Annotated in this window: 103 protein-coding genes and 2 riboswitches (2 of these 105 cut by a window edge); of the genes, 67 read left to right on the top strand and 36 right to left on the bottom strand. The window is 72.0% G+C overall.

Features of this window, described 5'->3' with window-relative positions; all coding sequences use genetic code 11:
- Nucleotides 1-753: the 3' portion of a L,D-transpeptidase gene (locus OG730_RS29740; protein WP_327307114.1), read on the top strand. It extends 495 nt beyond the left edge of the window; only the last 753 of its 1,248 coding nucleotides appear in the window; its start codon lies beyond the left edge, outside the window; the stop codon is at nt 751-753.
- A 168-nt stretch (nt 754-921) separates the two neighbouring features.
- Here OG730_RS29740 and OG730_RS29745 read toward each other — a convergent pair whose 3' ends face one another.
- Complete coding sequence (locus tag OG730_RS29745; RefSeq protein WP_327307115.1) at nt 922-1,323, bottom strand: DNA-binding transcriptional response regulator; 402 nt, start codon at nt 1,321-1,323, stop codon at nt 922-924.
- A 211-nt stretch (nt 1,324-1,534) separates the two neighbouring features.
- Here OG730_RS29745 and ctaE point away from each other — a divergent pair, with 211 nt between their 5' ends.
- From ctaE to OG730_RS29780, 7 genes are all read left to right on the top strand, one after another.
- Entirely contained in the window at nt 1,535-2,155 is a 621-nt protein-coding gene (ctaE, locus tag OG730_RS29750; protein ID WP_008738823.1) for an aa3-type cytochrome oxidase subunit III, read from the top strand.
- Nucleotides 2,156-2,231: 76 nt separating this feature from the next.
- Nucleotides 2,232-3,041 (top strand): cytochrome bc1 complex diheme cytochrome c subunit, encoded by an 810-nt coding sequence (gene qcrC / locus OG730_RS29755; RefSeq protein WP_327307116.1) that lies wholly within the window; start codon nt 2,232-2,234, stop codon nt 3,039-3,041.
- A complete protein-coding gene (gene qcrA / locus OG730_RS29760; RefSeq protein ID WP_327307117.1) occupies nt 3,038-4,099 on the top strand; it encodes a cytochrome bc1 complex Rieske iron-sulfur subunit in 1,062 nt (353 codons plus the stop codon). Before qcrC ends, qcrA begins: the two co-directional genes overlap by 4 nt.
- Entirely contained in the window at nt 4,096-5,724 is a 1,629-nt protein-coding gene (gene qcrB, locus OG730_RS29765) for a cytochrome bc1 complex cytochrome b subunit (RefSeq protein WP_327307118.1), read from the top strand. The genes qcrA and qcrB overlap by 4 nt, the downstream gene beginning before the upstream one ends.
- A gap of 212 nt (nt 5,725-5,936) precedes the next feature.
- The gene (gene trpD, locus OG730_RS29770; RefSeq protein ID WP_327307119.1) at nt 5,937-7,001 is read left to right on the top strand and encodes an anthranilate phosphoribosyltransferase; all 1,065 of its coding nucleotides are present in this window, start codon (nt 5,937-5,939) and stop codon (nt 6,999-7,001) included.
- Nucleotides 7,002-7,116: 115 nt separating this feature from the next.
- Nucleotides 7,117-7,233, top strand: a riboswitch (SAM riboswitch).
- Between the two features lie 250 nt (nt 7,234-7,483).
- Nucleotides 7,484-8,869 (top strand): aminotransferase class V-fold PLP-dependent enzyme, encoded by a 1,386-nt coding sequence (locus OG730_RS29775; protein ID WP_327307120.1) that lies wholly within the window; start codon nt 7,484-7,486, stop codon nt 8,867-8,869.
- Nucleotides 8,870-8,882: 13 nt separating this feature from the next.
- Nucleotides 8,883-9,335, top strand: coding sequence for a hypothetical protein (locus OG730_RS29780; protein ID WP_327307121.1), 453 nt, complete (start codon nt 8,883-8,885; stop codon nt 9,333-9,335).
- A gap of 4 nt (nt 9,336-9,339) precedes the next feature.
- On the opposite strand, the gene OG730_RS29785 is transcribed toward OG730_RS29780, so the two are convergent.
- Both OG730_RS29785 and OG730_RS29790 read right to left on the bottom strand, forming a co-directional pair.
- The gene (locus OG730_RS29785; RefSeq protein WP_243330042.1) at nt 9,340-9,621 is read right to left on the bottom strand and encodes an Lrp/AsnC family transcriptional regulator; all 282 of its coding nucleotides are present in this window, start codon (nt 9,619-9,621) and stop codon (nt 9,340-9,342) included.
- Nucleotides 9,618-10,340, bottom strand: a complete 723-nt coding sequence (locus tag OG730_RS29790) for a rhomboid family intramembrane serine protease (protein WP_442815048.1) — start codon at nt 10,338-10,340, stop codon at nt 9,618-9,620. The genes OG730_RS29785 and OG730_RS29790 overlap by 4 nt, the downstream gene beginning before the upstream one ends.
- Before the next feature lie 153 nt (nt 10,341-10,493).
- On the opposite strand from OG730_RS29790, the gene OG730_RS29795 reads away from it, so the two are divergent.
- From OG730_RS29795 to OG730_RS29825, 7 genes are all read left to right on the top strand, one after another.
- Nucleotides 10,494-10,733, top strand: a complete 240-nt coding sequence (locus OG730_RS29795) for a hypothetical protein (protein ID WP_008738811.1) — start codon at nt 10,494-10,496, stop codon at nt 10,731-10,733.
- 40 nt (nt 10,734-10,773) lie between these two features.
- A complete protein-coding gene (locus tag OG730_RS29800; RefSeq protein ID WP_327309477.1) occupies nt 10,774-12,138 on the top strand; it encodes an NYN domain-containing protein in 1,365 nt (454 codons plus the stop codon).
- 267 nt (nt 12,139-12,405) lie between these two features.
- Nucleotides 12,406-13,437 (top strand): C40 family peptidase, encoded by a 1,032-nt coding sequence (locus OG730_RS29805; RefSeq protein ID WP_327307123.1) that lies wholly within the window; start codon nt 12,406-12,408, stop codon nt 13,435-13,437.
- Nucleotides 13,438-13,690: 253 nt separating this feature from the next.
- Entirely contained in the window at nt 13,691-14,743 is a 1,053-nt protein-coding gene (locus tag OG730_RS29810) for a C40 family peptidase (RefSeq protein ID WP_327307124.1), read from the top strand.
- Between the two features lie 25 nt (nt 14,744-14,768).
- The gene (locus tag OG730_RS29815; RefSeq protein WP_327307125.1) at nt 14,769-15,935 is read left to right on the top strand and encodes a hypothetical protein; all 1,167 of its coding nucleotides are present in this window, start codon (nt 14,769-14,771) and stop codon (nt 15,933-15,935) included.
- Nucleotides 15,936-16,303: 368 nt separating this feature from the next.
- Nucleotides 16,304-17,446, top strand: a complete 1,143-nt coding sequence (locus OG730_RS29820; protein WP_327307126.1) for a glycosyltransferase family 4 protein — start codon at nt 16,304-16,306, stop codon at nt 17,444-17,446.
- A gap of 178 nt (nt 17,447-17,624) precedes the next feature.
- On the top strand, nt 17,625-19,241 hold the full coding sequence (locus tag OG730_RS29825) for a GMC oxidoreductase (RefSeq protein ID WP_327307127.1): 1,617 nt from the start codon (nt 17,625-17,627) through the stop codon (nt 19,239-19,241).
- A 15-nt stretch (nt 19,242-19,256) separates the two neighbouring features.
- On the opposite strand, the gene OG730_RS29830 is transcribed toward OG730_RS29825, so the two are convergent.
- Nucleotides 19,257-21,053, bottom strand: a complete 1,797-nt coding sequence (locus OG730_RS29830) for an AMP-dependent synthetase/ligase (protein ID WP_327307128.1) — start codon at nt 21,051-21,053, stop codon at nt 19,257-19,259.
- A 228-nt stretch (nt 21,054-21,281) separates the two neighbouring features.
- Here OG730_RS29830 and OG730_RS29835 point away from each other — a divergent pair, with 228 nt between their 5' ends.
- From OG730_RS29835 to OG730_RS29860, 6 genes are all read left to right on the top strand, one after another.
- A complete protein-coding gene (locus OG730_RS29835) occupies nt 21,282-22,076 on the top strand; it encodes a metallophosphoesterase family protein (protein WP_327307129.1) in 795 nt (264 codons plus the stop codon).
- 81 nt (nt 22,077-22,157) lie between these two features.
- A complete protein-coding gene (locus tag OG730_RS29840; protein ID WP_327307130.1) occupies nt 22,158-22,610 on the top strand; it encodes an SRPBCC family protein in 453 nt (150 codons plus the stop codon).
- 566 nt (nt 22,611-23,176) lie between these two features.
- Nucleotides 23,177-24,325 carry an ArsA family ATPase gene (locus OG730_RS29845; protein WP_327307131.1) on the top strand — a complete coding sequence of 383 codons (1,149 nt, stop codon included), beginning with the start codon at nt 23,177-23,179 and terminating at the stop codon, nt 24,323-24,325.
- Between the two features lie 116 nt (nt 24,326-24,441).
- A complete protein-coding gene (locus OG730_RS29850; RefSeq protein ID WP_327307132.1) occupies nt 24,442-24,963 on the top strand; it encodes a DUF5304 domain-containing protein in 522 nt (173 codons plus the stop codon).
- Between the two features lie 61 nt (nt 24,964-25,024).
- Entirely contained in the window at nt 25,025-25,966 is a 942-nt protein-coding gene (locus OG730_RS29855; protein ID WP_250743712.1) for an ROK family glucokinase, read from the top strand.
- 85 nt (nt 25,967-26,051) lie between these two features.
- Complete coding sequence (locus OG730_RS29860) at nt 26,052-26,825, top strand: endonuclease/exonuclease/phosphatase family protein (RefSeq protein ID WP_327307133.1); 774 nt, start codon at nt 26,052-26,054, stop codon at nt 26,823-26,825.
- A gap of 309 nt (nt 26,826-27,134) precedes the next feature.
- Here OG730_RS29860 and OG730_RS29865 read toward each other — a convergent pair whose 3' ends face one another.
- Nucleotides 27,135-27,752 (bottom strand): hypothetical protein, encoded by a 618-nt coding sequence (locus OG730_RS29865; RefSeq protein WP_327307134.1) that lies wholly within the window; start codon nt 27,750-27,752, stop codon nt 27,135-27,137.
- Nucleotides 27,745-28,524, bottom strand: coding sequence for an alpha/beta hydrolase (locus OG730_RS29870; protein WP_327307135.1), 780 nt, complete (start codon nt 28,522-28,524; stop codon nt 27,745-27,747). Before OG730_RS29870 ends, OG730_RS29865 begins: the two co-directional genes overlap by 8 nt.
- A gap of 163 nt (nt 28,525-28,687) precedes the next feature.
- Between OG730_RS29870 and OG730_RS29875 the strand changes: the two genes are divergently transcribed.
- The 5 genes from OG730_RS29875 to OG730_RS29895 all read left to right on the top strand — a co-directional run bounded on the left by OG730_RS29875 (nt 28,688) and on the right by OG730_RS29895 (nt 33,672).
- Nucleotides 28,688-29,416 (top strand): lysophospholipid acyltransferase family protein, encoded by a 729-nt coding sequence (locus OG730_RS29875; protein WP_327309478.1) that lies wholly within the window; start codon nt 28,688-28,690, stop codon nt 29,414-29,416.
- Nucleotides 29,417-29,454: 38 nt separating this feature from the next.
- On the top strand, nt 29,455-30,663 hold the full coding sequence (gene macS, locus OG730_RS29880; RefSeq protein ID WP_327307136.1) for a MacS family sensor histidine kinase: 1,209 nt from the start codon (nt 29,455-29,457) through the stop codon (nt 30,661-30,663).
- Nucleotides 30,664-30,740: 77 nt separating this feature from the next.
- A complete protein-coding gene (locus tag OG730_RS29885) occupies nt 30,741-31,385 on the top strand; it encodes a response regulator (RefSeq protein WP_250743819.1) in 645 nt (214 codons plus the stop codon).
- A gap of 172 nt (nt 31,386-31,557) precedes the next feature.
- Complete coding sequence (locus OG730_RS29890; protein WP_327307137.1) at nt 31,558-32,586, top strand: 6-phosphofructokinase; 1,029 nt, start codon at nt 31,558-31,560, stop codon at nt 32,584-32,586.
- A 90-nt stretch (nt 32,587-32,676) separates the two neighbouring features.
- Entirely contained in the window at nt 32,677-33,672 is a 996-nt protein-coding gene (locus OG730_RS29895; protein ID WP_327307138.1) for a 2-hydroxyacid dehydrogenase, read from the top strand.
- 310 nt (nt 33,673-33,982) lie between these two features.
- On the opposite strand, the gene OG730_RS29900 is transcribed toward OG730_RS29895, so the two are convergent.
- On the bottom strand, nt 33,983-35,926 hold the full coding sequence (locus OG730_RS29900) for an anthranilate synthase family protein (protein WP_327307139.1): 1,944 nt from the start codon (nt 35,924-35,926) through the stop codon (nt 33,983-33,985).
- A gap of 324 nt (nt 35,927-36,250) precedes the next feature.
- On the opposite strand from OG730_RS29900, the gene OG730_RS29905 reads away from it, so the two are divergent.
- Nucleotides 36,251-37,606, top strand: a complete 1,356-nt coding sequence (locus OG730_RS29905) for a class II 3-deoxy-7-phosphoheptulonate synthase (RefSeq protein ID WP_327307140.1) — start codon at nt 36,251-36,253, stop codon at nt 37,604-37,606.
- A gap of 164 nt (nt 37,607-37,770) precedes the next feature.
- Entirely contained in the window at nt 37,771-38,037 is a 267-nt protein-coding gene (locus OG730_RS29910) for a (2Fe-2S)-binding protein (RefSeq protein WP_327307141.1), read from the top strand.
- Nucleotides 38,038-38,085: 48 nt separating this feature from the next.
- On the opposite strand, the gene bfr is transcribed toward OG730_RS29910, so the two are convergent.
- The gene (gene bfr, locus OG730_RS29915; protein WP_112446344.1) at nt 38,086-38,562 is read right to left on the bottom strand and encodes a bacterioferritin; all 477 of its coding nucleotides are present in this window, start codon (nt 38,560-38,562) and stop codon (nt 38,086-38,088) included.
- Nucleotides 38,563-38,738: 176 nt separating this feature from the next.
- Here bfr and OG730_RS29920 point away from each other — a divergent pair, with 176 nt between their 5' ends.
- Nucleotides 38,739-39,371, top strand: a complete 633-nt coding sequence (locus tag OG730_RS29920) for a sulfite oxidase-like oxidoreductase (protein ID WP_327307142.1) — start codon at nt 38,739-38,741, stop codon at nt 39,369-39,371.
- Between the two features lie 17 nt (nt 39,372-39,388).
- Here the strand turns inward: OG730_RS29920 and OG730_RS29925 are convergent, their stop codons facing one another.
- The 6 genes from OG730_RS29925 to thiO form a co-directional block, all read right to left on the bottom strand.
- Entirely contained in the window at nt 39,389-39,904 is a 516-nt protein-coding gene (locus tag OG730_RS29925) for a DUF4396 domain-containing protein (protein ID WP_327307143.1), read from the bottom strand.
- An 88-nt stretch (nt 39,905-39,992) separates the two neighbouring features.
- The gene (locus OG730_RS29930) at nt 39,993-40,868 is read right to left on the bottom strand and encodes a deoxyribonuclease IV (RefSeq protein WP_327307144.1); all 876 of its coding nucleotides are present in this window, start codon (nt 40,866-40,868) and stop codon (nt 39,993-39,995) included.
- A gap of 9 nt (nt 40,869-40,877) precedes the next feature.
- Nucleotides 40,878-42,854, bottom strand: a complete 1,977-nt coding sequence (gene pknB, locus OG730_RS29935; RefSeq protein WP_327307145.1) for a Stk1 family PASTA domain-containing Ser/Thr kinase — start codon at nt 42,852-42,854, stop codon at nt 40,878-40,880.
- A 146-nt stretch (nt 42,855-43,000) separates the two neighbouring features.
- The gene (locus OG730_RS29940) at nt 43,001-43,804 is read right to left on the bottom strand and encodes a thiazole synthase (RefSeq protein WP_327307146.1); all 804 of its coding nucleotides are present in this window, start codon (nt 43,802-43,804) and stop codon (nt 43,001-43,003) included.
- Between the two features lie 5 nt (nt 43,805-43,809).
- A complete protein-coding gene (thiS, locus tag OG730_RS29945) occupies nt 43,810-44,010 on the bottom strand; it encodes a sulfur carrier protein ThiS (protein WP_327307147.1) in 201 nt (66 codons plus the stop codon).
- Entirely contained in the window at nt 44,007-45,230 is a 1,224-nt protein-coding gene (gene thiO / locus OG730_RS29950) for a glycine oxidase ThiO (RefSeq protein ID WP_327307148.1), read from the bottom strand. Before thiO ends, thiS begins: the two co-directional genes overlap by 4 nt.
- Nucleotides 45,228-45,340, bottom strand: a riboswitch (TPP riboswitch). (Overlaps the previous gene by 3 nt.)
- Before the next feature lie 159 nt (nt 45,341-45,499).
- Here thiO and OG730_RS29955 point away from each other — a divergent pair.
- From OG730_RS29955 to OG730_RS29975, 5 genes are all read left to right on the top strand, one after another.
- The gene (locus OG730_RS29955; RefSeq protein WP_442815050.1) at nt 45,500-46,747 is read left to right on the top strand and encodes an NAD(P)/FAD-dependent oxidoreductase; all 1,248 of its coding nucleotides are present in this window, start codon (nt 45,500-45,502) and stop codon (nt 46,745-46,747) included.
- A gap of 441 nt (nt 46,748-47,188) precedes the next feature.
- Entirely contained in the window at nt 47,189-47,554 is a 366-nt protein-coding gene (locus OG730_RS29960; protein WP_327307149.1) for an Rv2175c family DNA-binding protein, read from the top strand.
- 101 nt (nt 47,555-47,655) lie between these two features.
- A complete protein-coding gene (gene thiE / locus OG730_RS29965) occupies nt 47,656-48,306 on the top strand; it encodes a thiamine phosphate synthase (RefSeq protein WP_327307150.1) in 651 nt (216 codons plus the stop codon).
- A gap of 155 nt (nt 48,307-48,461) precedes the next feature.
- Nucleotides 48,462-49,376 (top strand): methylenetetrahydrofolate reductase [NAD(P)H], encoded by a 915-nt coding sequence (metF, locus tag OG730_RS29970; RefSeq protein ID WP_327307151.1) that lies wholly within the window; start codon nt 48,462-48,464, stop codon nt 49,374-49,376.
- A gap of 49 nt (nt 49,377-49,425) precedes the next feature.
- Nucleotides 49,426-50,343, top strand: a complete 918-nt coding sequence (locus tag OG730_RS29975) for a hypothetical protein (RefSeq protein ID WP_327307152.1) — start codon at nt 49,426-49,428, stop codon at nt 50,341-50,343.
- Nucleotides 50,344-50,374: 31 nt separating this feature from the next.
- Here the strand turns inward: OG730_RS29975 and OG730_RS29980 are convergent, their stop codons facing one another.
- The 5 genes from OG730_RS29980 to OG730_RS30000 all read right to left on the bottom strand — a co-directional run bounded on the left by OG730_RS29980 (nt 50,375) and on the right by OG730_RS30000 (nt 54,555).
- A complete protein-coding gene (locus tag OG730_RS29980) occupies nt 50,375-51,778 on the bottom strand; it encodes a phytoene desaturase family protein (protein WP_327307153.1) in 1,404 nt (467 codons plus the stop codon).
- A gap of 10 nt (nt 51,779-51,788) precedes the next feature.
- Nucleotides 51,789-52,403: a DUF4126 domain-containing protein gene (locus tag OG730_RS29985; RefSeq protein WP_327307154.1), complete on the bottom strand. Its 615-nt coding sequence runs from the start codon at nt 52,401-52,403 to the stop codon at nt 51,789-51,791.
- Nucleotides 52,404-52,542: 139 nt separating this feature from the next.
- Complete coding sequence (locus OG730_RS29990; protein ID WP_266877102.1) at nt 52,543-52,944, bottom strand: SCO2097 family morphological protein; 402 nt, start codon at nt 52,942-52,944, stop codon at nt 52,543-52,545.
- Nucleotides 52,945-53,229: 285 nt separating this feature from the next.
- A complete protein-coding gene (locus OG730_RS29995) occupies nt 53,230-53,988 on the bottom strand; it encodes a class I SAM-dependent methyltransferase (RefSeq protein WP_327307155.1) in 759 nt (252 codons plus the stop codon).
- A 69-nt stretch (nt 53,989-54,057) separates the two neighbouring features.
- Nucleotides 54,058-54,555 (bottom strand): SAV_6107 family HEPN domain-containing protein, encoded by a 498-nt coding sequence (locus tag OG730_RS30000; RefSeq protein ID WP_327307156.1) that lies wholly within the window; start codon nt 54,553-54,555, stop codon nt 54,058-54,060.
- Between the two features lie 242 nt (nt 54,556-54,797).
- On the opposite strand from OG730_RS30000, the gene OG730_RS30005 reads away from it, so the two are divergent.
- From OG730_RS30005 to OG730_RS30015, 3 genes are read left to right on the top strand one after another with little or no spacing between them, the layout of a single operon-like run.
- Nucleotides 54,798-55,871 carry an ATP-binding cassette domain-containing protein gene (locus tag OG730_RS30005; protein ID WP_327307157.1) on the top strand — a complete coding sequence of 358 codons (1,074 nt, stop codon included), beginning with the start codon at nt 54,798-54,800 and terminating at the stop codon, nt 55,869-55,871.
- The gene (locus tag OG730_RS30010) at nt 55,843-57,927 is read left to right on the top strand and encodes a YhgE/Pip family protein (RefSeq protein ID WP_327307158.1); all 2,085 of its coding nucleotides are present in this window, start codon (nt 55,843-55,845) and stop codon (nt 57,925-57,927) included. Before OG730_RS30005 ends, OG730_RS30010 begins: the two co-directional genes overlap by 29 nt.
- Before the next feature lie 21 nt (nt 57,928-57,948).
- Nucleotides 57,949-58,596 (top strand): TetR/AcrR family transcriptional regulator, encoded by a 648-nt coding sequence (locus OG730_RS30015; RefSeq protein WP_327307159.1) that lies wholly within the window; start codon nt 57,949-57,951, stop codon nt 58,594-58,596.
- Between the two features lie 487 nt (nt 58,597-59,083).
- Here OG730_RS30015 and OG730_RS30020 read toward each other — a convergent pair whose 3' ends face one another.
- From OG730_RS30020 to OG730_RS30035, 4 genes are all read right to left on the bottom strand, one after another.
- A complete protein-coding gene (locus OG730_RS30020) occupies nt 59,084-61,510 on the bottom strand; it encodes a transglutaminase TgpA family protein (protein ID WP_327307160.1) in 2,427 nt (808 codons plus the stop codon).
- The gene (locus tag OG730_RS30025) at nt 61,507-62,928 is read right to left on the bottom strand and encodes a DUF58 domain-containing protein (protein WP_327307161.1); all 1,422 of its coding nucleotides are present in this window, start codon (nt 62,926-62,928) and stop codon (nt 61,507-61,509) included. The genes OG730_RS30020 and OG730_RS30025 overlap by 4 nt, the downstream gene beginning before the upstream one ends.
- A complete protein-coding gene (locus OG730_RS30030; RefSeq protein WP_327307163.1) occupies nt 62,928-63,938 on the bottom strand; it encodes an AAA family ATPase in 1,011 nt (336 codons plus the stop codon). Before OG730_RS30030 ends, OG730_RS30025 begins: the two co-directional genes overlap by 1 nt.
- A 175-nt stretch (nt 63,939-64,113) precedes the next feature.
- Nucleotides 64,114-64,665 (bottom strand): beta-class carbonic anhydrase, encoded by a 552-nt coding sequence (locus OG730_RS30035; RefSeq protein ID WP_327307164.1) that lies wholly within the window; start codon nt 64,663-64,665, stop codon nt 64,114-64,116.
- A gap of 341 nt (nt 64,666-65,006) precedes the next feature.
- On the opposite strand from OG730_RS30035, the gene rsmH reads away from it, so the two are divergent.
- The 16 genes from rsmH (at nt 65,007) to OG730_RS30115 (ending at nt 83,379) form a co-directional block, all read left to right on the top strand.
- Nucleotides 65,007-65,936, top strand: coding sequence for a 16S rRNA (cytosine(1402)-N(4))-methyltransferase RsmH (rsmH, locus tag OG730_RS30040; protein ID WP_442815221.1), 930 nt, complete (start codon nt 65,007-65,009; stop codon nt 65,934-65,936).
- Nucleotides 65,933-66,454 carry a cell division protein FtsL gene (locus tag OG730_RS30045; RefSeq protein WP_327307166.1) on the top strand — a complete coding sequence of 174 codons (522 nt, stop codon included), beginning with the start codon at nt 65,933-65,935 and terminating at the stop codon, nt 66,452-66,454. The genes rsmH and OG730_RS30045 overlap by 4 nt, the downstream gene beginning before the upstream one ends.
- Before the next feature lie 282 nt (nt 66,455-66,736).
- Nucleotides 66,737-68,746, top strand: coding sequence for a peptidoglycan D,D-transpeptidase FtsI family protein (locus OG730_RS30050; protein ID WP_327307167.1), 2,010 nt, complete (start codon nt 66,737-66,739; stop codon nt 68,744-68,746).
- A 45-nt stretch (nt 68,747-68,791) separates the two neighbouring features.
- Nucleotides 68,792-70,492, top strand: coding sequence for a UDP-N-acetylmuramoyl-L-alanyl-D-glutamate--2,6-diaminopimelate ligase (locus OG730_RS30055; RefSeq protein ID WP_327307168.1), 1,701 nt, complete (start codon nt 68,792-68,794; stop codon nt 70,490-70,492).
- A complete protein-coding gene (locus OG730_RS30060) occupies nt 70,489-71,907 on the top strand; it encodes a UDP-N-acetylmuramoyl-tripeptide--D-alanyl-D-alanine ligase (RefSeq protein WP_327307169.1) in 1,419 nt (472 codons plus the stop codon). Before OG730_RS30055 ends, OG730_RS30060 begins: the two co-directional genes overlap by 4 nt.
- Complete coding sequence (gene mraY / locus OG730_RS30065; RefSeq protein WP_266877087.1) at nt 71,904-72,974, top strand: phospho-N-acetylmuramoyl-pentapeptide-transferase; 1,071 nt, start codon at nt 71,904-71,906, stop codon at nt 72,972-72,974. Before OG730_RS30060 ends, mraY begins: the two co-directional genes overlap by 4 nt.
- Nucleotides 72,956-74,446 (top strand): UDP-N-acetylmuramoyl-L-alanine--D-glutamate ligase, encoded by a 1,491-nt coding sequence (gene murD / locus OG730_RS30070; protein ID WP_327307170.1) that lies wholly within the window; start codon nt 72,956-72,958, stop codon nt 74,444-74,446. Before mraY ends, murD begins: the two co-directional genes overlap by 19 nt.
- 77 nt (nt 74,447-74,523) lie before the next feature.
- Complete coding sequence (ftsW, locus tag OG730_RS30075) at nt 74,524-75,966, top strand: putative lipid II flippase FtsW (protein WP_327307171.1); 1,443 nt, start codon at nt 74,524-74,526, stop codon at nt 75,964-75,966.
- Nucleotides 75,967-75,972: 6 nt separating this feature from the next.
- Nucleotides 75,973-77,067, top strand: coding sequence for an undecaprenyldiphospho-muramoylpentapeptide beta-N-acetylglucosaminyltransferase (gene murG / locus OG730_RS30080; RefSeq protein ID WP_250743753.1), 1,095 nt, complete (start codon nt 75,973-75,975; stop codon nt 77,065-77,067).
- A 31-nt stretch (nt 77,068-77,098) separates the two neighbouring features.
- Complete coding sequence (locus OG730_RS30085; RefSeq protein ID WP_442815051.1) at nt 77,099-77,971, top strand: cell division protein FtsQ/DivIB; 873 nt, start codon at nt 77,099-77,101, stop codon at nt 77,969-77,971.
- A gap of 280 nt (nt 77,972-78,251) precedes the next feature.
- A complete protein-coding gene (ftsZ, locus tag OG730_RS30090; protein WP_243330151.1) occupies nt 78,252-79,451 on the top strand; it encodes a cell division protein FtsZ in 1,200 nt (399 codons plus the stop codon).
- A complete protein-coding gene (pgeF, locus tag OG730_RS30095; protein ID WP_327307172.1) occupies nt 79,448-80,179 on the top strand; it encodes a peptidoglycan editing factor PgeF in 732 nt (243 codons plus the stop codon). The genes ftsZ and pgeF overlap by 4 nt, the downstream gene beginning before the upstream one ends.
- Before the next feature lie 3 nt (nt 80,180-80,182).
- Nucleotides 80,183-80,902 carry a YggS family pyridoxal phosphate-dependent enzyme gene (locus OG730_RS30100; RefSeq protein WP_327307173.1) on the top strand — a complete coding sequence of 240 codons (720 nt, stop codon included), beginning with the start codon at nt 80,183-80,185 and terminating at the stop codon, nt 80,900-80,902.
- A 151-nt stretch (nt 80,903-81,053) separates the two neighbouring features.
- Nucleotides 81,054-81,674 carry a cell division protein SepF gene (locus OG730_RS30105; RefSeq protein WP_327307174.1) on the top strand — a complete coding sequence of 207 codons (621 nt, stop codon included), beginning with the start codon at nt 81,054-81,056 and terminating at the stop codon, nt 81,672-81,674.
- Nucleotides 81,675-81,734: 60 nt separating this feature from the next.
- Nucleotides 81,735-82,031 (top strand): YggT family protein, encoded by a 297-nt coding sequence (locus OG730_RS30110; protein ID WP_327307175.1) that lies wholly within the window; start codon nt 81,735-81,737, stop codon nt 82,029-82,031.
- An 82-nt stretch (nt 82,032-82,113) separates the two neighbouring features.
- Nucleotides 82,114-83,379 (top strand): DivIVA domain-containing protein, encoded by a 1,266-nt coding sequence (locus OG730_RS30115; RefSeq protein WP_327307176.1) that lies wholly within the window; start codon nt 82,114-82,116, stop codon nt 83,377-83,379.
- Between the two features lie 268 nt (nt 83,380-83,647).
- Here the strand turns inward: OG730_RS30115 and ileS are convergent, their stop codons facing one another.
- A complete protein-coding gene (gene ileS / locus OG730_RS30120; protein ID WP_327307177.1) occupies nt 83,648-86,794 on the bottom strand; it encodes an isoleucine--tRNA ligase in 3,147 nt (1,048 codons plus the stop codon).
- A gap of 632 nt (nt 86,795-87,426) precedes the next feature.
- Here ileS and OG730_RS30125 point away from each other — a divergent pair.
- The 6 genes from OG730_RS30125 to OG730_RS30150 all read left to right on the top strand — a co-directional run bounded on the left by OG730_RS30125 (nt 87,427) and on the right by OG730_RS30150 (nt 93,115).
- Complete coding sequence (locus OG730_RS30125; RefSeq protein WP_327307178.1) at nt 87,427-88,236, top strand: TraR/DksA family transcriptional regulator; 810 nt, start codon at nt 87,427-87,429, stop codon at nt 88,234-88,236.
- A gap of 213 nt (nt 88,237-88,449) precedes the next feature.
- Nucleotides 88,450-89,013 (top strand): signal peptidase II, encoded by a 564-nt coding sequence (lspA, locus tag OG730_RS30130; protein ID WP_243330189.1) that lies wholly within the window; start codon nt 88,450-88,452, stop codon nt 89,011-89,013.
- A 41-nt stretch (nt 89,014-89,054) separates the two neighbouring features.
- Nucleotides 89,055-89,996: an RluA family pseudouridine synthase gene (locus OG730_RS30135; protein ID WP_266909448.1), complete on the top strand. Its 942-nt coding sequence runs from the start codon at nt 89,055-89,057 to the stop codon at nt 89,994-89,996.
- Nucleotides 89,993-90,475, top strand: a complete 483-nt coding sequence (locus tag OG730_RS30140) for a GNAT family N-acetyltransferase (protein ID WP_327307179.1) — start codon at nt 89,993-89,995, stop codon at nt 90,473-90,475. The genes OG730_RS30135 and OG730_RS30140 overlap by 4 nt, the downstream gene beginning before the upstream one ends.
- Nucleotides 90,476-90,666: 191 nt before the next feature.
- Entirely contained in the window at nt 90,667-92,259 is a 1,593-nt protein-coding gene (locus OG730_RS30145) for a Na+/H+ antiporter (RefSeq protein WP_327307180.1), read from the top strand.
- Between the two features lie 238 nt (nt 92,260-92,497).
- Complete coding sequence (locus OG730_RS30150; protein WP_327307181.1) at nt 92,498-93,115, top strand: DUF4328 domain-containing protein; 618 nt, start codon at nt 92,498-92,500, stop codon at nt 93,113-93,115.
- Nucleotides 93,116-93,154: 39 nt separating this feature from the next.
- Here the strand turns inward: OG730_RS30150 and OG730_RS30155 are convergent, their stop codons facing one another.
- Nucleotides 93,155-94,249: an SDR family NAD(P)-dependent oxidoreductase gene (locus OG730_RS30155; protein WP_327307182.1), complete on the bottom strand. Its 1,095-nt coding sequence runs from the start codon at nt 94,247-94,249 to the stop codon at nt 93,155-93,157.
- Nucleotides 94,246-95,436, bottom strand: a complete 1,191-nt coding sequence (locus OG730_RS30160) for a UDP-N-acetylglucosamine--N-acetylmuramyl-(pentapeptide) pyrophosphoryl-undecaprenol N-acetylglucosamine transferase (RefSeq protein WP_327307183.1) — start codon at nt 95,434-95,436, stop codon at nt 94,246-94,248. The genes OG730_RS30155 and OG730_RS30160 overlap by 4 nt, the downstream gene beginning before the upstream one ends.
- A gap of 72 nt (nt 95,437-95,508) precedes the next feature.
- Here OG730_RS30160 and OG730_RS30165 point away from each other — a divergent pair, with 72 nt between their 5' ends.
- Nucleotides 95,509-96,195, top strand: coding sequence for a response regulator transcription factor (locus tag OG730_RS30165; RefSeq protein ID WP_327307184.1), 687 nt, complete (start codon nt 95,509-95,511; stop codon nt 96,193-96,195).
- Nucleotides 96,192-97,643: a sensor histidine kinase gene (locus OG730_RS30170; protein WP_442815054.1), complete on the top strand. Its 1,452-nt coding sequence runs from the start codon at nt 96,192-96,194 to the stop codon at nt 97,641-97,643. The genes OG730_RS30165 and OG730_RS30170 overlap by 4 nt, the downstream gene beginning before the upstream one ends.
- 190 nt (nt 97,644-97,833) lie before the next feature.
- Here the strand turns inward: OG730_RS30170 and OG730_RS30175 are convergent, their stop codons facing one another.
- On the bottom strand, nt 97,834-98,877 hold the full coding sequence (locus OG730_RS30175; protein ID WP_327307185.1) for a mechanosensitive ion channel family protein: 1,044 nt from the start codon (nt 98,875-98,877) through the stop codon (nt 97,834-97,836).
- Nucleotides 98,878-98,927: 50 nt separating this feature from the next.
- Here OG730_RS30175 and OG730_RS30180 point away from each other — a divergent pair, with 50 nt between their 5' ends.
- Entirely contained in the window at nt 98,928-99,497 is a 570-nt protein-coding gene (locus OG730_RS30180) for a dienelactone hydrolase family protein (RefSeq protein ID WP_327307186.1), read from the top strand.
- Nucleotides 99,498-99,588: 91 nt separating this feature from the next.
- Here OG730_RS30180 and OG730_RS30185 read toward each other — a convergent pair whose 3' ends face one another.
- The 5 genes from OG730_RS30185 to OG730_RS30205 form a co-directional block, all read right to left on the bottom strand.
- A complete protein-coding gene (locus tag OG730_RS30185) occupies nt 99,589-100,530 on the bottom strand; it encodes a zinc metalloprotease (RefSeq protein WP_327309482.1) in 942 nt (313 codons plus the stop codon).
- A gap of 222 nt (nt 100,531-100,752) precedes the next feature.
- Nucleotides 100,753-102,438, bottom strand: a complete 1,686-nt coding sequence (locus tag OG730_RS30190; RefSeq protein WP_327307187.1) for an alkaline phosphatase D family protein — start codon at nt 102,436-102,438, stop codon at nt 100,753-100,755.
- 112 nt (nt 102,439-102,550) lie between these two features.
- The gene (locus OG730_RS30195; protein WP_327307188.1) at nt 102,551-103,348 is read right to left on the bottom strand and encodes a DsbA family protein; all 798 of its coding nucleotides are present in this window, start codon (nt 103,346-103,348) and stop codon (nt 102,551-102,553) included.
- Nucleotides 103,349-103,412: 64 nt separating this feature from the next.
- Nucleotides 103,413-104,102, bottom strand: a complete 690-nt coding sequence (locus tag OG730_RS30200; RefSeq protein ID WP_327307189.1) for a hypothetical protein — start codon at nt 104,100-104,102, stop codon at nt 103,413-103,415.
- A gap of 50 nt (nt 104,103-104,152) precedes the next feature.
- Nucleotides 104,153-105,478 (bottom strand): DUF2252 domain-containing protein, encoded by a 1,326-nt coding sequence (locus OG730_RS30205; protein WP_327309483.1) that lies wholly within the window; start codon nt 105,476-105,478, stop codon nt 104,153-104,155.
- Between the two features lie 213 nt (nt 105,479-105,691).
- Between OG730_RS30205 and dnaE the strand changes: the two genes are divergently transcribed.
- Nucleotides 105,692-109,237, top strand: a complete 3,546-nt coding sequence (gene dnaE / locus OG730_RS30210; protein WP_327307190.1) for a DNA polymerase III subunit alpha — start codon at nt 105,692-105,694, stop codon at nt 109,235-109,237.
- Nucleotides 109,238-109,313: 76 nt separating this feature from the next.
- Here the strand turns inward: dnaE and OG730_RS30215 are convergent, their stop codons facing one another.
- Nucleotides 109,314-109,484 (bottom strand): hypothetical protein, encoded by a 171-nt coding sequence (locus OG730_RS30215; RefSeq protein WP_327307191.1) that lies wholly within the window; start codon nt 109,482-109,484, stop codon nt 109,314-109,316.
- Nucleotides 109,485-109,704: 220 nt separating this feature from the next.
- Here OG730_RS30215 and OG730_RS30220 point away from each other — a divergent pair, with 220 nt between their 5' ends.
- The 4 genes from OG730_RS30220 (at nt 109,705) to OG730_RS30235 (ending at nt 113,700) form a co-directional block, all read left to right on the top strand.
- Nucleotides 109,705-111,054, top strand: a complete 1,350-nt coding sequence (locus tag OG730_RS30220; protein ID WP_327307192.1) for an NYN domain-containing protein — start codon at nt 109,705-109,707, stop codon at nt 111,052-111,054.
- Between the two features lie 28 nt (nt 111,055-111,082).
- A complete protein-coding gene (locus tag OG730_RS30225) occupies nt 111,083-112,123 on the top strand; it encodes an ABC transporter ATP-binding protein (protein ID WP_327307193.1) in 1,041 nt (346 codons plus the stop codon).
- Nucleotides 112,120-112,953 carry an ABC transporter permease gene (locus tag OG730_RS30230; protein ID WP_442815056.1) on the top strand — a complete coding sequence of 278 codons (834 nt, stop codon included), beginning with the start codon at nt 112,120-112,122 and terminating at the stop codon, nt 112,951-112,953. Before OG730_RS30225 ends, OG730_RS30230 begins: the two co-directional genes overlap by 4 nt.
- 63 nt (nt 112,954-113,016) lie before the next feature.
- Nucleotides 113,017-113,700, top strand: a complete 684-nt coding sequence (locus OG730_RS30235) for a hypothetical protein (protein ID WP_327307194.1) — start codon at nt 113,017-113,019, stop codon at nt 113,698-113,700.
- A gap of 152 nt (nt 113,701-113,852) precedes the next feature.
- On the opposite strand, the gene ybaK is transcribed toward OG730_RS30235, so the two are convergent.
- The 3 genes in view from ybaK to OG730_RS30250 are tightly spaced (at most 34 nt apart) and all read right to left on the bottom strand, a layout consistent with a single transcriptional unit that may run on beyond the window.
- On the bottom strand, nt 113,853-114,341 hold the full coding sequence (gene ybaK, locus OG730_RS30240) for a Cys-tRNA(Pro) deacylase (RefSeq protein WP_327307195.1): 489 nt from the start codon (nt 114,339-114,341) through the stop codon (nt 113,853-113,855).
- Between the two features lie 10 nt (nt 114,342-114,351).
- Nucleotides 114,352-115,089 carry an LON peptidase substrate-binding domain-containing protein gene (locus tag OG730_RS30245; protein WP_327307196.1) on the bottom strand — a complete coding sequence of 246 codons (738 nt, stop codon included), beginning with the start codon at nt 115,087-115,089 and terminating at the stop codon, nt 114,352-114,354.
- Between the two features lie 34 nt (nt 115,090-115,123).
- On the bottom strand, nt 115,124-115,343 hold the final stretch of the coding sequence (locus OG730_RS30250; protein ID WP_327307197.1) for an oxidoreductase. Its footprint extends 1,385 nt past the window's final position; only the last 220 of its 1,605 coding nucleotides appear in the window; its start codon lies off the right edge, out of view — the gene reads right to left on this strand; its stop codon occupies nt 115,124-115,126.

A 115,343-nucleotide genomic window follows, 5' to 3' on the forward strand; every position in this document is an offset into this window, starting at 1 on the left:
GACAAGGCCGCCCGCGCCGTCATCGAACGGGGCCTGGTCGTCGACGCCCCGGCGGAGGCCGTGGGCGCCTGGCACTGGGTGGACGACAAGAAGCTCCACTACCGGCCCAAGGAGTACTGGCCCGCCAACACCACGGTCTCCGTACGGAGCAACCTGGAGGGCGTCAAGATCTCCGACGACCTGCACGGCGCCGCCTCCAAGCCGCTGAAGCTAGAGATCGGCGACCGCGTCGAGGTCACCACGGACGCCTCCTCGCACTACCTCACGTTCAAGCGCAACGGGGAAGTGATCAACACCATCCCGGTGACCACCGGAAAGCCGGGCTTCTCCACCCGCAACGGCGTCAAGGTGGTCCTCGGCAAGCAGTACTACGTCCAGATGCGCGGGGACACCGTGGGCATCGGCGGCAGCGAGTACTACAACCTGCCCGTCTACTACGCGACCCGCGTCACCTGGAGCGGTGAATACGTCCACGCCGCGCCGTGGTCCGTCGGCTCCCAGGGGTACGAGAACGTCAGCCACGGCTGCACCGGAATGAGCACGGGCAACGCCGCCTGGTTCTACGAGAACATCAGCGAAGGCGACATCGTCCGCGTCATCAACAGCATCGGCGACGACATGGACACCTTCGGCAACGGCTACGGCGACTGGAACATGGACTGGAAGGACTGGCGCGAGGGCAGCGCCCTCCTCAAGGGCACCCAGGACGGCCGCAGCCCGGTCGACCAGGCCCGCCTGCGCCCGCAGGTGTAACCACCGGGCCGGGAGCGCCGGGAGAGGGCGCGGCCGGGGCGCGGGTACCCGTACGGACCGTACGGGTACCCGCGCCCCGGTATGCGCCGCTACAGGGCCGCGCGGGCCCGTACGGGCCGTGTGGGGCCGCACGGGCCCCGTGAGGCTCCGCGGGCCCCGTGAGCCCCGCTACGCCGCCGACGAGAGCCGCGCGCGCAGCAGACCCGCCAGGGCCTGCGCGAAGTCCACCGGATCAACCGGAAGGGTGACCGCGGCGTCCGCGCGGCTCCAGGTGGCCAGCCAGGCGTCCTGCGGACGGCCCATCAGAAGCAGGACGGGCGGGCACCGGAAGATCTCGTCCTTGATCTGCCGGCACACCCCCATGCCCCCGGCCGGAACGGCCTCGCCGTCCAGCACGCACACGTCGATGCCGCCCGCGTCCAGCTCCTTCAGGACGGCCGGCAGCGTGGCGCACTCCAGGAACTCAACCGGCGGCAGGTCCGCGGCCGGCCTGCGCCCGGCAGCCAGCCGCACCTGCTCCCGGGTGCCCGCGTCGTCGCTGTAGACCAGAACCCGCGCAGTCGCCCGCATTTCGTTCCTCCACGTGTCCCGTGAATCACGTTGATGTTGCGCGGGATGCTACTCCGTCCGACCCGGTGTCAACATCGGTTCGCGCAGCCTCGCCCCGGGATCGCCCGCGGGCTTCCGCAGGGCGATCTGATGGGCCGTTCGGGCCTTGCACACGCCCCTGACACTCCGAACGGCACCCCCCGGGGTGAGGGCGGGATAAGGGACCGACATAATGTCGGTCGTGGCGACAGCAACGACAGTAGATACCGGGCACGCGCACCCGACGGTCAACAGGCCGAACCTCGTCAGCGTGGGAACCATCATCTGGTTGAGTTCCGAGCTGATGTTCTTCGCGGCCCTCTTCGCGATGTACTTCACCCTGCGATCCGTGACAGGCGCCGAGTACTGGACAGAACAGGCTTCGGCCTTGAATCTGCCCTTCTCGGCGACGAACACGACGATCCTGGTGCTTTCCTCGCTCACCTGCCAGCTCGGCGTATTCGCCGCCGAGCGCGGTGACGTGAAGAAGCTCAGGACGTGGTTCATCATCACGTTCGTCATGGGTGCGATCTTCATTGGCGGCCAGGTGTTCGAGTACACCGAGCTGGTCAAGCACGAGGGCATGAGCCTCTCGTCCGGTCCGTACGGCTCGGTGTTCTACCTGACCACCGGCTTCCACGGTCTGCACGTGACGGGCGGTCTCATCGCCTTCCTGCTGGTCCTCGGCCGGACGTACGCGGCCAAGAGGTTCACCCACGAACAGGCCACGTCGGCCATCGTCGTGTCCTACTACTGGCACTTCGTCGATGTCGTCTGGATCGGCCTCTTCGCAACGATCTACCTGATCAAGTAGCGAACACGTCGCCGGGCCGGTCCCGGCACTCCATCCAGACACACCGACGCAGAAGATCCTGACACCGGGGTAATCCGTGAAAAAGCTCTCCGCACGACGACGCCATCCGCTGGCGGCGGTCGTCGTTCTACTCTTCGCGCTGGCGGTTACCGGGGGGCTGTACAGCGCCTTCGCGCCCGCGGGCACTGCGAAGGCCGACGAAACCGTCCAGTCCCTCGCCATCGAGGAGGGCCAGAAGCTCTACGCCGTCGGCTGCGCAAGCTGCCACGGGACCGGCGGTCAGGGTTCCTCTGACGGCCCCAGCCTGGTTGGCGTCGGCTCCGCTGCCGTCGACTTCCAGGTCATGACGGGCCGTATGCCCGCCCAGCAGCCCGGCGCCCAGGTGCCGAAGAAGCCCGTCATCTACACCCAGGCGCAGACCGACCAGCTCGCCGCGTACATCGCGTCCCTCGGAGCCGGCCCGATCACGCCGGCCGAGAAGCAGTACGACCCGGCGGGTGCCGACATCGCGAAGGGTGGCGAACTGTTCCGCAACAACTGCGCGCAGTGCCACAACTTCACCGGCGAGGGCGGCGCACTGACGAACGGCAAGTACGCCCCCAACCTTGAGGGTGTCGAGCCGAAGCACGTCTACGAGGCCATGCTCACCGGCCCGCAGAACATGCCCTCCTTCCCCGACAGCACCATGCCGGAGAAGCAGAAGAAGGACATCATCGCGTACCTCCAGCACGTCAACGGCGAGAAGGCGACCAGCCCCGGTGGCCTCAAGCTCGGTGGCCTCGGCCCCGTCTCCGAGGGTCTCTTCGGCTGGGTCTTCGGACTGGGTGCGCTGATCGCTGTCGCCGTCTGGGTTGCGGCCCACACCGCTAAGGCCAAGAAGTCATGAGTAGCCAAGACATTCCCGTAGAGAAGCACCTGCCGAGCGAGCAGGGCGACACGCACCACGGTGCCGTGGCGGTACCGGACAGCGACCCGTTCGCCGACCCCGGTCTGCCGGTTCACCGGCCGCGGATCCAGGACATCGACGAGCGGGCCGCGAAGCGCTCCGAGCGCACGGTGGCCATGCTGTTCACGCTGTCGATGCTGGCGACGATCGCCTTCATCGCCTCGTTCGTGATCCTGCCGGTCGACAAGATCGTCTACATTTTCCCCATCGGGAAGGTGAGCGCTCTCAACTTCGCCCTCGGCGTGAGCCTCGGCGCGGCCCTCTTCTGCATCGGCGCGGGCGCGGTCCACTGGGCCCGCACCCTGATGTCCGACGTGGAGGTCGCCGCCGAGCGCCACGAGATCGCGGCCCCGCCCGAGGTCAAGGCGCAGGTCATGCAGGACTTCGCGGACGGTGCGCGCGAGTCGGCCATCGGCCGCCGCCCGCTGATCCGCAACACGATGTACGGTGCGCTGGCCCTGCTGCCGCTCTCCGCCGTCGTGATCCTGCGCGACCTGGGCCCGCTGCCCGAGGACAAGCTGCGCAAGACCATCTGGGCGAAGGGCAAGATGCTCATCAACCAGAACACGATGGAGCCGCTCCGCCCCGAGGACATCGGCGTCGGGTCGCTGACCTTCGCCATGCCGGAAGGCCTGGAGGAGGACGCACACGACTTCCAGACGCAGATCGCCAAGGCCGCCCTGATGATCGTCCGCATCCAGCCGGAGAACATCAAGGACAAGAAGGAACTGGAGTGGTCCCACGACGGGATCGTGGCCTACTCCAAGATCTGCACCCACGTCGGCTGCCCGATCAGCCTGTACGAGCAGCAGTCGCACCACGTGCTCTGCCCGTGCCACCAGTCCACCTTCGACCTCTCCGACGGCGCCCGAGTCATCTTCGGCCCGGCTGGTCACGCGCTCCCGCAGCTGCGGATCGGCGTCAATGACGAAGGTTTCCTCGAGGCGCTCGGCGACTTCGAAGAGCCCGTCGGTCCCTCTTTCTGGGAGCGCGGATGAGCACTGCCACTGACACCAAAGAGCGCAAGGCTCCGGCCGGCGAGCGCGTAGCCGACTGGGCCGACGGCCGGCTGGGCATCTACAGCCTCGCCAAGGCCAACATGCGCAAGATCTTCCCGGACCACTGGTCCTTCATGCTGGGCGAGATCTGCCTCTACAGCTTCATCATCCTCATCCTCACGGGTGTGTACCTGACGCTGTTCTTCCACCCGAGCATGAACGAAGTGCACTACGACGGTTCCTACATCCCCATGCAGGGTGTGGCGATGTCGGAGGCCTTCAAGTCGACCCTGGAAATCAGCTTCGACGTCCGCGGCGGCCTGCTCATCCGGCAGATCCACCACTGGTCGGCACTGATCTTCATCGCCGCGATGCTCGTGCACATGATGCGCGTCTTCTTCACCGGCGCCTTCCGCAAGCCGCGCGAGGTCAACTGGGTCTTCGGCTTCCTGCTGCTGGTCCTCGGCATGTTCACCGGTTTCACCGGTTACTCCCTGCCGGACGACCTGCTCTCGGGCACCGGTGTCCGCTTCATGGAGGGCGCCATGCTCTCCGTGCCGGTCGTGGGCACGTACCTGTCGTTCTTCCTCTTCGGCGGAGAGTTCCCCGGCGGCGAGTTCGTGGCCCGGTTCTACTCGGTCCACATCCTGCTGCTGCCCGGCATCATGATGGGCCTGCTGGTGGCCCACCTGATCCTGGTCTTCTACCACAAGCACACCCAGTTCGCGGGCCCCGGCAAGACCGAGAAGAACGTCGTCGGCATGCCGCTGCTCCCGGTCTACATGGCCAAGGCCGGAGGCTTCTTCTTCCTGGTCTTCGGCGTCATCGCGCTGATCGCGGGCATCGCCTCGATCAACCCGATCTGGGCGCTCGGCCCGTACCGCCCGGACCACGTGTCCACCGGTGCGCAGCCCGACTGGTACATGGGCTTCTCCGAGGGTCTGATCCGTGCCATGCCCGGCTGGGAGATCAACCTGTGGGGCCACACCCTCGTCCTGGGCGTGTTCATCCCGCTGGTCATCTTCCCGCTGGTGCTGGTCGTGATCGCGGTCTACCCGTTCATCGAGTCCTGGGTCACCGGGGACAAGCGCGAGCACCACATCCTGGACCGCCCGCGCAACGCCCCGACCCGTACGGGCTTCGGTGTGGCATGGCTGACGTGGTACGTCATCCTGCTGATCGCCGGTGGAAACGACATGTTCGCGCAGTACTTCCACCTGTCGATCAACTCGATCACCTGGTTCGCGCGCATCGGGTTCTTCGTCGGCCCGGTCATCGCCTTCGTCATCACCAAGCGGATCTGCCTCGGCCTCCAGCGCCGGGACCGGGACAAGGTGCTGCACGGTCGCGAGACCGGCATCATCAAGCGCCTGCCGCACGGTGAGTTCGTCGAGGTCCACGAGCCGCTCTCGCAGGGCAAGCTGCACACGCTCACCTCGTACGACCAGTACAAGCCCGCCGAGATCGGCCCCACGGTCGACGAGAACGGTGTCGTGCGCAAGGTGAACCCGCTGGAGAAGCTCCGCGTCAAGCTCAGCAAGGGCTACTACGCGGAGAACAACCAGATCCCGAAGCCCACGGTCGAGGAGTACAAGGAGATCCAGAGCGGCCACGGCCACCACTGATCTCCCGCGTCACGGCTTCACGCGCTTCACACGTTTCACGCGGTACGCACCACGCATGACTGCTTGAGGGACTGATTTCGGTCAGTCCTGGTGTCGCCACGGTGAGAGCCCCGTCCAGTGTCTGGACGGGGCTCTTTGCCGTCCCCGGGGCTGGATAGGCTGAAGCCCTTCCCATTCGACGTGGAATCCTCGATGAGCAGCAGGAGCGGACCATGAACCTGGTGACCCCGGCAGGCGGCGACAGCGTGGCGGCCCGCGGCTGGCCGGGCCTTCTGGACGCCCTGCTGACCGGCCGGGACCTCGGCGCCGACGACACGGCCTGGGCCATGGACCGGATCATGCGCGGGGAGGCCACCGACGCCCAGATCGCCGGCTTCGCCGTCGCGCTGCGGGCCAAGGGGGAGACCGTGGCCGAGATCAACGGCCTGGTCCGCGCCATGTACGAACACGCCAACCTGATCGAGGTGCCGGGCCGGACGGTGGACATCGTCGGCACCGGCGGCGACGGGGCCAAGACGGTCAACATCTCCACGATGTCGGCGATCGTGGTGGCCGGTACGGGCGCCAAGGTGGTCAAGCACGGCAACCGGGCCGCGTCCTCCGCGAGCGGCTCCTCGGACGTCCTGGAGAAGCTGGGTGTCAACCTCGACCTCACCCCCGCGCGGGTCGCGGAGGTCGCCGAGGAGGCCGGGATCACCTTCTGCTTCGCGGTGAAGTTCCATCCCGCCCTGCGGCACGTGGCGGCGGCCCGCCGCGAGCTCGGCATCCGCACCACCTTCAACTTCCTGGGCCCGCTGACCAATCCGGCGCGGGTCCGCGCGCAGGCCACCGGTGTGGCCGACGCGCGGGTGGCCCCGATCGTCGCGGGCGTCCTGGCGGAGCGGGGCTCTTCGGCGCTGGTCTTCCGCGGCGACGACGGGCTCGACGAGCTCACCACCACGGCGACCTCCCGGGTCTGGTGGGTCCGCGACGGCGAGGTCCGGGAGCAGGGCTTCGACCCGCGCGACATCGGCATCCCGCTGGTGGACGTCTCGGCACTGGGAGGCGCGGACGCCTCGTACAACGCGGACGTGGCCCGGCGCCTGCTGGCCGGCGAGACCGGCCCGGTGCGTGACGCGGTGCTCCTGAACTCGGCGGCGGCGCTGGTCGCTCTGGACCCGGGTACGGGCACCCTGGAGGAGCAGCTCGCCGCCGGTGTCGTGCGGGCGGCGGAGTCGGTGGACTCGGGCGCGGCCCGGGACGCGCTGGCCCGCTGGGTGGCGGCGAGCAACGCCTAGCGGATCCGGAGCCGGACCGTTCCGACGGGATCCGGCCAAGATCCGGCACTGACCCCGGTCCGCCATGTGGACCGGGGTCTTGCGTTCGGATGATCGTGTGGCAGGATGCTCCTCAGGTCACGAGTGACAGCGTTTAGGCCCCGGCTTGCTGTCCGGCAACCCTCCTTCCGTGGCGGGGTGCCCCGGGTGATGACCAGGTCGTAGGCAGTGAGGTCTACGGCAAGCGCGGATCCCTCGAAACCAGGGGTCCTGGTCTTCTGAGGAGCGTTTTCCGTGAGCAAGCGAATGCGATAGGGCGACTCCGCCCCTTCTTCACCCCTCGGAACAGGGTCACTTCCGCGTACCCGCAGCACAGCTGCCGCCTACGACGGCCGATCCGCGTTCCGGGGCACTCCCGTACCCCGAACGGCCGCAGAGCCGTAGCCGTGTCGGCGGACGGGCCCACCGAAGCCATTCACACCTGCCTGCCGGGAGATACCGCCATGTCCGCAACCCTGAACGCCGCCGTCACCGTCAGCGCCGCCACCTTCGACCCTGCCTGTGCCGAGCCGCTCGCGGTCCTCGGCCGTGAGGTCACCGTGCCGCTCGTCACCGGCGGCGAGGTCACCTACGCCGCCCTCGACTACGCGGCCAGCGCCCCGGCGCTGCAGCGGGTCTGGGACGACGTGGCCGCGTACGCCCCGTACTACGGCAGCGTCCACCGCGGCGCCGGGTACCTCTCGCAGCTCTCCACCGACCTGTTCGAGCAGAGCCGGGTCACCGTCGCCGAGTTCCTCGACTGCCGGCCCGCCGACCAGGTGATCTTCACCCGGTCCACCACCGACTCGCTCAACCTGCTCGCCGCCGTGCTCCCGGCCGACTGCCAGGTCTTCGTCTTCGAGACCGAGCACCACGCCTCGCTGCTCCCGTGGACGAAAGCGCAGGTCACCTACCTCAACGCCCCCCGCACCCCGGACGAGGCCGTCGCCACCCTGGAGCGCGCCCTGGCCGACCGCGACCCCTACGGCCCGGCGCTGGTCTGCGTCACCGGAGCCTCCAACGTCACCGGCGAGCTGTGGCCCGTCAAGGAACTCGCCGCCGCCGCGCACGCCCACGGCGCCCGCATCGTCTTGGACGCCGCCCAGCTGGCCCCGCACCACCCCGTCTCGGTCCAGGACCTCGACGTGGACTGGGTCGCCTTCTCCGGCCACAAGCTCTACGCCCCCTTCGGCTCGGGCGTGCTCGCCGGCCGCGCGGACTGGCTGCGGGAGGCGGAGCCGTACCTCGCGGGCGGCGGCGCCTCCCGCAAGGTGGCCCGCCGCGAGGACGGCGGCGTGGACGTCGAGTGGCACACCACCGCCGCCCGCCACGAGGCCGGCTCCCCGAACGTCATCGGCGTCTACTCCATCGCCTCCGCCTGCAAGGCGCTGAACGAGGCCGGCTTCGAGAACCTCGTCGGCCGCGAGCGGCACCTCATCGCCAAGGTCCGCGAAGGCCTCGCCGAGGTGCCGGCGGTCCGCGTCCTGTCCCTCTTCGGCGACGACGCCCCGCGCGTCGGCGTCATCTCCTTCGTCGTCGACGGCTGGAACAGCTCGCACTTCGCCGCCGCGCTGTCCGCCGAGTACGGCATCGGCGTCCGCGACGGCCTGTTCTGCGCCCACCCGCTGGTCCGCACCCTGCTCGGCAGCGAGCCGCAGGCCCAGGGCGAGTGCGGAGCCCCGGAGGCGGCCCCGGGGGAGCGCTCGCTCAACGCGATCCGCGTCAGCTTCGGCGCCGGCACCCCCGACGAGCACGTCGAGCGCTTCGTCCGCGCGGTCAAGGAGCTCGTCGCGGACGGCGCCAAGTGGCAGTACCGCACCGAAGAGGGCCGCTGCGTCCCGGCCGTCTGACAGGCCGCGGGGCATGACTTACTGGGACCCGATACCGATCGTCCGGGCCTGCGTCCCCGGTGAGCCGCTACCCGGCAACGCGCACTGGGTACCGGCGTACAGCCCACCGTGGGGTGCATGGCCGGACGCGTGGGCGCGGCGTGACTGGCGCAATGTGCCGGGGCCGTTCTACGGGGCGGGAACCGACACGTGCTGGGTGGGGCGCGAGGTCGCGCCGGCCCACGTGCTCCACAACGACGATTCCGGTGACGAGTTCGTCTACCGGCAGCCGCGCGACGCCCAGGAGACGTACCGGGTGATCGCCGCGGCGTTCCAGGATCCGATGGCGGGCTACCAGTGCGACGGCGACGAGCGCTGGACGCCGGAGCTGGTCCGTCAGTGGTGGAGCGAGCGGGGCCGCGTCCGGGAGTTCCGGCTAGAGAACGGCCGCCCCGCCCTGCCGGGCGAGGCGCTGCCCGAGCTCTGAACCGCTACGCGTCCAGGCCGATCGCGAAGGCCGCTTCCAGGTCGTGCTGGGAGTACGTGCGGAACGCCACGTGGGTGTCCGTCGCCTCGACGCCCGGGATCTTGCTGATGCGGCCGGGGATGATGTCGGCCAGGTCCTCGTGCCGGGACACCCGGACCAGTGCGATCAGGTCGTAGGTGCCGGTGACCGAGTAGACCTCGCTGACGCTGTCCAGTGCGGCGATGGCCTCGGCGATCTCGGGGATCCGGTCCACGCTGGTCTTGATGAGCACGAGTGCGGTGATCACGGTTGGCTGTCTCCCTCGACGGCAGTCACTGGTCGACCCACTCTAGTCCCACCCCGGTAGCGGACCCACGCGTAGAGGAAGCCCACCGAGAAGCCCACGACGTGGGCCAGATAGGCGACTCCGGGCCCGCTCGCCGCCCGGTGCGCCGCCAGCCACTGCAGGCCGAACCAGAACATCAGCACGATCCACGCGGGGAAGCGCAGCGGCAGGAAGAACAGGAACGGGAACAGGCTCGTCACCCGCGCCCTGGGGAAGAGGTACAGGAAGGCCCCCAGGACCGCGGAGATGGCCCCGGAGGCTCCGACCAGGGTCTGGTCGGAGGAGGCGTAGGCCGCCGCGTACGCCGCCAGGGCCAGGTAGCCCGTACAGACGTAGAAGCAGAGGAACACCGCCCGGCCCATGCGCCGCTCCGTCATCGCCCCGAAGACGTAGAGGAAGAGCATGTTGCCCAGCAGGTGCAGCCAGCTCCCGTGCACGAACAGGGCCGTGAGGGGAGTGAGCGCCGCCCGGCCCGAGCCGGTGAACAGCTCGTCGGGGACCACGCCCCAGCGCCGGAAGTACGCCGTCCCGTTGGCGAGCAGCTGGTCGCCCGTCCCGTAGACCGGGTTCAGCCCCGACGCCGGGCTCAGGATGAACACCACGCAGCAGCCCGCGATCAGCGCATGGGTGATCACCGGGCCCCGGGCGGCCTCGCGTACGGCCTGCCACCTTACGATCATGCGACCGAGCATGACCCAGCCGGGCCCACCGGCGGGTGCGGCAGGCCGTAGGGTTACGAGCTACGCACGCACGCACGTACCCGTGACGACACGGGCGGGTGTACCGCGCGCGTTCGTGTAAGCGATAGAAGGATAGAAGGAGAGAGCGGCCTGATGACGGTTCCCCTGCCGACCGACACCACCCGGTGGCGCTGCACCCTGTGCGGCAACCTCACGCGTTTCGACGTCACCCGTTCGTCGAAGGTCGTGGAGTACGTCCACCTGGACCTCGCCGGGGAGCCCAAGGTCGAGGAGCGCGAGGTGGTCAATGAGACCATCGAGTCGGTGCGCTGCCGCTGGTGCAACGCGGTGGACCAGATCGAGCTCGTGGACAGGCCGGGCGCGGACTCCTGAAGGAGCCCCGCCCGCAGGTGAATGACGGTAGGGGTGACGGATTGTGGAGCCAGCAAGCGGCGCTGAGCCGGCCGACGCGGCCGGTGACGCCGCCGAGGCGCTCGACCGCCCACTGCCGGAAGGCGTGCGGCGCCGGGTCGTCGCGCTCGTCTCGGACGCCTTCGGCGGGCTGACGGTCGCGGACCTCCCGGCGCAGCTGCGCCAGTACGCCCGTTTCACCCCGTCCCGGCGCGCCAAGTTCGCGGGCAACGCCATGGCCACGGCGGTGGAGAGCGACCCCGTCTTCCGGGGCAGGGTCGCCGAGAAGTTCCGTGAGGCGCAGGCCGACCTGGCCTCCGCCCTGGAGTCGGGCGCCCCGCCCGCCGCCGCCGATCCGCTGGACGTGGCGGCCGCCGCGTACGTGCTGCGGCCGGCCGGCTGGGTCAAGCTGGTCGCCGCCGCGGGCGAGGAGGCGCAGCGCGCCGACGCCGAGCGGGTCGACGAGGAGGCCCGCCGCGAGATGGGGCGGCTCCGCGAGGAGCTGGCCCACGTACGGGAACTGCAGCGCACGGGTGTCGACCATGTGCGGGCCGAGCTGGACGCGGCGCGCAAGGAAGCGGAATCGCTTCAGCGCAAGCTGCGCAGCGCCCTGAGCGACGTCAAGCGGGGTGACGCCGCCCTGCGCAAGATCAACGCGGAGGTCGACGGCATCCGCGCCGAGGCGGCCGCGCAGGTGACCAGCGCCGAGAGCGAGACCCGGCGGCTCAAGTCCCGCCTCGCGGAGGTGGAATCGGCGCTGGAGACCTCCCGCCGGGCCACCCGCGAGGGGCGCAGCATCGAGGACATGCGGCTGCGGCTGCTGCTGGACACCGTGCTGGACGCGGCCGCGGGACTGCGCCGGGAGCTCGCGCTGCCGCCTCTCTCCACCCGGCCCGCCGACACGGTGGAGGCGGTGGAACCGGGCCGGATGACCCCCAAGGACATCGCGGCGCGCGCCCTGTCGGAGACCGACCCGGCGCTGCTGGACCAGCTGCTGGCGCTCCCGCAGGCCCATCTGGTGGTCGACGGCTACAACGTCACCAAGACCGGCTACCCGACGATGCCGCTGGAGAAGCAGCGGCTGCGGCTGCTGGGCGGGCTGTCCATGCTCGCCGCGCAGACGGGCGCCGAGATGACCTGTGTCTTCGACGGGGCGGAGCTGGCGGCCCCCGTGCTGCTCGCGCCGCCGCGCGGAGTGCGGGTGCTGTTCTCGAAGGCGGGGGTGACGGCGGACGAGCTGATCCGCCAGCTGGTGCGCGCCGAACCGTCCGGCCGTCCGGTGGTCGTGGTCTCCACGGACCGGGAAGTCGCCGACGGGGTGGCCAAGGTCGGGGCCCGGCCCGTGGCGTCCGCCTTGCTGCTGAAGCGGCTTTCGCGCGTTTCGTAACTGCTGGCGCATATGCCGGAATTGGCATGTGATCGGGGGGACGGACCGTCAAGTCGCCGACACGGAGCGTGCACTGTAGGTAAAGAACCTGGTCGGAGAGCGATTTTTTTGCCGACAGGATTTGAACTGATCACAGAAGGGTCACTAGGGTCAGTCAAACCTTCGTGCGGTAATTCACTCATTCGGGGTGATGGCGAAGGTGTCGCCGAGTTTTTTCTTGGACGGATTGCGTTCTTCGGCGGCTCTAGGAAGAAGGAGCTCGCCTTCGTGGCGTCCCACCGTCGACCCAAGCAGCCGACCCGCATGCGCACGACCGTGCTCGGCGTCACCGCGGCAGCCGCCGTGGTCCTCTCGGGGCAGGCCGCCAACGCCGCCCCCGCCAAGCCGACCAAGGACGAGGTCAAGGCCAAGGTCGACGCCCTCTACGAAGAGGCCGAGCAGGCCACCGAGAAGTTCAACGCGGCCAAGGAACACCAGGACAAGCTCGAAACCGAGATCGGGCAGCTCCAGGACCAGGTCGCCCGCGGCCAGGCCGACCTCAACACGCTGCGCGGCACCCTCGGTTCGATGGCCAGTGCCCAGTACCGCAGCGGTGGCATCGACCAGTCCCTCGCGCTCTTCCTCTCGGCGGACCCGGACAGCTACCTCGACAAGGCCTCCACCCTGGAGCAGCTGAGCGGTCAGCAGGTCGACGCGGTCCACAAGATCCAGGCCAAGCAGCGCACCCTCGCGCAGCAGCGCCAGGAGGCCGCGGGCAAGCTCACCGACCTCGACGCCACCCGCAAGGAGCTCGGCGACAAGAAGAAGGCCTCCCAGGACAAGCTCGCCGAGGCCCAGGCGCTCCTCAACACCCTGACCGCCCAGGAGCGGGCGCAGATCAAGGACGAGGACTCGCGCGCCAGCCGCGGAGCCGGCGAGCGCGTTCCCAACCTCGGCAACGTGAAGCCCTCCGGCCGGGCCGGAGCCGCCCTCGCCGCCGCCAAGACCAAGATCGGCAGCGCGTACATATCCGGGCACGAAGGCCCGAACACGTTCGACTGCTCGGGTCTGACCCAGTGGGCGTACAAGCAGGCCAACGTGTCGATATCGCGCACCACCTTCACGCAGATCAACGACGGCACCCGGATCGGCAGGAGCCAGCTCCAGCCGGGCGACCTGGTGTTCTTCTACGGCGACCTGCACCACGTCGGCCTGTACGCGGGCGGCAACACGGTGCTGCACGCCTCGAACCCGCGCAGCGGCGTCAAGTACGAATCGATCGACAACATGCCGTTCCAGTTCGGCGTGCGCGTCGGCTGACGCCCCCTCCGCCACACAGGGTCCGACCGGACGCGCCGAACACCGCCCATCCGGGCGAATTACGAGGCCCCGCTCTGACCACACGCCCCGCCGGTGACCTGCGTCTCCGACGGGGCGTCACTGTGCGTGCCCACCGGAGGTCGTTGGCCGGTGCCCTTCCGCGCGGCTACTGTCTGCCAGCGCGGAACCCCGGCACACGGCCGTCCACGGAGGGCGGACCCGGGTCCCGCTCAGCAGGAGGGAGCGGTTTCACGTGGCGTCCCATCGCCGGTCCGGGCCCAGCGCCCTCGACCGGAACACCAAGGTCACCGTCCTCACCGCCGCGGCGGCGGGAGCGGCGGCTCTCATGTCGGGCGCACCCGCCGGTGCGGCCCCCGGCCTCCCGCAGGAGCCCTCCGCGGGCACCCGCGCCCAGGTCGACCGGCTCTTCGAAGAGGCCGAGCAGGCCACCGAGCGCTTCAACCAGGCGGGCGAGCGGGCCGGCCGGCTCCGCACCGAAGTCGACCGGATCCAGGACGCGGTGGCCCGCGGACAGGACCGCATCAACACCATGCGCGGAGTGCTCGGCGCCTACGCCGGAGCCCAGTACCGGGCCGGCGGCATGGACCCCGCCGTCGAGCTGATGCTCTCCGACGACCCGGACGACTACCTCGCCAAGGCCTCCGCGCTCACCCGGCTGTCCGGCCGCCAGGCCCGCCAGCTCGAGGAACTGCGCTTCGAGCAGGGCCGGCTCGGCCAGGAACGCCGGGAAGCCTCCCGCAAGCTCTCCGAACTCGACGCCCTGCGCGCCGACGTGGCGAGGGAGAAGCGTGCCGTCACCGCCAAGCTCGCCGCCGCGCGCCGGCTGCTGAACGCGATGCCCACGCGGGAGCGCGCCGACTTCGACCGGGCCTCGCGCTCCGGCGGCCGCCCCGACGCCCTGCCGGACCTCCCCGACGCCGCGGCCTCCGGGCCCTCGTCCGGGCGCGCCATGACCGCCGTGATGGCGGCCCGGTCGGCCGTGGGGCGGCCCTACGTCTGGGGGTCCACCGGTCCCTCCGGCTTCGACTGCTCCGGGCTGATGGTGTGGTCGTACCGGCAGGCGGGCGTCGCCCTGCCGCGCACCTCGCAGGCGCAGCGGCACGCCGGGCGGCGGGTCTCCCTGTCGGAGGCGCGCCCGGGGGACCTGGTGACGTACCGCTCGGACGCCAGCCACGTCGGCATGTACGTCGGCAACGGCCAGGTGGTGCACGCCCCGTACCCGGGGGCGCGGGTGCGGTACGACCCCGTCGGGATGATGCCGGTGTCCTCGGTGACCCGGCCCTGAGAGCGGCGCTGCGTACGATCGGGTGATGTTCCCGGTTCTGGGCGGTACCGCTCGTCGGTGCTCGCGCGCGCTGACGCTGGTGCTGCTCTGCCCGCTGTTGTGCGTGCCGCTCGCGGGGTGCGGGTCCGAGTCCGTGACCCCTTCCGTGTCGGCTTCGGCGGATCCCGTGGAACGGGACGTCCGGCGGGCCGTCGCCGACTGGTCGGCGGCCCCGCCCGCGGCCCTCGCGGCGATCCCGCTGGAGGGATGGTCGTACGAGGTCTCCGCGGTCCGGGTGGACGGCGTACGGGCCTTCGCGCGCGCCCAGCTGCGCTACCGGCTGACCGGCTACGATGCCGCCCCGGCCGGCTCCGCCCGCGAGGTGGAGCTCACCCGGGCCGGCGGCTCCTGGGCGGTGGCCGCCGACCGGCCCGCCCCCGGAGCGCTGCCCCAGCTGTGGGACCAGGGCCCGGTGTCCGTGGAGCGCGGGGCGCACGCCCTGGTGCTCGGCGGCTCCGGCCAGAGCTCCGGTTCCCTCTCCGAGATCGCCGCCGAGGCGGACAAGGCGGTGCCCGCCGCGAGCGCGGCCTGGCCGCGGCCGTGGGCGGGCCGGGTGGTGGTGCTGGTGCCGGGCTCGCTGAACGCGATGGCCGCGCTGCTGGGGCGGCCCGCGGACGAGTACCGGGGCCTGGGCGCCGTCACCACCGGGCGGACCGGCGCGGGCCCCGCCCCCGCGGACCGGGTCGTGGTCAACCCGGAGGGGTACGGGCAGCTCTCGGCGGAGGGCCGCCAGGTGATCCTGACCCACGAGACCACCCACGTGGCCACCCGGGCGGCGACCACCTCCCGGACTCCGCTCTGGCTCTCCGAGGGCTTCGCGGACTGGGCCGCGTACCGCGACAGCGACCGCACCCCGGCCGAGGTCGCCCCGGCCCTCGCCCGCGCGGTGCGGCGGGGCGATCTGCCGGGGGAACTCCCCACGGCCGCCGCCTTCGCCTTCGGCGGGGACGCGGAGGCACTGGCGCGGGCCTACGAGGGCTCCTGGCTGGCCTGCCGGCTGATCGCCCGGCGGTGGGGGGAGGCGGCGCTGCTCTCGTTGTACGAGAGCTCCGGCCGGGACTCCCTGCCCGCGGCGCTGGCGGACACCCTCGGGACGGATTCCGCCGGGCTGACCCGGGCCTGGAAAGAGGACCTGGCCCGGGAGTTCCGCTAGCCGGAGCCCCGGCCTCGGCTGGGGCTGGTCTTTTCAGGCCGCTCGCGCCACTCCAGCCGTCCGGCGTTTGAGGACCGGGTCCGGGCTGGCCCGGGGAACGGTGGAAGGGCGGGTAGGGGACCCAGCCCCGCGCAGCGGCAAGGGGGGCGCAGCGGGGACCCAGCCCCGCGCAGCGGCAAGGGGGCAGCGGGGAACTCGCCCCGCGCAGCGGCAAGGGGTCGCAGCGGGGACCCAGCCCCGCGCAAGCGGCAAGGGGGCGCAGCGGGGACTTCGCCCCGCGCGGCGGCAAGGGTCGGGGCGAGGAACTCCGCCTCGCACGCTCCGCCCCGCAGGGCCCTTTCCCGGGCCTCCGGTAGGGTCGGCAGGCGATGGACAAGACGCTGATCGTGACCAACGACTTCCCGCCGCGGCCGGGGGGCATCCAGGCCTTCCTGCACAACATGGCGCTGCGACTCGACCCCGACCAAGTCGTGGTCTACGCCTCCACCTGGAAGCGCTCCGCCGAGGGACGGGCCGCCACCGCCGCCTTCGACGCGGAGCAGCCCTTCCAGGTGATCCGCGACCGCACCACGATGCTGCTGCCGACCCCCCGGGTCACCCGCCGGGCCGTCGGCCTGCTGCGCGAACACGGCTGCTCGTCGGTGTGGTTCGGCGCGGCGGCCCCGCTGGGGCTGATGGGGCCCGCGCTGCGCCGGGCCGGCGCGCGCCGGATCGTGGCGACCACGCACGGGCACGAAGCGGGCTGGGCGCAGCTGCCGGTCGCGCGCGGGCTGCTGCGGCGCATCGGCGAGGGTACGGACACCCTGACCTACCTGGGGGAGTACACCCGTTCGCGGATCGCCCCGGCCCTGACGGAGCGGGCCGCGGCGCGCATGACGCAGCTCCCGCCGGGCGTGGACGAGAAGACCTTCCACCCGGCGTCGGGCGGCGCGGAGGTCCGGGCGACGCTGGGGCTGACGGACCGGCCGGTGGTCGTCTGCGTCTCGCGGCTCGTCCCCCGCAAGGGGCAGGACACGCTGATCGAGGCGATGCCGCGGATCCTGGCGGCAGTGCCGGACGCCGTCCTGCTGATCGTGGGCGGCGGCCCCTACGAGGCCGACCTGCGGGCACTGGCCGGCAAGGCCGGGGTCGCGGAGTCCGTCGTGTTCACGGGCGCGGTCCCGTGGTCCGAACTGCCCGCCCACTACGGGGCCGGGGACGTCTTCGCGATGCCCTGCCGCACCCGTCGCGGCGGGCTCGACGTGGAGGGCCTCGGCATCGTCTACCTGGAGGCCTCCGCCACCGGCCTACCGGTGATCGCCGGTGACTCCGGCGGCGCCCCCGACGCCGTACTGGACGGGGAGACAGGCTGGGTGGTCCCCGGCGGCGCCCCGGCCGAGACCGCGGCCCGCGTCGTCGCCCTGCTCGGGGACCCGGCCCTGCGTGCGCGCATGGGTGAGCGCGGCCGGGCCTGGGTCGAGGAGAAGTGGCGCTGGGACCTGCTCGCGGAGCGCCTGCGCGAGCTGCTGTAGGCGTTCTCTTTCGGATCTTGCCCGACCGGAGCAAGATCCGAAAGAGACCGGGCAGAGTCGATCAAACCGCACGGTCCGCGGCGGTGCCCGCCTACGGTCGAGCCATGTCTGACTGTTACTCAGAAGCGTGTCAGTCCGGGTTATGGCTGGTTGGGCGGAATCCGCTCATGATGCGGCCATGACACCAAACCTGACACGTCGTCATGTTCTCGGTCTCGGCGCCCTGCAGACCGCGGCGGCCCTCGGTTTCACCCGGATCGGGCTGCAGTCCGCGGCCGCCGCCGAGCCCGCGGCCGCCACGTACGCCCCCGCCATCGTCGTCGGCTCCGGCTACGGATCCGCCGTCGCCGCGCTCCGCCTCGGGCAGGCCGGCGTGCGCACCGTCGTCCTGGAGATGGGACGGCTCTGGGACACCCCGGGAGCCGACGGGAAGATATTCCCCGCCACCTCCGCCCCCGACCAGCGCTCGATGTGGTTCCGCAACCGCACCGAGGCCCCGCTCGCCCAGTTCCTCTGGCTGGACGTGGTCAACCGCAACATCAGCCCGTATCCCGGCGTCCTGGACCGGGTGAACTACGGCGACATGTCGGTGTACGTGGGCCGCGGCGTCGGCGGCGGCTCCCTGGTCAACGGCGGTATGGCGCCCACCCCGAAGCGCTCGTACTTCACCGAGATCCTGCCCCGCGTCGACGCCGACGAGATGTACGGCACCTACTACCCCCGGGCCCGCGCCATGCTCGGGGTCAACGACATCGACCCGGCCTGGTTCGAGTCCACGGAGTGGTACCGCTTCGCGCGGATCTCCCGCAAGCACGCCCAGAAGACCGGGCTGAGGACCACCTTCGTCCCCAACGTCTACGACTTCGAGTACATGAAGCGCGAGGCCGCCGGCACCGCCACCAAGTCGGCCCTCGCGGGCGAGGTCATCTACGGCAACAACCACGGCAAGAAGAGCGTGGACAAGACCTACCTCGCCGCCGCCCTGGGCACCGGGAACGTCACCATCGAGACCATGCAGCGCGTGGTCGGCGTACGGCGGGACCCGGCGGGCGGCTACGTCCTGACCGTCCAGACCAGCGACCTCACCGGCCGGGTCACCCAGGTCCGCGAACTGGGCTGCAAGCAGCTCTTCCTCGGCGCCGGCAGCCTCGGCACCACCGAGATCCTGCTGCGCGCCCGGGAGACCGGCACCCTGCCCGCGCTCAACGACAAGGTGGGCCTCGGCTGGGGCCACAACGGCAACGTCATGACCGCCCGGGCCAACCACCTCTGGGACACGGTCGGCGCCAACCAGGCCACCATGCCCGCCCTCGGCATCGACGACTGGGACAACGCCTCGAACCCGGTCTTCGCCGAGATCGCCCCGCTCCCGATGGGCTTCGAGCACTGGATCTCGATGTACCTGGCCATCACCAAGAACCCGGAGCGCGGGCACTTCACCTACGACGCCGCCAGCGACTCGGCGAAGCTCCAGTGGACCCGGGACCAGAACACCCCGTCCGTCCAGGCGGCCAAGCGCCTCTTCGACCGGATCAACCGGGCCAACTTCACCATCTACCGCTACGACCTGTTCGGCGACAACAAGAACTTCGCCGACAACTTCACCTACCACCCGCTGGGCGGCTGCGTCCTCGGGGACGCGACCGACGACTTCGGCCGCGTCAAGGGCTACCAGGGCCTCTACGTCACCGACAGCTCGCTGATCCCCGGATCCCTCGGCGTGAACCCCTTCGTGACCGTCACCGCCCTTGCGGAGCGGAACATGGCCAGGGTGCTCGCCGAGGACCCGCGCTAGTCCCTGGAGTCGTCCTCAGCCCCGGTAGAGGGCTTCGATCTCGTCCGCGAAGTCCTTCGCCACCACATTCCGCTTCAGCTTCAGCGAAGGCGTGATGTGCCCGGACTCCTCCGTGAACTGGGAGGGCAGAATGCGGAATTTCCGCACCGATTCCGCCTTGGAAACCGCCGCGTTGCCGTCGTCCACGGCCTTCTGGACGGCGGCGACGAGATCCGCGTCCTCGCGCAGCTGGGCCGCCGTCACGCCGGCCGGCTTGCCGTTCTCCGCGGCCCACCGGCCCAGGAACTCCTCGTCGATGGTGACCAGCGCGGCCACGAACGGCCGCGCGTCGCCGACCACCATGCACTCCGCGACCAGCGCGTGCGCCCTGATCCGGTCCTCGATCACCGCGGGGGCGACGTTCTTGCCGCCCGCCGTGACGATGAGCTCCTTCTTGCGCCCGGTGATCGCCAGGTAGCCGTCCTCGTCGAGGGTGCCGACGTCGCCGGTGTGGAACCAGCCGTCGGTCAGCGCGTCGGCGGTGGCCGTCGGGTTGTTCCAGTACTCCTTGAAGATGTGCTCGCCGTGCAGCAGCACCTCGCCGTCGTCGGCGATGCGCACCACGGAGCCGGGGAGCGGCTGGCCGACCGTACCGATCTTCGTCTTGTCCCACGGGTTGAAGGCCGTGGCGGCGCAGGACTCGGTCAGGCCGTAGCCCTCCAGCACCGTGAAGCCGATGCCGCGGAAGAAGTGGCCGAGCCGCTCGCCCAGCGGGGCCCCGCCGGAGATCGCGTACTCGCCGCGCCCGCCGAGGACCGCGTGGAGCTTGCTGTAGACCAGCTTGGAGAACAGCTTGTGCTTCAGCCGCAGCTTGAGGGACGGCCCGCCGGGCAGGTCCAGCGCGCGGCTGTACGCGATCGCCGTCTCGGCCGCCGCGTCGAAGATCTTGCCCTTGCCGTCGGCCTGGGCCTTGGCGCGGGCGGAGTTGTAGACCTTCTCGAAGACGCGCGGCACGCCGAGGATCAGCGTGGGCCGGAAGGACTGCAGCTCGTCGGTGAGGTTCTTGATGTCCGGTACGCAGCCCAGCCGGATCGGCGCCAGCACGGCCGCCACCTCCACCAGGCGGCCGAAGACGTGCGCGGCCGGCAGGAAGAGCAGCACGGAGCACTCGCCGGTCCGGAAGAGCGGGTGCAGCCGGGCCACGATGTTGCCGACCTCGGCGAAGAAGCTGCGGTGGGTCAGCACGCAGCCCTTGGGGCGGCCGGTGGTGCCGGAGGTGTAGACGATGGTGGCCGGGTCGTCGGCGCCCGCCAGTGTGCTGCGCTCGTCGACCTCGGCGTCGGAGATTCCGGCGCCGGCGGTCCGCAGCGTCTCCAGGGCGCCCTGCTCGATCTCCCAGACCTCGCGCAGTTCCGGCAGCCGGTCGCGCAGGGCGGCCACGGACGCTGCGTGCGCGGGGGACTCCACGACGACGGCGACGGCGCCGGAGTCGCCGAGGATCCACTGGATCTGCTCGGGGGAGCTGGTCTCGTACACGGGGACCGTGACGGCGCCCGCGCTCCAGATCGCGAAGTCGATCAGCACCCACTCGTAGCGGGTGCGGGAGATCAGGGCGACCCGGTCGCCGGGCTTGATGCCGGCCGCGATCAGGCCCTTCGCCGCGCTGCGGACCTCGGCGAGGAACTCGGTCGCGGTGACGTCCTGCCACGCGCCGCCGACCTTGCGGGCCATGACGGCGGTGTCGGGATGCTGAGCGGCGTTGCGGCGGATGAGATCCGTCAGGTTCCCGTCCGACGGGACCTCGTACAGGGCCGGAAGGCTGAACTCGCGCAAGACTGCTGCTCCTCTGGGCGCCATCGCCACCATGTGGACCGACCGGACGTTACCCACCGGTAGGGGGTTCCGGATAGAGGGAACCGGCCAGATGTTCCCTGCGTCACATGTCGCGGTCGTGTCCTGCCGACATTAGTCGACCCGGTTTGCGACTCGGAAGTAACCGCAGGTCCGGCCGCCTGAGCCGATTCCCTCCCCGCGGTGCCCAAGCGCGCCTAGGGTGGCCGCATGGGTGGCTCTATGGGTGGCACGAAGAACCGGACACGCGTCCACGTCGTCAGCGACGTCCACGGCAACACCGAGGCCCTGGCGCGGGCCGGGGAGGGCGCCGACGCGCTGATCTGCCTCGGCGACCTGGTCCTCTTCCTCGACTACGCCGACCACTCGCGCGGCATCTTCCCCGACCTCTTCGGCGTCGAGAACGCCGATCACATCGTGGAACTGCGCACCGCCCGCCGTTTCGAGGAGGCCCGGGACTTCGCCCGCGGGCTGTGGGCCGGGCTGGACCGGGAACGGCTCGTCGAGGGCGCGGTCCGGCGCCAGTACGCCGAGATGTTCGCCGCCTTCCCCCGGCCCACGTACGCCACGTACGGCAATGTCGACATCCCCCGGCTCTGGCCCGAGTACGCCGGCGCCGGCCTGACCGTGCTCGACGGGCAGCGCGCCGAGATCGGCGGCCGGGTCTTCGGCTTCGTCGGCGGCGGACTGCCCTCGCCGATGCGCACGCCCTACGAGGTGCCCGAGGAGGAGTACGCGGCCAAGGTGGAGGCGCTGGGCGAGGTCGACGTGCTCTGCTCGCACATCCCGCCGGAGGTGCCGGAGCTCTGCTACGACACCGTGGCGCGGCGCTTCGAGCGGGGGAGCGGGGCCCTGCTCGCCGCGATCCGCCGGGTACGGCCCCGGTACGCGCTCTTCGGCCACGTCCACCAGCCGCTCGCCCGGCGGATGCGGATCGGCGCCACCGAGTGCGTGAACGTCGGGCACTTCGCCGCCACGGGAAGGCCGTGGGCCCTGGAGTGGTGAGCTCCTGACGCGCGATAGCCTTCACGCGGCGGCCCAGGCCGTCCGCACTTTCCTCGAACTCCCCCCGGAGGAGCGACCGCGATGGCGGAACACACCAGCTCGAGCATCATGATCGAGGCGTCCCCGGCCGACGTCATGGCCGTGATCGCCGACTTCGCCCGCTACCCGGAGTGGACCGGCGAGGTGAAGGAGGCCGAGGTACTGGCGAAGGACGACGCCGGCCGGGCCTCGCGCGTCCGGCTCCTGCTGGACGCGGGCGCGATCAAGGACGACCACACGCTGGCCTACACCTGGCCGGCGGAGAACACGGTCAGCTGGACCCTGGACAAGTCCCAGATGCTGCGGCAGCTGGACGGGTCCTACCAGCTGGCGGCGGTCGCGGGCGGTGCGCGCACCGAGGTGACGTACTCGCTGACGGTGGACGTCAAGATCCCGATGCTCGGGATGATCAAGCGCAAGGCGGAGAAGGTCATCATCGACCGGGCCCTCGCAGGCCTGAAGAAGCGCGTGGAAAGCCACCCCGACCCTTCCTGACGCGCCGCTCGCACCGCTGCGACGGACTCCGTCCGTCGGTGGCGGGTCGGGGCTGCGGCCGCTGCCGTCTCGGCGTGGAGCTGGTGGGCGGGTGCGGGTGGGTCGGCCCTGCGGGGCGGGGTCCCCTACCCGCCCTTCGCCCGTTCCCCGGGCTCTGCCCGGACCCGTTCCGGGGGCCAGCCCCCGGACCCCCGCTCCTCAAACGCCGGAGGGGCTGGATGTACCCAGCCTCGCCGGCGTTTGAGGCGCGGGGTCTGGGGCGGAGCCCCAGGGGGTCCGGGCGTAGCCCGGGGTCCGTTCCTTTCAGCCGGTCCGGCGTTTGAGGACCGGGGTCCGGGCAGCGCCCGGGGAACGGTGGAAGGGCGGGTAGGGGAACTCCGCCCCGCGCAGCGGCAAAGGGGCGCAGCGGGGACTCTGCCCCGCGCAGCGGCGTTCTGTGGCCCGGCCGGGGCGGCGGCCCTGGGGACCGGGGGCCCAGTGGGACCCGGGGGCGTGCGAGGCTGGCTGCGGCCGGTCGGCGGTCCCACCGGGATGCGGGGCCGGGCACCCGCGGAGCTAGGAGCAGCATGCACACCCTTCTCGTCACCGGCCCCGGCGGCGCCGGGCGGAGTACCGTCGCGGCGGCCACCGCGCTCGCCGCCGCACGGCAGGGGCACCGGGTGCTCCTGCTCTGCACCGGCCCCACCGACCCGCCGGTCACCCCGCAGGGCACGCTCAGGGTGGCCCGCGTCGACTCCGGCGAGGAGTTCCGGCGCGAACTCGTCGAGCTCCAGGAGCGCGGCTCCGCGGTCCTCGGGATGCTCGGCGCCCGCCCGCTGCACACCGACGAGATCACCGAACTGCCCGGCGCCGAGCAGTTCGCCCTGCTCCGCGCCCTGCGGCGGGCCGCGGACGAGCCCGGCACCGACCTCGTGGTGGTAGACCTGCCCCCGCTGCACCAGGCGATCACCACCCTCGCCCTCCCCGCCCAGCTCCGCCGCTACCTCGCCCGGCTGCTCCCCGCGGAGCGCCAGGCGGCCCGCGCCCTGCGCCCCGTACTGGCCCAGCTCGCCGGCGTCCCCATGCCCGCGCAGTGGCTGTACGAGGCCGCCGCCCGCTGGGACGAGGACCTGGCGGCCGTCCAGGACGTGCTGGAGGCCCCCACCACCTCCGTACGGCTCGTCGCCGAGCCGGGACCCGGCGCCGACGCCGCGCTGCGCCTGGGCATGCTCGGGCTCGCCCTGTACCGGCTGCCCGTTTCGGCGCTCGTCGCCAACCGGATGCTGCCCGCCGGATCCACCGACCCCTGGCTGGCGGGACTCGCCGCCCAGCAGGAGAAGTACGCCGCCCAGTGGGCCGGCGACGAGAGCCTCCCCGTGCTCCCCGTGCCCCACCTGGGCCGGGACCCGCACGGTCCCGAGGACCTCGCGGAGCTGGCCCCGGCACCCGCCCCGGCGACCGCGCCCCGCCCGGCCTGGACCGTCGAGGACCGGATCGCCGAGGACGGGGTGCTGCTGTGGCGGGTCCCGCTGCCCCGCGCCGAGAAGCGCGAGCTCGGCCTCGTCCGGCGCGGTGACGAGCTGCTGCTCACGGTGGGCCCGTACCGCAGGATCGTTCCCCTGCCCGCCGCGCTGCGCCGCTGCACCGTCTCCGGCGCCGCCCTCGCCGACGACGAGCTCCGCATCCGCTTCACCCCGGACCCGGAGCTGTGGCCCCGGAGCGGGGGAAAGGCGTAGCGGGCGGCCCCGGAGGTCCCGGCGGCCTGGGGGGCGTACCGCCGTTCGGGTAACGTCGAGGTAGTAGGAGCAGGAATCCCTACCGCACGCCCGCCGCCGCAGCAGGAGAGTCCGCCATGAGCGAGGCCACCGACCGCCCCACCGATCCCTCCTCCGGGGACGACGCCTGGGCCGAGGCCTGCGCCGAGGACCTCGCCGCCGAGCGGGAGCGCCGCAGGTCCGAGCAGGGCGCCTCCGGGAGCGCGGGCACCGGGACCGCCGCCGAGGAGCTGTTCAAGCTCTTCGAGGCCGTCGCCGACAAGGTGTCCGACAAGGTCTCCGCGCTGAACAACCCGCTGTTCGGCGTGGCCGCGCAGGGCGCCGTACGGCAGTTCGTCAACCAGGCGAAGACCGCCGCCAAACCCGTCGTCGAGCGCAACCCCGAGGTTTTCGACCACCTCGCGGCGGCCGGCTCGGAGCTGCTCGCCGCCTACCGTTCCGCGGTCGAGGGCCACGAGCGCCGCTGGACGCGCGACGAACCGGCCCCCGGACGGGGCGGCGGGACCGCCGGCGACCCCGCCGGCGACGCCGCCGGAAACGCGAAGGACCCCCGTGACGAGGACGGCGACGGCCCGACCGAGCGGATCGATCTCGACTGAACCCCGCCCTCGCTCGGGTACGGTTGACAGCGGCGGGGTTTGACCGGAAACCGAGGGACTAATGGGACTCACCATCGGCGTCGACATCGGCGGCACGAAGATCGCGGCCGGCGTGGTCGACGAAGACGGCACCATCCTTGAGACGTACAAGGTGCCTACGCCGCCGACCCCGGACGGAGTGACGGACGCGATCTGCGCCGCCGTCTCCGAGGTCAGCGCCAGCCACACCATCGACGCGGTCGGCATCGGCGCCGCCGGATACGTCGACGACAAGCGCGCGACCGTACTCTTCGCGCCGAACATCAACTGGCGGCACGAGCCGCTCAAGGACAAGGTCGAGCAGCGCATCGGCCTGCCCGTGGTCGTCGAGAACGACGCCAACTGCGCCGCCTGGGGCGAGTACCGCTTCGGCGCCGGCCAGGGCCACGAGGACGTCATCTGCATCACGCTCGGCACGGGTCTGGGCGGCGGCATCATCATCGGCAACAAGCTCCGGCGCGGACGCTTCGGCGTGGCCGCCGAGTTCGGCCACATCCGGGTGGTCCCGGACGGCCTGCTGTGCGGCTGCGGCAGCCAGGGCTGCTGGGAGCAGTACGCCTCCGGGCGCGCGCTCGTCCGGTACGCCAAGCAGCGCGCCAACGCCACCCCCGAGAACGCGAAGGCACTCCTCGCGCTCGGCGACGGCACCCCCGACGGCATCGAGGGCAAGCACATCAGCGAGGCGGCCCGCGCCGGCGACCTGGTGGCCATCGACTCCTTCCGCGAGCTGGCCCGTTGGGCGGGCGCCGGCCTCGCGGACCTGGCCTCGCTCTTCGACCCGTCGGCGTTCATCGTCGGCGGCGGCGTCTCGGACGAGGGCGACCTGGTCCTCGACCCGATCCGCAAGTCCTTCAAGCGCTGGCTGATCGGCGGTGCGTGGCGCCCGCACGCGCAGGTGCTCGCGGCCCAGCTCGGCGGCAAGGCCGGCCTGGTCGGCGCCGCGGACCTGGCCCGCCAGGGCTGAAGCCCGCCCCGCGGGAACCCGTATCGGTGGAACTGCCCGCCGCGCCCCCTGGGGCGCGGCGGGCAGTCTCGTTATGTTGCCGGGTATGGAACAGGAACAGGGACTGGAACACGAACGCGCCGAGCTGCCGAACTCCCTTACCGAAGCCGATGGTTCCGCCGTGATCCGGGTGCTCTCCTACAACGTCCGCTCCCTGCGCGACGACGAGGACGCGCTGGCGCGGGTCATCCGCGCGTGCGCACCGGACCTGGTGTGCGTCCAGGAGGCGCCGCGGTTCTTCCGGTGGCGCAAGCACGCGGCGCGACTGGCCTCGAAGTGCGACCTGGTGGTCCTGTCGGGCGGTGCGACGGCGGCGGGCCCGCTGCTCCTGTGTTCCCTACGGGCCTTCGTGGAGCGGACCGAGGACGTGCTGCTGCCGCTGACCCCGGGCCGCCACCGGCGGGGCTTCGCCACGGCGGTCGTACGGCTGGGCGGGGTCCGGGTCGGGGTCCTGAGCGCGCACCTCTCCCTGGACGGCCCGGAACGCCTCGCCCAGGCGGAACTGCTCCTGGACCGGCTCGCCGGGATGGACGTGCCGTACGCGATCGCCGCGGGGGACATCAACGAGGGCCCCTCGGGGCCCGCCTTCCGCCGGCTGGCGGGGGCCCTGCAGGACTGCCGGGTGGCGGCGCCGTGGGGTGGGGAGCACACGTGGGTGCGGTCGTCTCCGCCGCGGCGGATCGACGCGGTCTTCGCCAGCGCGGGGGTGCAGGTCCTCGCCTGCGGCGTCCCCGAGGGGCTCCCGGGAGTCACCCCCGACGACCTGGCCACCGCCACGGACCACCTCCCGGTCCTGGCCACCCTCAGGCTCCCTTCTTGACGCGGAGCTCGCACCGCTGCGCCGGACTCCGTCCGGCGGTGGCCGGGCGGGGCTGCCGCCACCGCCGTCCCGGCGCGGGGGTACATCCAGCCTCGCCGGCGTTTGAGGCGCGGGGTCTGGGGCGGAGCCCCAGGGCCTCGGGCGCAGCCCGGGGCCCGGCGGGTCAGGGCGGAGCCCTGGGAACGGTGGAAGGGCGGGCAGGGGACTTTCGCCCCGCAGGGCCAAACCACCCGCACCCGCCCCCCCGGCCCGCCCACCGGCCCGCACAGCGACGGCACACCACGACGGCGGAGCCGTCAGGGCTGCGGGCTAAACCACCGCGCCCCGACCGGGGTCGTCGTCATCGTCCTCGTCCGTGGACATCCGCGCGACCAGGGTCGCGAAGCCGCCCAGGAAGCCGCCGACGCCCAGCGTCGTCAGCCACCAGGTCATCTCCCACTGCAGCAGCACCGCCAGGAGCAGCAGGACCGGTCCGCCCACCACCGCCAGCCAGGCGAACTTCGACGTCGCGTCCGCCTCCGGCAGCTCCGGCTCGGGGGGTACGAAGTGCCCCTCGTCCTTCGCGGCCCCGGGCGAGTCGTCGGGCTCGGCCAGGGAGTGGTCCCGGGGACCCGGCCCGATCGCGCCGCCCACGCCCGGGGCGAACACCACCGAGCTGCCCAGGGCCGCCGACGGCGGCTCCGGGGAGGCCGGGCCGGCCGGGGCAGCCGGGCTCGCCGGGGCAGCCGGGCTCGCCGGGTCGGCCGCCGGCGCGGGGCCGGCCGGTTTCACGTCCTCCTCCGGCAGGAGGAGGTTCTCGATCGGCCGGAACGGTCTCGCGCCCGGCGGGTCCGCGGGCTCCTGCCCGTAGCCGGCCACGATCGCCGCCCACGCCGCTTCCTCGTCCAGCGGGGGGACACCCCCCGAAGACTCCTCGTGCTCAGCCACCGCTGGCCGCCCCCTCCCTGCCCAAGCTCTCCGACAGCCGCCCGACGAACGCGTAGCTGTCCGCGAAGATCCGCTCCGCGTCATGGTCCAACGTCGCGACGTGGTAACTCTGTTCCAGCAGCGTCTCGGTGACGTCCGTGGAGGACACCCGCGCCAGGATCCGCGTCGAGTCCGTCGGCCGCACCACGTGGTCCTGCGGGCTGTGCAGCAGCAGCAGCGGCTGCGTCACCTGCGGCAGTTCGGTGTCCAGCATCCGCAGGAACGTGCGCAGCGAGTGTGCGGCCCGGGTCGGGACCCGGTCGTAGCCGACCTCGTCCGCGCCCGGCTTGGCGATGTCGCTCGCGATGCCCGGCGTCGACCGGATGAAGTGCTTGACGACCGGCAGGGCCACGGCCAGCGGGTCGTGGATCTTGTTGACCGGGTTGACGAGGACGATGCCGCTGACGCTGTCCCCGTGCTTCGCCGCCAGCCGCAGGGCCAGCGCGCCGCCCATCGACAGCCCGAAGACGAACACCTGCTCGCAGCTGCCCTGCAGCTCCCGCAGCGCGCGGTCGACCTCGGCGTACCAGTCCTGCCAGCCGGTGAGCTGCATGTCCTGCCAGCGCGTCCCGTGCCCGGGGAGCAGGGGCAGTGACACCGACAGTCCCTGCGCGGCCAGATGCTCGGCCCAGGGCCGCATCGACTGGGGGGAACCGGTGAAGCCGTGGCAGAGGAGGACGCCGACCTTTCCGCCCTCGTGGCGGAACGGCTCGGCTCCAGGGAGGACGGGCACCAGGGTCTCCTTCGAGGGGGGCGTGGGGTGCGTAGCGCTGTGTGACTTCACCGTACGCGACGGGGGTGGCACCGACCAGGGTCGTCGGACGGCTCCCGGTACGACCAGGGGATAAGGTCTGTTCGACAGACACAGGAAGGCTTTCGAGTTGATCTACGGCGCAATGAAGTTCTCGATCGGCGGTTCCCTGAAGCTCGCCTTCAGGCCGTGGGTGGAGGGCCTCGAGAACATTCCCGCAGAGGGGCCGGCGATCCTCGCGAGCAACCACCTGTCCTTCTCCGACTCCTTCTTCCTCCCGGCCGTGCTGGACCGCAAGGTGACCTTCATCGCGAAGGCGGAGTACTTCACCTCCCCGGGAGTCAAGGGCAAGCTGACGGCCGCCTTCTTCAAGGGCGTCGGCCAGCTCCCGGTGGACCGTTCCGGTGCGCGCGGGGCCGGCGAGGCCGCCATCAAGAGCGGCATCGACGTCATCGAACGCGGAGAGCTGTTCGGTATTTACCCCGAAGGGACGCGTTCACCCGACGGTCGGCTCTACCGTGGGAAGCCCGGCGGTCTGGCCCGGGTGGCGCTGGCCACCGGAGCGCCCGTGATCCCCGTCGCGATGATCGACACGGAGAAGATCCAGCCGCCGGGAAAGGTGGTGCCCAAGCTGATGCGCCCGGGCATCCGGATCGGCAAGCCGCTGGACTTCAGCCGCTACCACGGGATGGACGGGGACCGCTTCATCCTCCGCTCGGTGACCGACGAGGTCATGTACGAGATCATGAAGCTCTCCGGCCAGGAGTACGTCGACATCTACGCGACGGCCGCCAAGCGCCAGATCGCGGACGCGGAGAAGGCCGCCGCGAAGAGCGAGAAGGCCGAACCGGCCGTCTCGGACACCGACAAGTAGCAGCACACGGGCGGGACCGCCCGTACGGGGTGGGGGAAATGGCGAAGCGCGAGCGCGTCGTGCGCATGTCGGTCGAGCAGCCGCTGTGGCGCGCCCTGACGGCCTACCGGCTGCTCACCATGGTCTACGCGGCCCTGCTGTTCGCCTCCGCCTACAAGGAGTTCGACCGCCCCTGGATCGCGGTCGCCTACCTGGCCTTCCTGGCCGGCTGGACCCTGGTCACCCTTCCCAAGGTGGCCAACGCCGCCAGTTGCACCAAGCGGTTCCTGGGCGCCGACCTCACCGTCGCCTGCGTCGGGATCCTGCTCACCCCGCTCGCGGACAGCCACGCACGGGTCACGGGCGGCGGTCCCACCCTCCCCTCCATATGGACCGCGGGCGCGGTCCTCGCCTTCGCCATCAAGGGCGGCTGGCGCTGGGCCTGTTTCGCCTCCAGCTTCGTCGCCGCCGCGAACCTCGTACAGCGCGGCGAGCCCACCCGGGACACCCTGCACAACGTGCTCCTGGTCTGGGTGGCCTCCATCGCCATCGGCTACGTCGTCGAGGTCGCCCGGGCCAGTGAGGCCACCCTCGCCCGCGCCCTGGAGATCGAGGCCGCCACCCGCGAGCGCGAACGCCTCGCCCGCGACATCCACGACGGGGTCCTCCAGGTCCTCGCCATGGTCCAGCGGCGCGGCACCGAACTGGGCGGGGAGGCGGCCGAGCTCGGCCGGATGGCGGGGGAACAGGAGGTCGCGCTGCGCACCCTGGTCTCCAGCGGACTGGCGCGCCCCTCCCGGATCTCCCGCGACGAGGCGCTCGGCGCGATCGTGGCCTCCTTCGAGGTGGAGGAGCCCGGCGAGGAGGAGGGCGAGCTCGATCTGCGGGCCCTCCTGGCCCCGCACGCCGGCTCGCGGGTGAGCTTCGCCGAACCGGGCACCCCGGTGCCGTTGCCCGTGCCCGCCGCGAGGGAGCTGGCCGCGGCGGTCGGCGCCGCCCTCGACAACGTGCGCAAGCACGCGGGTGAGGGGGCCAGCGCCTGGATCCTGGTCGAGGACTGGGGCGACGAGGTGATCGTGACCGTCCGGGACGACGGTCCGGGCATCCCGGCCGGCCGGCTCGACCAGGCCGAGGGGGAGGGCCGGATGGGAGTGGCACTGTCCATCCGGGGCCGCCTCCGCGACCTCGGCGGCAGCGCCGAGCTGGTGTCCGTCCCGGGGCAGGGCACCGAAGTGGAACTGAAAGTACCGAGGGGGAGCACCAAGTGAACGAGTCGAACCAGTCGAACCAGTCGAACGAGCCGAACGGGCAGAACGGGCAGAACGGCCTCGGCGGCATCAAGGTCATGGTCGTCGACGACCATCCGATGTGGCGGGACGCGGTCGCCCGCGACCTGGCCGCCGCCGGCTTCGACCTGGTGGCCACCGCGGGCGACGGGCCCGAGGCGGTGCGCAGGGCCCGCGCCGCGGCCCCGCACGTCCTGGTCCTCGACCTCAACCTCCCCGGCATGCCCGGCGTGCAGGTCTGCAAGGAACTGGTCGGTGCCAACCCGGCGCTGCGGGTCCTCGTGCTCTCAGCGAGCGGCGAGCACGCCGACGTCCTGGAAGCCGTGAAGTCCGGCGCGACCGGCTACCTGCTGAAGTCCGCGGGCGCCCAGGAGCTCATCGACGCCGTACGCCGCACGGCGGCCGGCGACCCCGTCTTCACCCCGGGCCTGGCCGGCCTGGTCCTCGGCGAGTACCGCCGCCTCGCCACCGACCCGGCGCCCGCCGCCTCCGACGAGCCGAAGGCCCCGCAGCTCACCGACCGGGAGACCGAGGTGCTGCGGCTGGTGGCCAAGGGGCTCTCGTACAAGCAGATCGCGGAACGGCTCGTGATCTCCCACCGCACGGTGCAGAACCACGTGCAGAACACCCTGGGCAAGCTCCAGTTGCACAACCGCGTGGAGCTCGTCCGGTACGCGATCGAGCGCGGCCTCGACGACGCCTAGGGCCGACGAGGGGCGAGGCCGCCGCTCGTACGAGTGAACGGGCGGATGCAACGCCCCGCAATTCCCCCGGAATTGACCCTTCCCGGCATCTTGCTGTGACCTGAGTCACCACTAGCGTGACCGTCATGCGGGCCCCGCGGCCTCAGCGGGCCCTGTGGCGAAGGGAAATTCCATGAAGGTCGGAGTGCTGACGGGCGGCGGCGACTGCCCCGGGCTCAACGCGGTGATCCGCAGTGTCGTGCGCAAGGGCGTCCAGGAGTACGACTACGAGTTCATCGGTTTCAAGGACGGCTGGCGCGGAACGGTCGAAGGCCGCACCGTCCCGCTCGACATCCCCGCCGTCCGCGGGATCCTGCCGCGCGGCGGGACCATCCTCGGCTCCTCGCGCACCAACCCGTTCAAGCTGGACGACGGGGTCCGCCAGATCAAGGAGAACCTCGCCAAGTACGAGGTCGACGCCCTCGTCGCGATCGGCGGCGAGGACACCCTGGGCGTGGCCGCCAAGCTCTACGAGGAGTACGGCATCCCCTGCGTCGGGGTCCCCAAGACCATCGACAACGACCTGTCGGCCACCGACTACACCTTCGGCTTCGACACCGCCGTCGGGATCGCGACCGAGGCCATCGACCGGCTGCACACCACCGCCGAATCCCACATGCGGGTCCTGGTCGTCGAGGTGATGGGCCGGCACGCCGGCTGGATCGCCCTGCACTCGGGGCTCGCGGGCGGCGCCAACGTCATCCTCATCCCGGAGCAGCGCTTCGACGTGGACCAGGTCTGCGCCTGGGTGAGCTCGCGCTTCAAGGCGAGCTACGCGCCGATCGTGTGCGTGGCCGAGGGCGCGATGCCCAAGGACGGGGACATGGTGCTGAAGGACGCGACGAAGGACTCCTTCGGGCACGTCCGGCTGTCCGGCGTGGGCGAGTGGCTGGCCAAGGAGATCGAGGCGCGGACCGGCAAGGAGGCCCGTACGACCGTACTCGGGCACATCCAGCGGGGCGGCACCCCGAGCGCGTTCGACCGGTGGCTGGCCACCCGCTTCGGGCTGCACGCGATCGACGCGGTGCGCGACGGGGACTTCGGGAAGATGGTCGCGCTGAAGGGGACGGACATCGTGCGGGTGCCGATCGCCGAGGCGACGGCGAAGCTGAAGACGGTGGATCCGGCGCTGTACAAGGAGGCCGGAGTGTTCTTCGGCTGAGTGGCTGAGCCGCAGCGCGGGACCGGAGCATGGGTCGTAAGGTGACGAACGACCCATGGTCCGATCCTTTGGCGCAGCACGGGAGTAAACGTGGAGATCCTGGCATTCGGGGTGACGGCGGACGAGAAGCCGCTCATCGAGAAGGCCTTCGCGGGCCAGCACGAGGTGCGCTGCCTGGACGTCTTCCTCAGCGAGGACACCGCCCCCATCGCGGCCGGGTACGAGATCGTCTCGTCGAGCGTCAACGCGGACCTGAACGGCCGGGTGCTGCGCACCCTGGCGGCGGGCGGGACGAAGATGATCGCCCAGCGCTCCACGGGCTTCAACAACATCGACCTGGAGGTCGCGCGGCAGCTCGGCCTGACGGTCGGGCGGGTCTCGTACTACTCCCCGTACTCGGTGGCCGAGTTCGCGTGGACCCTGGCCATGGCCGTGAACCGGCGGATCGTCCGGGCCTCGAACCGTACGCGGGACTTCGACTTCCGGCTGAACGGCCTGATGGGCCGCGACATGCGCGGCCGCACGGTGGGCGTGCTCGGCACCGGCAAGATCGGCGAGGCGTTCACCCGGATCGCCCACGGCTTCGGGATGAACCTGCTGGGCTGGGACGTGGCGCAGAACCCGGCGTGCGTGGAGCTGGGCATGAAGTACGTGGACAAGGACACGCTGTTCGCCTCCTCGGACCTGATCAGCCTGCACGTTCCGCTGCTGGACTCCACGCACCACATCATCGGCGCCGAGGCACTGAAGCTGATGAAGGACGACGCCATCCTGGTGAACTCCAGCCGCGGCGGGCTGATCGACACGGACGCGCTGGTCACGGAGCTGCGGTCGGGCCGCTTCGCGGGGGTGGGCCTGGACGTGTACGAGGCCGAGGCCGGGCTCTTCTTCCTGGACAAGTCCCTGGTGGTCGTCGAGGACGACACCCTGGCCCGGCTGATCACCTTCCCGAACGTGGTCGTCACCTCCCACCAGGCGTACTACACCCACGACGCGGTGGGCCAGATCATCGACACCACCGTCGCCAACGTCGCGGACTACCTGGCGGGCCGCAGCTCGGAGAACACCCTGGTGTCCCCTTCTTGACGCGCCGCTCGCGCGGCTCGGCCCTGGCGGGCCTCCCCGGCTTCGCGCCGCTGCGCCGGACTCCGTCCGGCGGTGGCCGGTCGGCGGTGCCCGCCACGGCCGTCTGCCTGCGGGGCCGGTGGGCGGGCGCGGGCGGTTCTTCCCTGCGGGGCGGAGGTCCCCTACCCGCCCTTCTCCCGTTCCCCGGGCGCTGCCCGGACCCGGTCCGCGGTGCGGCAATTTCAGCCTCGCCGGCGCTTGAGGCACGGGGTCTGGGGCGGAGCCCCAGGGAACGGTGGAAGGGCGGGTAGGGGACAACCCCGCGCAGCGGCTACGCCCGGGCGGTCGTGCGGACCTCGGCGATCAGGTCGCGGACCAGTTCCGCGCCCCGGAGGGTCAGGACCGACTCCGGGTGGAACTGGACCCCCGCGAAGCCGCCGGAGGCGGAGCGCAGGGCGTGCACCTCGCCCGTGGCGGGGTCCCGGGAGACCTCGATGCCCCGCAGGGCCAGGGACCGCTCCCGCTCCGCCGAGCAGTGCGCCGCGTACGTGTTGTAGAAGCCGACGACCTCCTCGGCCCCGAACAGCGGGATCCGCGTCTGCGCCCCCTGCGCCGGCTCCGCCTTGCGGACCAGCGGGAGCCCCAGCTCGGCGGCGAGCAGCTGGTGGCTGAGGCAGACCCCGAGCAGCCCGCCCCGGTGCGAGGCCAGCAGCTCCGCCGCCAGCTCGCGCATGATCCGGATCTTCGGGTCGCCGAAGTCCGCCGGGTCGCCGGGGCCGGGGCCGAGCACGATCGGCCCGTCCCAGGCCAGGGCGGCCGCCCGCAGCCCCGGGTCGTCGTAGCGGCGTACGGTCACCTCGAGCCCGGCCACCCGCAGGACGTGGCCCAGCATCGAGGTGAAGGTGTCCTCCCCGTCCACCACCAGCGCGTGGCCCGTCACCTCGGCCGGCCGCTCCTGCATCCGCAGCCAGAACGGCGCCAGGTCCTCGCGGCGTGCGGCCAGGGCCGCCTGGACGCGGGGGTCGTCGGTCAGCCGCGGACCGGAGAAGGCGGGCCGCACCGCGGCCGGGCGCACGCCCAGCGCCGCCAGTACCCCGGCCGCCTTCGCGTGCGTCTCCGCCACCTCGCCCGCCGGGTCGGAGTGCCGTACGAGGGTGGCCCCGACGGGCACCCGCAGCGCGCCGTCCGGCCCGATGTCCGCCGTCCGGATGAGGATGGGGGAGTCGAGGGTCTGCGCGCCCGAGGCGTCCAGGCCCAGCAGGGCCAGCGCCCCCGCGTAGTAGCCGCGGCCGACCCCGTCCTGCCCGAGGGGCTCGTAGCGCTCGATGACCCGGCAGGCGTTCTGCACCGGCGATCCGGTCACCGTCGCCGCGAACATCGTCTCCTTCAGTACCTCGCGCACGTCCAGCGAGGACCGGCCGCGCAGCTCGTACTCGGTGTGCGCGAGGTGCGCCATCTCCTTGAGGCGGGGGCCGACGACCACCCCGCCCATGTCCCCGACCGTGCACATCATCTTGAGCTCCTCGTCCACCACCATGGACAGCTCCTCGGTCTCCTTGCGGTCCCCGAGGAAGGCGAGGAGGGAGTCGGCCGTCGGCCCCCCGGCCGGGTAGCGGTACGTACCGCTGATCGGGTTCATCACGACCGTGCCGCCGGTCATCCGTACGTGTACCTCGGGGCTGGCCCCGACGAGGGTGCGCTCCCCGGTGTGGACCACGTACGTCCAGTACGCGCCCCGCTCGCCCTCCAGCAGCCGCCGGAACAGCGCGAGGGCGTCGGCGCGGCCGAAGCCCTCGATCCGGCCCCGATAGGTGCGGCGGATGACGAAGTTCGCGCCCTCGCCCCGCCCGATCTCGTCCTCGATGACCCGCCGGACGGTGTCCGCGTACTCCTCGTCGGGGACGTCGAAGCCGCCGTCGTCGACCCGTACGGCGTGGGCCGGCAGCGCGGCCAGCGCCTCGGGGAGCGGGATCTCGTACGTCTCCTCGGCGACCAGCACGCTCAGCGGCGTGCCGTCGTCGCGCACGTCGAACCCGCGCTCCCGGATCTGGCGGAAGGGGACGAGCGCCAGGGCGGGCCGTTCGCCGACGGGCAGGTCGGCCAGGTGCTCGGCCTCGTGGACCGGGCCGATCAGCAGCTCGACGGTGTCGTGGTCGCGGCCGGGCGTGCGGCGGCGCAGCAGCGCGAAGGGCGGGCAGGTGTCGTCGAGCAGGCGGCTCAGGAGGGGGTGCGACTGCGTGGGCGTGGGCTGGAGCGGATTCGTGTGGGCGTGCATGGAGTGGGCGTCCTATCCGGTTTCGGAGGGTGGGACGGCCCGGGTTTCCAGCGACTGTGTTGCCTCACAGAACGCGGAAGGCCGCCCCTCGGGGCGGCCTTCGTTTCGCTCGTGTCTTCAGGTACGCGCGAGAAGTGGGCCGCCGGGAGCGGGCCACCACCAGTTCTGGTTCGAGTGCGCGTACATGCCCCGACCCTAGCCCACCGGTCCGGCGGAGGGCCGGCACATGGGGAACTGAACGGGTGAGTAACACAGTGAGAGACATCCGTCTCACGTAGTGGTCCTCGACCTGGAGGCGCGGTGTGACGACGTAATGTGTGTGGGGTGACCGTGAACGCTGAAACCCAAGCCCCCGCCTCCAAGGCGACCTGGCGAGACCTTCCCGCGGCGCAGCAGCCTTCGTACCCCGATGCCGAGGCCCTGCGCGCTGTCGTCGCGGACCTCGAGTCGTATCCTCCCCTCGTTTTCGCGGGCGAATGCGACCAGCTGCGCGCCCGTCTGGGAGCCGTCGCCAAGGGCGAGGCGTTCCTGCTGCAGGGTGGCGACTGCGCCGAGGCCTTCGACGGCGTCTCCGCCGACCACATCCGCGCCAAGCTGAAGACGCTGCTCCAGATGAGCGCCGTCCTGACGTACGCGGCCTCCGTGCCCGTCGTGAAGGTCGGCCGCATCGCCGGCCAGTACTCCAAGCCCCGCTCCAAGGACACCGAGACCCGCGACGGCGTCACCCTGCCGACCTACCGCGGCGACTCCGTGAACGGCTTCGCCTTCACGGAGGAGTCCCGCGTCCCGGACCCCGAGCGCCTCAAGCGCATGTACAACGCGTCGGCCTCCACGCTGAACCTGGTGCGCGCCTTCACCACCGGCGGCTACGCCGACCTGCGCCAGGTGCACGCCTGGAACCAGGACTTCGTCAAGAACTCCCCGTCCGGGCAGCGCTACGAGCAGCTCGCGCGGGAGATCGACAACGCCCTGAACTTCATGAAGGCCTGTGGCACCGACCCGGCGGAGTTCAAGGCCGTGGAGTTCTACGCCTCCCACGAGGCGCTGCTCCTGGACTACGAGGGAGCCCTGACCCGCACGGACTCCCGCACGGGCCGGCTGTACGACACCTCGGGCCACATGGTCTGGATCGGTGAGCGCACCCGCCAGCTCGACCACGCGCACATCGAGTTCTGCTCGCAGATCGCCAACCCGATCGGCATCAAGCTCGGCCCCACCACCACGGTGGACGAGGCGCTGACCTACATCGACCGCCTCGACCCCGACCGCGAGCCGGGCCGGCTGACCTTCGTCGTGCGCATGGGCGCCGACAAGGTCCGCGACAAGCTTCCCGAGCTCGTCGAGAAGGTCACCGCCTCCGGTGCGACCGTCGCCTGGGTCACCGACCCGATGCACGGCAACACCTTCGAGGCGGCCTCCGGCCACAAGACGCGCCGTTTCGACGACGTGCTCGACGAGGTCAAGGGCTTCTTCGAGGTCCACAAGGGCCTGGGCACCCACCCGGGCGGCATCCACGTCGAGCTCACCGGTGACGATGTCACCGAGTGCGTGGGCGGCGGCGACGAGATCTTCGTCGACGACCTGCACCAGCGCTACGAGACGGCCTGCGACCCGCGCCTCAACCGCAGCCAGTCCCTGGACCTGGCGTTCCTCGTCGCGGAGATGTACCGCGACCAGTAGGCCCGCGAGCGCAGTGTGAGCACTTCATGACGATGGGGCGCGGATCGAATGTGATCCGCGCCCCATCGTCGTTCCCAGCTCTTTTAGGGAACCCTAAGTTTGGGTAGGCTTAGGTAAGCCTCACCGAATAGGGGATGGCTGGCCGAACCGTTCCTGTCAGGGAGGTGAACCGCGTGTACGTCTGCTCTTGTTTCGGGATCACCGACAAGCAGGTCAAGGACCACGCGGCTGCCGGGGCCTGTACCCCCCGCCAGATCGCCTCGGCCACGAAGGCCGGCACCGACTGCGGTTCCTGCGTGCGGACCATCCAGGGGCTCCTGGGCCGCGGGGCATGCCCGCGCCGTGAGCTGATGGACAAGGGCAACGCCGCCGCCGTGCTCGCCGCGGACCCGCTGGTACCCGCGGGCGCGGAGCTCGCCGAAGCCGCGTAGGACTCCCGCGCTGGACTCCCGTACGGAGTACTGAGTAAGGCCGGCGAACTAGCTCGGCTGCTCGATCAGCTGCGCGATGTAGAGCGCCTCGCCGATGGACTCGATGAGCTCCAGCTGGGTGTCGAGGTAGTCGATGTGGTGCTCCTCGTCCTCCAGGATCTCCTCGAAGAGCCGCGCCGAGGTGACGTCGCCCTTGCCGCGCATGACCTCGATGCCGCGCTTGAGGCGGTCGATCGCCTCGACCTCGACCTGCCGGTCCGCCTGGAACATCTCCGTCAGCGTCTGGCCCACGCGGACGTGGAAGAGGCGCTGGTAGTTCGGCAGACCGTCGAGCATCAGGATGCGCTCGGTGATCTTGTCCGCGTGCTTCATCTCATCGATGGACTCTTCGCGGGTGTACTTGGCGAGCTTGGTCCAACCCTTGTTGTCCTGGATCCGGTAGTGGAGCCAGTACTGGTTGATCGCCGTGAGCTCGCCGGTCAGCTGCTCGTTGAGGAATTCAAGGACCTCGGGGTCGCCCTGCATCGCAGAGGCTCCTTCCAAAGCAATGTCACAGCAATGTGACGGGGCAGGTGCGCGCATCCTTGCACCGCCGCCGGAGGCCGTCCAGTAAGTGCCTCCTTAGTGGGAGTTACCGTGACTTGCCCGAATCCGGGCGAAGCTGGTCATGACCACCCCGCCAAGTCTGTCACCATGGAGACATGGGTCAGCCGGAAAGCCGGGAATCTCCGGGATCAGAGCAACTGGAGCTTCCCCCGGGGCAGCGGTTGCAGCGAGGCTGGCCGGTCACCCACTACGGGCCGGTACCCAAGTTCAAGCCCGAGCGCTGGGAGTTCCGCGTCTTCGGCGCGACCGCCGACGGCGAGAAGCACTGCTGGAACCACGAGGAGTTCGCGGCCCTGCCGTTCGACTCCGTCGAGGCGGACCTGCACTGCGTGACGAAGTTCAGCATGACCGGCGCCGAATGGGGCGGCGTGCTCGCCCGGAGGGTCCTCGCCCTCGCTCCGCCGTCCCCGCAGGTCACGCACGTGATGGTGTGGGCCGAGTACGGCTTCAGCTCCAACATGCGCCTCGCGGACTTCACCTCCGAGCGGACCGTCTTCGCCACCCACCAAGGTGGTGAACTGCTCACCGCCGAGCACGGTTTCCCGCTCCGGCTGGTCGTACCGCACCTCTACGCGTGGAAGGGCCCCAAGTGGGTCCGCGGCATCGAGTACATGACCGCCGACCGCCGCGGCTTCTGGGAGGAGCGCGGCTACCACAACATCGGCGACCCCTGGCGCGAGCAGCGCTACTCGTACCAGGAGGAGCCGGGGGACGGCCCCGAGCTGTAGCTCATCGGTTCGACGGCTCAGTGGTGGTACTGGTGGACCACCGCGTGACCCTTGCCGCGGCCGATCATCCACTTGTTGACCGGCGTCGTGACGACGAAGGCCACCGCGAACGCGATCCCGAGCGCCGTCCAGAAGAGCGCGTCCGACAGCATCGCGTCCATGGCTCCGGGCCAGAGCAGGATCACCCCGTTGTCGATCAGTTCCATGACGGCGATCGAAAGGGTGTCCGCCGCCAACGCCACCCGAATGGCCGTACGGAAGTCCAGGCCGGCGGCGCGGATCCCGCGCAGGGTGAGCGCGTAGCCGAAGAAGAACGCGAGGACGATCGCGAGGGCCATCGTCGGGCCGTTCCCCCAGCCGAGCGCGGTGCCGATGACCATGCCGAGCACCTCGCCGATGGCGCATCCGGTGAGGCAGTGGAGCGTGGCCCGTGCGGCGGCGGCCCAGGTGACCTTTCCGCCGGCGGCGGTGTGCGCGTGCTCGTGGGAGTGCTCGTGGTGGTGCTCGTGCTGCTGCTCGTGCGGGTGTTCCATGGCAACCCCCTGGCGAGGAACGCCGGATAGCGGCTCTGTCGGTCGATAGGGCAGAACCGTATACCCCACCGGGGTATTCCTCGACAGGTCAGCCGAGCTCGCGCAGCTCCTTCAGCAGCGCCACGTCCGCGGCATGCCCTTCCTTGCCACCCGGCGTCTCGGTGATCAGGGGGACGCCCTCCATCGCCGGATGCGTGAACAGTTCCGCGAAGGCGTCCCGGCCGATGTGGCCCTGCCCGATGTTCGCGTGCCGGTCCTTGTGGGCGCCCACGCCCTCCTTGGAGTCATTGGCGTGCACCAGCTTCAGCCGGCCCTCGCCCACCGTGTCCACCAGCAGGTCCAGCGTCTGCTTCGTGCCGCCCGGCTCGGCCAGGTCGTGCCCGGCCGCGAAGACGTGGCAGGTGTCGAGGCAGATCCCGAGCATCGGATGGCGGTCGAGGGCGTCGAAGTACGGGCCGAACTCATCGGCGGTCGAGCACAGCGAGGAACCCTGCCCGGCCGTGGACTCCAGCAGCAGGAAGGGGTCGTCGTCATGCGTCAGCTCGTCCAGCAGCGGCAGCATGTGCTCCCTGACCTGCGCGTACGCCGCTTCGCGCGGCCGGCCCCCGGTCGCCGAGCCGGTGTGCACGACCACCCCGAGCGCCCCGATCGCCCGGGCCCGGCGCAGCGAGTGCCGCAGCGACTCCACGGACTTCTCCACGGTGGCCTCGGTGTGCGAGCCGAAGTTGATCAGGTAGGGCGCGTGGACGTACGCCGGGATCTCCTCCGCCGCGCAGGCCTCGCGGAACAGCTCGTCCTGGGCCGGATTGCCGACCGGAGTGGCCCAGCCGCGCGGATTGGCGACGAATACCTGCACGGCCTCGGCGCCCATCTCGCGGGCGTACGTCAGCCCGACCGAGGCGAGCCCGCCCGCGACGGGCACGTGCCCGCCCACTGGATTGCGGCTCATCGACTTGTTGTTCATGGCGTGCGGTTACAGCCCCTTGGTCCTGATGGTGATCGTGCTGCCCTCGGCGGCGTTCTGGCCCGCGGGGACCGACTGGGAGTCGACGGTGTTGCTGAAGGAGAGGAAGGGCTTGTCGACCTTGACCTTGAAGCCCAGGCCCTCCAGGGTCGCGCGGGCCGCGTCGGCCTCCTGGCCGGTGACGTCCGGGACCGGGATCTGGCGGGGGCCCTTGGACACGGTGAGGGTGACGGTGTCACCCGCGGCGGCCTGGCTTCCGGCGCCGATCGACTGGTTGGCGACCGTACCGGCGGGGGAGGGGGAGTTGACCTCCTCGGGGGCCGTCTCCACCTTGAGGCCGAGGCCCTCCAGGGTGGAACGGGCCTGGTCGAGGGAGATCCCCGTGACGCGCGGGACCGGCACCGCGCGGCCCTTGCTGACCACCATCGCGACCAGGGTGTCGAGGGACCGCTTCTGCCCGCCGCCCGGGTTCGTGCTGATCACCGAGCCCTGCGCGACGTCCTGGCTGAAGGCCTGCGTGACGGTTCCCGGCGTCAGCCCGGCCGAGGTCAGCTCGGCCTTCGCGGCCTCCAGGGGCTTGCCCTTGAGGTCGGGAACCACGACGACCTCGGGCCCGCGCGAGATGGTGAGCGTCACGGCGCCGTTGCCGCGGATGCGCTTGCCGCCGGCGGGGTCGGTGTTCATCACGGTGCCCTTGTCGAAGGCCGCGCTGAACTTCCGGTCGACCCGCTTCACCCCGAGCCCGGACGCCGACAGCTGGGACTTGGCCTCCGCCTCGGTCTTGCCGAGCAGGTTGGGGACCTCTCTGAACTGTCCGGAGCTGATGTACCAGACCCCCGTACCGAGGCCGAGGAAGAGCAGGACCCCGATCACGACGAGCAGCGGTCCGGGGCGCCGGATCCGCGCGGCGGCCGACGCCGACGCCGACGCCGGGGGCAGCGGCGGGGCCGCGAGCCGGGAGGTGTGGGACATGGGCTCGGCGTGCGAGGCGTGCGTGACGTGTGCGGAGTGCGAGGCGTGCGAGGAGTGCGAGGCGTGTGCGGCCGGGGTGGTCACCGGGCGGGGGATCACGCTGGTGCGGTCCTCGGCGGCGGTCCGCTCCGCGGCCCGCGCCTGCGGCGGGACGGCGTCCAGCTCGGAGTCGGCGAGCTGGACGCGGGCCTCTATGGCCAGCCCGAGGAGGGCGGCCGCGTCGTAGGGGCGCAGATCGGGGTTGCGCGCGGTGGCCTGGGCGACGAGCTCGTCGAGCGCGGCGGGCAGCCCGGGGACGGCGGCCGACGGCGGCGGGACGTCCTCGTTGAGGTGCTGGAAGATCACCTGCGCGGGATTGGAGCCGGTGTGCGGCTTGGAGCCGGTGAGCATCTCGTAGAACACGACCCCGCAGGCGTAGACGTCCACGCGGGTGTCGGTGACGCCGTTCTCGATCTGCTCGGGGGCGAGGTAGGAGACGGTGCCGAGGACGGACCCGGTGGTGTTGGTCACGGAGTCCACGGACCGCACCAGCCCGAAGTCGGCCACCTTGACCCGGCCGTCGTCCCCGATCAGTACGTTCTCGGGCTTCATGTCCCGGTGCACGAAACCGGCGCGGTGCGCGGCGCCGAGGGCGGCGAGCACGGGTTCGAGGATGTCGAGGGCCGCGCGGGGCTGGAGCGCGCCGCGCTCCCGGAGCACGTCGCGCAGGGTGCAGCCGGACACGTACTCCATGGCGAGGTACGTGTACGGGCCGTGCGTGCCCTGGTCGAAGACGGCCACGACGTTGGGGTGCGCCAGGCGGGCCACGGACTTCGCCTCACGGATGAACCGGTCGACGAAGCCGGGGTCGGCGGCGAGGGCCGGGTGCATCACCTTCAGCGCGAGGACCCGGTCCAGCCGGGTGTCGACGGCCCGGTAGACCGTGGCCATGCCGCCGGCCGCGATACGGGCGTCCACGCGGTAGCGGCCGTCGAGCGTCTGCCCGACGAGGGGGTCATCCAGGGTCGTGTCCACCCGCCGATTCTACGAGTGCCGCCCGCGCCCCCGTCCCGGGTGGTGGGGGGTTGCAGCTCAGCTGTGACGTGGGCGGGGCCCTCGCCCCGCCCGGGGCCCGCCCGAGGGGGCCGAGGGCTGTGCGCGCAGGGCCTCGTAGCGTCTCCTCAGAACGCCGGGCGTTCCGGGTCCAGGGTGGCTCGGCCTTCCACCGGGGAGGAGGCTTCCGCGAAGCGGCGTTGGGGGATGCGGCCCGCGCGGTGGGCCAGGCGGCCCGCCGATACCGCGTCCCGCATGGCCGCGGCCATCAGGACGGGGAGCTGCGCCCGGGTCACCGCCGAGGCGAGCATGACCGCCGCGCAGCCCAGTTCCATGGCCAGGGCCACGTCCGAGGCCGTTCCGGCTCCCGCGTCCAGGATGACCGGGACCCCGGCCCGTTCGGTGATCAGCTCGAAGTTGTGCGGGTTGCGGATGCCCATGCCGGAGCCGATCGGGGACCCGAGCGGCATGATCGCCGCGCAGCCCACGTCCTCCAGTTTGCGGGCGAGGACCGGGTCGTCGTTCGTGTACGGGAGGACCGTGAAGCCCTCGTCGACCAGGATCTCGGCGGCGTCGAGCAGTTCTACGCCGTCCGGCAGGAGGGTGCGTTCGTCCGCGACGACCTCCAGTTTGATCCAGTCCGTGCCGAGGGCCTCCCGGGCCAGCCGGGCCGTCAGTACGGCCTCGCCCGCCGTGAAGCAGCCCGCGGTGTTGGGGAGGACCGCGATGCCCAGGCGGTTCAGGACGGACAGGACCGAGCCCTGGACCGTCGGGTCGAGGCGCCGCATCGCGACCGTGGTGAGTTCGGTGCCGGACGCGACCAGCGCCCGTTCCAGGATGTCCAGGCTCGGGGCCCCGCCGGTGCCCATGATCAGGCGCGAGGAGAAGGTCCGGCCGGCGAGGGTGAATGCGTCGTCGGAGGTGTCCGCCATGGTGTTCAGCCCCCCTGGACCGCGGTGAGGACCTCGACGCGGTCGCCGTCGGTCACGGAGGTGTACGGCCACTGGCCGCGCGGCACCACGGTCTCGTTGAGGGCGGCCGCGACCCCCTTGGTGGCCTCGGTGAGGGTGGCGATCACGGTGGCGAGCATGGTCCCGTCCGCGATCTCGCGCGGCTCGCCGTTGACGGAAATGGTCATGCGAACGACTCCTGTCGCGTGAGGGGGGACGTGGCGGGGAACGTGGCGGTGGAGGTGAGGGCGAAGCGGCGTGGGGTGAAGGGGCGGGCGATCTCCGGGAGTTCGCCGGTGGTCAGCAGGTCCGCCATCACGTCTCCGGTCAGCGGGGTCAGCAGGACGCCGTTGCGGTAGTGCCCGGTGGCCAGGTGCAGCCCCGGAAGTTCGGTCGGGCCGAGGAGGGGGGCGTTGTCCGGTGAACCGGGCCGCAGTCCGGCCCGGGTCTCGACCAGGGGGAGTTCGGTGATCCCGGGGACCAGTTCGTGGGCGTCGCGCAGGAGTTCGTAGACCCCGCCCGCGGTGACCGTCGTGTCCCAGCCGAGTTCCTCGCTGGTGGCGCCGAGGACGAGTTCGCCGTTCTCGCGGGGGACGAGGTAGACGTGGCTGCCGCGCACCACGGCCCGTACGGTCCGCGACAGGAACGGGGCGTACGAGGGCGGCACCGCGAGGCGCAGGACCTGGCCCTTGACCGGCCGTACGGGGGCCACGGCCTCGGGCGGTACGCCGTCCAGCCGGCCGCTGAGGGAGCCCGCGGCCAGTACCACCTGGTCGGCGCGCAGCTCCGTACCGTCCGCGTCGTCGAGGACCGCGCCGCAGGCCCGGTCGGCTGCGGTCAGCAGCCGGGCCGCTCCGGCGCGGTGCAGGGCGACGCCGGCCCGTTCGCAGGCGGCCAGCAGGGCGGCCGCGAGGCGGCGGGGATCGACCTGGTGGTCGCCGTCCACGCGCAGGCCGCCGCGGACGCCCGGAGCCAGCATCGGCTCCAGTCGGCGGCACTCGCGGCCGGTCAGCCACTCGGACTCCAGGCCGCAGCGGCGCTGGAGGGCGTGCAGCTCGCGCAGGTGCAGCCGGTCGTCGGCGTCGAGGGCGACGGCGAGGGTGCCGCAGGCGCGGTAGCCGATGTCCATGCCGCCGCTGGCTTCGGCGAGCTCGGCGGCGAACTCGGGGTAGCGGGCGGCGGAGGCGAGGTTGAGCCCGAGCAGGGTCTCCTCGCCGTAGTGCAGCTCGGTGACGGCGGCCAGCATGCCGGCCGCGACCTGGGCGGCGCCGCCGCCGGGGGCCGGATCGGCCAGCGCGGTGCGCAGCCCGCGCCGGGCCGCCCGCCAGGCGGTGACCAGGCCGATGATGCCGCCCCCGATGACGAGGACGTCGTAGCCGGGACTCCGGCCGTTCCTGGATGAATGCATGGGCGTCCAGCCCCTCCCTTCGCCGGCATGACCCGGATCAGGTTCGTACGGTCGGAGGCCGGCCAGCCTCCCTCTCAGCCCGGTACGCCCGGACTCCCGCGATAGGTTCCGTGCCAGAGTAACGGTGAGGCCGACGGCCGGTAAGGCTGCCTCCCCGGAGGCGGTGTCGTGCCGGTGCCGTGCTGGTGCCGTGCCGGTGTCCGCCCGGATCCCGGCAGGTCGCCATCCCGCTATTCCTGACGGACCGTCAGTTGATTAGGCTGGGCCGCGTGAGCGAGCAGACGCAACAGCAGACGCAGCAGGCGGAAGACACTCGGCGCGGCGTGGTGATCGTCGGCGCCGGGATGGCCGGGGTCCAGACCGCGGTCGCCCTCCGGGAACAGGGCTGGACCGGCCCCGTCATCCTGCTGGGAGCCGAACCCCACCAGCCCTACGACCGGCCCCCGCTGTCCAAGGCGGTGCTCCTCGGCAAGGCGGAGGACTCGGCCTTCGACGTCGACTTCGAGGAGCTCGGCATCGAGCTCCGCCTGGGGGTCGAGGTCACCGGGCTGCGGGCCGCCGACCGGGAGGTGGACACCGAGGCGGGCCCGGTCCCGTACGAGGTCCTCGTGCTGGCGACCGGCGCCCTCCCGCTGACCCTGCCCGGCGCAGAGGGCGTCCCGGGGGTGCATCTGCTGCGCACCCTGGACGACGCGGCCCGGCTGCGGCCCGTCCTGGCGGCCGGCACCGCGGTGGTGGTGGTCGGGGCCGGGTGGATCGGCGCGGAGTTCGCCACCGCCGCCCGTGAGGCGGGCTGCGCGGTGACGGTGGTCGAGGCGGCCGACCGGGTACTGGCGGGCGCGCTGCCCGCCGAGGTCGCCGAGCCGATGGGGCGCTGGTACGCCCAGGCGGGCGCCGAGCTGCTGACCGGCGCGCGGGTGGCCTCCGTGGAGCCGGGCCGGGTCCTGCTGGCCGATGGGCGGGCGCTGCCGGCCGGGGCGGTGGTGGTGGGCATCGGCGCCCGCCCGGCCACCGGATGGCTGGCGGGATCCGGCGTGGAGCTCGGCGCGGACGGGGCGGTGGTCGCCGACGAGTGGCTGCGCAGCTCGGTGCCCGGGGTGTACGCGGTGGGGGACTGCGCCTCGTTCCCGTCGGGGCGCTACGGGTCGCGGCTGCTGGTCCACCACTGGGACAACGCGCTCCAGGGGCCCCGGGTGGTCGCGGCGGACATCCTGGCCGGGGGCTCCGGGGAGCAGGTCTACGACCCGGTTCCGTACTTCTGGTCGGAGCAGTTCGGCCGCTTCGTGCAGTACGCGGGACACCACGGCTCGGCGGACGCGATGGTCTGGCGCGGTGACCCGGCGGACGACACCTGGTCGGTGTGCTGGCTGCGGGAGGGCCGGCTGGCCGCGGTCCTCGCGGTGGGCCGGCCGCGCGATCTGGCGCAGGGGCGCCGGCTCGTCGAGTCGGGCGTCCTGGTCGACCCGGCGAAGGTCGCGGACCCGGGGACCGCGCTGAAGTCGGCCCTCCTGGCCTGACCGCCGGCCCGGCCCCGGGCGGAGTCGGGTCCGGCCCCGCCGGGGCCACCAGCCAGGGCGGGGCGCGGCCGGGGCCGGGCCCCGATCCCGGCCCTGCGGGCGAAGTCCCCTCCCCACCCTTCGCCCGTTCCCCGGGCTCCGCCCGGACCCGTGCCGGGCTTTGCCCCGGAGCCTCGGGCTTCGCCCTGGGCCCGCTCCCCGGGCTCCGCGCTGGACCCGTACCCCCGGGCTGTGGTCCAGGACCCCGGACCCGGCCTCGGCCCGGGGGGTCGGCTCGGGCCGAGGCCGAGGCCGAGGCCGGGGCCGGGGGCCCGGGGGCCGGTTTCCGGCCCGCGCGGGGACCCGTAGCCCGCCCAGTTTCCGGCCCCGGCCACGGGGCCCCCGCCCCGGACGGGGTCGCTCGGGTACCGGCGGGCAGTCCGAGATGGCAGGCTTGTGCTCGTGACCGAGATTGACGCAAAGATCGATGCCCTTGTTCCCGCCTGGCTGTACCTCCCCGACATCGCGGAGATGCTCGACATCGAAGTGACCAAGGTTCGCCAGCTGGTCAAGGAAGGGCAGCTGCTCGCGGTGCGCCGCGGCGAGAACCGCTCCCTCCAGGTCCCCGCGGCCTTCCTCGACGGGGACAAGATCGTCAAGGGGCTGGTCGGTCTGCTGACCGTGCTCCGTGACGACCGTTTCACCGACGCGGAGATCCTGGAGTGGCTCTTCACCGCCGACGAGACCCTGCCCGGCACCCCCGTGCAGGCACTGAGCGAGAATCGCGGCACGGAGGTGAAGCGCCGCGCTCAGGCGCTCGCCCTCTGACCTGAATCCGCCGTGCGCGCGGTGTGCGGGCCCCGTCCGGGTCCCGCACACCGCGTACGTACGTCCGGACGTCCGCATGACACACCACCCCGGGGGTACCCATGTCCGCCATCGCCGCCCAGCTGTCCGATGCCCGGCTCTACCTGTGCACGGACGCCCGCAAGCGGCAGGGCGACCTCCCCGAGTTCCTGGACGCCGTCCTCGCCGGTGGCGTGGACATCGTCCAGCTCCGCGACAAGGGCATGGAGGCCGGCGAGGAGCTGGAGCACCTCCAGGTCTTCGCCGAAGCGGCCCGCCGCCACGGCAAGCTGTTCGCCGTCAACGATCGGGCCGACGTCGCGCACGCCATCGGCTCGGACGTGCTGCACCTCGGCCAGGGCGACATCCCGGTGCCCGCCGCCCGCGCCATCCTGGGCCGGGAGATTCTGATCGGCCGCTCCTGCCACTCCGAGGCGGAGGTCGACGCGGCCGCCGCCGAGCCCGGCGTGGACTACTTCTGCACCGGCCCCTGCTGGCCCACCCCCACCAAGCCCGGCCGGTTCGCCCCCGGCCTCGGCCTCGTCCGGCACGCGGCCTCCCTCGCCCAGGACCGGCCCTGGTTCGCCATCGGCGGGATCGACGCCGGGAACCTGGACGAGGTCCTGGACGCCGGCGCCTCCCGCGTCGTGGTCGTACGGGCCCTCACGGAGGCCTCCGACCCCGGCGCCGCCGCCGCCGACCTCGCCAAGCGGGTCCGCGCCCGGCTCGGCTAGCAGTCCCCCCTAGGGCAGCGGCCGGCGGCGGCCGGCAGCGGCAGCCCCCCGTCCGGCCCCGGCCGCCCGCACTCGCGCCGCCCCGCCGTCTCATTTCCGCGTCCAATCCGTGGACAACGCTTCGATGGACACCGGACCGCGTCTAACCTCCCCGTATGGCCCTTGGTACCTCTTCCACCTGGTCGGACCGTGCACACACGGTCCGCGACCTCATCGCGTCCGGGCGCTCGTACTCCTTCGAGTTCTGGGCCCCCAAGACGGAGAAGGGCGAGCGCAACCTCTGGAACGCGCTCCGCCGGGTCGAGGCGGTGGCCCCGAGCTTCGTCTCCGTCACCTACGGGGCCGGCGGCTCCACCCGGGGCGGCACCGTCCGGGCCACCGAGCAGATCGCCGCGGACACCACGCTGACCCCGGTCGCGCACCTCACCGCCGTGGACCACTCGATCGCCGAGCTGCGCAACGTCATCGGACAGTTCGCCGACGCGGGCATCCGGAACATGCTCGTCGTGCGCGGAGACCCGCCGGGCAACCCGATGGGCGAGTGGGTGCCGCACCCCGAGGGCGTGCACTACGCGGCGGACCTGGTCCGGCTGGTCAAGGAGTCCGGCGACTTCTGCGTCGGCGTCGCGGCCTTCCCCGAGATGCACCCGCGCTCCTCGGACTGGGACACGGACATCCGGCACTTCGTGGACAAGTGCCGCGCGGGCGCCGACTATGCGATCACACAGATGTTCTTCGATCCGGAGCACTACCTCCGGATGCGCGACAGCGTCGAGAAGGCGGGCTGCGAGACCCCGATCATCCCCGAGGTCATGCCTGTTGTGAACATCAAGCAGTTCGACCGGCTCCCGCAACTCACCAACGCAATCTTCCCCGCGGCCGTGAAAGAGCGCATGCTCGCGGTCAAGGACGACGCGGCCGCTGTACGCTCCATTGGCATCGAGTTCGCCACGGAGTTCTGCGCGCGGCTGCTGTCCGAGGGTGTCCCGGGGCTGCACTTCATCACGCTGAACAATTCCACGGCGACGCTGGAGATCTACGAGAACTTGGGCCTGCACCAGCGGGCCTGATCGGCCGGCCCCGTCCCCGCGCGGGCGGCCGTACCGAGAGGTGCCCCGCATGGGAATGACGGTCCTCTACATCGCGTTCGGTTTCGTCGCGCTGTGGCTGCTTGCCGAGGTCCTGATGCAGTACAAGGCCCGGCTGCGCTGGCGCCTGCTCGCGTTCGCCGGGTTCGTCGGCGTGGTCGCCGGTGTCGTGCTGCCCTCGGTGCTCGTCATCGGGGCCGGCGCCGTCGCGTTCGCGATCGGCCAGACGCTGGTGACCCTCTCCTTCCGCAAGGGCTTCGTGTCCGGCTGGGCGCTGCGCCGGGGCAGGGCACCCGAGCCCGAGCTCCCGCAGAGCCGGCGCCGGCGGTCCGGGGGCGCACCGCGCCCGGAGCCGGCCCTCGAGGTCACGGCCCTGGAGTACGGGCCCGACCCGGCCGGGGACGAGGACTACGCCGAGGAAGCGGACGAGGACTCCGGCGCGTTCAGCGGGGGCGCCGTGCGCGAACAGGTCCAGGGGTTCTACCCCGCGCAGCCGGCCGCCGGCGCGGCCGGTCCGTACGGGGCCCCCGGCGAGAGCGCCGCCTTCGCCTCCCCGTTCACCGGGTTCGCCCCGGCCGCCGAGCAGGACGCCCACCAGTACGCGGCGTACTACGACCCGCAGAGCCAGGGCGGCTACGACTACACCACCGGCTATCCGGCCCCGGGCGAGCAGCAGGTCTACGCCGCCTACTCGGATCCGTACATCGGCACCGGCGGAGCCGTCGCCCCGCAGCAGCCGTACGGCTACCCGGACCCGTACGGCGGCTACGCCCCGGACCCGTACGCGGCCGGGCAGCAGGAGCAGTACTCCATGGACACCCCGCCCGGCGGGGTCTGGGTCCCGCAGCAGCGCGACGTGAACCAGCCCTACCCGGCGGAGGAGCCGCAGCAGCAGCCGTACCCGTATCCGTACCAGGGCACGGGCGAGTACGAGCAGTACCGCTACTAGCCGCCGGGTCCCCGGCCGCCCGCCGGGCCGCCTAGCGGGAGCCGCGGAAGTCCGCGCCCTCCACGATCAGCCCGGCCACCAGGGCCCCCGTCATCCCGGCGTGCGCCAGTCCGCCGCCCGGGTGCGCCCAGCCGCCCGCCAGGTACAGCCCGGGCACCGCGGTGGTGTTCGCCGGGCGCAGCAGCCGGCCCCCGGCCCCGGCCAGCGCGGGCGCGGGCACCCGGCCGCCCGCCGCACCCGTGGCCGCCTCGACGTCGGCCGGGGTGCGCAGCTCGTGCCACAGCAGCCGTCCGCGCAGTCCGGGGACGGCCCGCTCGGCCGCGGTCAGCAGGTCCTCGGCGGACGGAGCGGGCGCCGACCCCCCGGTCAGCACCGCGTGCACGGTGACCGCCTCGTGCTCCGCGTCCGGCCGGGTGGCGGGGTCGTCGGGCCGCAGCACGGTGACCGGGCCCACCAGCGTGCGGTGCGCGGCGTCGGCGTCCCGGGCCCCGCGCAGCGCGGCGAACAGGGTGTACCAGCGGGCGGGTTCCGCCGTCCGGGTGGACGCGGAGTCCGGGGCGAGCGGGATCCGCAGCCCGCCGGGGTCGGCGGCGCACACCACGTGGTCGGCCGCGACCTCGGTGCCGTCGGCCGTCACCAGCCCGGCCGCCCGGCCCTCCCGTACGAGGACCTCCCGCACCTCGGCGCCGAACTCGAAGGCGACCTTCCGCTCCAGGCACCGCTCGTACACGGCGGTGGCCAGCTCGCGGACCCCGCCGCGCACGTACCAGCTGCCGAAGGTCTGCTCCATGTAGGGAAGCACCGCCGCCGAGGCGGGCGCGGTCGCGGGATCGACCCCGTACGCCCGGACGCGCGCGGTGAGCAGCTCGTCGAAGCCGCCGCCGCCGAGCTCGCGGGCGGCGACCTCGGCCAGGGTCGGCGGCCGGCGGCGCAGCAGTCCGCTCCCGCGCAGCGCGGGGTACGGGTCGCGGCCCAGGGCGGACGGGTCCTGCTTCAGCGGCTCCTCCAGGAGCGGCCGGCGGGTGGCGTCCCAGGCGTCCCGGGCACGACCCAGGACCGCGCTCCAGCGGTCCCCGGAGCCGGGTCCGAAGGCCGCGTCGACGGCGGCGGCGGCGCCGCCGTGCGAGCCGCCGGGGAAGGTGAGCGTACGGCCGTCCGGGAGGACGTAGCGGACGGCGGGGTCGATCTGGACCAGCTCCGCGCACTCCTCCAGGGGGCGCTTGCCGGTCTTGACGAACAGATCGCGGTAGACGGCGGGCAGGTGCACCAGCCCGGGGCCGGTGTCGAAGACGAAGCCGTCGCGGGCGTACCGGCCGACGGCTCCGCCGTAGGTCGCCCCGCGCTCGTACACCGTCACCTGATGTCCGGCCACGGCCAGCCGTGCCGCCGTAGCCATCGCGCCCATCCCGGCGCCGATCACCGCAATTCGTGCCATGCGGCTGAGCCTATCGAGCGACGCGCGCGACCTCGTCGGCGAGCCTCTTCTCCTCGCGGCGCTGGGCGCGGCGGCGCAGGTAGCGGCGGATCTTGGCCCAGAGGTAGATCAGCAGGGCGAGTCCGATGATCAGCAGGACGGCGCAGATGATCGCGGCGGCCTCCGGATTGAACATCGCGAAGGTGACGATGCCGCCCACCCCGAGATCCTCGGCGGTGCTCATCGCGACGTTGCTGAAGGGTTCGGGCGAGGTGTTGATCGCCATGCGGGTGCCGGCTTTGACGAAATGGCTGGCCAGGGCGGTGGTGCCGCCGACCGCTCCGGCGGTGATGTCGGAGAGGGAGCCGCTCTGTCCGGCCAGGAGTGCGCCGACCACCGCTCCGGACAGCGGGCGGATCACGGTGTGCACGGTGTCCCAGAGGGAGTCCACGTACGGGATCTTGTCGGCGACGGCCTCGCAGAGGAAGAGGACGGCCGCGACGATGAGCACGTCGGTGCGTTGCAGGGACGCGGGGACCTCGTCGGTCAGGCCGGTCCGGCCGAAGATGCCGAGCAGGAGGACCACGGCGTACGCGTTGATCCCACTGGCCCAGCCGCTGGTGAAGACCAGGGGGAGCACACTCATCTGATCATCATGTCCCAGAAGCCGTGATCCGGCGCGGAATCGGGGGACGAGCGGATTCAGGAGATGGGCGGCGCGGCAGAGCGGTGAGGGGACGGCCGCCTTCCGGCGGCCGTCCCCTCACCCGAGTCTGTCAGTGGGGCTACTGCCCCTGTTCGTCACGGCGGCGCTGCCACCGTTCCTCGATGCGGCCCATCATCGACCGACGCTGCCGGTTCTGCCCTTGGGGCGAACCGCCTGCACTGCCGGAGGCGGGTTGCTCACCAGGCTTGGGTGCCTTGCGCCAACCGGTGACCACGAGCACCGTACAGCCCAGCATGACGAGGAATCCCACCACGCTGATCCACAGTACGTTCGGCACGATCACACCGGTCATGAGGAGCGCGATACCCACCACGATGCCTGCGACTGCCTGGTAGACCCGTCGCCGGGTGTACGTGCGCAGTCCGCTTCCCTCAAGCGCTGTAGCGAATTTGGGATCTTCGGCGTACAGCGCTCGCTCCATCTGCTCGAGCATTCGCTGCTCGTGCTCCGAGAGCGGCACGGGAGTCCTCCTCATCCGTCGGTCGCGGGGGGTAGCGACCAGGGGTCCCCTTCAGGATAGGCGGGGAATCGCCCCCGTGATACCCGCCCTCTACGCCACGTTCTAAAAAAACACTGCCCGTAAAAAGTACCGCTTGGGGAATGCTCAGCGCCGTCTTGAACGGCTCACTGAGGGCGTTATTCCCCAGAGGTCCGCTCGTCATGCCGGGCGCTGACCCCGATCATACGGGTCACGACGCCGGTTCGGAGGGTGAGTGGCGCACCGCGTGCCCCGAAGCTCCGCAGATCAGGCGGGCTTCTCGCCGAGGACGTGCAGCTGCGTGGCGACCGCGTGGAACGCCGGGAGCTCGGCCGCGGCCTCCTCCAGCCGCAGCAGGGCCTCGACAGCGCCCGGCTCGGTGTCGACCAGGACGCCCGGGACGAGGTCGGCGAAGATCCGGACCCCGTGCACCGCGCCCACGGTCAGACCCGCCTCGGAGACCAGCGCGGAAAGCTGCTCGGCGGTGAAGCGGCGCGGAACCGGATCGCCCGCGCCCCAGCGGCCGGCCGGGTCGGTCAGGGCCGTACGGGCCTCCGTGAAGTGCCCGGCCAGGGCGCGGGCCAGGACGGCCCCGCCGAGTCCGGCGCCGAGCAGGCTGAGGATGCCGCCGGGGCGCAGGGCGGCCACCGCGTTGGCGACGCCCTCGGCCGGGTCGTCCACGTACTCCAGCACGCCGTGGCAGATCACCACGTCGTAGGAATCGCGCTCGACGACATCGAGCAGACCCTGGGCGTCGCCCTGCACCCCGCGGACCAGATCGGCCACGCCGGCCTCGGCGACGCGTCGCTCCAGACCGAACAGCGCGTTGGGGCTGGGGTCCACCACGGTGACCCGGTGGCCGAGGTGGGCCACCGGCACGGCGAACTTGCCCGTACCGCCACCCGTGTCCAGCACGTCCAGCACGTCCCGCCCGGTCGCCTTCACCCGGCGGTCGAGCGCCTCCTTGAGGACCTCCCACACCACGGCGGTGCGGAGGGAGGCGCGGGGGCGGGAAGTGTCCGACACGGCTGATGGCTCCTCGGCGCGTTGGTGAGTGGTCGCTGCCCACCCTATGGCCTCGCGCTGCCGGGCAGGTCATCCCACGTCCGGACGCCCCGTACGCGGTGGCGGCAGGGGCTGCGCCGGGCCGGCCGGCGCCGGCGGGTGGAGCGAGAGCATCCGCTCCACCAGGCGCAGGAACATCGCGACGGCACGCACCAGATCGTCCGCGTCCCGGCCGGTGGCCGCTCCCGCTATGCCGGCCTCCGCCCGCGCCCGGCGGGCCGCGCCGGAGGCGAAGAGCGCGCTCCACTCGGCCAGTTCGGGTGCTATCTCCGGGAGCACCTCCCACGCGCTGCGGATCCGCGGCCTGCGCCGGGGGTGCACCGGTTCGGGCCGCCCGCGCGCGGCGAGCACGGCCGCGGCGGCGCGCAGCGCGGCGAGATGGGCGGTGGCGTACCGCTCGTTGGGCCGGGTCAGCAAGGCGGCTTCGGCCAGGCCCTCGTGGGCCTTGGTGAGCAGGTCGAGGGCGGCGGGTGGAGCCGCCGACTTCCGGGGGACGGGGTGGACAGGGGACGGGGACGGTGTGGCCATGACGAACCTCCTGTCATCGCGTGCGCATCGCGCTGCCTGGTCGAGCTCCTACGGGTCGAGCTGTTCTTGCGTGTCCCCATCGTGACGGCCCCCACTGACAATCGCGCTGACCTGCGGTTTCGTCCCCGAATCCGGGATCGCGTCCGGGCAACTGCCGCCCCGTGCGCCGCGGATGCCGCCGGGGATGCTAGTTTTTGAACTGACCGGTCAGTTCAAAAGAAGTTCAAAAGAAGGGGGACGGCGTGGACAGCCCGCACGGCGCGGCCGTCAAAGCCGAGGACTTCGGAGTGAAGGGCCCGCGCGGCTGGGTCTTCCGGGGGATCGGGATCGACGCGGCGCCCGGCTCGCTCATCGCGGTCGAAGGCCCCTCCGGGAGCGGCCGGACCTGCCTGCTGCTGGCCCTCACCGGCCGGATGAAGGCCACCGAGGGCCACGCCGAGATCGGCCGCCACCGGCTGCCGAAGAAGATGGCCGCGGTCCGCCGCATCGCCGCCCTCGGCCCGGTGCCCGGGGTCAACGACCTCGACCAGGCCCTCACCGTCGCCGAGCAACTGCGCGAGGGCGCCCTGCTCCAGCGCCGCTACGACGGCCCCGTCCGCGCCCTGCTCCGCCCGCGCGCCGAGCGCCGCACCTCCACGGCGGCCCGGATCGACGCCGCGCTGGCCGCCGCCGGACTCGACCTCGGGAGCCTGCCGAAGGGTCCGCGCACCTCCGTACGGGACCTGGAACGGCTGGAATCCGTACGGCTGTCGGTGGCCATCGCGCTGCTCGGCGCGCCCCGCCTGCTCGCCCTGGACGACCTGGACCTCAAGCTCTCGGACGCCGAACGCGCCGAAGCCTGGGATCTGCTGCGCTCCCTCGCCGCCCGCGGGACCACGGTCCTCGCGGTGTGCAGCGAGGCCCCGTCCGACGTGACGGTCGTGCGCACGGTCGCGGTGGCGGCCGCGGCCACCACCGACCCGGCCGCCACACCGGCCGCGGGATCCGCCCTGGTGCCCCGGCCCACGGACTCCAAGGTCAGCTGGGGCGCCCAGGCCGTCACCCCGCACGACTCCGACGACTCCCACGGCACCGACGGCACCGACGGCACCGACGGCACCGACGGCACCGACGGCACCGACGGCACCGACGGCACCGACGGCACCGACGGCACCGACGAGACCACGAGCCCGGGCGAGGCCACCGGCTCCGACGAGGCCACCGGCTCCGACAAGACCACCGACTCCGACGGCCCCGGCATCCCGGCCGCCGCCCAGGACGACCCGCACGACACGAAGGGGGACGACGATGCGCTCGCCGAAGCTCGCCGCGCTTGAGCTGAAGCGGTTCGGGCGGGGGAAGCTGCCCCGGGCCGCCCTCGTCGCGCTGCTCCTGCTGCCGCTCCTCTACGGAGCCCTGTACCTGTGGTCCTTCTGGGACCCCTACAGCCGCCTCGACAAGGTGCCGGTCGCCCTCGTCAACTCCGACAGCGGCGCCACCGTCGACGGGAAGCGGATCGACGCCGGCGACGAGATCACCCGCAAGCTGCGCGACAGCAAGACCTTCGACTGGCGCGAGGTGAGCGCCGAGGAGGCGGCCGAGGGGCTGGAGAACGGCACGTACTACCTCTCCCTCACCATGCCCGCCGACTTCAGCTCGAAGATCGCCTCCAGCTCCGGTGAGGACCCCGCCACCGGAGCGCTCCAGGTCCGCACCAACGACGCGAACAACTACATCGTCGGCTCGATCTCGCGCACCGTCTTCTCCGAGGTCCGCTCGGCGGCGTCCACCAACGCCTCCCGCGGTTTCCTCGACAAGATCTTCGTCAACTTCTCCGACCTCCACGACAAGACCGCCCAGGCCGCCGACGGAGCCGACAAGCTCACGGACGGTGCGGGCAAGGCACAGAAGGGCGCCAAGGACCTCGCCGACGGCCTGGACACGGCGAAGCAGAAGAACGGCGAGCTCACCGGCGGACTGAAGAAGCTGAACGAGGCCGCCGGACAGCTGGAAACGGGTGCGAAGGGCGTAGCGGCCGGCACCCAGACGCTCGCCGACAAGGTCGGCGGCGTCGCCGACAAGGCCCGCCCCTTCCTCAAGGACCCCAAGAGCCTCGCGGACAGCGCCGAACTCGTCGCCGACACCGCCAAGGTCGTCGACAACCACCTCGAAGCCTTCGCCAAGGCGGCCCCGGCCGCCGCGACCGTCACCCAGCGCGTCTCCACCGGCGCCGCCGACGTCTACGCGAAGACCTGCACCACCGGCGCCAAGCCGCTCCCCGAGACCTGCCCGCAGCTGAAGCGGCTCAAGGACGACGCGGCCGAGGCCGCCGAACTCGCCGGTGACGTGGACACCCTGCTGGGGAACTCGAAGGGGGACCTCGCCACCCTCCACAAGCAGCTCGCGGACCTGGAGCGCGAAGCCCGCCTCCTCGTCACGAAGGCCCCCGGCCTCTCCGCGGACCTGGACGCCGCGGTCACCCAGGTGAACGCCCTCAACGACGGCGCCCACAAGGTCTCCGACGGCATGGTCAAGCTGCACACCGGCATCGGCTCGGCCACCGAGGGCTCCGGCGCGCTCGGCGCGGGCGTCGGCAAGCTCGGCGCCGGCGCGCACGACCTCGACGGCGGCCTGGTCAAGCTCGTCGACGGCAACGGCGACCTCGCCGGCGGCCTGCACGACGGCGCGGGCAAGATCCCGGCCTACGACCAGCAGCAGCGCGACGCCCGCACCGAGGTCATGGCCGACCCGGTCCGCCTCGCCAACCAGTCCCTGCACAAGGCGCCCAACTACGGCACCGGCTTCGCCCCGTACTTCATCCCGCTCTCCCTCTGGGTCGGCGCGATGGTCGCCTACATGCTGATCGCGCCGCTGAACCGGCGCGCGCTCGCCACCGGAGCCTCGCCCTGGCGGATCGCCCTCGCGGGCTGGCTGCCCGTGGTGGGGATCGGCGCCGCGCAGGTGGGCGCACTGATGTCCGTACTGCACTGGGGACTCGGCCTGCAGATGGCCCGGCCGGCGCTCACCATCGGCTTCCTGGTCCTGGTCACCGCCTGCTTCGCCGCGATCGTCCAGTGGCTCAACGCCAAGTTCGGCGCCGCCGGGCGGATCCTGGTCCTGGCCGTCCTGATGCTCCAGCTCACCTCCGCGGGCGGCACCTATCCCGTCCAGACCAGCCCCGGCTTCTTCAATGCCATCCACCCCTACCTGCCGATGTCCTACGTGGTCGAGAGCCTGCGCCGGCTCATCACCGGCGGCGACCTCGCCCCGGTCTGGCAGGGCTGCCTGGTCCTCACCGCCTTCACGGCGGGAGCCCTCGCCCTCACCGCCCTCGCCGCCCGCGGCAAGCAGGTGTGGACGATGGACCGGCTGCGCCCGGAACTGAGCCTGTAGCCCGGACGGACAGGTTGACCTGTGAGAATCAGCGCCATGGAAAGCAGCAGCACCGGTACGGCCGGGGGCGGCGGCCGCCGCGCGGCCACACGGCAGAAGCTCTACGAAGCGGCCGTCACCCTCATAGCGGAGCAGGGCTTCTCCGCGACGACGGTCGAGGAGATCGCCGAGCGGGCGGGCGTGGCGAAGGGCACCGTCTACTACAACTTCGCCAGCAAGAACGACCTCTTCGAGGAGCTGCTGCGGCACGGGGTCGGGCTCCTGACCGAGTCCCTGCGCACGGCGGCGGAATCCACCGAGGCCAGGGGCGGGACCCGGGTCGAGGCGCTCGACGAGATGATCCGGGCCGGACTGGTCTTCATCGACCGCTACCCGGCCTTCACCCAGCTCTACGTCGCCGAGCTGTGGCGCACCAACCGGACCTGGCAGTCCACGCTGATGGTCGTCCGGCGGGAGGCCGTCGCCGTCGTGGAGACGGTGCTGCGCGAGGGCGTGGAACGGGGCGAGCTCAGCGCGGAGATCGACGTGCCGCTGACGGCCGCGGCGATGGTGGGGATGGTGCTGGTGGCGGCGCTGGACTGGCAGTCCTTCCAGAGCGAGCGGTCGCTGGACGACGTGCACTCGGCGCTGTCGCTGCTGCTGCGGGGCCGGGTCAGCGGGAACCGCTGACGCGTGCCCGGTGGCGGGTGACCCCCGATCGGCGGTGCCGCGGGGGCGGCGGGGCCGCGTAGAACTGGTGGGGCGGGTGAGTATCCGTACCTAGGCGCGGAAATGAGTACCTGCGCGGATGGGGTGCGGGGTGTCGCCGCGCCAGACTGGGGGCGACGGACAGGGACCCGGCGCGCACCGCCGACACGGGGCGGCAGGTGCGGACCGGGTCTCTCTGGCCGACGGAGGCCGGGGCTCGGGGGGATCGAGCCCCGGCCTCAGCCGTATCCCCGTCCCGGGTGCGAGCCCGTACCCGCCTACGGGCGTTCCGCCGCGCGGGGCGAAGTCCCCTCCCCGCCCTTCCACCGTTCCCCGGGGCTGTGCCCCGGACCCCCTGGGGCTCCGCCCCAGACCCCGGCGTCTGAGGCGCGGGTCCGGGCAGCGCCCGGGGAACGGTGGAAGGGCGGGTCGGGGACAGCCCCGCAGGGCACCGCCCCCCCACACCGCGTCAGCCGCGGCCGCGCAGCGGGATTCGGGTCCGGGCCCGGGCGGCGGTGTCGGCCAAGCGGCCGGTCAGCGAAGCCCAGCGGGCCGAGGCGGCCCAGCCGACCCGCGCCGCCGAACGCGGGAAGAGCACCGCGCGCAGCCGGGACCGGCGGGACACCCCGGCGAGGAGCCCGGCGCGGGCCAGCAGGACGTCCTCGGCCAGCTCCCGGTAAGGGGGCTCCCCGCCCGGCGGTGCGTACAGTTCCCGCTCCACCGCGCCCGCGACCCGGCGTACGGCATCGGCCGCCGGGGCGTCCAGCCGGCCCAGGGACACCACCCGGTCCGCCGCCCCCCGCGGGGACAGCGCCTCGTCCGGGAGGATCCCGACGTCCCACGCGGCGTCGCCCAGCTCCCGCCAGGCGGCCAGGACCCGCCCCGAGCCGAGCCGCCGCGCCCGCAGCCGCCCGCGCCACAGGAACGGCAGCAGCGGCAGGGCCAGCAGCAGGATGCCCGCGGCCGTCCAGGCCAGGACCGTGGCCGCGGAGGGGCCGTCGCCGCCCGCGCCCGTGTTCCGCTGCCCCGCGGCCGGCCCGCACTCGCCCAGCTTCTTCTGGTCCGGCGGGCAGTCGTCCGCCGTCGAGGGCCCGGCGGACGGCTGCGCCGCACTCGCGGACGGGGCCGCCGTCGGCGCGCTCGGCTGGGTCTGCGGGGCGGCGGGCCGGCTGTAGTCCGGCACCGTGATGCCCGACCGGGGCGTCGGCTCGAAGCGGGTCCAGCCCACGCCCTCGAAGTACAGCTCGGGCCAGGCGTGCGCGTCCCGCATCGAGACGTTGACGACGCCGTCGGCCTGCTTCACCCCGGGCGTGAACCCGACCGCGACCCGGGCCGGGATCCCGAGGGTGCGCGCCATGGAGGCCATCGAGAAGGCGAAGTGGACGCAGAAGCCCTCCTTGTCGGCGAGGAACTTGGCGATGGCCTGCGAACCCGTACCGGAGGAGACCTTCGTGTCGTAGCGGAACCCGCCGCTCACCGCGAAGTAGTCCTGGAGCCTGACCGCCGCCGAGTAGTCGTCCTTGGTGCCGCGGGTGACCTCGCGGGCGGTCTGGGCGACGACCGCCGGCAGGTTGTCCGGCACCTTCGTGTACTCGGCCGCGATCTCGGGATTCGCCCCCGGCGCGCGGCGCAGCTGCTCCGCCGTCGGGTTCAGCAGCAGGCTCCGCACCGAGTACTGCACGCCCTGGGCGTTCTGGAACTTGTCCTTGCCCAGCTGGTCGCCGACGAGCGTGCGCCCGGCCGGCTCGAACCGCCACTTCCCGGCGATGTCCACGCCCGTCGCGGGATAGGGCATCGGCAGGTAGCGCTGGGCGTACGTCTGCGCCGAGGAGATGAAGGTCTGCACCTCGGTCGCGCCGTTCAGCACGCTGTCGCTCACCCCGGGCGGGTTCGGCATCCGCTTGGGGACGTCCGTCAGGGCCCGCCCCGAGGCCTCCCACTTGACGCCGTTGAACTCGTCCAGGGCCAGGATCCGCAGGTACTGCTCGCCGAGCTGCGGGCTGTCGGTGCGGTAGCGCAGCACGACCCGGTTGTCCTGGGTGTTCAGGCTGCTCTGCAGGGAGACCAGCGGGTTGACCGCCTGGATCGACGGGCCGAGGCCGTTGCCCTCGCCGTCGCCCACGCCGCCGCCCGTGCCCAGGAGTCCGCTGCCCATGGAGGGCAGCACCAGGGGCACCGCCAGCGCCAGCCCCAGCGCGACCGCGCCGATCCGCCGTCCGGTGCGCACCGGGGCGAGGGCCTGGCCGCCGCCCGCGTATCCGGCCGCCACCTTGCCGCGCGGAGCGGCGCCGAAGACCCGGCCCCACTGCGCGAGCCGGTCGCGGCCCTCGGCGAGCAGGAGCAGCAGGTAGCCGCAGCCCGCCAGCAGGAAGGCGGTCCAGGAGGCGCCGCCCGAGCCGGTGGCCGCGCCCGACAGGCCCGCCGCCACCGAGTACAGCGCGAGCAGCGGGAGCCCGGCCGCGGCGGCCGTGCGTACGGTCACCGCCAGCAGGTCCACCAGCAGCCCGATCAGGAGCACCCCGGACACCAGCAGCAGCCGGATCCCGTCCGTCAGCGGGGCCGGCATCGCGAACTCGTTCACGTCCTGCACGCCCTGGCGGAACAGCGCGCCGAAGTCCGTGACGAGGTAGTCCAGGAGCCCCTCGCCGGCGGCGGACGGCATCTTCCCGCCGAACACCAGCATCAGCGCCAGCAGCGATACGAGGACCTGCGAGGCCACGGTCAGCGTCCGGGCCAGCGGCACCCGCCGCGCGCCCGCGCCCACCGCGCTCTGCAGCGCCAGCAGCAGCGCCGCCTGCGGCAGCCAGCCGCCCGATTCCACCAGCGGGTTCAGCGACCAGGCGGTGAACAGGGTCGCCAGGGCCGCGAAGACCGTCAGTCTCGCCCGTCCGCTCATCCCCAGCCCCCCGCCGAACCCGAACCGCCCGCCGCGCCGATCGGCGCGTTGCCCGCCTGCCGCCACAGTTCCCCGAAGGCCACCCCGGGCGGGGCGGCCAGCGCCGTCCAGCCCGCGTCGCGCAGCCCGGCCAGGCGTTCGTCCAGCGGGGGCACTCCCCCCGACATCGCTGACATCACCGAAGCCAGGCCCTGGGGCCGCCCGGACCAGTCCGAGGAGTCCAGTACGAACGCCACGGCCCCTCCGCCGCCGCGCCGGCACATCTTGGCCGCCAGTCCCGTCTGTACGTCGTCCAGGTCTCCGAAGAAGGCGATGAGGAGCCCGTCGCCGCCCGCTCCGCCGAAGCCGCTGCCGGTGCCGTTGCTCCGTACCGCGTCGCAGGCCCGCGAGAGGCCCGCGCCGTCGGAGTGGCCGATCACCGCGAGGGTGTCCATCAGCAGCCCCGCCGCCTCCGCGGACTCCTGCCCGCCGGAGGTGAAGCCGCCGCCCTCGCGGGGCACGCAGTCCCCGGTGTCGGTCAGCAGGCGCACCGAGAAGCCCTGCTCCAGAAGGTGCACCAGGGTCGACGCGGCGGCGGAGACGGCCCACTCGAAGGCCGAGTCGGGGCCGGCGCCCTCGTAGGCGAGGCGCCGGGTGTCCAGCAGCACGGTGGCCCGGCTGCGCTGCGGCTGCTCCTCGCGGCGCACCATCAGCTCGCCGTAGCGGGCGGTGGAGCGCCAGTGCACGCGGCGCAGGTCGTCGCCGCGCCGGTAACCGCGCGGGATCACGTCGTCCTCGCCCGCCAGGGCCAGCGAGCGGCGGCTGCCGTCGCCGTAGCCGGAGGACTCGCCGGTGAAGCGCACCAGGGGCAGCGCCTCGGTGCGCGGGATGACGGTGAGGGTGTCGTAGGCGGAGAAGGAGCGGGTCAGCTCGACCAGCCCGAAGGGGTCGGTGAGCCGCAGCTGGAGCGGGCCCAGCGGGTAGCGGCCGCGCAGATCGGAGCGGACCCGGTACGAGACCTCGCGGCGGCCGCCCGGCTCCACCCGGTCCAGGACGAAGCGCGGCCGGGGCCCCAGCACGTACGGCACCCGGTCCTGGAGCATCAGCAGCCCGGTCGGCATCCGGGAGGTGTTGTCGAGCCGCAGCTGCACCCGGGCCTCGGAGCCGGCGGGCACCCGCACCGGGGTCAGCCGGCGATTGCCGGAGACGCGGTGGCGGGTGCGGTGCAGGGCCAGGACGCAGAGCAGCGGGAGCACGGAGAGCAGCAGTCCGACCCGGAGCAGCTCGGACTGGCCCAGTACGTACGCGCACAGCCCGGCGGCGATCCCGGCGGCCAGGAAGGAGCGGCCGCGGGTGGTCAGCCCGGCCAGCGAGGCGCGCAGCCCACCACCCTCCTGCGGACTCCGGCCGCCCGCGCCGTGCGGGGCGCCGGCGCTCATCAGAAGCCCCGGATGCCCGCGCCGGGCGGGATCTCGCCGCGCGAGGGCGCGGCCGGTACGGGGGTGCGCTGGAGGATGTCGGCGACGACCTGCTCGGCGGTGCGCCGGCTCAGCTGGGCCTGTGCGGTGGGCAGCAGCCGGTGCGCGAGCACCGGTCCGGCCAGGGCCTGGACGTCGTCGGGCAGGACGTAGTCCCGCCCGGACAGGGCGGCGGAGGCCTTCACGGCGCGCAGCAGGTGCAGGGTGGCGCGGGGAGAGGCGCCCAGGCGCAGGTCCGGGTGGCTGCGGGTGGCGGAGACCAGGTCGACGACGTAGCGCCGGACGGGCGCGGCCACGTACACCTCGCGGACGGCTTCGATGAGCTTGCCGATGTCGTGGGCGTGCGCGACGGCCGTCAGGTCGTCGAGCGGGGAGAGCCCGCCGTGCACGTCGAGCATCCGCAGTTCGGCCTCGGGGCTGGGGTAGCCCACCGAGACCCGGGCCATGAAGCGGTCGCGCTGGGCCTCGGGGAGGGGATAGGTGCCCTCCATCTCCACCGGGTTCTGGGTGGCGACGACCATGAAGGGGCTCGGCAGCGTGTAGGTGGTGCCGTCGATGGTGACCTGGCGCTCCTCCATCGACTCCAGCAGCGCGGACTGGGTCTTGGGGGAGGCGCGGTTGATCTCGTCGCCGATGACGATCTGCGCGAAGATCGCGCCCGGCTTGAACTCGAACTCCCGGCGCTGCTGGTCGTAGATGCTCACGCCGGTGATGTCCGAGGGCAGCAGGTCCGGGGTGAACTGGATCCGCTGGACCGAACAGTCGATGGACTTGGCGAGCGCCTTGGCCAGCATCGTCTTGCCGACGCCGGGTACATCCTCGATCAGCAGGTGGCCCTCGGCGAGCAGGACGGTCAGCGCGAGGCGGACCACTTCCGGCTTGCCCTCGATCACGCTCTCGATCGATTCCCGCACCTGCTGCGCCGTGCTGGTCAGATCCGCGAGGCTCGCTCGGTCGTCATACGTGGTCACCTGGTTCTCCTCGACCCTTTCCCAGGGCCGGCGCACCATCGCGCATGACCGGCCCACCCCGAAACACCTCAGAAATCAAGAGCAATCAAGAACGTCGTAACGCGGACACCGACCCGGAAACCTCTTCCGGGTGACGTCTCCCCGCATTCTTGACGGCCCTTGGCCCTGGTGTCACTCAAGAGGTGGGATCGATCTCCCGCAGGAGCCCGGTGTGCACGTCGAAGACGAAGCCTCGCACATCGTCCTTGTGGGGCAGGAAGGGGTTCGTACGGACCCGCTGCATGGACTGGCGGACGTCCTGGTCCACGTCACGGAAGGCCTCGACGGCCCAGGCGGGACGCTGGCCGACCTCGTCCTCCAGCTCGTGCCGGAAGTCCTCGGTCAGGCTTTCGAGACCACATCCGGTGTGGTGGATGAGTATCACCGTGCGGGTGCCGAGCGCCCGCTGGCTGATGGTGAGGGAGCGGATGGTGTCGTCGGTGACCACCCCGCCGGCATTGCGGATCGTGTGACAGTCGCCCAGCTCCAGGCCGAGGGCGGCGTGCAGGTCGAGGCGGGCGTCCATACAGGCCACTACGGCCACCTGGAGGACCGGACGGGCGTCCATGCCGGGGTCGGCGAACTTGGCGGCGTAGGCGCGGTTCGAGTCGACCAGGCGGTCGGTGACGGAGAGCTCCTCGGCGGCCTTGGGCGCGGAGGCGGCGGGCAGGGGTACGGAAGTCGTCATGGATACGACGTTAGTGGTCACAGGCCGTATGAGCATCGAGTGAGGGTGGACAAAGAAGGTCACCTGATCCTGTTGTGAGCTAACCCACAGGGGTGAGGCGCACGCGGCCGTCCGGGTGATTCGCGCCTTTTGCGGCTTCGATGGCACGGGGGCGCACGGCGCGCGGGGCGGTTCGTTGACCGCGGCGACCGTTGCACTAAAGTGACGCGAACCGGCCGGAGCCCGGCCCTGACCGGCCGCCCGGCCCTTTGGTAAGACTCCGCGTGCGCGGCGCGGCGTATGCCTGCCGCGCCGTTATCTGAGAGGGCGCTTTGACTAGCGAGTCCCGACACGTCCCGGTGATGCTCCAGCGGTGCCTGGACCTGTTGGCCCCGGCACTGGAGAGGCCCGGGGCCGTCGTCGTCGACTGCACCCTCGGCCTCGGCGGGCACAGCGAGGCCCTGCTCACCCGGTTCCCCGAGGCCCACCTGATCGGCCTGGACCGCGACAAGGAAGCCCTGCGCCTCTCCGGGGAGCGCCTCGCGCCCTTCGGGGACCGGGTCACCCTCGTCCACGCCATCTACGCCGACCTGGCCGAGGTGCTGGACGGACTGCGCATCCCCGCCGTGCAGGGCATCCTCTTCGACCTCGGCGTCTCCTCCATGCAGCTGGACGAGGCCGACCGCGGCTTCGCCTACGCGCAGGACGCCCCGCTCGACATGCGGATGGACCAGACGACGGGCATCAGCGCGGCCGAGGTCCTCAACACCTACGCGCCCGGCGAGCTGGTCCGCATCCTGCGCCAGTACGGCGAGGAGAAGCAGGCCAAGCGGATCGTGTCCGCGGTGGTGCGCGAGCGGGACAAGAACCCCTTCACCAACAGCGCGCGCCTCGTCGAACTGATCCGCGACTCCCTGCCGCAGGCGGCCAAGCGGACCGGCGGCAACCCGGCCAAGCGCACCTTCCAGGCCCTGCGCATCGAGGTCAACGGCGAGCTGTCCGGACTGGAGCGGGCGATCCCCGCCGCCGTGGACCGGATCGCGGTCGGCGGCCGGATCGTGGTGCTCTCGTACCAGTCGCTGGAGGACCGCCTCGTCAAGCAGGCCTTCGCCGCCGGCGCGACCTCGACGGCCCCGCCCGGGCTGCCGGTCGTACCGGAGAAGTACCAGCCGAAGCTGAAGCTCCTGACGCGCGGCGCCGAGCTGCCGACGGAGGAGGAGATCGCGGAGAACCGGCGTGCGGCGCCGGCCCGCTGCCGCGGGGTGGAGCGCATCCGGGAGGCGCGGCTGTGAAACGCCTGGGGCGGGTGCTGGGGGGCCCGGTCGCCGGACAGGCGGCGCGGACCCCGTTCGTCCTGCTGGTCGTGGCGCTGCTCGGCGGCGGGCTGATCAGCCTGCTGCTGCTGAATTCGGCGCTGAACCAGGGCTCCTTCCAGCTGAGCAAGCTGAAGCGGGAGACGACCGCGGTCACGGACGAGGAACAGGCGCTGCAGCGGGACGTGGACGGCTACTCGGCGCCCGACGCGTTGCAGCGGCGGGCGCACGAGCTGGGTCTGGTCCCGGGCGGCAGCCCGGTCTTCATCGGTCCCGACGGCAAGGTCGCCGGGACCGCCTCGCCGGCCGCCGAGCCGCCGCCCCCGTCGCCGCCGGCAGCGCCCGTGTCCGCCGCGCCGCCCGTTTCGGCGTCCCCCGGCGGGGCCGTGCCGAGCCCGGCGGGCTCCCCGGCTGCCGCCCCTTCCAGTCAGGCCCCCGCCGCCCCTGCCGCCCCGTCGGGCGGAGCGGCTCAGCCCTCCCAGACCCCTGGACGGTGACGTAGTGACGCGTACCCCTGCGGGGCTGGTCCCCTACCCGCCCTTCCACCGTTCCCAGGGCTCCGCCCTGACCCCTACCGCGTGCGGCGCCCTCGCCGGGGGCCAGCCCCCGGACCCCCGCTCCTCAAACGCCGGCGGGGCTGATTTTGACGGTCGGGGTCCGCGGGTCCAGGCCGGCATCGGCCAAGTCCAGCCCCTCCGGCGTTTGAGGAGCGGGGTCTGGGGTGGAGCCCCAGGGGCTTCGGCGCAGCCGGGGTCCTCGCACGCCCGGGGGGCTGCCGCATGAGCCCCCAGGAGCCGCCGCGGCGGCGGGTGCCCGGGCCCGGGCGGCCACGGCCCGGGGCGGAACGGGCGCGGGGCGCGGCGCGGCCCGCCGCCAGGCCCGCCACCCGACGCCCCGCCCCCGCGAGGAAACCGCACACGATCCGGCTCGGCGCCCCCAAGCCCCGGCTGCGGCTGGTCAGCGTCGGCCTGACGATGGTGATGCTGGTGTTCGTCGTACGGCTGCTCCAGGTGCAGGCCGTCGACGCGTCCGCGTACTCCGCCAAGGCCTCCGAGAACCGCTTCGCCAGCTACACCCTGGCCGCCGAGCGCGGGGAGATCACCGACCGCAAGGGCGTGGCGCTCGCCACCAGCGTGGACGCGTACGACATCACCGCGGACCCGCACATGTTCACCGTGCAGGAGAGCAAGGCTCCCGACGCCCCCGAGCAGGCGGCGGCCCTCCTCGCGCCGATCCTCGGCAAGGACGCCAAGGAGATCACCGCCCGCCTGAAGACGAAGAACACCCGCTACGTGGTCCTCGCCCGCCGCCAGACCCCCCAGGTCTGGAACCAGATCAAGGGCCTCAAGAAGGTCTTCGCCGAGAAGGCGTCCGCGGACAAGAAGAACAACGGCCCCGGCGCCAACGTCCTGGCCGGGGTGTTCAACGAGAACAGCAGCAAGCGCGTGTACCCGAACGGCGACCTCGCCGCCGGGATACTGGGTTACGTCAACGCCGAGGGCAAGGGCGGCGGCGGCCTGGAGTCCTCCCTCGACAAGAAGCTGTCCGGCAAGGACGGCGAGCTCACGTACGCCCAGTCGGGCGGCCGCCGCGTGCCGACCGCCGGGTCCAGCGAGAAGCCCGCCGTGCCCGGCGAGGACATCGAACTGACCATCGACCGCGACATCCAGTGGGCCGCGCAGAGCGCCATCACCGAGCAGGTCGCCAAGTCGGAGGCCGACCGCGGGTACGTCATCGTCCAGGACACGACCACCGGCGAGGTCCTCGCCATGGCCAACGCCCCGGGCTTCGACCCCAACGACCTCTCCAAGGCCAGCTCGGCCGCCATGGGCAACGCCGCGCTCCAGGACGTGTACGAGCCCGGCTCCACCGCCAAGGTCATGTCGATGGCGGCCGTCCTGGAGGAGAAGAAGGCCAAGCCCGACACCCACGTCGAGGTCCCCAACCGGCTGCACCGCGGCGACCGGCTCTTCAAGGACGACATCGACCACCCGACCTGGTACCTGACCCTCAACGGGGTGCTGGCCAAGTCCTCCAACATCGGCACCATCCTGGCCACCGGCCAGCTCGGTCCGACGCAGCCCGAGTCCAACAAGGTCCTGTTCTCGTACCTGGACAAGTTCGGCATCGGCCGGCCCACCGGCCTGAACTACCCGGGCGAGTCCCGCGGCATCCTCGCCCCGCCGGAGAAGTGGTCCACTTCCCAGCAGTACACGATCCCCTTCGGCCAGGGCCTGTCCCTCAACGCCATGCAGGCGGCCTCGGTGTACTCGACCATCGCCAACGGCGGGGTGCGCGTCGCCCCGACCCTGGTCCGCGGCACCAAGGGCCCCGACGGCCGCTTCACCCCGGCGCCCGCGCCCGCGAAGAACCGCGTGGTCAGCGAGGAGACCGCCAAGACCCTCGCGGAAATGCTGGAGTCGGTGGTCGACGACCAGGAGGGCACCGGCACCAAGGCCCGCATCCCCGGCTACCGGGTCGGCGGCAAGACCGGCACCTCCAACCGGGTGGATCCGGCCACCGGCCGCTACAAGGGCTACACCGCCTCGTTCGCGGGATTCGCACCTGCGGACAATCCCCGCATCACCGTCTACTGCGCCATCCAGAACCCCACCAAGGGCAGTTACTTCGGTGGCCAGATCTGCGGGCCCATCTACAAGAAGGTCATGGAGTTCGCCCTCAAAACCCTCCAGATCGCTCCCACCGGAACCGCCCCCGCCGGACTCCCGGTCACCTACGAACCCGGCGCGCAGCCCGGCTCCCAGCCGAGCCCGCAGCCGGGCCAGTGACCGACGCCCGGACGGCCAGCCCCAGAAAAGCGTGAGGCACCATCAGTGACAACGATCACCCCCGAATCCGGGAACCACGCGTCCGCCGAGCCCCAGGCCGGGCCCTCGCTTCGCGAGCGGCCCGCCGCGCCCGGTACGCTCACCGCCGTGCCCCACGCTGATCAGCCCAGAACCACCCAGAACGACGCACCGGCAGCGCCGCCGGGAGCGCCACGTCCCCTGTCCGTCCGCCCGACCCCCCTGGGCGAGCTGGCGGAGCTGCTGGGGGTGGAAGTCCCCGGCGCGCAGACGCGGATCACCGGCATCACGCACGATTCGCGTGCCGTGCGCCCCGGAGACCTGTACGCGGCCCTGCCGGGCGCCAAGCTGCACGGCGCGGACTTCGCCGCGCAGGCGGCCGCCCTCGGCGCCGCCGCGGTGCTGACCGATCCGGCCGGCGCCGAGCGCGCCGCGGCCACCGGACTCCCGGTCCTCGCCGTCGCCGACCCGCGCGGCCGGATGGGCGCCCTGGCCGCCGCGGTCTACGGACGGCCGGGCGAGGACCTGCTCCAGATCGGCATCACCGGCACCTCCGGCAAGACCACCACGGCGTACCTCGTCGAGGGCGGCCTGCGCGGCGGCGGACGCAAGACGGGGCTCATCGGCACCGTCGAGATGCGCGTCGGCGACGAGCGCATCAAGTCCGAGCGCACCACCCCCGAGGCCACCGACCTGCAGGCGCTCTTCGCGGTCATGCGCGAACGCGGCGTCGAGGCCGTCGCCATGGAGGTCTCCAGCCACGCCCTGGTGCTCGGCCGGGTCGACGGCTGCGTCTTCGACGTGGCCGTCTTCAACAACCTGAGCCCGGAGCACATGGAGTTCCACTCCGACATGGAGGACTACTTCCAGGCCAAGGCGCAGCTCTTCACCGAGCGCCGCGCCCGCCTCGGCGTGGTCAACATCGACGACGAGTACGGGCGCCGCCTCGCCAAGGAGTCGCCGATCCCGGTCGTCACCTTCTCCGCCGCGGGCGACCCGGCCGCCGACTGGCGGGCCGAGGACGTGGTCTCGCGCCACATGGACTCGACCCTGACCCTGGTGGGTCCCGCGGGCGAGCGGGTCCGGGCCACCGCCCCGCTGCCCGGCCCGTTCAACGTGGCCAACACCGTGGCCGCCGTCGTCACGCTCGCCGCCGCCGGCCTCGACCCGCAGACCGCCGCCGACGGCGTCGCCGCGGTCCCCGGGGTGCCCGGCCGCCTGGAGCGGGTGGACGCGGGACAGCCGTACCTGGCCGTCGTGGACTACGCGCACAAGACGGACGCCGTCGAATCGGTCCTGCGGGCCCTGCGCGAGGTCACCACCGGCAAGCTGCACGTCGTACTGGGCTGCGGCGGCGACCGCGACACCACCAAGCGGGCCCCGATGGGCGCGGCGGCCGCCCGGTTCGCCGACACCGCCGTACTGACCTCCGACAACCCCCGCTCCGAGGACCCCCTCGGGATCCTCGCCGCGATGTTCCGCGGCGCCGTGTCCGTGCCGCCCGCCGAGCGGGGCGCCGTCCTCGTTGACGCCGACCGGGCGGCGGCCATCGCCACCGCCGTCGCGCGCGCCGAGGCGGGAGACACCGTGCTGGTGGCCGGCAAGGGCCACGAGCAGGGCCAGGACATCGCGGGCGTCGTACGCCCCTTCGACGACCGGGCGGTCCTGCGCGCGGCCATCGAGACCCAAGCACGCCAGCGTCCCCGACAGGCCGAGGTGAACCAGTGATCGCCCTTTCCCTCGCCGAGATCGCCGAGATCACCGGCGGGCAGCCCCACGACATACCGGATCCGTCCGTCACGGTCACCGGTCCCGTCGTCTACGACTCCCGCGAGGTCCAGGCCGGCAGCCTGTTCGCCGCCTTCGTCGGAGAGCGCGTGGACGGCCACGACTACGCGGAACGCGCCCTGGCCGCCGGGGCCGTGGGCGTCCTCGCGACCCGGCCCGTCGGCGTCCCGGCCATCGTCGTCCCCGACGTGGTGGCCGCCCTCGGCGCGCTCGCCCGGTCCGTCGTCGAACGCCTCGGCACCGACGTCGTGGCCCTCACCGGCTCCGCGGGGAAGACCTCCACCAAGGACCTGATCGCCCAGGTCCTCCAGCACCACGCGCCGACCGTGTGGACCCCCGGGAACCTCAACAACGAGATCGGCCTGCCGATCACGACGCTGCGGGTCACCGAGGAGACGCAGCACCTGGTCCTGGAGATGGGCGCCCGCGGCATCGGCCACATCGCCTACCTCACCGGACTGACGCCCCCGCGGATCGGCGTGGTCCTCAACGTCGGCACCGCGCACATCGGGGAGTTCGGCGGCCGGGAGCAGATCGCGCAGGCCAAGGGCGAGCTCGTCGAGGCCCTGCCGTCCGAGGCGGAGGGCGGCATCGCCGTCCTCAACGCCGATGACCTGCTGGTACGTGCCATGACCGGGCGTACGAAGGCCCGTACGGTGCTGTTCGGCGAGGCCGAGGACGCCGACATCCGGGCCACCGAGGTCCGCATGACGGACAGGGGACAGCCTTCCTTCACATTGCGAACACCGACCGGGTGCAGCGACGTGACCTTGCGGCTGTACGGTGAGCACCACGTGTCGAACGCGCTCGCCGCGGCCGCCGTCGCCCACGTACTGGGCATGTCCGCCGAGGAGATCGCCATCGCGCTCTCCGGGGCGGGCAGCCTGTCCCGGTGGCGGATGGAGGTCACCGAGCGGGCGGACGGCGTGACGATCGTCAACGACGCCTACAACGCAAACCCCGAGTCCATGCGGGCCGCACTGCGCGCACTTGCCGCGATGGGCGGTGCCGCCAAGGCGAACGGGGGCCGCACGTGGGCGGTGCTCGGCCCGATGGCCGAGCTCGGAGACGACGCGCTCGCCGAGCACGACGCGGTCGGACGGCTTGTCGTCCGGCTCAACGTGAGCAAGCTGGTCGCGGTCGGGGGCAGGGAAGCCTCCTGGCTGCAACTGGGCGCATATAACGAGGGTTCGTGGGGTGAGGAGTCGGTGCTCGTGTCCGACGCACAGGCGGCGGTCGACCTGTTGCGCAGTGAACTGCGCCCGGGTGACGTCGTGCTGGTGAAGGCTTCCAGGTCAGCCGGCCTGGAGCGGGTGGCCCAGGCCCTGCTCGACGGCGAGGTCGCCGGCCGATGAGGCAGATCCTGTTCTCCGGAGTCATCGGACTCTTCCTCACGCTCATCGGCACCCCGCTGCTGATCAAGGGTCTGGCCCGCAAGGGCTACGGCCAGTTCATCCGGGACGACGGGCCGCGCGGTCACGCCGGGAAGAAGGGCACGCCCACCATGGGCGGCATCTCCTTCATCCTGGCCACGCTGATCGCGTACGCCCTCACCAAGGTGATCACCGGCAGCCAGCCGACCTTCTCGGGCCTCCTCGTCCTCTTCCTGATGGCGGGCATGGGTGTGGTCGGTTTCCTCGACGACTACATCAAGATCGTCAAGCAGCGGTCGCTCGGTCTGCGGGCCAAGGCCAAGATGGCCGGCCAGCTGATCGTCGGCATCGCCTTCGCGGTGCTCTCCCTGCAGTTCAAGGACGCGCGCGGACTCGCCCCGGCCTCCACCAAGCTGTCGTTCGTCACGGACTTCGGCTGGGCGATCGGCCCGGTGCTGTTCGTGGTCTGGGCGCTGTTCATGATCCTGGCGATGTCCAACGGCGTGAACCTCACCGACGGCCTCGACGGCCTGGCCACCGGCGCCGCCGTGATGGTCTTCGGTGCCTACACCTTCATCGGCGTCTGGCAGTACCAGGAGTCCTGCGCCAACGCGCAGACCCTGACCAACCCGAACGCCTGTTTCGAAGTGCGGGACCCACTGGACCTCGCGGTCGTCGCGGCCGCCCTGATGGGCGCCTGCTTCGGCTTCCTGTGGTGGAACACCTCGCCCGCCAAGATCTTCATGGGCGACACCGGTTCGCTGGCCCTCGGCGGCGCGCTCGCCGGTCTGGCGATCTGCTCCCGCACGGAGTTCCTGATGGCGCTCCTGGGCGGCCTCTTCGTCCTGATCACCATGTCGGTCGTCATCCAGGTCGGCTCCTTCAAGCTGACCGGCAAGCGCGTCTTCCGGATGGCACCCCTGCAGCACCACTTCGAACTCAAGGGGTGGTCGGAAGTCCTGGTCGTCGTCCGGTTCTGGATCATCCAGGGCATGTGCGTGATCGTGGGCCTCGGAGTCTTCTACGCGGGATGGGCAGCCGACAAGTGACCGCCTGGCAGGGCAAGAACATCACCGTCGCCGGCCTCGGCGTGAGCGGCATCAGTGCGGCGAAGGCCCTGACCGGGCTGGGTGCGCGGGTGACCGTCGTCGACAACGGGGACGGCGACGCGCTGCGCGCCCGGGCCGCCGAACTGGCGGAACAGGGCATCGAGGTCCGCCTCGGCCTCCTGGACGGCGGCGTACGGGCGGGCGACACCGTGCCCGAGGGCACCGACCTCGTGGTCACCTCGCCCGGCTGGAAGCCCGACAGCGCGCTGTTCGCGGCAGCCGCCGCGGCCGGCGTGGACGTGGTCGGCGACGTCGAGATCGCCTGGCTGCTGCGCGAGACCGCCGAGGACCTGCGCGCCGCCCGGTCCGGCGAGCCCCGCAGGGAACCGGCCCCCTGGCTGGCGATCACCGGCACCAACGGCAAGACCACCACCACCCAGATGCTCGCCTCGATCCTGAAGGCCGCCGGCCTCAAGACCGCGGCCGTCGGCAACATCGGCACCCCGATCATCGACGTGGTGCTCGGCGAGGAGCGGTACGACGTACTCGCCGTCGAGCTCTCCAGCTACCAGCTGCACTGGGCGCCCTCGGTGCGCCCGCACTCCGCGGCCGTCCTGAACCTGGCCCCGGACCACCTCGACTGGCACGGCTCCATGGAGGCGTACGCCGCCGACAAGGGCCGGATCTACGAGGGCAACACCGTGGCCTGCGTCTACAACGCCTCGGACAAGGCCACCGAGGACCTGGTCGTCGAGGCGGACGTGGAAGAGGGCTGCCGGGCCGTCGGCTTCACCCTCGGCGCCCCCGGCCCCTCCATGTTCGGCGTCGTCGACGGCATCCTCGTCGACCGGGCCTTCGTGGAGAACCGGCAGAAGAACGCCCAGGAGCTCGCCGAGGTCGCGGACGTCAACCCGCCGGCCCCGCACAACATCGCCAACGCCCTCGCCGCCGCCGCCCTGGCCCGCGCCTTCGGCGTGGAGCCGCGCGCCGTCCGCGACGGACTGCGCGACTTCCGGCCGGACGCCCACCGGGTCAGCCACGTGGACGAGGTCGCCGGGGTCACGTACGTGGACGACTCCAAGGCCACCAACACCCACGCCGCGGAAGCCTCCCTGGCGGCCTTCGAGCCGGTCGTCTGGATCGCCGGCGGCCTCGCCAAGGGCGCGACCTTCGACGAGCTCGTGCAGAAGGCCGCGAAGCGCCTGCGGGGCGTCGTCCTGATCGGTGCCGACCGGGCCCTGATCGCCGAGGCACTGGCGCGACACGCCCCGGAGGTCCCGGTCGTGGACCTCGCACGGACCGACACTGGGGCGATGCTCGCGGCGGTCCGGGAAGCGGCCCGGCTCGCGGAAACCGGCGACACGGTTCTGCTGGCCCCTGCCTGTGCCTCGATGGACATGTTCGCGAACTACAGCAAGCGTGGGGACGCGTTCGCCGACGCGGTGCGCGAACTGGCCGCCGAGCAGGCCTAGGTCCGGCTCGATCCAGGGCAGGTTCCCTCCGGCCGATCGGCTGCTCGCCTCGTACGAGTTGGAGGGGAAGATCACAGATGCCGGCCAAGCAAGTGCTGCCGGGGCGGCGGCCGTCCGCGGACAAGACGGCCAAGAACGCCCAGAGCGCCAAAGAGGGCAGGGGCGCCACAACCGGTGCGCCGAGGGCGCCCAGGGCCGGCCGGGGAGTGCTGGGCCGGGGGCGCCCCGCGGCACGTCCCGGGAGGCCCGCCGGGGGCGGGCCGCTGACCCGGCTGCGGCGTACGCAACGGCAATTGCGCCGGGCCTGGGACCGGCCCCTCACGGCGTATTACCTGATCTTCGGCAGCGCGCTGCTCATCACCGTGCTCGGCCTGGTGATGGTCTACTCGGCCTCCATGATCAAGGCGCTCCAGCTCGGGCTGGGTGACGCGTACTTCTTCAAGAAGCAGTTCCTGGCGGCCACGATCGGCACCGGACTGCTGCTGATCGCCTCCCGGATGCCCGTCAAGCTCCACCGGGCCCTGTCCTATCCGGTGCTCACCGGCACGCTCTTCCTGATGGTCCTGGTCCAGGTCCCCGGGATAGGAGTGTCGATCAACGGCAACCAGAATTGGATCTCCCTTGGCGGTCCGTTCATGCTGCAGCCCAGTGAGTTCGGCAAACTGGCCCTCATCCTCTGGGGCGCCGACCTGCTGGCGCGCAAGGGCGACAAGGACCTGCTGAGCCAGTGGAAACACCTGCTGGTGCCGCTGGTCCCGGTCACCTTCCTGCTGCTCGGGCTGATCATGCTCGGCGGGGACATGGGCACCGCGATGATCCTCGGCGCCATCCTGTTCGGGCTGTTGTGGCTGGCCGGAGCCCCGACGCGGATGTTCGCGGCAGTCCTGGCCTTCGTGGGCGTGCTCGTGGCCCTGCTGATCAAGACCAGCCCGCACCGCATGGACCGGCTCCAGTGCATCGGAGTCTCCGAGCTGCCCGACAACGGGCTGTGCTGGCAGGCCGTGCACGGAATCTACGCCCTCGCATCGGGCGGATGGTTCGGTTCCGGACTGGGTGCCAGTGTGGAAAAATGGGGGCAACTGCCAGAGGCTCATACCGACTTCATCTTCGCCATCACCGGCGAGGAACTGGGGCTGGCGGGGACACTGTCGGTGCTCGCCCTGTTCGCGGCCCTAGGCTATGCGGGTATCCGCGTGGCCGGACGCACGGAGGACCCCTTCGTACGGTTTGCCGCGGGAGGCGTGACCACCTGGATCACGGCGCAAGCCGTGATCAACATCGGTGCGGTGCTCGGCCTGCTGCCGATCGCCGGTGTCCCGCTCCCGCTGTTCTCCTACGGTGGGTCAGCCTTGCTGCCGACCATGTTCGCGGTCGGACTGCTCATCGCCTTCGCGCGTGAGGAGCCGGCGGCACGGGCGGCGCTCGCGATGCGAAGGCCCAAGAACGGCCGGCCGCGGACCGGGCAGAGATGGAAGTCGATGAGACGGCGCGTCAAGAAGCGTCCGTCCGGAGAGCGGTGAATTTCGGTGCATGTCGTACTCGCCGGTGGGGGGACCGCCGGCCACATCGAGCCGGCGCTGGCCCTCGCGGACGCCCTGCGCAGGCAGGACCCTTCCGTGGGCATCACCGCCCTCGGCACCGAACGCGGACTCGAAACCCGCCTGGTGCCCGAGCGCGGCTACGAGCTGGGACTCATCCCGGCCGTTCCGTTGCCCCGTAGGCCCACGCCCGAGCTGATCACCGTCCCAGGACGGCTGCGCGGCACCATCAAGGCCGCGGAGGAGATCCTGATCCGCACCAAGGCCGACTGCGTGGTCGGCTTCGGCGGCTACGTGGCCCTGCCCGGCTACCTCGCGGCCAAGCGCCTCGGGGTGCCGATCATCGTCCACGAGGCCAATGCCCGGCCCGGACTGGCCAATAAGATCGGATCCCGGTACGCCTTCGCCGTCGCGGTCTCCACCCCCGACAGCAAGCTCCGCGGCGCCCGCTACGTGGGCATCCCGCTGCGCCGCTCCATCTCCACCCTCGACCGGGCGCTGGTCCGCCCGGAGGCGCGCGCCGCCTTCGGCCTGGACCCCAACCTGCCGACGCTGCTGGTCTCCGGCGGCTCGCAGGGCGCCCGGCGCCTCAACGAGGTGATCGAGCAGGTCGCGCCGACCCTCCAGCGCTCCGGGGTCCAGATCCTGCACGCGGTCGGCCCGAAGAACGAACTGCCGCGTGTCGACAACATGCCCGGGATGCCGCCTTATGTGCCGGTACCGTACGTGGACCGGATGGATCTCGCGTACGCCGCCGCCGACATGATGCTCTGCCGCGCGGGCGCGATGACCGTCGCCGAACTGTCCGCCGTCGGGCTGCCCGCCGCCTACGTCCCGCTGCCGATCGGCAACGGCGAACAGCGGCTCAACGCCCAGCCGGTGGTCAAGGCCGGCGGCGGCCTGCTCGTGGACGACGCGGAACTGACGCCCCAGTGGGTGCTCAGCCAGGTCCTCCCGGTGCTCGCCGACCCGCACCGGCTGTACGAGATGTCACGCGCCGCCGCCGAGTTCGGCCGGCGGGACGCCGACGAGCTGCTCGTCGGCATGGTGTACGAGGCGATCGCAGCCAACAGAGCCCGCTGACGCGGGAAGCACCGACGCAGGAGGCACAGGAGTGGCCGGAGCGAGCACCGCGCAGCGTGGCGGTCCGGGAGCCGCCGGGAAGGGCTCCGGCCCCCTCAAGCGGCTGGGGACCCCCAAGGCCCCCAAGCCGCCGAAGCCGCCCAAGGGCTCCGGCCCCGGGGGACCCCGCGGGCCGCGCCCCGGCGGGCTCCCGGGAGGGCTGCGCCGGGGTCCCCTCGTGGTCGCCGGGGTGCTCCTCGCACTGCTCCTGGCCGCCGGCTGCACCTGGGTGCTCTACGGCTCCTCCTGGCTCCGGGTCGAGAAGGTCACCGCCACCGGCACCGAGGTCCTGACCCGGGAGCAGGTGCTGGCGGCGGCGGCCGTCCCCGTCGGCGCCCCCCTGGTGTCCGTGGACACCGACGAGATCGAAGCCCGGCTCCGCGGCCGCCTGCCCCGCATCGATTCGGTCGATGTGGTGCGGGCCTGGCCGCACGGAATCGGATTGAAGGTGACGGAACGCAAACCCGTTCTGCTCATCAAGAAGGGCGCACAGTTCGTCGAAGTGGACGCTTCCGGTGTGCGATTCGACACGGTCGGACAGGCGCCGGCGGGCGTTCCGCTCCTCGAACTGAGCTCCAAGCAGTCTCCGAGCGGCCGCCGTTTCGACGAGGAACGGCTGCTGCGCGAGGCCGTCCAGATCGCCGGAGTCCTCCCGGAATCCGTCCGCAAGGAGACCGCGCAGGTCAAGGTCCGGTCCTACGACTCGGTGGTACTGGAGTTGAGCGGCGGCCGGTCGGTGGTGTGGGGGAGCGGCGAACAGGGCGAGGCGAAGGGCCGCGCGCTGACAGCGCTGCTGAAGGCCTCGCCCAAGGCTGACCGATTCGACGTGAGTGTCCCCACCGCCCCGGCGGTGTCCGGTAGTTGACGTCCGGTCGAACAGCGTCGCACCCTGGTTGGCCACCGATACGGGTGATCACATAGGGTGAAAAGAAAAACGGGAGGTTCGGCGTGTTCGTTGAACACGCGCTACTTGTCGACTTAGTGTCCTGTTCGGAAGAGTCCAAGGAACAGACACACTCATAACCCTAAACTTCAGGGTTAGGGTTCGGGTCGGCGCGTACGAACCGTCCCAATTTCGGCATCAGTCGTCGCACCGCAGGCCCGCGAGGCGAACGACACGTAACTCGAGGCGAGAGGCCTTCGACGTGGCAGCACCGCAGAACTACCTCGCAGTCATCAAGGTCATCGGTGTCGGCGGCGGTGGTGTCAATGCCATCAACCGAATGATCGAGGTCGGTCTCAAGGGCGTCGAGTTCATCGCCATCAACACAGACGCCCAGGCGCTGTTGATGAGCGACGCCGACGTCAAGCTCGACGTCGGCCGCGAACTCACCCGGGGCCTTGGCGCAGGCGCCAACCCCGATGTCGGCCGCAAGGCCGCGGAGGACCACCGCGAGGAGATCGAGGAGGTCCTCAAGGGGGCCGACATGGTCTTCGTCACCGCCGGTGAAGGCGGCGGCACCGGAACGGGCGGCGCACCCGTCGTCGCCAACATCGCGCGTTCGCTCGGCGCCCTGACGATCGGTGTGGTCACCCGGCCGTTCACCTTCGAGGGCCGACGCCGCGCGAACCAGGCCGAGGACGGCATCGCCCAGCTCCGTGAGCAGGTCGACACCCTCATCGTCATCCCCAACGACCGCCTGCTGTCCATCTCGGACCGCCAGGTCAGCGTGCTCGACGCCTTCAAGTCGGCGGACCAGGTCCTGCTGTCCGGCGTCCAGGGCATCACCGACCTGATCACCACCCCGGGTCTGATCAACCTCGACTTCGCGGACGTCAAGTCCGTGATGTCCGAGGCAGGCTCGGCCCTGATGGGCATCGGCTCGGCCCGCGGCGACGACCGCGCGGTGGCCGCCGCCGAGATGGCGATCTCCTCGCCGCTGCTGGAGGCGTCCATCGACGGCGCCCGCGGCGTGCTGCTCTCCATCTCCGGTGGCTCGGACCTCGGTCTCTTCGAGATCAACGAGGCCGCGCAGCTGGTGAGCGAGGCCGCGCACCCCGAGGCGAACATCATCTTCGGAGCCGTCATCGACGACGCGCTCGGCGACGAGGTACGGGTCACCGTCATCGCGGCCGGGTTCGACGGCGGACAGCCCCCGGCCCGCCGCGACAACGTCATCGGCGCGGCCTCCACCAAGCGCGAGGAGCCGGCCCCGGCTCCGGTCCGTGCCGCCGAGCCGGCCCGCCCGGCCTTCGGCGGACTCGGCTCGGTCACCCCGCGCGAGGAGCCGGTCCGCAGCGAGCCGGTCCCGGTCGCCGAGGCTCCGGCCCCGCAGGTCCCGACGGCCCGGCCGTACCAGGACAGCCCGGCCGAGGAACTGGACGTCCCGGATTTCTTGAAGTGACCCTGGAGCAGTACAGCGAGAGCGGCGCCCACTTCGCCTTCACCGACCGGTGGGGCGGGGTGAGCGCCGTTCCGTACGAGGAGCTCAATCTCGGCGGCGCGGTCGGAGACGACCCGGCCGCCGTTCGTGCGAACCGGGCCGCCGCGGCGAAGGCGCTGGGCATCGCGCCGGACCTGGTCGTCTGGATGAACCAGGTGCACGGCCGCGACGTGGCCGTGGTCGACGGTCCGTGGGGCCCGGAGCGGCAGGTTCCTTCGGTGGACGCGGTGGTGACCGCACGTCGGGGGCTCCCCCTCGCGGTCCTCACCGCCGACTGCACGCCCGTCCTGCTGGCCGACCCCGTCGCCGGCATCGCGGGAGCCGCCCACGCCGGGCGGCCCGGGCTGGTCGCCGGAGTCGTGGGCGCCGCCGTCGAGGCGATGGTCTCGCTCGGAGCCGACCCCGGGCGCATGGTGGCCCGTACCGGGCCGGCGGTGTGCGGACGCTGTTACGAGGTTCCCGCCGAGATGCGGGAGGCGGTCGCCGAGGTGGTGCCGGCCGCGTACGCCGAGACGAGCTGGGGAACACCGGCCGTCGACGTGGTGGCCGGGGTGCACGCGCAGCTCGCGGAGGCGGGGGTGGCCGACCTCGGCCGTTCCCCGTTCTGCACACTGGAGTCGCGGGACCACTTCTCGTACCGCCGCGACCGGATGACCGGGCGGCTTGCCGGATATGTCTGGTTGGACTGAAGAATGACGGATCGTAAGTCCGAGCTCGCCGAGAACCTCGCGCGGGTGGAGGGGCGGATCGGGGCCGCCTGCGCGGCCGCCGGCCGCAAGCGGGAAGAGGTGACCCTCATCGTGGTCACCAAGACCTACCCGGCGAGCGACGTACGACTGCTGGCGGACCTGGGTGTCCGTCACGTGGCGGAAAACCGGGACCAGGATGCGGCCCCCAAGGCCGAGGCCTGTGCGGATCTGCCCCTCACCTGGCACTTCGTCGGCCAGTTGCAGACGAACAAAGTCCGTTCGGTGGCGGGATACGCGCACCTCGTGCAGTCCGTCGACCGCCCCAAGCTCGTCACCGCCCTCTCGGCGGCCGCGGAGGGCGCCGGACGGGAACTGGGCTGCCTGGTGCAGATCGCCCTCGACGCCGAGTCGGGCGAACGGGGGGCCCGCGGCGGAGTGGCGCCCGAGCAGCTCGCCGAGTTGGCGGACCTCGTGGCGGCGGCCCCCGGACTGCGCATCGAGGGCCTCATGACGGTCGCTCCGCTGGCCGGGCGCTACGCGGGACGCGAACAAGCGGCCTTCGAGCGGCTGGTGGAATTGTCATCCCGCCTGCGCGCGGACCATCCGGCTGCCACGATGGTCTCGGCCGGGATGAGCGCAGACCTGGAACAGGCCGTTGCGGCCGGTGCGACACATGTACGCGTCGGCACTGCGGTACTCGGCGCGAGACCCCGGCTCGGGTAACGTCGCGAAGAAAGTCGGACCACAGCAGAAAATATGGTCATTTCCGCTGATGAGCGGACAGGCCACGTGGATCGCGGGCAGTTGGTGACATTCGTGACACGGCGAGACACCTGCGACAGGGCGATCCACCACAGAGCGGAGGACTCAGAGAATGGCCGGCGCGATGCGCAAGATGGCGGTCTACCTCGGCCTCGTGGAGGACGACCGGTACGACAACCCGGGGTACGACCCCGACGACGAGTTCGAACCCGAGCCGGAGCCGGAGCGGCCGCGCGAGCGGGACCGCCGGCAGCAGCCCGTTTCGCATCAAACGCCCGTATCGGACGAACCGGTACGAGTTGCCCAGCCTCCGGCACCAAGAGAACCCCTCTCAATGCCGGTTGAAAACGGACGTCCTGCGCGAATCGCCCCCGTGGCGTCCATCACACCCGATCGCTCGAATCTGGAGAAGAACGCCCCCGTGATCATGCCCAAGGTCGTCTCCGAGCGGGAGCCGTACCGCATCACGACGCTGCACCCCCGGACCTACAACGAGGCCCGTACCATCGGGGAACACTTCCGTGAGGGCACTCCGGTGATCATGAATCTCACGGAGATGGACGACACCGACGCGAAGCGTCTGGTCGACTTCGCCGCCGGTCTTGTCTTCGGTCTGCACGGCAGCATTGAACGCGTGACACAGAAGGTGTTCCTGCTGTCTCCTGCTAACGTCGATGTCACGGCGGAGGACAAGGCCCGCATCGCGGAGGGCGGGTTCTTCAACCAAAGCTAGACCGATCCGTCAGATACGGGACCGGGTACAGGGCGGAAGCAGGGGAGAGGGAAGCGCGGGATGGGCGTCGCACTCGAAGTGGTTTACATCGCGCTGATGTGCTTCCTCATCGTGCTGATCTTCCGACTGGTCATGGACTACGTGTTCCAGTTCGCACGTTCATGGACACCCGGCAAGGCGATGGTGGTCGTTCTGGAGGCCACCTACACTGTCACCGATCCACCGCTCAAGCTTCTTCGGCGGCTCATCCCGCCGTTGCGTCTCGGGGGCGTGGCACTCGACCTGTCCTTCTTCGTTCTGATGATCATCGTTTACATCCTCATCAGTTTCGTGAGCACCGCTGCGAGAAGCGTGTGAACGATGAGCTTCCCCGCAGGCGCGGGGACAGTCCCGATACGGTCCTGCCGACTGCCGACGACTACGTAGAGGTGAAGAAGACATGCCGCTGACTCCCGAGGACGTGCGGAACAAGCAGTTCACGACCGTCCGCCTGCGAGAGGGCTACGACGAGGACGAGGTCGACGCCTTCCTCGACGAGGTCGAGTCCGAACTGACGCGCCTGCTGCGCGAGAACGAGGACCTGCGCGCCAAGCTGGCGGCCGCCACGCGTGCCGCCGCGCAGAACCAGCAGCAGGGCATGCGCAAGCCGGACCCCCAGGACGGTGGAGGCCAGCGTGGCCCCGGCGCCCCCGTGCCCGCGGCCATATCCGGCCCCCCGCAGCAGCAGCCCCAGATGGGTCAGCCGCAGCTTCCGGGCGGCCCGCCCCAGCTTCCGGCCGGTCCCGGCGGGCACGGCCAGCAGGGCCCCGGCCCGATGGGCAACCCCATGCAGCAGCACACCATGGGTGGGCAGCAGCAGATGGGCCAGCAGCAGATGGGCCAGCAGCAGATGGGCCAGCAGGGCATGGGCCAGCAGGGCCCCGGCCCGATGGGCAACCCCATGCAGCAGCAGTCCATGGGCGGCCAGAACCCGCTCGGCCAGCAGATGGGCCAGCAGATGGGCCAGCAGATGCAGCCCATGGGGCAGCAGATGCAGCCGATGGGCCAGCAGATGCACCAGCAGCCGCAGCAGCTCCCGCAGCAGGGTCCCGGTGGCGACAGCGCCGCCCGCGTCCTGTCGCTCGCGCAGCAGACCGCGGACCAGGCGATCGCGGAGGCCCGCTCCGAGGCCAACAAGATCGTCGGCGAGGCCCGGTCGCGCGCCGAGGGCCTGGAGCGGGACGCCCGTGCCAAGGCCGACGCGCTGGAGCGGGACGCGCAGGAGAAGCACCGCGTCGCGATGGGCTCCCTGGAGTCCGCCCGCGCCACGCTGGAGCGCAAGGTCGAGGACCTGCGGGGCTTCGAGCGTGAGTACCGCACCCGTCTGAAGTCCTACCTGGAATCGCAGCTGCGCCAGCTGGAGACGCAGGCCGACGACTCGCTGGCTCCGCCGCGGAACCCCGCCGGTCCCGCGCTGCCGCCGTCGCCGACCCCGTCGATGGCTCCGGCCGGTGCGATGCACTCCATGGGCGGTCCGTCCATGGGTGGCGGCCCCTCCCCGATGGGTGGTCCGTCCCCGATGGCCCCCTCCTACGGTGGCGGCCAGCAGCAGATGTCCCCGGCGATGACGCAGCCGATGGCTCCGGTGCGGCCGGCTGCTCCGCAGCCGATGCAGCAGGCGCCGTCTCCCATGCGGGGCTTCCTGATCGACGAGGACGACAACTAAGCGGTATCCGTCGGCAGACGGCACGGGCCGGGCCCGGTTCCCCTTCGGGGGCACCGGGCCCGGCCCGTTTCCGCGTACCGCCCGGACCCCCTGGGGCTCCGCCCCGGACCCCGCGCCTCAAACGCCGGCGAGGCTGGATTCGGCCGAGCGCGGAGCGCACGTACGGGGTCCGGGCGGAACCCGGGGAACGGTGGAAGGGCGGGTAGGGGAAACGCGAAGCGGCCCGCACCCCCCTGGCCGGGGGACGCGGGCCGCTTCGGCCGGGGTGCTACGCCTTGCGGAGGCGGAAGGTCAGGCCGAGGGGCTCGTCCTCGAACGGGTCGCCGTACGACGCGTCCGCCTCGCCGGAGGCGTAGTCCGTGGCCAGGACCTCGTCCGCGATCAGCGTCGCGTGGTCGGTCAGGGCCGTCACCAGCTCCGGGTCCGACGAGGACCAGCGCAGGGCGATCCGGTCCGCGACGTCCAGGCCGGAGTTCTTCCGGGCCTCCTGGATCAGGCGGATCGCGTCACGGGCCAGGCCCGCCAGCCGGAGCTCCGGGGTGATCTCCAGGTCCAGGGCGACCGTCGCGCCGGAGTCGGAGGCCACCGACCAGCCCTCGCGCGGGGTCTCCGTGATGATGACCTCCTCGGGGGTGAGGGCGACGGTCTCGCCGTTCACCTCCACCGAGGCCTCCCCGGCGCGCAGGGCCAGCGACAGCGCCGCGGCGTCGGCCGCGGCCACCGCCTTCGCCACGTCCTGCACGCCCTTGCCGAACCGCTTGCCCAGCGCACGGAAGTTCGCCTTGGCCGTGGTGTCGACCAGGGATCCGCCGACCTCCGAGAGGGAGGCCAGCGAGGAGACGTTCAGCTCCTCCGTGATCTGCGAGTGCAGCTCGGGGGAGAGCGTCTCGAAGCCCGATACGGCGACCAGCGCGCGGGACAGCGGCTGGCGGGTCTTCACGCCCGACTCGGCGCGCGTCGCGCGGCCCAGCTCCACGAGGCGGCGTACCAGCAGCATCTGCCGGGACAGCTCCGGGTCGATCGCCGAGGCGTCCGGGACCGGCCACGTGGTCAGGTGCACCGACTCCGGGGCGTCCGGGGTGACCGGGACGACCATGTCCTGCCAGACCCGCTCCGTGATGAAGGGGGTGAGGGGGGCGAGGAGGCGGGTGACCGTCTCCACCACCTCGTGCAGGGTGCGCAGCGCGGCCGCGTCGCCCTGCCAGAAGCGGCGCCGCGAGCGGCGCACGTACCAGTTGGAGAGGTCGTCCACGAAGGAGGAGAGCAGCTTGCCGGCGCGCTGGGTGTCGTACGACTCCATCGCCTCGGTGACCTCGGTCGTGAGGGTGTGCAGCTCCGAGAGCAGCCAGCGGTCCAGGACCGGGCGGTCCGCGGGCGCCGGGTCGGAGGCCGAGGGGGCCCAGTTCGACGTGCGGGCGTACAGGGCCTGGAAGGCGACCGTGTTCCAGTACGTAAGGAGCGTCTTGCGGACGACCTCCTGGATGGTGCCGTGGCCGACGCGGCGCGCCGCCCACGGGGAGCCGCCGGCCGCCATGAACCAGCGCACGGCGTCCGCGCCGTGAGTGTCCATCAGCTGGATCGGTTCGAGGGTGTTGCCCAGGTGCTTGGACATCTTGCGGCCGTCCTCGGCGAGGATGTGGCCCAGGCAGACCACGTTCTCGTAGGAGGACTTGTCGAAGACGAGGGTGCCGACCGCCATCAGCGTGTAGAACCACCCGCGCGTCTGGTCGATGGCCTCCGAGATGAACTGCGCCGGGTAGCGCTTCTCGAAGATCTCCTTGTTCTTGTGCGGGTAGCCCCACTGCGCGAACGGCATCGAACCCGAGTCGTACCAGGCGTCGATGACCTCGGGCACGCGGACGGAGGTGAGCTCGCAGCCCTCGGCCGTGCAGGGGAAGGTGACCTCGTCGATGTACGGGCGGTGCGGGTCCAGGTTCGACTGGTCCGTGCCCGTCAGCTCGCTCAGCTCGGACAGGGAACCGACGCAGGTGAGGTGGTTCTCCTCGCAGCGCCAGATGGGCAGCGGGGTGCCCCAGTAGCGGTTGCGGGACAGCGCCCAGTCGATGTTGTTGTTCAGCCAGTCGCCGAAGCGGCCCTGCTTGACGGAGTCCGGGAACCAGTTGGTCTTCTCGTTCTCCCGCAGCATCGCGTCCTTGACGGCGGTGGTGCGGACGTACCAGGACGGCTGCGCGTAGTAGAGCAGGGCGGTGTGGCAGCGCCAGCAGTGCGGGTAGCTGTGCTCGTAGGCGATGTGCTTGAAGAGCAGGCCGCGCGCGTCGAGGTCGGCGGTCAGCTTCTCGTCGGCCTTCTTGAAGAAGACGCCGCCGACGAGCGGAACCTCCTCCTCGAAGGTGCCGTCGGGGCGGACCGGGTTCACGACCGGCAGGCCGTACGCGCGGCAGACCGCGAGGTCGTCGGCGCCGAAGGCGGGGGACTGGTGGACCAGACCGGTGCCGTCCTCGGTCGTGACGTACTCGGCGTTCACGACGTAGTGGGCGGGGGCGGGGAACTCGACCAGGTCGAAGGGGCGCTGGTACGTCCAGCGCTCCATCTCCTTGCCCGTGAAGGACTCGCCGGTGGCCTCCCAGCCCTCGCCGAGGGACTTCTCCAGCAGCGGCGCGGCGACGACCACCTTCTCCTCGCCATTGGTGGCGACGACGTAGGCGACGTCCGGGTGCGCGGCCACCGCGGTGTTGGACACCAGGGTCCAGGGGGTGGTCGTCCAGACCAGGAGCGCCGCCTCGCCCGCGAGGGGGCCGGAGGTCAGCGGGAAGCGGACGTAGACCGAGGGGTCGACGACCGTCTCGTAGCCCTGGGCCAGCTCGTGGTCCGAGAGGCCGGTGCCGCAGCGGGGGCACCAGGGGGCCACGCGGTGGTCCTGGGTGAGCAGGCCCTTGTTGAAGATCTCCTTCAGCGACCACCACACGGACTCGACGTACTCGGGGTCCATGGTGCGGTAGGCGTCGTCCAGGTCGACCCAGTAGCCCATCCGGTTCGTGAGCTCGGTGAAGGCGTCGGTGTGGCGGGTCACCGACTCGCGGCACTTGGCGTTGAACTCGGCGATGCCGTACGCCTCGATGTCCTTCTTGCCGTTGAAGCCCAGTTCCTTCTCGACGGCGAGCTCGACGGGCAGGCCGTGGCAGTCCCAGCCGGCCTTGCGGGCCACGTGGTAGCCGCGCATGGTGCGGAACCGGGGGAAGACGTCCTTGAAGACGCGGGCCTCGATGTGGTGCGCGCCGGGCATGCCGTTCGCGGTGGGCGGGCCCTCGTAGAAGACCCACTCGGGGCGTCCCTCGGACTGCTCCAGGGTCTTGGCGAAGGTCTTGCTCTCGCGCCAGAAGTCGAGGACCGCGTGCTCGAGGGCAGGCAGGTCGACCTGGGCGGGTACCGGGCGGTACTGCGGCGGTGTGGTCATGAGGCTGAACTCTTCCTCCGGCGGGGTGTCACTTCCGTCCGGAGGGACGAGAGCCGCCCTCGTTTCGAAGGACCTGCTGCTCCCGCGGTACCACCCTCCTTGGCCTGCGGACCTGTGGTCCGTCGGCCCCCTCATTGGGGTGCGAAGCCGGTTCTACTCGCCCTACGGGAATCCCGGTGGGCTTTCTTCCGGCGGCTCAGGGGTGATCCTTCACATCGCGCTCGCCCCCGGGCTCTCACCGTCCCCGGGTCGCTCCTGGCTGCGTCCGACGCTACTCGTCCCCATCCATGCCTCTCGCTGGGCCCAGTGTACGGGCCGGGGGGCCGCTCGGCAGACCGGTTTACGGGGCGTGGCGCGGGGGTCCGGGCGGGGCGCGGGCCGGGGTCCGTGCCGGGGGTCGGAACCGGTCCGGGACCGGGCCCGGCTCCGAGACCCGATTGACCCGAATGGGCCGACGGGGCGCTCCGGGGTGCGGCGGGGCGGGTGGGGCGGATTACCGGGCTCCCCGCTGGGCACAACGGATGCAGGTTGACCTCGATGGACGCGTGCCCCGTTGCCGCGGGGCCGGAGCCGATTTATCGTTCCGGCACGATTCGCGAGCAATGATCACAGTATGTGAAGGGGCCGCGGCCATGGTGGCGAAGAAGACCGCCGGGAGTACTGCCAAGAAGGCTGTCGGGAAGGCTGCGGAGGAGCCGGCGCAGGAGCCGGTGACGGAGGTGACGGCCCCGGATCCGGAGGCCGGACCGGTGGAAGGTGCTGCCGCCGGGAAGAAGGCGGCCGCCACGAAGAAGGCCGCCACGAAGAAGACGGTCGCGAAGACGACGGTCGTGAAGAAGACGGCCGCGACCAAGACGGCCGCGACCAAGACGGCCGCGAAGAAGGCCGCGGCCAAGACGGCCGGGGCCGAGGGGGCGGCGCAGGCCGCGCACGAGACGGGAGCCCGGAAAGTGGTTGCCAAGAAGAGCACCGGCACGGCCAGGAAGACGGCCACGGCCGCGACCAGCGGGCTGCCGAAGGCGCGGGGCACCGCGGGCCTGGCCCCCGGCGAGCTCGCCGTACGGCCCGGCGAGGACCCCTGGACCCCGGACGAGGTCGCCGACGCGCGGGCCGAGCTGGAGAGCGAGGTGCTGCGGCTGCGCGCCGAGCTCCAGGCCTCCGACGCGGCCATCTCCGGGCTGATGAGGGACTCCGGCGACGGCGCCGGCGACGACCAGGCCGACACCGGGACCAAGAACATCACCCGGGAGTCCGAGCTCGCCCTCGCCGCGAACGCCAATTCGATGCTGGAGCAGACCGAGCGCGCGCTGGAACGGCTGGAGTCGGGCACGTACGGCCTCTGCGAGAACTGCGGACAGCCTATCGGCAAGGCGCGGATGCAGGCCTTCCCGCGGGCCACGCTGTGCGTGGACTGCAAGCAGAAGCAGGAGCGGCGGCACTGAGCGGGGACCGGGCGGGCCGGGGTCGGGCCCCGGTCGGGCGCCGGAGGGCCCTGGGCGGGCGCCACGGGCCCCGGGCCCGCGTCGGAGGGCTCCGGCCGGGGTCCGGCCCGGGCGGACGCCGGGGCGGCGGCCGAAGGGTGCCCTGACGTACTCTCGTGTCGGTCGGCGCGGTGCCGTCCTACAACCTGGTTCGAGCTAGTTCGAGGGACTCACGTGGCAGAGGCGGAGCGCATCATCGGTACGCCGGAGGTCGGGGAAGACGGCACCCAGCCCGAATCCGCCGCGCCCAAGGGGCGGCGGCGGATCGTCGCGCTGCTCGTCGTGGCGCTTCTCGCCTACCTGGTCGACCTGGGCAGCAAGATGCTGGTCGTCGCGAAGCTGGAGCACCAGCCGTCGATCCAGGTCATCGGAGACCTGCTGAAGTTCGACGCGATCCGCAACCCCGGAGCCGCCTTCGGCTTCGGCGAGGCCTTCACGATCATCTTCACCTGCATCGCCGCCACCGTCATCGTGGTGATCGTGCGGCTCGCGCGGAAGCTGTACAGCCTGCCCTGGGCGATCGCGCTGGGCCTGCTGCTGGGCGGGGCGCTGGGCAACCTGACCGACCGGATCTTCCGCTCGCCGGGCGTCTTCCGCGGAGCGGTGGTCGACTTCATCGCGCCCGCCCACTTCGCGGTCTTCAACCTCGCGGACTCGGCGATCGTGTGCGGCGGGATCCTGATCGTGCTGCTGTCCTTCAAGGGCCTGGACCCGGACGGCACCGTCCACAAGGACTGATCGCGGGAATGGTCTTCTGTCGAGTCCTGCATACTCGACAGGTGAGTACGATTCCCGAGATCCGCACCCTGCCCGTACCCGATGGCCTCGAGGGCGAGCGCGTCGACGCCGCGATCGCCCGTATGTTCGGTTTTTCCCGGACGAAGGCGGCCGAACTCGCGGCCGCGGGAAAGGTGCTGGTCGACGGCAGTGTCGTCGGGAAGTCCGAGCGTGTGCACGGTGGCGCCTGGCTCGAAGTCGAGATGCCCGAACCGCCGCGGAAGGTCGAGCTCGTCGCCGAGCCCGTTCCCGGCATGGAGATCGTCCATGACGACGACGACATCGTCGTCATCATGAAGCCGGTCGGCGTCGCCGCGCACCCCAGCCCCGGCTGGACCGGCACCACCGTCATCGGCGGCCTCGCCGCCGCCGGGTACCGCATCTCCACCTCCGGTGCCTCCGAGCGCCAGGGCATCGTGCACCGGCTCGACGTCGGCACCTCCGGCCTGATGGCCGTCGCGAAGTCCGAGCGCGCGTACACCTCGCTGAAGAACCAGTTCCGCGAGCGGATCGTCGACAAGCGCTACCACGCGCTGGTGCAGGGCCACCCGGACCCGATGAGCGGCACGATCGACGCGCCGATCGGGCGCCACCCCACCGCCGACTACAAGTGGGCCGTGACCCAGGAGGGCAAGCCCTCCGTCACCCACTACGACCTGATCGAGGCCTTCCGCGCCGCCTCGCTGCTGGACATCAAGCTGGAGACCGGCCGCACGCACCAGATCCGCGTGCACATGGCCGCGCACAAGCACCCCTGCGTCGGCGACCTGACCTACGGCGCCGACCCGACCGTCGCCAAGCGCCTCGGGCTCACCCGGCAGTGGCTGCACGCGGTGCGGCTCGGGTTCGAGCACCCCTCGGACGGGCAGTGGGTCGAGTTCGCGAGCACCTACCCGGCGGACCTGCAGAACGCGCTGGACGTGATCCGCAAGGAGAGCGAGTGACCGCGGGCGGTGGCGCCGGCGGCGTCGCCGTACGGGTCGTCGTCACGGACGAGGACCTGAAGGCCTGCTTCGCCGTGCGGACCGAGGTGTTCGTGGTCGAGCAGTCGGTGCCGGAGTCGATCGAGTACGACGCGTACGACGAGATCGCGGTGCACGTGCTGGCCGAGGGGCCGGACGGGATGCCGCTGGGCACCGGCCGGCTGCTGTACGGGCCGCGGGCCCTGGGCAAGACGGGCTCCCCGGAGGTCGGCTCGCTCGGACGGCTGGCCGTGACCAAGTCCGCGCGCGGGCTGGGGGTCGGGGTCCTGTTGGTCAGGGCGATCGAGGCCGAGGCGGTTCGCCTGGGGCTTGCGGCCGTTGATCTGGGCGCGCAGACCCATGCGATGGGGTTCTACGAGCGGCTCGGGTACGTGGCCTACGGGCCGGAGTTCCAGGACGCGGGGATTCCGCACCGGTCCATGCGGCGCGCCCTGCCGTAGCCCGGCTGGGGGTGAGCAGCCCTGCGGGGCCGTCCCCTACCCTCCCTTCCACCGTTCCCCGGGCTGCGCCCGGACCCCCTGCGGCTCCGCCCCAGAGCCCGCGCCTCAAACGCCGGCGAGGCTGGATGTGGGGGAGTCCGACACGCAGTGCGGTCTGCGGCGCCGGGCGCCGTGGCTGGCAGTGTGTGGGAGTGGATCAGCTCCTGCTGTTGTTCGTGTTGTTGCTCGGGGCCGTGGTGACGGTGCCGCTCGGGGACCGGTTGGGGCTGCCCTCGCCGGTGTTGATGACGCTCGGCGGGGTGGTGCTCGCCCTGGTGCCCGTGGTGCCCAATGTCGACATCCCGCCCGAGTACATCCTGCCGCTCGTACTGCCCCCGCTGCTGTACGCCTCCGTGCAGCGGACCTCCTGGCGGCAGTTCGCCGCCAACGTACGGCCCATCCTGCTGCTGGCCGTCGCCCTCGTCTTCGTGACCACGGTGGCCGTCGCCTGGACCGCGCACGCCCTCGTGCCGGGGCTCTCGATCGCCGCGGCCGTCGCGCTCGGGGCGCTCGTGGCCCCGCCCGACCCCGTCGCCGCCACCGCCGTGGCCGGGTCGCTCGGGCTGCCCCGGCGCATGGTGTCGATCCTGGAGGGCGAGGGGCTCTTCAACGACGTCACCGCCATCGTGCTCTACCACGTGGCCATCGCCGCCGCCGTCAGCGGCAGCTTCTCCTGGCCCGAGGCGCTCGGGGAGTTCGTGCTGTCGGCCGTCGTGGCCGTCGCGGTGGGGCTCGGGCTCGGCTGGGCCACCAACCGGCTCATGGGGCGGCTCGGCGATGCCACGCTCCAGATCGGGCTGACCCTGCTCGTGCCGTTCGTGGCGTACGTACTGGCCGAGGAGTTCTCGGGCTCCGGCGTGCTGGCCGTACTCACCACGGCGCTGTTCCTCGCCGAGTACGCGACCGACGCCGACGACGTGCTGGGCCGGCTCGCCGGGCACACGTTCTGGGAGGTCGTCGACATGCTGGTCACCGGTGTGGCCTTCGGGCTCATCGGGCTGGAGCTGCATCACGTGTTCGGGTCGGCCCAGGGGCGGGGCTGGGAGATGGCCGGGTGGGGGGCGGCCGTGGTCGCGGTGGTGGTCGGCGTACGGCTGGTGTGGCTGCTGCCGGCCGGCTGGCTCGCGAAACGGCTCCACTCGCGGCGCGACTACGAGGAGGAGATCCCGCTGAGCTGGCGGGAGTCCGTGGTGATGTGGTGGGCGGGCATGCGGGGCGTGGCCTCGGTGGCGCTCGCGCTCGCCATTCCCTTCAAGACCGACGCGGGCGATCCCTTCCCGGCCCGGCAGGAGATCGTCTTCATCGCCTTCGCCGTGATCATGAGCACCCTGGTGGTCCAGGGGCTGACCCTGCCGTGGCTGGTCCGCCGGCTCGGCGTGGAGGCCGACACGGACGCGGAGGCGGACATCGCCCGCGCGCTCGCGATCCGCGCCGCCAAGGCCGCGAAGCGGCGGCTGAAGGAGATCGAGGAAGTGGAGGACCTGCCCGAGGACCTGGTGGAGGTGCTCTACCGCAGGGCGTACGACGTGGGCGCCAGGATCAGCCCGGACATGGTGGACGAGGAGCGGCGGGAGGCGTACGCGAAGCGGGTGGAGCGGATCCGCGACGTGCAGCGCATCCAGCGGGAGATGATGTCCGCCGCCCGGCACGAGGTGCTGGCCGCGCGCAGCGAACCGGGCGCCGATCCGGAGATCGTCGACCGGGTGCTCCGGCACCTGGACGTCCGCAGCCTGCGCAATCCGTAGATCTTGGGGGGTGGGTGTCGGCGCGGCGTTCACTGGTTCGCCTGCGCAACCGGAGGCCGTAGACGCCGGTCATGACCATGGCATATCTTCGGTCGGCTCGGGCCGCCCATCGGGTGGCCCTTTACGTGTCATACGTTCCCGTGGGGGGTACTCCGTCATGTCCCAGTTGTCCGCGACGCCACTGCCGAAGCCTGCCGGGGGGCTCCGTTCACCGCAGGGGCTGGCGAGGGCGCTGACCGTGCTTCTGTCCCTCGAAGCCGGGGTCGGGCTCCTGTCGGCCGGGTCCGGCATTTACGCCCGGCAGCTGATGGAGGACCTGATCGCCGATCCCGGGAGCGTCGCGGAGGACCGCCTCGACTGGGTCGACAACTTCCAGATGGTGCTCGCGTCCGGGTGGAACCTCCTCGGGCTGGCGCTGGCCGTGGTCTTCCTCATCTGGTTCCACCGGGTCCGCCTCAACGGCCAGGCGTTCCGCCCCGACGGCTTCAGCCAGAGCGTCGGCTGGGCCATCGGCGGCTGGTTCGTCCCGATCGCGAACTTCGTGCTCCCGTACCGGGTGGCGCTGGAGACCTGGGAGGCCAGCGTCCAGAACGCGCCCGACGGCTCCTTCCGCCGGATCTCGGCTTCCCCGGTGACCGCGTGGTGGGTGCTGTACTCCTTCAGCTGGGTGCTCAGGATCTACGTCCGACTTCAGAACCAGCCGGAGACGGCCGAGGAGTTCAGCGAGTACTTCGCCCTCGGTGCGGCGGCGGACCTGAGCACCGCGGCGGCCGCCGTGCTCGCCGTTCTCTTCGTGCGCAAGCTGACCGTGCTCCAGGAGGTCAGGGTCGTGCACGGGCCGAACGCCACCGCCTGACCCGGTGGCCGCAAGCGGCTGCGGCCACCGGGCGTGGCCTCAGACCTGGTAGCGGTCCGGGGCGAAGAGGTGGAGGTGGGCGGCTATCCACTCCGAGGTGCGGGTCAGGCCCTCCTGGAGGGAGACCTCGGGCTTCCAGCCGGCCCAGTCGCGGGCCCGGGTGTTGTCCGACAGCAGGCGCTGCACCTCGCTGCCCGCGGGACGCAGCCGGGCCGGGTCGACGACCACCTCCGCGTCCCGGCCCGAGGCCGTGATCAGGGCGCGGGCCAGGTCGCCGATGGAGATCTCCTCCCCGGTGCCGAGGTTGACCACCTCGCCCAGGGCCCGGTCGCATTCCGCGACGGCGAGGAAGCCCGCGGCGGTGTCGGTGACGTAGGTGAAGTCCCGGGTGGGCGTCAGGGAGCCGAGGCGGACCTCGCGGGCGCCCGAGTGGAGCTGGGCCAGGATGGTGGGGATGACCGCGCGGGCCGACTGGCGGGGGCCGTAGGTGTTGAACGGCCGGACCACCGTCACCGGCAGCTCGAAGGCGTGGTGGAAGGAGAGCGCCATCATGTCCGAGCCGATCTTCGACGCGGAGTACGGGGACTGCGGCTGGAGCGGGTGGCTCTCGGAGATCGGGGCCGTCAGGGCCGTGCCGTAGACCTCGCTGGTGGAGGTGTGGACGAGCCGGCGCACGCCGTGGCGGCGGCAGGCCTCGGCCATGTTCTCGGTACCGGTGACGTTGGTCTGGACGTACGCGCCGGGCGAGGCGTAGCTGTACGGGATCCCGATCAGCGCCGCCAGGTGGAAGACCGTGTCGCAGCCGGCCACCGCGTCGCTGACCCGGCCCGCGTCGCGGACGTCGCCGGCCCACATCTCCACCGGGCCGCCCGGGTCGGCCAGGTACCGGGCCAGGTGGCCCTTCTCGGCGTACGGCTTGTAGTGCACGAAGGCGCGCACCTTCGCGCCCCGCGCGACCAGCAGGTCGACGAGCGTGGAGCCGATGAACCCCTCGGCGCCGGTGACCAGGACCGTACGGCCGCTCCAGTCGGCGGGGGTGCGCGCCGGGGTGAGGGCGAGCGTGGGGGTGGGCTCGGGCGTGGGCTCGGGCGTGTGGACGTGCGTGTGGACGTGCGTGGGGACGTGCGTGGTCATACGAGCTCCAGGTGAGTGGGGGAGAAGGAGGGGAAGCCGGCGACCCGCAGGACCTGCGAGGCCAGCAGTTCGGCGGCCCGTGCGTGCGGGCCCGGATCGGCGGCGCCGGCCATCGCCGCCAGCCGCGCCGGGTCGGCCAGCAACGGGGCGAGCAGCTCCGCGAGGCGCTCGGCCGTGGCCTCGGCGTCCGCCAGCAGGAGGCCGGCGCCCGCGTCGGACAGCACCCGGGCGTTGTGCGTCTGGTGGTCGCCCGGGGCGTACGGGTAGGGGACCAGGACCGCGGGGACCCCGGTCGCGGCGAGTTCGGCCACCGTCGCCGAGCCCGCCCGGCACACCACCAGGTCGGCGGCCGCGTAGACCAGGTCCATCCGGTCCAGGTACGCCACGGCCCGCGCGATCCGCCCCCCGCCGGAGGCGGACAGGGCGGCCAGCGTGTCCGAGAGCGTCGCCGGACCCGTCTTGATCAGCAGCTGTACGTCCTCCCGCGCCTGCCAGGCGGCCGCCAGCCCGGCCGCGGCCGAGGTCAGGCGCACGGCGCCCAGGCTGCCGCCGTTGAACACCACCAGCCGCCGCCCGTCCGGCACCCCGAGCTCCCGCCGGGCCTCCGCGCGCAGGGCGGCCCGCTCGGGGCGGGACAGCTCGGCCAGGCCCGACAGCGCGGCGGAGATGGGCATTCCGGTGGTCAGCGCCCGCGCCCCGCCCGCCAGGTGCTCCCGGCTGCGGTCGAAGGCCACCGCCATGTGCGGGGTCAGGCGGGCCGCGAACTGGTTCGCCCGGCCCGGTACCGCGTTGGACTCGTGGATCACCGCCGGCAGTCCGGCCAGCCGGGCCCCGAGCACGGCGGGCGCGCTCGGATAGCCGCCCATGCCGACGGCCACGTGCGCGCCCTGGGCCCGGATCACGGCCCGCGCCTGCCCGGCCGAGCGCAGCAGCGCCGCCGGGAGGAGGAAGCGCTTGGCGCCCAGCGCCGGGTCGAAGGGGATCATGTCCACGGTGTGCAGGCGGTAGCCGGCGGCCGGGATCAGCTCGGTCTCCAGCCCGCGTTCGGTGCCGATGAACGAGATCGTCGCGCCCGGGACGGCGGCGCGCAGCGCCTCCGCCAGGGCGAGGCCGGGATAGATGTGGCCGCCGGTGCCGCCCGCACCGATCACGACGGAGAGCGCTGAGGGGGAGGATGAGGAGGTCATGGACGCAGACTTCCGGTGCGCCCTAAGAAGGTTCTAAGAGGTTCTCCCGGAGCATTTGGGAGGCTTTGCCGCATGCAGCGGATTCTGGTGGTGGACGACGAGCCCGAGGTGCGGGCCGCCGTCGAGGACGGCCTCGCCGTCGAGGGGTACGAGGTGCGCGGCGCGGCCGACGGGCTGGCCGCGCTGTCCGAGGTGGCCCTCTGGCAGCCGGACGCGGTGGTCCTCGACGTGATGATGCCGGTGCTGGACGGGCTCGCCGTCTGCCGGCAGCTGCGGGCGGTGGGCGACCGGACGCCCGTCCTCGTCCTCACGGCCCTGGACGCGGTGAGCGACCGGGTCGACGGGCTGGAGGCGGGCGCCGACGACTACCTGGTCAAACCGTTCGCGCTCGACGAGCTCGTGGCCCGGGTACGGGCCCTCCTGCGGCGGGCCGCCCCCGACGATCCGGCCGGGGGCGCGCCCGTGCTCGCGTACGGGGACCTCGTCCTCGACCCCGCCACCCGCACCGGGCGGCGCGGCGAACGGCCGCTGGAGTTCAGCCGCACCGAGTCGGCGCTCCTCGAACTGCTGCTGCGCCACCCCGGGCAGGTGCTGCCGCGCGAGCTGGTCCTGGAACTGGTGTGGGGCCGGGACTTCGGGCCGGACTCCAACTCCCTGGCCGTCTACGTCGGCTACCTGCGCCGCAAGCTGGAGGCGGGCGGCGAGCCCCGGCTGGTGCACACCGTGCACGGGGTCGGCTACCGGCTGGACGCCGCGTGAGCGGGCGGGGATCCGGCGGGGGACCTGGCGGGGGACCTGGCGGGGGATCCGGGGCCGGCGCGGGGTGGCGGCGCAGGTGGCCGCTGCGGACCCGGCTGGCGCTGGCCGTCACCGCCGCGGTGGCCTTCGTGGCCCTCGGCGTGTGCACGGCCGCCTTCCTCGAAGGGCGCTCCGCGCTCTACCAGCAGCTCGACCTGAGCCTGACCCAGGCCGCCCGGCTCGCCGCGAAGCAGTACGGGGACTCCCCGCCCGGGACCGCCGCCTGGGACTGCCGGTACCTGGCGGCGCCCGCCTGCGTCCAGATCGTCCCGGTCGACCCGCGCAAGGACCCGCGGGGAGGGGAGAACGCCTACCGGATGCCGGTGGCCCCGGCCACCCGGCTGGTGGCCGCCCGGGAACTGGCCCCCTTCTACACGGACATCGTCGTCGAGGGACATCCCGCGCGGATGCTCACCACCGACTTCCTCAAGGACCGGGCCCTCCAGGTCGCGGTGCGCTCCGACTCGGTGGAGACCGGCATCGACCGGGCCGCCCGCCGGCTCGCCGTCACCGCCGCGGGCGGAGTGCTGCTCGCCGCGCTGCTCGGGTACTGGGTCGCGCGGACGGGTCTGGCGCCGGTCACCCGGCTCACCGCCACCGCCGAGCGGATCGCCGCCACCCGGGATCCGAGACACCGGATCGAACTGCCGGCCCCCGGGCACGGCCGCGAGGACGAGATCACCCGGCTGGCCGGGAGCTTCAACACCATGCTCGGCGAGCTGGAGCAGTCCGTCACCGCGCAGCGGCGGCTCGTCGCGGACGCCTCGCACGAACTGCGGACCCCGCTGACCGCGCTGCGCACGAACGCGGAGCTGCTGGCCCGCGGGGACCGGCTGACGGCGGAGCAGCGGGAACGGGCCTCGCTGGCGCTCGGGAGGCAGCTGCGGGAGGTGACGGGGCTGGTCAACGACCTGATCGAGCTGGCCCGCGACGAGGAGCCGCAGCTGCTGGTGGAACAGGTGCGGCTGGCTCCGCTGGTGGAGTACTGCGTGGGGGCCGCGCGGGCGCACTGGCCGGGGGTGGCGTTCCGGGTACGGGGGCCGTCCCGGGAGGAGGCCGTGGTGGTGGCGGGAGTGCCGGCGCGGCTGAGCCGGCTGCTGTCCAACCTGCTGGACAACGCGGCGAAGTTCAGCCCGGCCGGGGCGGAGGTGGAGGTGACGCTGGGCGTCCGGGGGGACGGTGGGGCGGAGGTGACCGTACGGGATCACGGGCCGGGGATCGCGGCGGGGGACCTGCCGTACGTCTTCGACCGGTTCTACCGGGCGGGGGCGGCGCGGGCCCTGCCGGGGTCCGGGCTGGGGCTGGCGATGGCTCGGCAGATTGCGCGGGCGCACGATGCGGAGCTCGTCGCCGAGGGTGCCCCGGGTGGGGGCGCGCTGTTCCGGCTGGTCTTCGCAGCTCCCGGCTGACGCCCGGCCTGGTCCCGGCCCCGCGGAGTCCCCGCTGCGACCTTTGCCGCTGCGCGGGCGGAGTTCCCCTACCCGCCCTTCGCCCGTTCCCCGGGCTCTGCCCGGACCCGGTCCTCAAACGCCGGACGGGCTGGGGAGGGGCCCCGGGCTGTGCCCGGACCCCCTGGGGCTCCGCCCCAGACCCCGCTCCTCAAACGCCGGAGGGGCTGGATTTCGGTGGGAGGGATGCCTCCGTGGTGGCGATGTGGGGGAGGGCGTACGGGTGGTGGGTGGTCAGCCAGGTGATCAGGCGTTCGCGGACCGCGCAGCGGACGGTCCAGACGGCGTCGCCGTCCTTCGCCGTGACCACCGCGCGGACCTGGATGGTGTGCGGGGTGGTGTCGGTGACGGCCAGGGAGCCGGTGCGGCCGTCCCATTCCGGGATGGTCTTGAGGATCCGCTGGAGTTCCTCGCGCATCAGGTCCACCGGGGCGCTGTGGTCCAGGTGCCAGAAGACGGTGCCCGTCATCTGCGCGCCACCGCGCGACCAGTTCTCGTAGGGCTTGCTCGTGAAGTACGACACCGGCATCGTGATCCGGCGCTCGTCCCAGGTGCGGACCGTGAGGAAGGTGAGGGTGATCTCCTCGACCGTGCCCCACTCCTTGTCCACCACCACCGTGTCCCCGATCCGGACGGTGTCGCCGAAGGCGATCTGGAGGCCGGCGAAGAGGTTGCCGAGGGCGGCCTGCGCCGCGATGCCCGCCACGATGCCGAGCACGCCCGCCGAGGCCAGCATCGAGGTGCCGACCGTCCGCATCTCGGGGAACGTCAGGAGCATCGCGCCGAGGGCCACCACGATCACCACCGCCGTGACCACCCGCTGGATGAGGGTGACCTGCGTGCGGACCCGGCGCACCCGGGCCTGGTCGGAGGCGTCGGCGGCGTAGCGGGCGTACGTGGAGTCCACGATCGCCGTCGTGATGCGGATCAGCAGCCACGCGGCCGCCGCGATCAGGACCAGGGTCAGCACGTGCCCGGGGCCGTCCGCGCGCCGGCGCACGGCCTGGAGCAGGGACGCGGCCAGGACCACCAGGAACGGCGGGCGGCAGCGGCGCAGCAGCCCCCACAGCGGGGTCTCGCTGTGCCGGGCGTCGGCGCGGCGCAGCAGCAGGTCCAGCAGCCAGCCCGCGAGCAGGGTGATGGCCAGGGTGCCAGCGACGGCCGCGATCGGGCGCAGGAAGGAGTCCGTGTCCATGCAGGCCAACGTAACCGGAGGGGGTCGCTGGAAACTGGCACGATGGGGGCATGAACATCATGCTTTTCCATTCGACGTACGGGCTGCGGCCCGCCGTGCGGGAGGCGGCCGACCGGCTGCGCGCGGCCGGGCACCAGGTCCAGGTGCCGGACCTCTTCGAGGGACGCACCTTCGAGACCGTCGAGGAGGGCATGGCCCACCGGGACGCGATCGGCCGTGACGAGCTGCTGAAGCGGGCGGTCCTGGCCTCGGCCCCCTATTCCGACCAGGGCCTGGTCTACGCGGGCTTCTCCTTCGGCGGCTCGGTCGCCCAGCACCTGGCGCTCGCCGACGAGAAGGCGCGCGGGCTGCTGCTCCTGCACGGGACGGCCGACCTGGAGGAGAACGCGTACGTCGACGAGCTGCCGGTGCAGCTGCACATCGCCGACCCGGACCCCTTCGAGCCGCACGACTGGCTGACGGCCTGGTACCTGCGGATGCGCAAGGCCGGAGCCGACGTGGAGGTCCACGGCTATCCGGGGGCCGGGCACCTGTTCACCGACCCGGGGCTGGACGACTACGACGCCGAGGCCGCGGAGCAGGCCTGGGCGGTCGCCCTCGCCTTCCTCGACGGTATTTAGAGGGCATCCGGACGGTGTTCAGGCGCGGACGCGCGGAAGGGGCCCCGCTCGCGGGGCCCCTTCTTCACGCGTGTGTCGCAACGCCGGTGCGTCAGGCGCGGTACGCCGTCCACATGCTCTTCATGCGGGTCACCTGGCCCGCGGTGAACTGGTACATGCAGGAGTCGTACGTGTAGTCCATGAAGTTGTGGATCGGGTCGACGCCCGCCTTGCTGGCGCAGGTGTCCCGTCCCGTCGGGCACTCGAAGGCCGCGCTCTTCTCGGCCGGGGTGTCCGAGACGGAGTCGCCCGCGCCGTTACAGCCGCCCTGGAAGGTGTGGTAGAGCCCCATCCAGTGGCCGACCTCGTGGGTCGCGGTGTCGCCCTCGTTGTAGTTGGCGGCGGAGCCGCCCGGCAGCGAGGTGTCCAGGACGACCACGCCGTCCATCGACGGCTGCGAGGCGTAGGAGCTGGGGAAGGTGGCCCAGCCCAGCAGCCCGCCGGAGAGGTTGGCGGTGTAGAAGTTGAGGGCGTTCTTGCCGCCCTTGCGCAGGGTGCTCTTCATGGTCTTCTCGGCCGTGGAGCCGGAAGCCAGGTTGTACCAGCTCGCGTTGTCCGTGTAGTCGGTGCCCGCCAGGGTGAACTGGTAGGTGGTGTCGACGTTTCCGGTGCCCTGGCCGGCGTAGGCCGCGTTCAGGACCGCCAGCTGCTTGCTGATGTCGGTGGCCGTCAGCTTTCCGGTGGTGCCGGAGTGGATGACGTGGAAGTACACCGGGATGCTCGTGGCGGCCTCGGCGGCGCGCAGGCTGCGGGGCTGCTTCGAGATCTTGTCCAGCTTCGCCTTGAGCTCGGCGTCCATCGCCTTGGACTGGGCCTCGGTGACCTCGTTCGGCTCGGCCGCGTGCTGGTCCTTCGGGCGCGCCACACGGGCGTTGGCCGCGGCGCCGGAGGCGTCCTCGGCGCACACCTCCGCGCCGGTCTTGGCGGCCGCGACCGTGGTGGGGGCGGCGAGCGGGGTGAAGGCCAGGGTGCCGGTGAGTACGGCGGCACCCATGAGGCGGCGGCGAAGAAGGGGGGATATGCGGGCAAGAGCGCGCACGTGTGCTCCTCGCGAGTGGGGGGTTGAGCGGGAGGGATCTCCTCAGCTGGCGGGAATCTTACGTGCGCATGTCATAAACAGGTCAAGTGGTCTACGTAAAAGATTTGTTGCTTCTGATGACGAAGGGGCACCTGGTCTACGCCAAGTGCCCCTCCGAACCGGAAATCCGGCCGAATGTCAGCGCACCGGCCGGTCCGCCCGCTCGACCTTCTGGGTCCCGTTCAGCGTGCGGTACGAGCGCGCCCAGGCGGCCGTGGCGTCCTGGCGGCGCTTGTCCGAAACCACGTAGTAGTCCATCTGCGAGCGCTCGGCCGTCACGTCCAGCACGCCGTAGCCGTGGGCGTCCATGTCCAGCCACTTCACGTGCCGGTTGGCCGCCTTGATCGCCGTCTCGGCCACCAGCGAGACCGTGTCCGCCGGCACGTGCAGCAGGTCGTCGATGTTGTCGGAGGTCACCGACGTCACCACGAACTCCACGCCCGCCGACCGCGACCACGGGTAGGTGGCCGCCGTCACCGGGACGTCGTTCGCCCAGGCCATGTGGATGTCGCCGGTCAGGAAGACGGTGTTGCGGACGGAACGGTCCGTCAGGTGCCCGAGCAGCTCACGGCGGTCGTCCGTGTACCCGTCCCACTGGTCCACGTTGACCGCGAGGCCGCCCGCGGGCAGTCCGAGCAGCTCGGCGAGGGGTCCCAGCAGGTGCGCGGGCAGCGAGCCGAAGGCCACCGGCGAGATCATCACCGAGGTGCCCACCAGCTTCCAGGTGGCCTGCGAGCCGGCGAGCCCGGCCTTCAGCCAGTCCAGCTGCGCGCGCCCGGTGATGCTGCGCTCCGGGTCGTCCACGGCGCCGCTGCCGATGCCGGCCTGCTGCGAGCGGAAGGTGCGCAGGTCCAGCAGGTGCAGGTCGGCGAGGGTGCCGAAGCGCAGCCTGCGGTAGACGGTGCCCTCGGTGGAGGTGCGCACCGGCATCCACTCGAAGTACGCCTGGCGGGCGGCGGCCGCGCGGGCCGCGAAGGAGCCCTCGGTGGCGGGGTCGTGGTTCTCGGCGCCGCCGGACCAGGTGTCGTTGGCGATCTCGTGGTCGTCCCAGATCGCGATGACCGGGTGTGCCTGGTGCAGGGCCTGGAGGTCGGGGTCGGTCTTGTACTTCCCGTGCCGGGTGCGGTAGTCGGCCAGGGTGAGGATCTCGTGCAGCGGCTCGTGCTGTCGTACGACGTACTTCGCCTCCGGGTAGCCGCCGCTCTTGTACTCGTAGATGTAGTCGCCCAGGTGCAGGACGGCGTCCAGATCGGCCCGCGCGGCCAGGTGGCGGTACGCGGAGAAGTAGCCGGACTCCCAGTTGGCGCAGGAGACCACGCCGAAGCGGACCCCGGCGGGCGCGGTGGCGGCGGCGGGGGCGGTACGGGTGCGCCCGGCCGGGGAGACGGCGCCGCCGGCGGTGAACCGGTACCAGTACGCCGTCTGCGGCCGCAGGCCCCGTACGTCGGCCTTGACGGTGTGGTCGGAGGCGGCGCTCGCGGTGACGGTGCCGCTCGCGACGACCAGGGAGAAGGCCTTGTCCTCGGCGATCTCCCAGCCCACCGCGACGGCCGGGCCCGCGCCGGAGCCCGGTACGGCCGCGGCGGTCGGGGTGACGCGGGTCCACAGCAGGACCCCGTCGGGGAGCGGGTCGCCCGAGGCGACGCCGTGCAGGAAGGAGGGGGCGTCCTCGGTGGCGCCGGTGGCTGCGTGGGCGGCTTCGGCGCCCAGCGCGGCGATCGGGACGAGTGCCGCCGTGGCCGCCGCGGCCAGGACGACCGTACGGCGGCGGGGAGTCGGCACGGTCGCCGATTCCGGGGCGGAGGGGGAGAGTTGACTGGTCACGGACGGGCATATTACTGGCGGGTATCGGATCGGTGCCAGACCCGTGAAAGCAACGGACGGGCGAACTCTGGGAGTTCGCCCGTCCGTCGGGGGTGCCGCGAGGAGGAGGAGGTCAGCCGGCGATGGCCTTGTCGATCGCCGTCGTGAACGCCTCGGGCGACTGCGGCAGCGGGTCGATCTTCTTGCCGTCCATCTTGAGCGTCGGCGTGCCCGTCACCCCGCTCTTGTCGAAGGTCTTGGACATCTCCAGCGCCCACCGGTCGTAGGTGCCGTCCTCGACCGCCTTCTTGAACTCGGCGTTCCCCTTGAGCGCCGGGACCTGATCGGCGACCGAGAGCAGGTAGTCGTCCTTGGCGAACTTGTCGTCCTTCTCCTCCGGGTGGTTCGCCGCGGAGTAGAGGGCCGTCTTGTACTCCAGGAACGCCTCGGGGCTCACGTTGAGGGCCGCGCCCAGGGCGCTCAGGGCGTTCTTCGAACCGGTGCCGGGGAAGCCCTTGTCCAGGAAGGTGGCGCCGATGAACTGGATCTTGTACTTGCCGGCGTCGACGTCCTTCTTGACCTGCGGGCCGACCGCCTGCTCGAAGCTCGCGCAGACCGGGCAGCGCGCGTCCTCGTACAGCTCCAGGGTCTTCTTGGCGTCGGCCTTGCCGATGACCACCGTGGTGTTGTTCTCGCCCGAGGTGTTCTTCGGCGCGACCAGGGGCGCGTCGGCGGCCTTCTCCCAGGCGCTCGGCTTGCTCGACTGGACGACGGCGTAGCCGACGCCGCCGGCCAGGGCGAGGGCGGCCACGACGCCGCCGGCCACGAACACCTGCCGGCGGATCTTGGCCTTCTTGGCCTGCTGCTCGCGCTCGACGCGCAGCTTCTCGCGGGCCGCCGCCTTGTTCGCCTGGCTGTTGCGTGCGCTCATCATGATCTCCGTGGGGTGTGGCTCCGCGGTGGAGCCGGCTGGAAGGGGGGACTGTCCTCGTACGTCAGGCGCGGGCGAAGGCGCCGTGTGCGCGAGGAGGTCCCCGCCGTCCCACGGAGTGCGCGGGGAAGCGGGTACGGGCCACCGTGCTCCGCAGCGCCGCCGGAGGCGAGAGCCGTAGCGGAGCCAGGGCCCGCGCGGCGCGGGCCGAGGCCATCCGCAGCGGGCGGAAGGCGCAGGCGGACGCCGCGCGCAGCAGCCGGCCGAGCGCCCGCTCCCCGCGGTGCAGCCACAGCGAGGCGAGCAGTCCGACCGATACGTGCGCGCCCAGCAGCAGCCAGGGCGTCCACGGTCCGGGTGCGGGCAGCAGCGCGGCCGGGCCGGCGGGCCCGCCGACCTCGGCCAGCGCACCGCCCACCGGGCTGCCGCCACAGAAGTCGGCGAGCCCCATGGCGCGCAGCGGACCCGAGACGGGGCCGCCCGCGGGGCCGTAGCAGAGGTGCTGGCCGGAGGTCAGGACGGTGTCGGCGGCCAGTTCCAGGGGAACGAGCAGCCCGGCGATGTGGCCGAGGCCCCGCTCGCGTCCGGCCAGGGCGAAGGCGATCGCGAACACCGCGGCGAAGGCCCCTCCCACCAGGGCGGGAGGCAGCGGCGCCCGGGACATCAGGACGTGCGAGCCGGTCGAGAGCAGCACGACGACCGCGCTGAACAGCGCGGCCCGCAGCCCTCGGAGACCCACCCCGGATATGTCCATCGTCGCGAGTGTGCCACGCGTCCCTGTGTGAGCGGGCCCTCGGTCCCTGTCTAGGGGAGGATCCGGCCGTTGCGGAAGAGGTCCACGAAGATCTGGTGGTCGGCGCGGGCCCGGGCGCCGTAGGCGTGGGCGAAGTCCACCAGCAGGTCCGCGAAGCCCTCCTCGTCGGCGGCGATGGCCGCGTCGATGGCCCGCTCGGTGGAGAACGGGACCAGGGTCTGGCCGCTCTCCTGCGCGTCCGCCGCTCCGTGCATGGTCGCCGTGGCCCGGCCGAGGTCCGCGACCACGGCCGCGATCTCCTCCGGGTCGTCCAGGTCCGACCAGTCCAGGTCCACCGCGTACGGGGAGACCTCCGCGACGAGCTGCCCGGCCCCGTCCAGCTCCGTCCAGCCGAGCCACGGGTCGGCGTGCGCCTGCAGGGCCCGCTGGGAGATCACGGTGCGGTGCCCCTCGTGCCGGAAGTACTCCCGCACCGCCCGGTCCGTGATGTGCCGGGAGACGGCCGGGGTCTGCGCCTGCTTGAGGTAGATCACGACGTCGTTCTCCAGGGCGTCGCTGTGCCCCTCCAGCAGGATGTTGTACGAGGGCAGGCCCGCCGAGCCGATCCCGACGCCCCGGCGGCCCACCACGTCCTTGACCCGGTAGGAGTCCGGGCGGACCAGGGATTCGTCGGGAAGGGTCTCCAGGTACCCGTCGAAGGCGGCGAGCACCTTGTACCGGGTGGCCGCGTCCAGCTCGATGGTCCCGGGGCCGGGGGAGAAGCGGCGCTCGAAGTCACGGATCTCGGTCATCGAGTCGAGGAGCGAGAAACGGGTGCGGCGGCGGGCCGCGCGCAGCGCCTCCAGCAGCGGGCCGTCGGCGGTGTCCAGGGTGAAGGCGGGAACCTCTTCGTTCTTGGCCCCGGTCGCCAGTGCGTGGATGCGCTCCCGGTAGGCGGCCGCGTAGATCCGTACCAGCTCGCTGATCTGGTCGTCGCTGAGCGCCTTGGTGTAGCCGAGCAGGGCGACGGAGGCGGAGAACCGCTTCAGGTCCCAGGTGAAGGGGCCGACGTACGCCTCGTCGAAGTCGTTGACGTTGAAGACCAGCCGGCCCTGGGCGTTCATGTAGGTGCCGAAGTTCTCGGCGTGCAGATCGCCGTGGATCCACACCCGGCCGGTGCGCTCGTCGAGGTACGGGCCGCCGTGCCGCTCGCGCTCCAGGTCGGCGTAGAAGAGGCAGGCGGTGCCCCGGTAGAAGGCGAAGGCCGAGGCCGCCATCTTGCGGAACTTGACCCGGAAGGCCGCGGGGTCGGCGGTGATCAGCTCGCCGAAGGCGATGTCGAACACGTCGAGTATCTGCTCGGCGCGCTGCTCGTCGGTCGTCTCGGGAACCGCCATGGCGGGTGCCTCCAGGTGGTGCGGGGTGGATCGCATTTCGGACACTGCCGTTGGGTCGTGCAACGCATGACCGTACCCGTCAGTGCCAGTCTTCTGTCACTGGGGCCACGTAGGATTCATAGCTGCCGCCCCTCTCTCCCCGCCCGCCCGTCACCCGACCGCCGCCCCTCATCGAGGCACTCCGCGCCACTGTGATCTTCAGGAGCCCCCACCGTGACCAAGACGCCGTTCACGCACCTGCACGTCCACACCCAGTACTCCCTGCTGGACGGTGCCGCGCGGCTGAAGGACATGTTCAACGCGTGCAACGAGATGGGCATGACCCATATCGCCATGTCCGACCACGGCAATCTGCACGGGGCGTATGACTTCTTCCACACGGCGAAGAAGGCCGGGGTCACGCCGATCATCGGCATCGAGGCGTACGTCGCTCCGGAGTCCCGGCGCAACAAGCGGCGCATCCAGTGGGGCCAGCCCCACCAGAAGCGCGACGACGTGTCCGGTTCCGGCGGCTACACGCACAAGACGATCTGGGCGGCGAGCTCCACCGGGCTGCACAACCTCTTCCGGCTGTCCTCCGACGCGTACGCCGAGGGCTGGCTGACGAAGTGGCCTCGCATGGACAAGGAGACCATCTCCCAGTGGTCGGAGGGCCTGATCGCCTCCACCGGCTGCCCGTCCGGCGAGCTGCAGACCAGGCTGCGCCTCGGCCAGTTCGACGAGGCCCTGAAGGCCGCCTCCGAGTACCAGGACATCTTCGGCAAGGACCGGTACTTCCTGGAGCTGATGGACCACGGCATCGAGATCGAGCGCCGGGTCCGCGACGGACTGCTGGAGGTGGGCAAGAAGCTCGGCATCCCGCCGCTGGTGACGAACGACTCGCACTACACGTACGCGCACGAGTCGGCCGCGCACGACGCCCTGCTCTGCATCCAGACCGGCAAGAACCTCTCGGACCCGGACCGCTTCCGCTTCGACGGCACCGGCTACTACCTGAAGTCCACGGAGGAGATGTACGCCGTCGATTCCTCGGACGCCTGGCAGGAGGGCTGCCGCAATACCCTCCTGGTGGCCGAGCAGGTCGATACCACCGGCATGTTCGAGGCCAAGAACCTCATGCCGAAGTTCGAGATCCCCGAAGACGGCTACACCGAGATCACCTGGTTCAAGGAGGAAGTGCGGCGCGGCATGGCCCGCCGCTACCCGGGAGGGGTCCCCGAGGACCGGCAGCGGCAGGCCGACTACGAGCTGGACGTCATCATCCAGATGGGGTTCCCGGGCTACTTCCTCGTCGTCGCCGACTTCATCATGTGGGCCAAGAACCAGGGCATCGCCGTGGGCCCCGGCCGTGGTTCCGCCGCCGGCTCGATCGTCGCGTACGCCATGGGCATCACCGACCTCGACCCGATCACCCACGGCCTGATCTTCGAGCGGTTCCTGAACCCCGAGCGCGTCTCCATGCCCGATGTCGACATCGACTTCGACGAGCGCAGGCGCGTCGAAGTGATCCGGTACGTGACCGACAAGTACGGCGACGACAAGGTCGCCATGATCGGCACCTACGGAAAGATCAAGGCGAAGAACGCCATCAAGGACTCGGCCCGGGTCCTCGGCTACCCGTACGCCATGGGCGACCGGCTCACCAAGGCCATGCCCGCCGACGTCCTCGGCAAGGGCATCGACCTGAACGGCATCACCGACCCCTCGCACCCGCGCTACGGCGAGGCGGGCGAGATCCGGGCGATGTACGAGAACGAGCCGGACGTGAAGAAGGTCATCGACACCGCCCGCGGCGTGGAGGGCCTGGTCCGCCAGATGGGCGTGCACGCCGCCGGCGTGATCATGTCCAGCGAGCCGATCGTCGACCACGCCCCGGTCTGGGTGCGGCATACGGACGGCGTGACCATCACGCAGTGGGACTACCCGCAGTGCGAGTCGCTCGGCCTGATCAAGATGGACTTCCTGGGCCTGCGCAACCTCACGATCATGGACGACGCCGTCAAGATGGTGAAGGCCAACAAGGGGATCGACCTCGACCTCCTGGGCCTGCCGCTCGACGACCCCAAGACCTTCGAACTGCTCGGCCGCGGCGACACCCTCGGCGTCTTCCAGTTCGACGGCGGGCCCATGCGCTCCCTGCTGCGCCTGATGAAGCCCGACAACTTCGAGGACATCTCCGCCGTCTCGGCCCTGTACCGGCCGGGCCCGATGGGCATGAACTCGCACACGAACTACGCCCTGCGCAAGAACAAGCAGCAGGAGATCACCCCGATCCACCCGGAGCTGGAGGAGCCGCTCAGGGAGATCCTCGGCGTCACCTACGGCCTCATCGTGTACCAGGAGCAGGTCCAGAAGGCCGCCCAGATCATCGCCGGGTACTCGCTCGGCGAGGCCGACATCCTGCGCCGCGTGATGGGCAAGAAGAAGCCCGACGAACTGGCGAAGAACTTCGTCATCTTCGAGGCGGGCGCCAAGGAGAAGGGCTTCAGCGACCAGGCGATCAAGGCGCTGTGGGACGTCCTGGTCCCCTTCGCCGGCTACGCCTTCAACAAGGCCCACTCGGCCGCGTACGGCCTGGTCTCCTACTGGACCGCCTACCTCAAGGCCAATTTCCCGGCCGAGTACATGGCGGGCCTGCTCACCTCGGTCAAGGACGACAAGGACAAGTCCGCGATCTACCTGAACGAGTGCCGCCGGATGGGCATCAAGGTGCTCCCGCCGAACGTGAACGAGTCGGAGCCCAACTTCGCCGCCCAGGGCGACGACGTGATCCTCTTCGGCCTCACGGCCGTGCGCAACGTCGGCACCAACGTCGTGGAGTCGATCATCAAGAGCAGGAAGGCGAAGGGGAAGTACTCCTCCTTCCCCGACTTCCTGGACAAGGTCGAGGCCGTCGTCTGCAACAAGCGCACGGTCGAATCCCTGATCAAGGCCGGCGCCTTCGACGAGATGGGCCACACCCGCAAGGGCCTGGTCGCCCACCACGAACCGATGATCGACAACGTGGTCGCCGTCAAGCGCAAGGAGGCCGAGGGGCAGTTCGACCTCTTCGGCGGAATGGGTGACGAGGACGCGAGCGACGAGCCCGGCTTCGGCCTCGACGTGGAGTTCTCCGACGTCGAGTGGGAGAAGTCCTACCTGCTCGCCCAGGAGCGCGAGATGCTCGGCCTCTACGTCTCCGACCACCCGCTCTTCGGCCTGGAGCACGTCCTGTCCGACAAGACGGACGCCGGTATCTCCCAGCTCACCGGCGGGGAGCACGGCGACGGCGCGGTCGTCACCATCGGCGGCATCATCTCGGGCCTCCAGCGCAAGATGACCAAGCAGGGCAACGCCTGGGCCATCGCCACCGTCGAGGACCTGGCCGGCTCCATCGAATGCATGTTCTTCCCCGCGACCTACCAGCTCGTCTCCACGCAGCTGGTCGAGGACACCGTCGTCTTCGTCAAGGGCCGGCTGGACAAGCGCGAGGACGTCCCCCGGCTGGTCGCCATGGAGATGATGGTCCCCGACGTCTCGAACGCCGGGACCAACGCCCCGGTCGTCCTCACCATCCCCACCGTCAAGGTCACCCCGCCGATGGTGACCCGGCTCGGCGAGATCCTGCGCCACCACCAGGGCAACAGCGAGGTCCGCATCAAGCTCCAGGGGCCGCGCACCACCACCGTGCTCCGGCTCGACAAGCACCGGGTCAAGCCGGACCCGGCGCTCTTCGGCGACCTCAAGGTGCTGCTCGGCCCGTCCTGCCTGGCCGGCTAGGCACCTGCCCCACCCCGCATGCGGAAGGCCCGCCCCTGTCGACGGGGGCGGGCCTTCCGCATGCGGGGTGGAGGCGTCAGTTGTGGCCGAACTTCTTTTCCTTGCGCTTGCCGGCCATCTGCAGCGGGCTCGGGGCCGCCGGGGTCGAGGACGAGGACGAGGAGTCCATCGAGCTCTTCGCCGGATCCTGTGCGGCCGAGCGCTCTTCGGACTTGGCGGGCTGCTGGCGGTTCTTGTTCTTGGCCATGGGATGCCTCCGTGGGGGGTGTAGGGGCCAGGGCCGCCTTCACACTCACACAGCGCCGTAAACGGCGCATTTTGGATCATTACCGCGCGTAGTCGGGGCTCCTGCCGGGGGACTCCGGGAGATACGCCACGCCGATGATCGAGTTCCGGCCGTCAAGGCCGTTGCCGTCGGGCAGACTCGTGGAAACCGCGAAAGACACAGAGGACCCCCAGGGAAGAGGGTGGTACGCGTGGACCGCTGCGTCGTCCTGGTGGACGCCGGCTATCTGCTGGGCGCCGCCGCGAGCCTCCTCGCAGGAGAGCCGTCCCGCTCCCGGATCACCGTCGACCATGCGGCGCTCATCCAGGGCCTGCGCGAACGCGCCGAAGCCGACACCGAGCAGCCGCTCCTGCGGATCTACTGGTTCGACGGCGCACCCGACCGGGTACCCCAGCCCGAGCACCGGCGACTGCGCGTCATGCCCCGCGTCACCGTCCGCCTGGGCGCCCTGACCCGCAGCGACGGCCGCTGGGCCCAGAAGGGCGTCGACGCGGCCATGCACGCCGAGCTCACCGAGCTCGCCCGCAACCGGGCCTGCTCGGACGTCGTGCTCGTCACCGGCGACGGAGACCTGCTGCCCGGCCTGATGTCCGCCAAGGAACACGGGGTCGCCGTCCACCTGTGGGCCGTCCAGGCCGCCGACGGGGACTACAACCAGTCCGAGGACCTCGTCGCCGAAGCCGACGAACGCCGCGTCCTGGACCGCACCTGGATCACCCGGGCCGTCCGCGCCCGCGACCTCACCGGACTCTGCGCCCCCGCGCCCGCCCCGCGCCCCGAGATCGCCGCCATCCTCTCCGCGCCGCTGCCCGAGGCCGCCCTCGCCGAGGCCGCCCGCGGCAGCGGCGACGGAACCCGGCCCGCGGCCCCCGTGGAGCCGGAGGAGGGCGGCGTACCGGCCGCCTCCGGGGCCGCCACCGCCAACGGCAAGACCGTCCCGACCCCCAAGGACCTCGCGGGCGCCCTGCGCGCCCCCGGCACCGCCGCGCCCGCCCCCGGGCCCGGCCAGGCCCTCGGCGGGGCCCCGGCGGGCAGCGCCCTGCGGTGGTCCTCCGACAAGGGCTGGGTCGACCGCGCCGGGCCGCTCGGCGAGCCCGCCGAGACCGCCTCGCTGCCCACCCTCGCCCAGCTCACCTCCGCCGAGCAGCGCTGGGCGGACCGCGAGGAGGACATCACCACCGTCGGCGGCGACCCCTTCGAGGTCGGCCAGGTGTTCGCCCGGCGCTGGATGGAACGGCTCCCGGAGACCGTGCACCTGCAGAAGCTCGCCACCATGTACCCGCGGATCCCGCACCGGATCGACGGGGAGCTGCTGCGCTACGCCGCCCGCTTCGGGCTCCTCGCGCACAAGGACGACCAGATCGACGAGCACGACCGCTACGCCATCCGGGCCGGCTTCTGGCGCGAGATCGACGTACGGGCGGCCGCGGAACACGTGGCCGGCGGCGGTCCGGTCGCCACCCCCGGGGCTCCCGCGGCCCCGGTGGCGGCCCCTGTGGCGGTGGCCCAGGCGGCCCCGGCAGCCGAGTAGGGGCCGCAACCCCGTAGGCTGCTCCCTCGTGAGTACGGGGACAGCACAGGCGGATACGGACACGGCAGGGCCCGCGGGACCGGCTTCCGACGTGGTCTGCGCGGTACGCGACCTGGTCAAGACGTATCCCGCGGTACGAGGACGGCGCGGGGCCCCGGCCCTGCCCGAGACCCGTGCCACCGACGGGATCTCCCTGGACGTGCGGCGCGGTGAGATCTTCGGGCTGCTCGGCCCCAACGGCGCCGGCAAATCGACCCTGGTCCGCCAGCTGACCGGCCTGCTGCGGCCCGACTCCGGCTCCGTGACCCTGCTCGGCCACGACCTCGTACGCCACCCCGACCGCTCCGCCCGGCTGCTCTCCTACCTGGGCCAGGAATCCACCGCCCTCGACGAGCTCACGGTCTCGCTGGCCGCCGAGACGACCGGCCGGCTGCGGGGCCTCGGCCTGCGCGAGGCGCGGGCCGCCCGGGACTCCGTACTGGAAGAGCTCGGCCTGACCGGCATCGCCGGACGCCCCCTGAAGAAGCTGTCCGGCGGGCAGCGGCGCCTCGCGTGCTTCGCCGCCGCGCTGGTGGGGGAGCGGCCCGTCCTGGTGCTCGACGAGCCCACGACCGGCATGGACCCGGTGGCCCGGCGGGCCGTCTGGGCCGCCGTCGACCGCCGCCGCGCCGAGACCGGGGCCACCGTGCTGCTGGTCACCCACAACGTCATCGAGGCCGAGACCGTCCTCGACCGGGTCGCCGTCATCGACCAGGGCCGGGTCATCGCCTGCGACACCCCCGCCGGGCTCAAGGCGGCGGTGTCCGGCGAGGTCCGGCTCGAACTGGTCTGGCGTACCGCGCCGCCGCTGGAGCTCCCGGAGGTCGCCGCGCTCGCCGCCGCGGCCACCGAGTCCGGTCGGCGCTGGGTGCTGCGGCTCGGACCCGACGAGGCGCGGGCGGCGGTGGCCGCCGTGACCGGCGGCCCGGCGTTCGCCGCCCTCGACGATTTCACGCTGGCCACGCCGAGCCTGGAGGACGTGTACCTCGCCCTGGGCGGACGCACCTCGAAGGGACTGGTGAAGGCGTGAGCGCCACCGCCGCCACCACGGCCACGGCCGCCGCCGACAGCGCCGCCGACGCCGTCGCCGCACCTGTCACCGCCGCCGGCGTACTGGCACCCCGCGCCCGGTTCTTCCCGGCGCTGGCCGCCGTCTACCGGGCCCAGCTGTCCCGCGCGCGGGTCTCGCGGATCCCGCTGCTGTTCGTGGCCACCTTCCAGTCCGTCGGGATCATGATCCTGATGCGGGGCGTGGTCGACGGGGGCTCCGAGGCGCGGGCCGTCGTCGCCGGTTCCTCGGTGCTGGTCGTCGCCTTCGTCGCGCTGAACCTGCTCGCCCAGTACTTCGGCCAGCTCCGGGCCAGCGGCGGGCTCGACCACTACGCCACCCTGCCCGTGCCGCCCGCGTCCGTGGTGCTGGGCGCGGCCGCCGCGTACGCCTCCTTCACGCTGCCCGGCACGCTGGTGACGGCCGTCTTCGGCAGCGTGCTGTTCGGGCTGCCGATGGGCGGACTGTGGATCCTGGCCGCCGTGGTGCCGCTGGCCGGCGCCGCCCTCGCCGGGCTCGGCGCCGCGCTGGGCCTGCTCGCCCCCCGGCAGGAGCTGGCCACCCTCGCCGGACAGCTCGGCATGTCGGCGGCCCTGCTGCTGGGCGTGCTGCCGCCCGAGCGGATGCCGGACGTCATCGTCTGGGCGCGGGACCTGCTGCCGTCCACGTACGGCGTGGAGGCGTTCGCGCGGACCTTCGAGCCGCACCCCGACTGGACGGCGGTCCTCCTCGACCTCGGCGTGTGCGCGGGGGTGGGCGTGCTGTCCCTCGCCGTCGCGACCTGGGCCTACCGGCGGGCAGCGGTCCGCTGACGCCCGCCGGAGGGCAGGGCGGCGCCGATCGTTAAATCAAACACTTCCTGGCACGATGTGGGGGTGACCGAAGCCGTGACCCCCTATGACAAGCCCGACCAGCCGCCGTCGGAGCCGTCTTCCGCCCCGGCCGCCGAGCCCGCGTCCGAGCCCGCCTTCTCCCCGTCCGACATCCGCGACGGGGCCGCCATCGCCCTCGTGCTCGGCGTGGCCGGCGTGCTCCTCGGGCTGCTGTGGGTCTGGCTCGCGCCGCGCGTCCAGTACGTCTCCAACGGCGAGGCGGTGTTCCTGCGGGACACCGAGAGCGAGGCGCGGATCGGGGCCGACGGAACCTTCCTGCTGCTGTCCGTCGCCTTCGGCGTGCTGAGTGCGGTGGCCGTGTTCCTGTGGCGCCGGAGCGGGGGCGCGGCGCAGGTCGTCGGGCTCGCGGTGGGATCGGTCTTCGCCGCGCTGGTCGGCTGGCGGGTCGGTCTGTGGCTGGGGCCGTCCTCGGACCTGGTCGCGGTCGCCCGGAAGGCGGGGAAGGGCGTCCCCTTCGACGCTCCGCTGGAGCTGCTCGCGCACGGCGCGCTGCTCGGGTGGCCGATGGCCGCGGTCGTCGTCCACCTCGCGCTGACCGCCCTGTGGGGGACGCGGGATCCGGCGCCGGAGCTCGGGCTGTGGCCCTCCGGGTATTACCAGGCCCCTGCGGGCCCCGGCCCCGCCGTGTCCCCGGACCCGTCCGGTACGGAGCCTCCGCGCGCGTAGGCCGAGCGGCCGGTGGGTGAGCCCTGCGGGGCTGTCCCCTACCCGCCCTTCCACCGTTCCCCGGGCTGCGCCCGGACCCCGCCTGGGGCTCCGCCCCAGACCCCGCGCCTCAAACGCCGGCGAGGCTGGATTCATCCAGCCCCGCCGGCGTTTCACCCGCGGGCGATCGGAGACGTTTCGGCTGCTGTCAGGGCGGCCAGGGTGGACGGGGCGAGTTCGACCTCCAGGCCGCGGCGGCCCGCCGAGACGCAGATCGTGGGGAAGGCCGAAGCCGAGGCGTCCAGGACCGTGCGCAGGCGCTTGCGCTGGCCCAGGGGGGAGATGCCGCCCAGGACGTAGCCCGTGGTGCGTTCCGCCAGTGCCGGGTCGGCCATCGCCGCGCGCTTCCCGCCCACCGCGGCGGCCAGGGCCTTCAGGTCGAGGCTGCCCGAGACCGGGACCACGGCGACCACCAGGGAGCCGTCCACGTCGGCGAGGAGCGTCTTGAAGACCTGCGCGGGGGAGACCCCGAGGGCCTGGGCCGCCTCCTCGCCGTAGGACGGGTGGGCCGGGTCGTGTTCGTAGGCGTGCACGGTGAAATCGGCGCCGGCCGCCGTCAGGGCCACGATCGCCGGAGTGCCCGCCGGCTTCTTCTTCGCCATGGGTCCTTCGTCAGTTGGGGCTCGTCGGCGCGCGGGTGAGGTCCACGGCCGGGAGCGAGGGGAGGTGGCGGATGACGGCCGTCTCGGTGCGCAGCAGCTTCAGCTCCTCCGCGAGGCGGGTCGCCGTGTCCGGGGCCTGGAGGAGGCGCTGCTTCGCCGGGATGTCCAGCACCGCGGCGGCCGCGACCAGGTACGAGACCACCGACGGCTCGTCGGGGAGGTCCATGCCCGTCAGGGATCGTTCGCGGGCTCCGGCGAGGCGCTTCTGATAGGTGCGGAACGCCCGCAGCACGCCCTCGGCCAGCGCGCCCGCGCCGTCGCCCGCATCCTCCGGGAGCTCCTCCAGCTCCGCCACGAGGAACGGGCCGGACGCGTCGACCGACAGCAGCCGCACCCGGACGGTGCCGGTGGCCATGACCTCGAAGCTGCCGTCCTCGCGCTCCCGGATGGAGGCGGCGTCCGCGATGCAGCCCACCCGGTGGAAGGCCTGGACCGGGTCCGCTCCGAAACCGGCGGCCGGGCCGCGCTCGGGCACGGCCGTCTGGTCGGGCAGGCCGGGCGCGGTCGGGGCGACCTCCCGGCCGTCGCGGATCGCGACGACCGCGAAGCGGCGGGGCTCGTCCTCTCCCGCCTTCAGCAGCTCGCGCATCATGGCGCGATAACGCTCCTCGAAGATGTTCAGCGGGAGGACGAGTCCCGGGAACAGCACCGAGTTCAGCGGGAAGAGGGGCAGGCGAACGGTGGTCACGAGGCACAGGGTAATGGCCGGGGCCGGGGGGTGGTCACCCCCGCCTCAGGACGCGGGAGGCGCCCGCCGCGACCGTGGTGGCCAGGATCCAGCCCAGGATGACCAGGGCGGCCGTGCCCCACTGCCAGGCGCCCCGCAGAATCCACTGGTCCTGCTGGCCCAGGTCGACCACCGGCAGCAGCAGGTCCAGGGCGAACAGCACCGGGTTCCAGTCGGGGTGCTCCTCCGCCTTGAGCGGCGGGGGCTTGCCGTGC

It is taken from the genome of Streptomyces sp. NBC_01298, from assembly GCF_035978755.1.
GTDB lineage: Bacteria > Actinomycetota > Actinomycetes > Streptomycetales > Streptomycetaceae > Streptomyces.

Bases quoted from the DNA above. Each gene is read 5' to 3' on its own strand.
- OG730_RS29855 (WP_250743712.1), top strand. From the start codon at position 25,025: ATGGGACTCACCATCGGCGTCGACATCGGCGGCACGAAGATCGCGGCC.
- mraY (WP_266877087.1), top strand. From the start codon at position 71,904: ATGAGGCAGATCCTGTTCTCCGGAGTCATCGGACTCTTCCTCACGCTC.
- OG730_RS29850 (WP_327307132.1), top strand. From the start codon at position 24,442: ATGAGCGAGGCCACCGACCGCCCCACCGATCCCTCCTCCGGGGACGAC.
- OG730_RS29975 (WP_327307152.1), top strand. From the start codon at position 49,426: ATGGGAATGACGGTCCTCTACATCGCGTTCGGTTTCGTCGCGCTGTGG.
- OG730_RS29985 (WP_327307154.1), bottom strand. From the start codon at position 52,403: ATGAGTGTGCTCCCCCTGGTCTTCACCAGCGGCTGGGCCAGTGGGATC.
- OG730_RS29980 (WP_327307153.1), bottom strand. From the start codon at position 51,778: ATGGCACGAATTGCGGTGATCGGCGCCGGGATGGGCGCGATGGCTACG.
- OG730_RS30175 (WP_327307185.1), bottom strand. From the start codon at position 98,877: ATGGACACGGACTCCTTCCTGCGCCCGATCGCGGCCGTCGCTGGCACC.
- OG730_RS30205 (WP_327309483.1), bottom strand. From the start codon at position 105,478: ATGGCGGTTCCCGAGACGACCGACGAGCAGCGCGCCGAGCAGATACTC.
- OG730_RS30200 (WP_327307189.1), bottom strand. From the start codon at position 104,102: ATGGACATATCCGGGGTGGGTCTCCGAGGGCTGCGGGCCGCGCTGTTC.
- OG730_RS30105 (WP_327307174.1), top strand. From the start codon at position 81,054: ATGGCCGGCGCGATGCGCAAGATGGCGGTCTACCTCGGCCTCGTGGAG.
- murD (WP_327307170.1), top strand. From the start codon at position 72,956: ATGGGCAGCCGACAAGTGACCGCCTGGCAGGGCAAGAACATCACCGTC.
- OG730_RS29885 (WP_250743819.1), top strand. From the start codon at position 30,741: ATGGTCGTCGACGACCATCCGATGTGGCGGGACGCGGTCGCCCGCGAC.
- ybaK (WP_327307195.1), bottom strand. From the start codon at position 114,341: ATGGCGAAGAAGAAGCCGGCGGGCACTCCGGCGATCGTGGCCCTGACG.
- OG730_RS29825 (WP_327307127.1), top strand. From the start codon at position 17,625: ATGACACCAAACCTGACACGTCGTCATGTTCTCGGTCTCGGCGCCCTG.
- OG730_RS30035 (WP_327307164.1), bottom strand. From the start codon at position 64,665: ATGACGACTTCCGTACCCCTGCCCGCCGCCTCCGCGCCCAAGGCCGCC.
- rsmH (WP_442815221.1), top strand. From the start codon at position 65,007: ATGCTCCAGCGGTGCCTGGACCTGTTGGCCCCGGCACTGGAGAGGCCC.
- OG730_RS30110 (WP_327307175.1), top strand. From the start codon at position 81,735: ATGGGCGTCGCACTCGAAGTGGTTTACATCGCGCTGATGTGCTTCCTC.
- OG730_RS30100 (WP_327307173.1), top strand. From the start codon at position 80,183: ATGACGGATCGTAAGTCCGAGCTCGCCGAGAACCTCGCGCGGGTGGAG.
- OG730_RS30025 (WP_327307161.1), bottom strand. From the start codon at position 62,928: ATGAGCGCCGGCGCCCCGCACGGCGCGGGCGGCCGGAGTCCGCAGGAG.
- trpD (WP_327307119.1), top strand. From the start codon at position 5,937: ATGAACCTGGTGACCCCGGCAGGCGGCGACAGCGTGGCGGCCCGCGGC.
- OG730_RS29835 (WP_327307129.1), top strand. From the start codon at position 21,282: ATGGGTGGCTCTATGGGTGGCACGAAGAACCGGACACGCGTCCACGTC.
- metF (WP_327307151.1), top strand. From the start codon at position 48,462: ATGGCCCTTGGTACCTCTTCCACCTGGTCGGACCGTGCACACACGGTC.
- OG730_RS29860 (WP_327307133.1), top strand. From the start codon at position 26,052: ATGGAACAGGAACAGGGACTGGAACACGAACGCGCCGAGCTGCCGAAC.
- OG730_RS29890 (WP_327307137.1), top strand. From the start codon at position 31,558: ATGAAGGTCGGAGTGCTGACGGGCGGCGGCGACTGCCCCGGGCTCAAC.
- OG730_RS30165 (WP_327307184.1), top strand. From the start codon at position 95,509: ATGCAGCGGATTCTGGTGGTGGACGACGAGCCCGAGGTGCGGGCCGCC.
- ftsW (WP_327307171.1), top strand. From the start codon at position 74,524: ATGCCGGCCAAGCAAGTGCTGCCGGGGCGGCGGCCGTCCGCGGACAAG.
- OG730_RS30180 (WP_327307186.1), top strand. From the start codon at position 98,928: ATGAACATCATGCTTTTCCATTCGACGTACGGGCTGCGGCCCGCCGTG.
- OG730_RS30215 (WP_327307191.1), bottom strand. From the start codon at position 109,484: ATGGCCAAGAACAAGAACCGCCAGCAGCCCGCCAAGTCCGAAGAGCGC.
- OG730_RS29795 (WP_008738811.1), top strand. From the start codon at position 10,494: ATGACGGTTCCCCTGCCGACCGACACCACCCGGTGGCGCTGCACCCTG.
- OG730_RS29925 (WP_327307143.1), bottom strand. From the start codon at position 39,904: ATGGAACACCCGCACGAGCAGCAGCACGAGCACCACCACGAGCACTCC.
- qcrA (WP_327307117.1), top strand. From the start codon at position 3,038: ATGAGTAGCCAAGACATTCCCGTAGAGAAGCACCTGCCGAGCGAGCAG.
- OG730_RS29820 (WP_327307126.1), top strand. From the start codon at position 16,304: ATGGACAAGACGCTGATCGTGACCAACGACTTCCCGCCGCGGCCGGGG.
- OG730_RS29930 (WP_327307144.1), bottom strand. From the start codon at position 40,868: ATGAACAACAAGTCGATGAGCCGCAATCCAGTGGGCGGGCACGTGCCC.
- bfr (WP_112446344.1), bottom strand. From the start codon at position 38,562: ATGCAGGGCGACCCCGAGGTCCTTGAATTCCTCAACGAGCAGCTGACC.
- OG730_RS30185 (WP_327309482.1), bottom strand. From the start codon at position 100,530: ATGGGTGCCGCCGTACTCACCGGCACCCTGGCCTTCACCCCGCTCGCC.
- OG730_RS30155 (WP_327307182.1), bottom strand. From the start codon at position 94,249: ATGACCACGCACGTCCCCACGCACGTCCACACGCACGTCCACACGCCC.
- OG730_RS30160 (WP_327307183.1), bottom strand. From the start codon at position 95,436: ATGACCTCCTCATCCTCCCCCTCAGCGCTCTCCGTCGTGATCGGTGCG.
- OG730_RS29845 (WP_327307131.1), top strand. From the start codon at position 23,177: ATGCACACCCTTCTCGTCACCGGCCCCGGCGGCGCCGGGCGGAGTACC.
- ctaE (WP_008738823.1), top strand. From the start codon at position 1,535: ATGTCGGTCGTGGCGACAGCAACGACAGTAGATACCGGGCACGCGCAC.
- OG730_RS30010 (WP_327307158.1), top strand. From the start codon at position 55,843: ATGCGCTCGCCGAAGCTCGCCGCGCTTGAGCTGAAGCGGTTCGGGCGG.
- OG730_RS29900 (WP_327307139.1), bottom strand. From the start codon at position 35,926: ATGCACGCCCACACGAATCCGCTCCAGCCCACGCCCACGCAGTCGCAC.
- OG730_RS29780 (WP_327307121.1), top strand. From the start codon at position 8,883: ATGACTTACTGGGACCCGATACCGATCGTCCGGGCCTGCGTCCCCGGT.
- macS (WP_327307136.1), top strand. From the start codon at position 29,455: ATGGCGAAGCGCGAGCGCGTCGTGCGCATGTCGGTCGAGCAGCCGCTG.
- OG730_RS30050 (WP_327307167.1), top strand. From the start codon at position 66,737: ATGAGCCCCCAGGAGCCGCCGCGGCGGCGGGTGCCCGGGCCCGGGCGG.
- OG730_RS29815 (WP_327307125.1), top strand. From the start codon at position 14,769: ATGTTCCCGGTTCTGGGCGGTACCGCTCGTCGGTGCTCGCGCGCGCTG.
- OG730_RS30020 (WP_327307160.1), bottom strand. From the start codon at position 61,510: ATGAGCGGACGGGCGAGACTGACGGTCTTCGCGGCCCTGGCGACCCTG.
- OG730_RS29920 (WP_327307142.1), top strand. From the start codon at position 38,739: ATGGGTCAGCCGGAAAGCCGGGAATCTCCGGGATCAGAGCAACTGGAG.
- OG730_RS29790 (WP_442815048.1), bottom strand. From the start codon at position 10,340: ATGATCGTAAGGTGGCAGGCCGTACGCGAGGCCGCCCGGGGCCCGGTG.
- thiO (WP_327307148.1), bottom strand. From the start codon at position 45,230: ATGCATTCATCCAGGAACGGCCGGAGTCCCGGCTACGACGTCCTCGTC.
- OG730_RS30115 (WP_327307176.1), top strand. From the start codon at position 82,114: ATGCCGCTGACTCCCGAGGACGTGCGGAACAAGCAGTTCACGACCGTC.
- OG730_RS30195 (WP_327307188.1), bottom strand. From the start codon at position 103,348: ATGAGCGCACGCAACAGCCAGGCGAACAAGGCGGCGGCCCGCGAGAAG.
- ileS (WP_327307177.1), bottom strand. From the start codon at position 86,794: ATGACCACACCGCCGCAGTACCGCCCGGTACCCGCCCAGGTCGACCTG.
- thiS (WP_327307147.1), bottom strand. From the start codon at position 44,010: ATGACCATTTCCGTCAACGGCGAGCCGCGCGAGATCGCGGACGGGACC.
- qcrB (WP_327307118.1), top strand. From the start codon at position 4,096: ATGAGCACTGCCACTGACACCAAAGAGCGCAAGGCTCCGGCCGGCGAG.
- OG730_RS29875 (WP_327309478.1), top strand. From the start codon at position 28,688: ATGAAGTTCTCGATCGGCGGTTCCCTGAAGCTCGCCTTCAGGCCGTGG.
- OG730_RS30000 (WP_327307156.1), bottom strand. From the start codon at position 54,555: ATGGCCACACCGTCCCCGTCCCCTGTCCACCCCGTCCCCCGGAAGTCG.
- OG730_RS29745 (WP_327307115.1), bottom strand. From the start codon at position 1,323: ATGCGGGCGACTGCGCGGGTTCTGGTCTACAGCGACGACGCGGGCACC.
- OG730_RS29775 (WP_327307120.1), top strand. From the start codon at position 7,484: ATGTCCGCAACCCTGAACGCCGCCGTCACCGTCAGCGCCGCCACCTTC.
- OG730_RS29840 (WP_327307130.1), top strand. From the start codon at position 22,158: ATGGCGGAACACACCAGCTCGAGCATCATGATCGAGGCGTCCCCGGCC.
- OG730_RS30125 (WP_327307178.1), top strand. From the start codon at position 87,427: ATGGTGGCGAAGAAGACCGCCGGGAGTACTGCCAAGAAGGCTGTCGGG.
- OG730_RS29940 (WP_327307146.1), bottom strand. From the start codon at position 43,804: ATGGCGGACACCTCCGACGACGCATTCACCCTCGCCGGCCGGACCTTC.
- thiE (WP_327307150.1), top strand. From the start codon at position 47,656: ATGTCCGCCATCGCCGCCCAGCTGTCCGATGCCCGGCTCTACCTGTGC.